This window comes from Luteibacter sp. TLI7-4A, assembly GCF_056754745.1.
Genome location: NZ_JBPGWO010000001.1, coordinates 2782129 through 2897471, shown reverse-complemented (window position 1 = coordinate 2897471; position 115343 = coordinate 2782129). Strand labels below are relative to the sequence as shown.

At 65.7% G+C, this 115343-nt stretch carries 87 protein-coding genes, 1 tRNA gene and 2 riboswitches (2 of these 90 only partly in view); of the genes, 41 read left to right on the top strand and 47 right to left on the bottom strand.

All coding sequences use genetic code 11. The features are described 5' to 3' along the window. Positions 1-1619 carry the 3' portion of a VWA domain-containing protein gene (locus tag ACR9Y6_RS12780; protein ID WP_481281623.1) on the top strand. It extends 286 nt beyond the left edge of the window, so only the last 1619 of its 1905 coding nucleotides appear in the window; its start codon lies off the left edge, out of view; the stop codon is at positions 1617-1619. Further along, positions 1616-3322 (top strand): BatD family protein, encoded by a 1707-nt coding sequence (locus ACR9Y6_RS12775; RefSeq protein WP_481281622.1) that lies wholly within the window; start codon positions 1616-1618, stop codon positions 3320-3322. Before ACR9Y6_RS12780 ends, ACR9Y6_RS12775 begins: the two co-directional genes overlap by 4 nt. A gap of 3 nt (positions 3323-3325) precedes the next feature. Here the strand turns inward: ACR9Y6_RS12775 and ACR9Y6_RS12770 are convergent, their stop codons facing one another. Continuing rightward, a complete protein-coding gene (locus tag ACR9Y6_RS12770) occupies positions 3326-3832 on the bottom strand; it encodes an O-acetyl-ADP-ribose deacetylase (RefSeq protein ID WP_481281621.1) in 507 nt (168 codons plus the stop codon). 79 nt (positions 3833-3911) lie between these two features. Here ACR9Y6_RS12770 and ACR9Y6_RS12765 point away from each other — a divergent pair, with 79 nt between their 5' ends. From ACR9Y6_RS12765 to ACR9Y6_RS12755, 3 genes are all read left to right on the top strand, one after another. Continuing rightward, on the top strand, positions 3912-4373 hold the full coding sequence (locus tag ACR9Y6_RS12765) for a MarR family winged helix-turn-helix transcriptional regulator (protein ID WP_371022576.1): 462 nt from the start codon (positions 3912-3914) through the stop codon (positions 4371-4373). Between the two features lie 120 nt (positions 4374-4493). Next, a complete protein-coding gene (locus ACR9Y6_RS12760) occupies positions 4494-5627 on the top strand; it encodes an efflux RND transporter periplasmic adaptor subunit (protein WP_481281620.1) in 1134 nt (377 codons plus the stop codon). Positions 5628-5637: 10 nt separating this feature from the next. Further along, positions 5638-8739 carry an efflux RND transporter permease subunit gene (locus ACR9Y6_RS12755; RefSeq protein ID WP_481281619.1) on the top strand — a complete coding sequence of 1034 codons (3102 nt, stop codon included), beginning with the start codon at positions 5638-5640 and terminating at the stop codon, positions 8737-8739. A gap of 179 nt (positions 8740-8918) precedes the next feature. On the opposite strand, the gene ACR9Y6_RS12750 is transcribed toward ACR9Y6_RS12755, so the two are convergent. The 3 genes from ACR9Y6_RS12750 to ACR9Y6_RS12740 form a co-directional block, all read right to left on the bottom strand. Beyond that, positions 8919-10361, bottom strand: coding sequence for a M20/M25/M40 family metallo-hydrolase (locus ACR9Y6_RS12750; protein WP_481281618.1), 1443 nt, complete (start codon positions 10359-10361; stop codon positions 8919-8921). A 77-nt stretch (positions 10362-10438) separates the two neighbouring features. Then, positions 10439-11803, bottom strand: a complete 1365-nt coding sequence (locus ACR9Y6_RS12745; RefSeq protein ID WP_481281617.1) for an ATP-binding protein — start codon at positions 11801-11803, stop codon at positions 10439-10441. Further along, positions 11800-12513: a response regulator gene (locus ACR9Y6_RS12740; RefSeq protein WP_481281616.1), complete on the bottom strand. Its 714-nt coding sequence runs from the start codon at positions 12511-12513 to the stop codon at positions 11800-11802. The genes ACR9Y6_RS12745 and ACR9Y6_RS12740 overlap by 4 nt, the downstream gene beginning before the upstream one ends. A gap of 149 nt (positions 12514-12662) precedes the next feature. Between ACR9Y6_RS12740 and ACR9Y6_RS12735 the strand changes: the two genes are divergently transcribed. After that, on the top strand, positions 12663-13655 hold the full coding sequence (locus ACR9Y6_RS12735) for a helix-turn-helix domain-containing protein (protein WP_481281615.1): 993 nt from the start codon (positions 12663-12665) through the stop codon (positions 13653-13655). Positions 13656-13842: 187 nt separating this feature from the next. Next, positions 13843-16842: a TonB-dependent receptor gene (locus ACR9Y6_RS12730; protein ID WP_481281614.1), complete on the top strand. Its 3000-nt coding sequence runs from the start codon at positions 13843-13845 to the stop codon at positions 16840-16842. A 296-nt stretch (positions 16843-17138) separates the two neighbouring features. Here the strand turns inward: ACR9Y6_RS12730 and ACR9Y6_RS12725 are convergent, their stop codons facing one another. Both ACR9Y6_RS12725 and ACR9Y6_RS12720 read right to left on the bottom strand, forming a co-directional pair. After that, complete coding sequence (locus ACR9Y6_RS12725; RefSeq protein WP_481281613.1) at positions 17139-21311, bottom strand: GH92 family glycosyl hydrolase; 4173 nt, start codon at positions 21309-21311, stop codon at positions 17139-17141. A gap of 62 nt (positions 21312-21373) precedes the next feature. Continuing rightward, complete coding sequence (locus ACR9Y6_RS12720) at positions 21374-24568, bottom strand: TonB-dependent receptor (protein WP_481281612.1); 3195 nt, start codon at positions 24566-24568, stop codon at positions 21374-21376. A gap of 669 nt (positions 24569-25237) precedes the next feature. Here ACR9Y6_RS12720 and ACR9Y6_RS12715 point away from each other — a divergent pair. Continuing rightward, positions 25238-26326, top strand: coding sequence for an alpha/beta fold hydrolase (locus ACR9Y6_RS12715; protein ID WP_481281611.1), 1089 nt, complete (start codon positions 25238-25240; stop codon positions 26324-26326). Positions 26327-26389: 63 nt separating this feature from the next. Here ACR9Y6_RS12715 and mscL read toward each other — a convergent pair whose 3' ends face one another. Then, positions 26390-26797, bottom strand: a complete 408-nt coding sequence (mscL, locus tag ACR9Y6_RS12710; RefSeq protein WP_306850995.1) for a large-conductance mechanosensitive channel protein MscL — start codon at positions 26795-26797, stop codon at positions 26390-26392. A 40-nt stretch (positions 26798-26837) separates the two neighbouring features. Continuing rightward, the gene (locus ACR9Y6_RS12705; RefSeq protein WP_481281610.1) at positions 26838-27524 is read right to left on the bottom strand and encodes a fumarylacetoacetate hydrolase family protein; all 687 of its coding nucleotides are present in this window, start codon (positions 27522-27524) and stop codon (positions 26838-26840) included. A gap of 133 nt (positions 27525-27657) precedes the next feature. Here ACR9Y6_RS12705 and ACR9Y6_RS12700 point away from each other — a divergent pair, with 133 nt between their 5' ends. Genes ACR9Y6_RS12700 through ACR9Y6_RS12685 form a run of 4 tightly spaced genes read left to right on the top strand, consistent with a single transcriptional unit; the run spans position 27658 to position 32131 of the window. Further along, on the top strand, positions 27658-28908 hold the full coding sequence (locus ACR9Y6_RS12700; protein ID WP_481281609.1) for an efflux RND transporter periplasmic adaptor subunit: 1251 nt from the start codon (positions 27658-27660) through the stop codon (positions 28906-28908). A 19-nt stretch (positions 28909-28927) separates the two neighbouring features. Further along, complete coding sequence (locus tag ACR9Y6_RS12695; RefSeq protein WP_481281608.1) at positions 28928-29614, top strand: ABC transporter ATP-binding protein; 687 nt, start codon at positions 28928-28930, stop codon at positions 29612-29614. 16 nt (positions 29615-29630) lie between these two features. Beyond that, a complete protein-coding gene (locus ACR9Y6_RS12690) occupies positions 29631-30797 on the top strand; it encodes an ABC transporter permease (RefSeq protein ID WP_481281607.1) in 1167 nt (388 codons plus the stop codon). 11 nt (positions 30798-30808) lie between these two features. Then, positions 30809-32131: an ABC transporter permease gene (locus ACR9Y6_RS12685; RefSeq protein WP_481281606.1), complete on the top strand. Its 1323-nt coding sequence runs from the start codon at positions 30809-30811 to the stop codon at positions 32129-32131. 270 nt (positions 32132-32401) lie between these two features. Here ACR9Y6_RS12685 and yedA read toward each other — a convergent pair whose 3' ends face one another. The 3 genes from yedA to ACR9Y6_RS12670 form a co-directional block, all read right to left on the bottom strand. Further along, complete coding sequence (yedA, locus tag ACR9Y6_RS12680; RefSeq protein WP_481281605.1) at positions 32402-33316, bottom strand: drug/metabolite exporter YedA; 915 nt, start codon at positions 33314-33316, stop codon at positions 32402-32404. Positions 33317-33411: 95 nt separating this feature from the next. Continuing rightward, on the bottom strand, positions 33412-34290 hold the full coding sequence (locus ACR9Y6_RS12675) for a methylated-DNA--[protein]-cysteine S-methyltransferase (protein ID WP_481281604.1): 879 nt from the start codon (positions 34288-34290) through the stop codon (positions 33412-33414). 72 nt (positions 34291-34362) lie between these two features. Then, positions 34363-34641, bottom strand: a complete 279-nt coding sequence (locus ACR9Y6_RS12670) for a hypothetical protein (RefSeq protein WP_481281603.1) — start codon at positions 34639-34641, stop codon at positions 34363-34365. Between the two features lie 80 nt (positions 34642-34721). On the opposite strand from ACR9Y6_RS12670, the gene ACR9Y6_RS12665 reads away from it, so the two are divergent. Further along, the gene (locus ACR9Y6_RS12665) at positions 34722-35066 is read left to right on the top strand and encodes a Rieske (2Fe-2S) protein (RefSeq protein WP_481281602.1); all 345 of its coding nucleotides are present in this window, start codon (positions 34722-34724) and stop codon (positions 35064-35066) included. An 848-nt stretch (positions 35067-35914) separates the two neighbouring features. Here the strand turns inward: ACR9Y6_RS12665 and ACR9Y6_RS12660 are convergent. From ACR9Y6_RS12660 to ACR9Y6_RS12635, 6 genes are all read right to left on the bottom strand, one after another. Then, the gene (locus tag ACR9Y6_RS12660) at positions 35915-37732 is read right to left on the bottom strand and encodes an SLC13 family permease (protein ID WP_481282728.1); all 1818 of its coding nucleotides are present in this window, start codon (positions 37730-37732) and stop codon (positions 35915-35917) included. A 167-nt stretch (positions 37733-37899) separates the two neighbouring features. Beyond that, complete coding sequence (gene poxB / locus ACR9Y6_RS12655) at positions 37900-39633, bottom strand: ubiquinone-dependent pyruvate dehydrogenase (protein ID WP_481281601.1); 1734 nt, start codon at positions 39631-39633, stop codon at positions 37900-37902. Positions 39634-39680: 47 nt separating this feature from the next. After that, the gene (trmB, locus tag ACR9Y6_RS12650) at positions 39681-40406 is read right to left on the bottom strand and encodes a tRNA (guanosine(46)-N7)-methyltransferase TrmB (RefSeq protein WP_481281600.1); all 726 of its coding nucleotides are present in this window, start codon (positions 40404-40406) and stop codon (positions 39681-39683) included. Between the two features lie 2 nt (positions 40407-40408). Further along, positions 40409-41209, bottom strand: coding sequence for a thiazole synthase (locus tag ACR9Y6_RS12645; protein WP_426286615.1), 801 nt, complete (start codon positions 41207-41209; stop codon positions 40409-40411). A gap of 29 nt (positions 41210-41238) precedes the next feature. Further along, positions 41239-41439 carry a sulfur carrier protein ThiS gene (thiS, locus tag ACR9Y6_RS12640; protein WP_306850982.1) on the bottom strand — a complete coding sequence of 67 codons (201 nt, stop codon included), beginning with the start codon at positions 41437-41439 and terminating at the stop codon, positions 41239-41241. A 105-nt stretch (positions 41440-41544) separates the two neighbouring features. Beyond that, a complete protein-coding gene (locus tag ACR9Y6_RS12635) occupies positions 41545-42240 on the bottom strand; it encodes a hypothetical protein (protein WP_481281599.1) in 696 nt (231 codons plus the stop codon). Between the two features lie 135 nt (positions 42241-42375). On the opposite strand from ACR9Y6_RS12635, the gene ACR9Y6_RS12630 reads away from it, so the two are divergent. The 6 genes from ACR9Y6_RS12630 to ACR9Y6_RS12605 all read left to right on the top strand — a co-directional run bounded on the left by ACR9Y6_RS12630 (position 42376) and on the right by ACR9Y6_RS12605 (position 46727). After that, positions 42376-42449: transfer RNA gene (locus ACR9Y6_RS12630), tRNA-Gly, on the top strand. A 938-nt stretch (positions 42450-43387) separates the two neighbouring features. Continuing rightward, entirely contained in the window at positions 43388-44344 is a 957-nt protein-coding gene (locus tag ACR9Y6_RS12625; RefSeq protein WP_481281598.1) for an MBL fold metallo-hydrolase, read from the top strand. Then, a complete protein-coding gene (locus ACR9Y6_RS12620) occupies positions 44341-44646 on the top strand; it encodes a hypothetical protein (RefSeq protein WP_481281597.1) in 306 nt (101 codons plus the stop codon). Before ACR9Y6_RS12625 ends, ACR9Y6_RS12620 begins: the two co-directional genes overlap by 4 nt. Beyond that, entirely contained in the window at positions 44643-45476 is an 834-nt protein-coding gene (locus ACR9Y6_RS12615; protein WP_481281596.1) for an MbnB/TglH/ChrH family RiPP precursor modification enzyme, read from the top strand. Before ACR9Y6_RS12620 ends, ACR9Y6_RS12615 begins: the two co-directional genes overlap by 4 nt. After that, complete coding sequence (locus ACR9Y6_RS12610; RefSeq protein WP_481281595.1) at positions 45473-46153, top strand: hypothetical protein; 681 nt, start codon at positions 45473-45475, stop codon at positions 46151-46153. Before ACR9Y6_RS12615 ends, ACR9Y6_RS12610 begins: the two co-directional genes overlap by 4 nt. Next, on the top strand, positions 46137-46727 hold the full coding sequence (locus tag ACR9Y6_RS12605; RefSeq protein WP_481281594.1) for an HvfX family Cu-binding RiPP maturation protein: 591 nt from the start codon (positions 46137-46139) through the stop codon (positions 46725-46727). The genes ACR9Y6_RS12610 and ACR9Y6_RS12605 overlap by 17 nt, the downstream gene beginning before the upstream one ends. 41 nt (positions 46728-46768) lie before the next feature. Here ACR9Y6_RS12605 and ACR9Y6_RS12600 read toward each other — a convergent pair whose 3' ends face one another. After that, entirely contained in the window at positions 46769-47638 is an 870-nt protein-coding gene (locus ACR9Y6_RS12600) for an SDR family oxidoreductase (RefSeq protein ID WP_481281593.1), read from the bottom strand. A gap of 45 nt (positions 47639-47683) precedes the next feature. Next, positions 47684-48616, bottom strand: coding sequence for an NADP-dependent oxidoreductase (locus ACR9Y6_RS12595; protein ID WP_481281592.1), 933 nt, complete (start codon positions 48614-48616; stop codon positions 47684-47686). A gap of 109 nt (positions 48617-48725) precedes the next feature. Between ACR9Y6_RS12595 and ACR9Y6_RS12590 the strand changes: the two genes are divergently transcribed. Then, positions 48726-49610 carry a LysR family transcriptional regulator gene (locus ACR9Y6_RS12590; protein WP_481281591.1) on the top strand — a complete coding sequence of 295 codons (885 nt, stop codon included), beginning with the start codon at positions 48726-48728 and terminating at the stop codon, positions 49608-49610. 90 nt (positions 49611-49700) lie between these two features. Here the strand turns inward: ACR9Y6_RS12590 and ACR9Y6_RS12585 are convergent, their stop codons facing one another. The 3 genes from ACR9Y6_RS12585 to ACR9Y6_RS12575 form a co-directional block, all read right to left on the bottom strand. After that, a complete protein-coding gene (locus ACR9Y6_RS12585; protein ID WP_481281590.1) occupies positions 49701-50525 on the bottom strand; it encodes a DUF5694 domain-containing protein in 825 nt (274 codons plus the stop codon). Between the two features lie 107 nt (positions 50526-50632). Then, positions 50633-53503: a type 2 lanthipeptide synthetase LanM family protein gene (locus tag ACR9Y6_RS12580; RefSeq protein ID WP_481281589.1), complete on the bottom strand. Its 2871-nt coding sequence runs from the start codon at positions 53501-53503 to the stop codon at positions 50633-50635. Positions 53504-53589: 86 nt separating this feature from the next. Next, positions 53590-53778 carry a DUF6229 family protein gene (locus ACR9Y6_RS12575; protein WP_481281588.1) on the bottom strand — a complete coding sequence of 63 codons (189 nt, stop codon included), beginning with the start codon at positions 53776-53778 and terminating at the stop codon, positions 53590-53592. Positions 53779-53993: 215 nt separating this feature from the next. On the opposite strand from ACR9Y6_RS12575, the gene ACR9Y6_RS12570 reads away from it, so the two are divergent. Next, the gene (locus tag ACR9Y6_RS12570) at positions 53994-55670 is read left to right on the top strand and encodes a cyclic peptide export ABC transporter (protein ID WP_481281587.1); all 1677 of its coding nucleotides are present in this window, start codon (positions 53994-53996) and stop codon (positions 55668-55670) included. A 52-nt stretch (positions 55671-55722) separates the two neighbouring features. On the opposite strand, the gene katG is transcribed toward ACR9Y6_RS12570, so the two are convergent. The 3 genes from katG to ACR9Y6_RS12555 form a co-directional block, all read right to left on the bottom strand. After that, positions 55723-57972 carry a catalase/peroxidase HPI gene (katG, locus tag ACR9Y6_RS12565; protein WP_481281586.1) on the bottom strand — a complete coding sequence of 750 codons (2250 nt, stop codon included), beginning with the start codon at positions 57970-57972 and terminating at the stop codon, positions 55723-55725. A gap of 143 nt (positions 57973-58115) precedes the next feature. After that, positions 58116-58526 (bottom strand): VOC family protein, encoded by a 411-nt coding sequence (locus ACR9Y6_RS12560; RefSeq protein ID WP_481281585.1) that lies wholly within the window; start codon positions 58524-58526, stop codon positions 58116-58118. A 28-nt stretch (positions 58527-58554) separates the two neighbouring features. Continuing rightward, positions 58555-59004 carry a helix-turn-helix transcriptional regulator gene (locus ACR9Y6_RS12555; protein ID WP_481281584.1) on the bottom strand — a complete coding sequence of 150 codons (450 nt, stop codon included), beginning with the start codon at positions 59002-59004 and terminating at the stop codon, positions 58555-58557. 160 nt (positions 59005-59164) lie between these two features. Here ACR9Y6_RS12555 and ACR9Y6_RS12550 point away from each other — a divergent pair, with 160 nt between their 5' ends. The 8 genes from ACR9Y6_RS12550 to ACR9Y6_RS12515 all read left to right on the top strand — a co-directional run bounded on the left by ACR9Y6_RS12550 (position 59165) and on the right by ACR9Y6_RS12515 (position 69176). Next, positions 59165-60472 (top strand): MFS transporter, encoded by a 1308-nt coding sequence (locus ACR9Y6_RS12550; protein ID WP_481281583.1) that lies wholly within the window; start codon positions 59165-59167, stop codon positions 60470-60472. Positions 60473-60658: 186 nt separating this feature from the next. Further along, on the top strand, positions 60659-61108 hold the full coding sequence (locus ACR9Y6_RS12545; protein WP_481281582.1) for an ATP-dependent zinc protease family protein: 450 nt from the start codon (positions 60659-60661) through the stop codon (positions 61106-61108). Further along, positions 61105-62040: a 30S ribosomal protein S6--L-glutamate ligase gene (rimK, locus tag ACR9Y6_RS12540; RefSeq protein ID WP_371022625.1), complete on the top strand. Its 936-nt coding sequence runs from the start codon at positions 61105-61107 to the stop codon at positions 62038-62040. The genes ACR9Y6_RS12545 and rimK overlap by 4 nt, the downstream gene beginning before the upstream one ends. 195 nt (positions 62041-62235) lie before the next feature. Continuing rightward, complete coding sequence (locus ACR9Y6_RS12535) at positions 62236-62922, top strand: response regulator transcription factor (protein ID WP_166699672.1); 687 nt, start codon at positions 62236-62238, stop codon at positions 62920-62922. After that, on the top strand, positions 62906-64189 hold the full coding sequence (locus ACR9Y6_RS12530; protein WP_306850964.1) for a sensor histidine kinase: 1284 nt from the start codon (positions 62906-62908) through the stop codon (positions 64187-64189). The genes ACR9Y6_RS12535 and ACR9Y6_RS12530 overlap by 17 nt, the downstream gene beginning before the upstream one ends. A 140-nt stretch (positions 64190-64329) precedes the next feature. Then, entirely contained in the window at positions 64330-66681 is a 2352-nt protein-coding gene (locus ACR9Y6_RS12525; protein WP_481281581.1) for a TonB-dependent receptor, read from the top strand. Further along, on the top strand, positions 66681-68288 hold the full coding sequence (locus tag ACR9Y6_RS12520) for an esterase-like activity of phytase family protein (RefSeq protein WP_481281580.1): 1608 nt from the start codon (positions 66681-66683) through the stop codon (positions 68286-68288). The genes ACR9Y6_RS12525 and ACR9Y6_RS12520 overlap by 1 nt, the downstream gene beginning before the upstream one ends. A gap of 12 nt (positions 68289-68300) precedes the next feature. Further along, the gene (locus ACR9Y6_RS12515) at positions 68301-69176 is read left to right on the top strand and encodes a hypothetical protein (RefSeq protein WP_481281579.1); all 876 of its coding nucleotides are present in this window, start codon (positions 68301-68303) and stop codon (positions 69174-69176) included. Between the two features lie 175 nt (positions 69177-69351). Here ACR9Y6_RS12515 and ACR9Y6_RS12510 read toward each other — a convergent pair whose 3' ends face one another. The 11 genes from ACR9Y6_RS12510 to ACR9Y6_RS12460 all read right to left on the bottom strand — a co-directional run bounded on the left by ACR9Y6_RS12510 (position 69352) and on the right by ACR9Y6_RS12460 (position 80191). Continuing rightward, the gene (locus ACR9Y6_RS12510; RefSeq protein ID WP_481281578.1) at positions 69352-70269 is read right to left on the bottom strand and encodes a branched-chain amino acid transaminase; all 918 of its coding nucleotides are present in this window, start codon (positions 70267-70269) and stop codon (positions 69352-69354) included. A gap of 94 nt (positions 70270-70363) precedes the next feature. Beyond that, a complete protein-coding gene (locus ACR9Y6_RS12505; protein ID WP_481281577.1) occupies positions 70364-70876 on the bottom strand; it encodes a DUF4124 domain-containing protein in 513 nt (170 codons plus the stop codon). Positions 70877-70938: 62 nt separating this feature from the next. Beyond that, positions 70939-71769 carry a methylenetetrahydrofolate reductase [NAD(P)H] gene (metF, locus tag ACR9Y6_RS12500; RefSeq protein WP_481281576.1) on the bottom strand — a complete coding sequence of 277 codons (831 nt, stop codon included), beginning with the start codon at positions 71767-71769 and terminating at the stop codon, positions 70939-70941. An 84-nt stretch (positions 71770-71853) separates the two neighbouring features. Then, on the bottom strand, positions 71854-72630 hold the full coding sequence (locus ACR9Y6_RS12495) for a 3-keto-disaccharide hydrolase (protein ID WP_481281575.1): 777 nt from the start codon (positions 72628-72630) through the stop codon (positions 71854-71856). A 20-nt stretch (positions 72631-72650) separates the two neighbouring features. Next, positions 72651-73562 (bottom strand): hydroxypyruvate isomerase family protein, encoded by a 912-nt coding sequence (locus ACR9Y6_RS12490; RefSeq protein WP_481281574.1) that lies wholly within the window; start codon positions 73560-73562, stop codon positions 72651-72653. Beyond that, complete coding sequence (locus tag ACR9Y6_RS12485) at positions 73559-74614, bottom strand: sugar phosphate isomerase/epimerase family protein (RefSeq protein WP_481281573.1); 1056 nt, start codon at positions 74612-74614, stop codon at positions 73559-73561. Before ACR9Y6_RS12485 ends, ACR9Y6_RS12490 begins: the two co-directional genes overlap by 4 nt. Before the next feature lies 1 nt (position 74615). Beyond that, positions 74616-75206, bottom strand: coding sequence for a gluconate 2-dehydrogenase subunit 3 family protein (locus ACR9Y6_RS12480; RefSeq protein WP_481281572.1), 591 nt, complete (start codon positions 75204-75206; stop codon positions 74616-74618). Between the two features lie 10 nt (positions 75207-75216). Further along, positions 75217-76908, bottom strand: coding sequence for a GMC oxidoreductase (locus ACR9Y6_RS12475; RefSeq protein WP_481281571.1), 1692 nt, complete (start codon positions 76906-76908; stop codon positions 75217-75219). A gap of 10 nt (positions 76909-76918) precedes the next feature. After that, on the bottom strand, positions 76919-77794 hold the full coding sequence (locus ACR9Y6_RS12470; protein WP_481281570.1) for a sugar phosphate isomerase/epimerase family protein: 876 nt from the start codon (positions 77792-77794) through the stop codon (positions 76919-76921). A gap of 16 nt (positions 77795-77810) precedes the next feature. After that, a complete protein-coding gene (locus tag ACR9Y6_RS12465) occupies positions 77811-79016 on the bottom strand; it encodes a nucleoside permease (protein WP_481281569.1) in 1206 nt (401 codons plus the stop codon). Further along, positions 79013-80191, bottom strand: a complete 1179-nt coding sequence (locus tag ACR9Y6_RS12460) for a Gfo/Idh/MocA family protein (RefSeq protein ID WP_481281568.1) — start codon at positions 80189-80191, stop codon at positions 79013-79015. Before ACR9Y6_RS12460 ends, ACR9Y6_RS12465 begins: the two co-directional genes overlap by 4 nt. A 325-nt stretch (positions 80192-80516) precedes the next feature. Between ACR9Y6_RS12460 and ACR9Y6_RS12455 the strand changes: the two genes are divergently transcribed. Continuing rightward, positions 80517-81614 carry a LacI family DNA-binding transcriptional regulator gene (locus tag ACR9Y6_RS12455; RefSeq protein WP_481281567.1) on the top strand — a complete coding sequence of 366 codons (1098 nt, stop codon included), beginning with the start codon at positions 80517-80519 and terminating at the stop codon, positions 81612-81614. On the opposite strand, the gene ACR9Y6_RS12450 is transcribed toward ACR9Y6_RS12455, so the two are convergent. Both ACR9Y6_RS12450 and ahcY read right to left on the bottom strand, forming a co-directional pair. Then, positions 81611-83194, bottom strand: a complete 1584-nt coding sequence (locus ACR9Y6_RS12450) for a Gfo/Idh/MocA family protein (protein ID WP_481281566.1) — start codon at positions 83192-83194, stop codon at positions 81611-81613. The genes ACR9Y6_RS12455 and ACR9Y6_RS12450 overlap by 4 nt on opposite strands. A 107-nt stretch (positions 83195-83301) precedes the next feature. Further along, positions 83302-84729 (bottom strand): adenosylhomocysteinase, encoded by a 1428-nt coding sequence (ahcY, locus tag ACR9Y6_RS12445; protein ID WP_481281565.1) that lies wholly within the window; start codon positions 84727-84729, stop codon positions 83302-83304. A gap of 18 nt (positions 84730-84747) precedes the next feature. Beyond that, a riboswitch (S-adenosyl-L-homocysteine riboswitch) is annotated at positions 84748-84830 on the bottom strand. 95 nt (positions 84831-84925) lie between these two features. Here ahcY and ppc point away from each other — a divergent pair. Next, entirely contained in the window at positions 84926-87631 is a 2706-nt protein-coding gene (gene ppc / locus ACR9Y6_RS12440) for a phosphoenolpyruvate carboxylase (RefSeq protein ID WP_481281564.1), read from the top strand. Between the two features lie 81 nt (positions 87632-87712). After that, complete coding sequence (locus ACR9Y6_RS12435) at positions 87713-89695, top strand: methyl-accepting chemotaxis protein (RefSeq protein ID WP_481281563.1); 1983 nt, start codon at positions 87713-87715, stop codon at positions 89693-89695. A 259-nt stretch (positions 89696-89954) separates the two neighbouring features. Here ACR9Y6_RS12435 and ACR9Y6_RS12430 read toward each other — a convergent pair whose 3' ends face one another. The 3 genes from ACR9Y6_RS12430 to ACR9Y6_RS12420 are packed head-to-tail and all read right to left on the bottom strand — an operon-like array spanning position 89955 to position 94178. After that, positions 89955-91889, bottom strand: coding sequence for an ATP-binding cassette domain-containing protein (locus tag ACR9Y6_RS12430; RefSeq protein WP_481281562.1), 1935 nt, complete (start codon positions 91887-91889; stop codon positions 89955-89957). Between the two features lie 32 nt (positions 91890-91921). Next, the gene (locus ACR9Y6_RS12425; protein WP_481281561.1) at positions 91922-92971 is read right to left on the bottom strand and encodes an aldose epimerase family protein; all 1050 of its coding nucleotides are present in this window, start codon (positions 92969-92971) and stop codon (positions 91922-91924) included. Positions 92972-92999: 28 nt separating this feature from the next. Next, the gene (locus ACR9Y6_RS12420) at positions 93000-94178 is read right to left on the bottom strand and encodes a XylR family transcriptional regulator (protein ID WP_481281560.1); all 1179 of its coding nucleotides are present in this window, start codon (positions 94176-94178) and stop codon (positions 93000-93002) included. A 156-nt stretch (positions 94179-94334) separates the two neighbouring features. Between ACR9Y6_RS12420 and xylA the strand changes: the two genes are divergently transcribed. Genes xylA through ACR9Y6_RS12395 form a run of 5 tightly spaced genes read left to right on the top strand, consistent with a single transcriptional unit; the run spans position 94335 to position 101004 of the window. Continuing rightward, a complete protein-coding gene (gene xylA / locus ACR9Y6_RS12415; RefSeq protein ID WP_481281559.1) occupies positions 94335-95651 on the top strand; it encodes a xylose isomerase in 1317 nt (438 codons plus the stop codon). Then, the gene (xylB, locus tag ACR9Y6_RS12410) at positions 95644-97170 is read left to right on the top strand and encodes a xylulokinase (protein WP_481281558.1); all 1527 of its coding nucleotides are present in this window, start codon (positions 95644-95646) and stop codon (positions 97168-97170) included. The genes xylA and xylB overlap by 8 nt, the downstream gene beginning before the upstream one ends. Positions 97171-97199: 29 nt before the next feature. After that, the gene (gene xylF / locus ACR9Y6_RS12405) at positions 97200-98213 is read left to right on the top strand and encodes a D-xylose ABC transporter substrate-binding protein (RefSeq protein ID WP_481281557.1); all 1014 of its coding nucleotides are present in this window, start codon (positions 97200-97202) and stop codon (positions 98211-98213) included. A gap of 58 nt (positions 98214-98271) precedes the next feature. After that, positions 98272-99819, top strand: coding sequence for a xylose ABC transporter ATP-binding protein (locus ACR9Y6_RS12400; protein ID WP_481281556.1), 1548 nt, complete (start codon positions 98272-98274; stop codon positions 99817-99819). A 39-nt stretch (positions 99820-99858) separates the two neighbouring features. Continuing rightward, positions 99859-101004, top strand: a complete 1146-nt coding sequence (locus tag ACR9Y6_RS12395; RefSeq protein ID WP_481281555.1) for a sugar ABC transporter permease — start codon at positions 99859-99861, stop codon at positions 101002-101004. 331 nt (positions 101005-101335) lie between these two features. On the opposite strand, the gene ACR9Y6_RS12390 is transcribed toward ACR9Y6_RS12395, so the two are convergent. From ACR9Y6_RS12390 to ACR9Y6_RS12375, 4 genes are all read right to left on the bottom strand, one after another. Then, complete coding sequence (locus ACR9Y6_RS12390; protein WP_481281554.1) at positions 101336-101854, bottom strand: DUF4142 domain-containing protein; 519 nt, start codon at positions 101852-101854, stop codon at positions 101336-101338. 425 nt (positions 101855-102279) lie between these two features. Beyond that, positions 102280-103500 (bottom strand): methionine adenosyltransferase, encoded by a 1221-nt coding sequence (gene metK / locus ACR9Y6_RS12385; RefSeq protein ID WP_306850936.1) that lies wholly within the window; start codon positions 103498-103500, stop codon positions 102280-102282. A gap of 148 nt (positions 103501-103648) precedes the next feature. Then, positions 103649-105940, bottom strand: coding sequence for a 5-methyltetrahydropteroyltriglutamate--homocysteine S-methyltransferase (metE, locus tag ACR9Y6_RS12380; RefSeq protein ID WP_481281553.1), 2292 nt, complete (start codon positions 105938-105940; stop codon positions 103649-103651). 194 nt (positions 105941-106134) lie between these two features. After that, a riboswitch (cobalamin riboswitch) is annotated at positions 106135-106350 on the bottom strand. Positions 106351-106437: 87 nt separating this feature from the next. Beyond that, a complete protein-coding gene (locus ACR9Y6_RS12375) occupies positions 106438-107418 on the bottom strand; it encodes an aldo/keto reductase (RefSeq protein WP_481281552.1) in 981 nt (326 codons plus the stop codon). 587 nt (positions 107419-108005) lie between these two features. Between ACR9Y6_RS12375 and fusA the strand changes: the two genes are divergently transcribed. The 4 genes from fusA to ACR9Y6_RS12355 all read left to right on the top strand — a co-directional run bounded on the left by fusA (position 108006) and on the right by ACR9Y6_RS12355 (position 112207). Next, positions 108006-110078 (top strand): elongation factor G, encoded by a 2073-nt coding sequence (gene fusA, locus ACR9Y6_RS12370; RefSeq protein ID WP_481281551.1) that lies wholly within the window; start codon positions 108006-108008, stop codon positions 110076-110078. A 73-nt stretch (positions 110079-110151) separates the two neighbouring features. Further along, the gene (locus tag ACR9Y6_RS12365) at positions 110152-111342 is read left to right on the top strand and encodes a molybdopterin molybdotransferase MoeA (RefSeq protein WP_481281550.1); all 1191 of its coding nucleotides are present in this window, start codon (positions 110152-110154) and stop codon (positions 111340-111342) included. Then, positions 111312-111872 carry a molybdenum cofactor guanylyltransferase gene (gene mobA, locus ACR9Y6_RS12360; protein WP_481281549.1) on the top strand — a complete coding sequence of 187 codons (561 nt, stop codon included), beginning with the start codon at positions 111312-111314 and terminating at the stop codon, positions 111870-111872. Before ACR9Y6_RS12365 ends, mobA begins: the two co-directional genes overlap by 31 nt. Then, positions 111869-112207 (top strand): hypothetical protein, encoded by a 339-nt coding sequence (locus ACR9Y6_RS12355; protein ID WP_481281548.1) that lies wholly within the window; start codon positions 111869-111871, stop codon positions 112205-112207. The genes mobA and ACR9Y6_RS12355 overlap by 4 nt, the downstream gene beginning before the upstream one ends. Positions 112208-112210: 3 nt before the next feature. Here ACR9Y6_RS12355 and fdhD read toward each other — a convergent pair whose 3' ends face one another. Together fdhD and ACR9Y6_RS12345 are read right to left on the bottom strand one after the other, a co-directional pair. Continuing rightward, entirely contained in the window at positions 112211-113080 is an 870-nt protein-coding gene (gene fdhD / locus ACR9Y6_RS12350) for a formate dehydrogenase accessory sulfurtransferase FdhD (RefSeq protein ID WP_481281547.1), read from the bottom strand. After that, positions 113070-115343, bottom strand: the 3' portion of a protein-coding gene (locus ACR9Y6_RS12345) for an FdhF/YdeP family oxidoreductase (protein ID WP_481281546.1). Its footprint extends 63 nt past the window's final position; only the last 2274 of its 2337 coding nucleotides appear in the window; the start codon falls outside the window, past its right edge; its stop codon occupies positions 113070-113072. The genes fdhD and ACR9Y6_RS12345 overlap by 11 nt, the downstream gene beginning before the upstream one ends.

Here is a 115343-nt window from a genome sequence, read left to right as displayed (position 1 = left end):
AGGTGGTCGTCGTGTCGATGTCGCCGCACATGTCATCGCGCGACGTGGTGCCCGACCGGTTGAGCCGCGCCCGTTACAAGGTGCGTGAACTCTATGCCGCCAACCGCGACGGCATGAACGCCCTGATCGCTTATACGGGCGAACCCTTCACGGTGGCGCCCCTCACGACCGACGCGCACAGCGTGGATGACTTGCTCACCGCGCTGGCGCCCGACACCATGCCCGTGGAAGGCGACCATCCAGGAAAGGCGATCGATCAGGCGGCCGAGTTGATCCGTCACGCCGACTTGCGTGGTGGCTCCATCGTGCTGGTGACCGATCGCGCCGATGCCGAGGCCGTCGCCGCCGCACGTCGCGCGCGCGTGTCGGGCGACAGGGTATCGGTGCTGGGTATCGGCAGCACGCGCGGCGGGCCCATCGCCGCCGACGACGGGGGATTCCTGAAGGACGAGCGTGGCGCCATCGTGATGGCTCCACGCGACGACGCCTCGCTGGCCGCCGTCGCCGAGGCCGGTGGCGGGCGTTACATGCCGGTGGCCGACGATACGTCCGACGTGACCGCGCTTGCAGACCTGTTGCAGGGCGAAGGCGATGGCAAGCCGGTCGAAGGGGCCGCCTCCGGCCAATGGCAGGATCGCGGACCGTGGTTGCTGCTGCCCCTGTTGCCGATCGTGGCACTGGCGTTCCGTCGCGGATGGTTGCTGGTGCTTGCCTTGGCCGTGTTGCCACTATCGCCCGCGCGTGCCGACGGCGTCGTCGATGCGTTCCGCACGCGCGACCAGCAAGCCGCGCAGGCGCTGGCCCAGGGCGATGCGAAACGCGCCCAGGCACTGGCGCGAAATCCAGGGCTGCGTGGCGCCGCGGCCTATCGCGCCGGCGACTACGCGGCCGCTGAAGCGGCGCTCGCGCATGGCACTGACAGCGATTCGCAATACAACCTCGGCAACGCGCTGGCGAAACAGCAGCGCTACCAGGACGCGCTCGCCGCGTACGACCGCGCGCTGAAGGCGAACCCGGGTAACGCGGACGCCGTCGCCAATCGCAAGGCGGTGGCCGACTTCCTGAAGCGGCAGCAAGAGGACAAGCAACGCGACCAGGACAAGAAGGGCGGCAAGGGGCAGCAGGACAAGAACCCGCAAGGCCAATCCGGCGACAAGGACCAGCAACAAGGCCAGGATGACGGCAAGGAAGGTCGCAACGGCGAGAGCGGCCAGCAATCCGGTGCCGACGGCAAGGAAGGAAGCGACCAGCAAGGCGCGAAAGACAAGGCCGGCGAAGGGGAGGGCGACGATCGCGGCAAGGACAACGGCAAGGCGCAGGCGCCGCAGGGCGACGCGGCGGCGAAGTCCCAAGCCGAGCAGGCGCAGGCGAAGCAGGCCCAGGAAGCGCTCAAGCAGAAGATGGACGCCGCGCTGGCAGGCCAGCGTGACGCGAAGGAAGGCAAGGATGGCGATCAGGCGCACGACCTTGGCGTGGTATCGGATAAGGATGCGTCGTCCAAATTGCCGCCCGACGTACAGCGTGCCCTGATGCGCGTGCCGGACGATCCCGGTGGCTTGTTACGGAGGAAGTTCATGCTCGAGTATCAACGGCGCCACGGCGCGGAGCCGGAAGAATGAGACCGCGTCGGTTCCTGTCGTGCCTCTTGCTGGGTTGCGTGCCGCTGTTGGCCTGGGCGCAGGCCGCGGCACCGGTGGCTTCGCTCGACCGTGGCAAGATCGGTCTCGGCGAGACCGTGACATTGAACATCGAGATCGGCGATGAAACATCCAGTGCACCGGATCTTTCGCCGTTGACGCCGGACTTCGTCGTACTGGGCACGTCCACCAACCACTCGTTGAGCATCGTCAACGGTCGCCGGGAATCGCACACGATCCTCGGCATCGCCCTGCGTCCCCGTCGCGAAGGCCATCTCACCGTGCCTTCACTGGTCATCGCGGGGCAGAGCACCCAGCCGTTGCCGCTCGACGTGTCCGCGTCCAACGACGCCGGCAGCGCCGCGGCGGATCGTCCCGTCGTGCTGGAAGGAAAAGCCGAGCCGTCGCAGGCGTATGTCGGACAGCAGATCGACTACACGCTGCGCCTTTACTTCGCTGTAAACCTCGCGGACGGCCAGTTGGGTGACCCGTCCGCCGAAGCCGCCGAGGTGCGCCGCATCGGCCAGGACGCGAACTACCAGACCATGCGTGGCGGCCGGCGGTTCAACGTCGTCGAGCGGCACTACGCGATCTTTCCCCAGCACGCGGGCACGCTGGAAATCCAGCCGCCGACGTTCCAGGGCACGGCGGTGGACCCGACGGACGCGAACTCCTTCTTCGGCGCCGGGGAGCCCATCAACGCCGTGGCGGAACGCGCGCGCGTCGACGTACGCGCCCGGCCTGCCTCGGCGGCCGGTGGCTCATGGATTCCGGCGCGCGAACTCAAGCTGTCGCTCGATGGCATGCCGGCCGACGGCAAGGCGCGCGTGGGCCAGCCGATCACCCTGAACATGCGCCTGGAGGCAACGGGCATTCCCTTCGAGGCCTTGCCCGCGCTCTCCCTGCCGAAGCTGGATGGCGCGGACGTTTATCCCGACAAGGCCGTGACCGGCGGTGGCAGCAGCGGTTCGTGGGTCACCGGGCGGCGCCAGCAAAGCTTCGCGGTGGTACCGACGCGTATCGGCACCCTGCATATTCCGGAGACGACGCTGCACTGGTGGAACGTCGTCTCCGACAAGGCCGAAGTGGCGGTCGTGCCCGCGCAGGACATCGTCGTCGGCGCGGGCTCCGGAACCGCGGCGCCGGTGCCGTCGGGCCCGTCCCAGGAAGCTCGTGCGTCGGCACCGGCGCCTGCGTCGACGACGGGCGTGGCGCCATCGCCGCTTGCCGGCGCGGGGATGCCCTGGCGCTGGCTCTTCGTCGCCGCCTTGGTGTTGTGGCTGGTCACGCTCGCCGCGTGGTTCGTGTTCGGCCGCCGGCCTCGGCGCGGTGCTTCGTCGACCGGCGCGTCCACGGATCCCGGCGTTCCGGCCATCACCCGCGAACGCCCGGCGCAGGAGTATTTCCTCAAGGCCGCGGCGGGCGACGATCTCGCCGCCACGGAGCGGGCCCTGCTGCAATGGGCACGCATCGTGCGGCCGTCCATCCGCACGCCGGGCGAACTTTCCGTGGCCCTCCGCGAGGGCGTGCAACGGGATGCGATCGCCGCCTTGCAGCGCGCCCGCTTCGCCGGGGGCGAGCATCCGGCCGGCCAGTTGCGCGATGCCTTCGCCAAGGGATTCGACTGGTTGGAGCCACCGGCGGTGAACAGAAGCGATGGCCTCCCGCCGCTCTATCCTCGCTAGGACCTACAGCAGCCCCGCGTATGCCCGGGTCATCGCGTCGCCGAAGGTGCAGAAAACCACCCGAGCCGGAACCCATTCGGCGGTACGCAAGGCTTCGACGGCCACGTTGGCCGCCGCGCTGGCGGGATAGCCGTAGACGCCCGCGCTGATGGCCGGAAAGGCGATCGATTCCACCTGGTGCGCGCGGGCCAGCTTGAGGCAATTCGCATAGCACGCCGCCAGCAGGTCGGCCTCACCATCCTCGCCCCCGCGCCAGACCGGCCCGACCGTATGGACCACGAACCGTGCGGGCAGGGCGAAACCGGGGGTGATCCTGGCCTCTCCGGTCGGGCAACGGACGCCGGGGCGAACCTCGGGAATGGCCCGGCAAGCGGCCAGCAAGGCCGGTCCGGCCGCCCGATGGATGGCACCGTCCACGCCGCCACCGCCCATCAGGGACTCGTTCGCCGCATTGACGATGGCATCCACCGCCAGGGTGGTGATATCGGCCTGGATCACCTCGAAAGCCATAGGATTTTCTCCTTGTGACGGCTCGCCGGCATTTAGTTACGATGACAACCTGTCAGTTCTATTAATGCAGCCGAAGGTTATGGCCGACCAGCTCAAAGTTGAAGACATCTCGTTCGCTTACCTCATCAACGACGTGACCTTGCTCTTCCGCAAGCACTTCGATCGGCGAGCGGTGCGCTTCGGCCTGACCCGCGCCCAATGGCGTGCCCTCAAGGCCCTGCATCGCCGCCCCGGCATGCGTCAGAACGAACTGGCCGAACAGCTGGACATGGAGCCGATCGCGGTGGGCCGCGTCATCGACCGCCTCCAGGCCGCCGGCTTCGTCGAACGCCGGGCCGACCCCAAGGATCGCCGGGCCTGGCGGCTGCACGATACCGAGCAGGCCCGCGGTGTCATCGACGACATGGAAGATATCGCCCGAGGCCTGCGCCGGGACGCCACCCAGGGGATTTCCACGGCCGACCTGCAGACCATGCTGGCCGTCCTGGACCGCATGAAGGAAAACCTGCAAGGGCTCGACGGCCCAGGCGAAGAAAGCTGAGCCCCCGGGTCAACCGGCCGACAACCATGTGCGTTAGCTTTTACGGATATCCGTCCTGAAACCAACGACCGCGTTCCCCAGCGCGGCGACCGGGCCCTCCAGGGTTCGGCCGGAGCCCAGATGCAGCGATCCCCAGGGAAGAAACTCATCCTCATCGTCGGCCTCGTGGCTGTCGTGGCCCTTGGTGTCGGCCTCTGGCGTCACGACGCCGGGAGCGAGGATGTGCCCAAGGCGGGGGCATCCACTCCCGCCGGGGTCCCGGTCGCCACGGCGGTGGCCACGCAGGGAGAGATCGACCTCTCCCTGAAGGTGATCGGCCGCGCCGAAGCCTATTCGACGGTGAACGTGCGCTCCCGGGTCAACGGGCAGCTGGAATCGCTGGCCTTCACGCCGGGCAGCCATGTGAAGAAGGGCGACCTGCTCGCTCGCGTGGACCAGCGCCCGTTGAAGGCCGCCTACGATGAAGCCCAGGGCAATGTCGCCCGCGACCAGGCGCAGCTGGTGAAGGCGGAGGCGGACCTGGAGCGCTACCAGAACATGCTCGGCAAGGGTTTCGTCAGCCGTGCCGATTACGACCTGTACAAGGCCAACCTGGGCGTGGCCCGCGCCGCGCTGGAGAGCGATCGTGCCGCGGCCCGCGCCGCGCGGACCCAACTGGAATTCACCACCATCGTCGCGCCGTTCGATGGCGTGACCGGCGCGCCGCTCGCTTATCCCGGTGCCACGCTGAGCGCCGACACCACCGACATCGTGGTGTTGAACCAGGTCGACCCCATCCGCGTGGCCTTCGCCATTCCCGAGGACAGCCTCGCCGCCGTGCGCAACAGCCTGCGTCGCGGGCCGCTGCCCGTGCACGCGAAGATTCCCGGCGACGATGGCGAACCGCTGACGGGCGAACTGGAATTCATCGACAACGCGGTGGACGCCACCACGGGCACGATCGTCCTGAAGGGACGCTTCGCGAACGCGGACGGGCGGCTCACGCCGGGTCAGTTCGCCGAGGTGACGCTGCCGACCACGCGCCTGATCGACGCGATCAGCATCCCCGTGGTGGCGTTGCAGAGTTCGACGGCGGGCACCTTCGTCTTCGTGGTGAAGCCGGACGACACGGTGGAACAACGCACGATCGTCACCGGCGCGACCAGCGCGGATCGCGTGGTCGTCGACAAGGGCCTGCAGGCAGGCGAGCGTGTCGTCACCGAAGGCCAGATGCTGCTCGTCGACGGCGCCCGCGTGCGCGTCGACAAGGGCTGAGGGCGATGCCATGAACCTGCCGGAACTCTGCATCCGCCGGCCCGTGATGACCACCTTGCTGATGGCGGCGCTGGTCATCTTCGGTATCGCGGCCTATCCCAGGCTGCCGGTCAACGAACTGCCCAACGTCGATTTCCCGACGATCAACATCAGTGCCAGCCTTCCCGGGGCCTCTCCCGAGACGATGGCCTCGTCGGTGGCGACGCCGCTCGAAGCACAGCTGTCCACCGTCGCCGGCATCGATTCGATGACCTCGTCCAGCTCGCTGGGCTCGACCACGATCACGGTCACCTTCGCGCTCGATCGCAGCATCGACGGTGCGGCGCAGGATGTGCAGGCGGCCATTTCCGCCGCGCAGCGCCAGCTGCCGCAGGACATGCCCACCCCACCGACGTATCGCAAGGTGAATCCGGCCGACGCGCCGATCCTCTTCCTCACCATGCAATCGTCCACGTTGCCGCTGTCCACGGTCGACGATTACGCCGAGACGGAACTGGCCCAACGCCTGTCGATGGTCGATGGCGTGGCCCAGGTGAACGTCTACGGGTCGCAGAAATACGCCGTGCGCATCGCGGTGGACCCGGACAGGCTCGCCGCCACCGGCATCGGCATCGACCAGATGCGCGAGGCGATCGCCGCGGCCAACGTCAACAAGGCCACGGGTTCGCTCAATGGCAGGCGCCAGTTGCTGTCGATCCGTTCGGACGGCCAGTTGATGCGAGCCGCCGACTATGGCCAGGTGGTGGTCGCCTATCGCAACGGTGCGCCCGTTCGTCTTTCGGACATCGCCGTGCCACGCGACAGCGTGCAGGACGACCAGAAGGCCAGCTGGTTCAACGGCAACCGTTCGATCACCCTGGCCATCCAGCGACAGCCTGGTGCGAACACGGTGGAGACGGTCGACAAGATCCTTTCCTTGCTCCCCGCGTTCACGGAAACGCTGCCGCCTTCGGTGAAACTGAGCGTGATGTACGACCGTTCGGAATCCATTCGCGATTCCGTGCACGACGTGCAGTTCACCCTCGTGCTCGCGGGCATCCTCGTGGTGCTGGTGATCTACCTGTTCCTGGGCAACGCCTCCGCCACGTTGATCCCGGCCGTGGCGCTGCCCATCTCGGTGCTCGGCACCTTCGGCGCGATGTTCGCGCTGGGCTACAGCCTCGACAACCTTTCCCTGCTGGCGCTCACGCTCGCCGTGGGCTTCGTGGTGGACGACGCGATCGTGATGCTCGAGAACATCATGCGTCACATCGAGCATGGCGAAGCGCCCTTCGACGCCGCCGTGAAAGGCGCTAACGAGATCGGTTTCACGATCTTCTCGATGACGCTTTCGCTGGTCGCGGTGTTCATCCCGGTGATGTTCATGGGTGGCATCGTGGGCCGCCTGTTCCATGAATTCGCCGTGGTGATCAGCGTATCGATCCTGATCTCCGGCTTCGTTTCCATCACCCTCACGCCCATGCTGTGCAGCCGCTTCGTCAAGGCGCACGACCATGCGAAGCGCAGCTTCATCGTGGTCTGGTTCGATCGCGGGTTCTCGGCCGTGACGACTGGTTACACGCGTTCGCTGGCCTGGTGCATGAACCATCCGCGCACGGTGGTGGGCGTGTTCGCGCTCAGCCTGGCCGCGACCGCGCTGCTCTTCGTGATCGTCCCCAAGGATTTCATCCCCGCCGGGGACAGCGGCCAGTTGCGCGTCACGACCGAAGGCCCGACCGACATCTCCTTTGCCGCGATGTCCGCGCGCCAGCAATCGCTGGCCGACATCGCGCGAAAGGACCCGAACATCGAAGCGGTCATGTCCAGCGTGGGTGCCGGCGGAGCTCGCGCCACCGTGAATTCGGGTTCGATGCTCCTGCGCCTGAAGGATCGGAGCGAACGCGGGCACACCACGCCGGACGAGATCATCCAGGAACTGCGACACAAGTTCGCCGAGGTGCCCGGCATCCGCACCTATATCCAGAACCCTCCGGCGATCCAGATCGGTGGCCGCCAGTCCAAGGCGCAATACCAGTACACGGTGCAGTCGACCGACCTGCATGCGCTGTACGACTGGTCGGGCAAGCTGGTCGCCGCCTTCCAGAAGCTGCCCGGATTCCAGGACGTCACCACCGACCTCGACCTCAACAGCCCGTCGATGGTCGTGACGGTCAATCGCGACAAGCTCGCGCCGCTGGGCCTCACCATGGACCAGGTGCAGACGGCGCTGGGCACCGCGTTCGGCGAGAACCAGATATCCACGATCTACGGAGCCGCCACGCAATACTGGGTGATCCTGCAAGTCGAGCGGCGCATGCAGGACGATCCGGCCGTGTTGTCGAGGCTCTACGTCACCTCGGACAGTGGCAAGCTGATACCGCTCAACACCGTGGCGAGCTTCGAACGCAAGCCGCAGGTACTGACGGTGAACCACCAGGGGCAGCTGCCAGCGGTCACGGTGTCGTTCAATCTCGCCCCGGGCGTGTCGTTGAGCGACGCGGTGGTGAGCATCGATCGCGCGACCACGGAGATGAAACTGCCGCCGACCCTGAGCGGCAGCGTGCAGGGCACGGCGCAGGCGTTCCAGGATTCGGTCAAGGGCATGGGCCTGCTCCTGCTGCTGGCCGTGTTCGTGATCTATCTCGTGCTCGGCATCCTCTACGAGAGTTTCATCCACCCCCTCACGATCCTCTCGGGCCTGCCCGCCGCGGCGGTCGGTGCGCTGCTGACGCTGGTGATCTTCAAGGCCTCGCTCGACCTGTTCGCCTTCGTCGGCATCATCATGCTGGTGGGCATCGTGAAGAAGAACGCGATCATGATGATCGACTTCGCGCTGGAACGTCAGCGCGAGGGAGGCGCCACGCCGTTCGACGCGATCTACGAGGCCTGCCGCGTGCGTTTCCGGCCGATCATGATGACCACGATGGCGGCCTTCGCCGGTACGTTGCCGATCGCGCTGGGCATCGGCGCGGGCGCGGAAACCCGACGCCCGCTGGGCCTGGCGGTGGTGGGTGGCCTGGTGGTGTCGCAGATCCTGACGCTCTACCTCACGCCGGTGATCTACCTCTACATGAATCGCCTGCAAGACCGCCTGGCCCCGGCGAAGAAACTGGAAACCCACCCGGCGCACTGAGAAGCCGCGGACGCCCGCTGCAAGCCGTCTTCCCGACGGAGGGCGCCGCTCAATGGTGGGAGCCGTTTCCCGGTGGGAGCCGCTTCAGCGGCGATCCCGCGGCAGCGGGCCAGGGCGAGGCAAGCACCCATCGCCACTGAAGCGGCTCCCACCGGGAAGCGGCTCCCACAGGTCCCGGATCAGTCGTGTGCGCCGTCCTTCGCGAAGGCGCCGGGGGCCGAACCGAAATCACCGTTCGCCTGCGCCGCCATGTACGCGAACGTCGCATACACCGCCACGTTCTGTGCCAACGCCTTCGGGTCGATCTTGTCGAGGGTGTCGTTGGCGTTGTGGTGGTAGTCGAAGTAGTCCGTACCGTCCTGCGTGAGCGATAGCGCGGCCATGCCCTTGGCGTGCATCTGCGAAAGATCGGAACCACCGCCGCCCGGCTTGCTCGCGTCGTAGGCCACGCCGATCGGCTCGATCACCTTGGCGATCTGCTCGATGGCGCCGCGCGCTTCCGGCTTGACGCTGGCGGTCATGCGCCAGATGCGGCCTGCGCCGAAATCGGACTCGGTGCCCAGCTGGAATTTCGAGACTTCCTTCGCATGCGCCTCGGCATAGGCGCGACCGCCCCAGAGGCCCATTTCCTCGTTGGCGAAGGCGATCACGCGGATCGTGCGGTCCGGACGCTGCGGCATGTCCTTGATCAGTTTCGCCGCGGCGGCGGCGATCGCCACGCCCGCGCCGTCGTCGATCGCTCCGGTACCCAGGTCCCAGGAATCGAGATGGCCACCGATCGCGACGACCTGGTCCGGATGCTTGCGGCCGGTCACCTCGGCGATGACATTGGCGCCTTCATAGGTACCCGCGAAACCGACATCGAGGTCGAGCTTCAGGGTCACCGGCTTGCCTTCCTTGAGCACGCGTTCGAGCTGGTCCGCGTCGGGCAGCGACAAGGCGGCGGCCGGGATCGCGTCCTTCGGGTCCTGGAAACCGGTGACGCCCGTGTGCGGCGTGCGGCTATGCGGATCGGTACCGGCCGACCGCAACAGGAAGGCGGCGGCGCCCATCTTCGCGGCCAGCACCGGGCCACCGGTGCGCGTGGCCGAGCCCATGCGGTAGTCGTGGCCGTCCTTCTGCTGCTGCATGTGCGTCGAAACGTAGACGATCTTGCCCTTGACCGTCGCGGGATCGGCCTTCTTGAAGGCGTCCAGGTCGTCGAAGCCGACGACTTCGGCGGTCAGGCCGCCCTGCGGCGTGCCGGCCGAATAGCCCAGCGCGGTAAGCAGCAGCGGCTGCGGGAATGGAGCGACTATTTCGGCATGCTCGCTACGGCGCTGCCACAGCGGGTAACTGACTTTCTCCGTATAGACCTTGTCGAAACCCATCGCCTTGAACCTGGCCACCGTCCAGGCCACGGCACGGGCATCGGCGGCGCTGCCGGCCACGCGCGCGCCCACTTCCGTGGTCAGGCCGGAGACGAACTCGTAGCCGGTGTTGTCGTTCATGGCGCGGTCGCGCAAGGCGGTGGCGGCGGCGACGGCCTGGGCGGGAATCGTGGTGGCCTTGTCGGCGGCATGGGCGGAGAAGGCGAGCGCGAGACACGCGGCGAGCGCGTGGAGGCGGAACGTATGACGCATGGGTGACCCCCGGGGACGGAAAGGTCGATTATGGCCCCGTCATGGGGTCTGCCGGCCTAGGTAGGAAGTCATGCATGTCAGGTGGTGGCGGCTGCGACCGGCAGCATCACCACCGCGCGCAGCCCTCCATCCTTGCGATTGCGCAGTGCCACGGTGCCGCCGTGGTCGAGCACGATCGCCCGTACGGTGGCCAGCCCCAGCCCGATGCCGCCGGTGTCGCGATTGCGCGATGCCTCCAGGCGGAAGAACGGCGTGAACACATGTTGCTGCATCGCCTCGGGAATCCCGGGGCCGTCGTCGTCCACTTCCAGGACGCAGTCGTCGCCGCTGGTACGCAGGCGCAGGCGGACGCGGTGGCCATACTTGAGACCGTTCTCCACGAGGTTCACGACCGCCCGCCGCAAGGCGACCGGGTCGCCTTGCAGGGTGATCGCGGAGCCGGACTGCACGCTCACCTCGTGGCCGACATCCACCAGGTCGTCCGCCACGCTTTCCACCAGCAGGCGGAAATCCAGGGGTTGCCGTTGCACGCCCAGCGAACGGTCGCGGATGAAGTCCAGCGCGGCGGAAATCATCGCCTTCATCTCCTGGATGTCGGCGTCGACTTTTTCGCCCAGCGGACTCGGCAGGCCGTCCAGTCGGAACGACAGGCGGGTGAGCGGCGTACGCAGGTCGTGGGCGATCGCGGCGATCATGTGCGTGCGCTCCTGCAGGAGACGGTTCACCCGGGCCTGCATCGCGTTGAACGCGTCCACCGCCTTGCGCATCTCCGGGGGCCCTTCGCGCGGTACCGGTGGCGCATGGGTATCGGCGCCGAGCCGTTGCGCGGCTTCCGCGAAGCGGTCGATCGGCGCGGCGAGGGCGCGGGCGAACAGCCAGGCCACCGGCAGCAGCGCCAGGGCGCCCAGGCCGAACAGCCACAACAACTCCTGCTGCAACATGTCCGGGAAGGTTTCGCGGGGCAGGGAAACCACGCGCCATTGGCCATCGTCCTGGCGCAGTCCGACCACGGACCCCGCACCAAGCACGGCGTGCATGGGTCCCCGCCTGCGTTCGATCGCGCTGGCGATGGCGTACACGCGCAGCTTGTCGGTCGGCTGGAGCAGCAGGTCCGAGAAGCGCGCCGTCAGGCGGGCCGAGAGGTTGGCGTCGAATGTCGCCGGAGGGGAGGGCGGCTCGGCCTGCGTGACGACGTCCAGGTCGATGTCTCCCGGCGGTGCCGTTTCACCGCGCGGCGGGCCCTCGCCGTCGAATGGGCGCATGGCGAAGGGCGGCATGTCCGGCTGCAACGTGGCGACCACGTCGAACAGGCTGGCCATCGGCGGGGGCGTCGGGGGGCGCACGACCAGCACGGCGAGCCCGATCGCGATGGAGAGCAACAGGGCGCAGACCGTCATCAGGAAACTGCGGGCGAAGATCGACAGGCGCGAAAGCGCGATCACAGGCGCGAGACCCTCGGCAGCAGCATATAGCCCTCGTTGCGGATGGTGCGGATCATCTCTTCCTGCGCGCGGTCGTTGAGCTTGCGGCGGAGGCGGCTGATCTGCGTGTCGATGGCGCGGTCGTAGACTTCCGCGCGGCCGCCGTGGACCAGGTCGAGCAGCTGGTCGCGGCTCAGGATGCGCTGCGGGTGTTCGACGAAGGCGCGCAACAGCGAGAATTCGCCGTCGGAAAGATTGATGAAGATGCCCGTGGGGTCGCGCAGGTCGCGCCGCGTCACGTCCAGCCGCCAGCCGGCGAAGCCGTAGGGTCGGGCATCCTCGGTCCTGACCGGCTCCACGCTGCCGGAACGGCGGAGCACGGCGCGCACCCGGGCGAGCAGTTCACGAGGATTGCAGGGCTTGGCAAGGTAATCGTCCGCACCCACCTCCAGGCCGATGATACGGTCGGTGTCGCTGCCCAGGGCGCTCAGGATGATCACCGGTGGCCCGTTGCTCGCCGCCAACCGGCGTGCCGCGCTCAATCCGTCCTCGCCGGGCATCATCACGTCCAGCACGACGAGGTCGGGCCGCTCGCGCTCGATCGCCGCGCTCATCTGGGCGGCGTTCTCGGCCGCCTGCACGCGATATCCATGACCACCGAGGAAGCTCGTGATCAGGTCGCGCAGTTCGGGATCGTCGTCGACGACGAGGATGAACGACTTCAGGTCCATGGGCATCCGTGGCTAGATACCAGATCAGTCTAAGCGCCGTGTGCCAACCCGGCAAAAAAGCCGACACGAAGCTGACACACGAGGACAACCGGCGGTGACGCCGGCCCGGTAGCTTGAACGGGCCGTATCGCGTATGCCGGAGCCGTGTCTTGTTTTTCAATCAGTGCGTGTCCCAGCCCCCGGGGGATCTCGATGCCGGGGTGAACCGTGCCAATGCACGGCGGTTCTGGCAGGGATTCGCGGAAGGGACGGCCCGGCACGCCATCGCCACGAGCACCCTGGTCGACGGTTATGCCGGCGAGCGGCTGCGCCTGGGCACGTTCCGGCACGCGCCGCACGTACTGACCGACGAGGCGCTGCCACGCGAACATCGCCAGGCGGTGCTGCTCACCCTCCAGCTCAACGGCCGTGCCAGCGTCGAACAGCATGACCGGCGAAGCGAGATCGAGCCGGGCGATTTCTGCCTGATCGACCTTTCACGGCCTTTCCGCCTGGAGATCGACCGTTCCACCGTGCAGACCGTGCACCTTCCCCTGGCCGTCCTGCGCGAGGCGGTACCGCGCCTGGACGAAGTGTCGGCCGTCGGCCTGCATGGGCACCTCGGCTCGGTGGGATACCTGCGCGTGTTGTACCAGGAGATGTTCGCGCATCCCTCCGGGCTTACCGAAGCGGTGGCCGACCGGCTCGCCGACGCCATACCGCACATGCTCGCCGCCGCCCTCGAATCCATGGACGTGGCTGCCGCCGCGCCCTCGCGGCTGCGCCAGTACCACAAGCGGCAAGTGCGCCTGTTCGCCCGCGAGCACCTGTCCGATCCCGCGCTGTGCGTGGAAATGATCGCCAAGGGCGTGGGCCTCTCCCCGAGCCACCTGTTCGAATTATTTTCCGAAGACGACATCACCCTGATGCGCTGGGTGCGCATGGAACGCCTCGCGCGCTGCCAGCGGGAACTTGCGGATCCCAGCCTGCGCCATCGCAGCATCGCCCAGGTCGCCCATGCCTGGGGTTTCGGCGACATGACCCATTTCAGCCGCTGCTTTCGCGAACGTTTCGGCATGTCGCCCCGAGCCTATCGACAAACGGCGATATCCGGAGCGCGGGCTATCGTTTCCCGCATGGACGTCCATACGTCCAACGAATGATCAAGTTAAGGGGCAGTTTCCGCCATGTGCGGACGTCTTCTTAACACTAAATTGAGGTCGTGGCCTCAGTGCCACCTTTCACCACGTTATTGACGCGTCCACGGACCGGGTGGAGACGGCGCCTCGCCAAGGCGCCGGTCCGGGGACGCCGCACATCCAATCTTTCGGGGAGCTTCTCGCTGTGCTGATGAATAAACTGCAATTGATGCGCCTGAGCCGGATCAGCTTCGCGCTGGGCCTGGCGATGACCGGCGCCGGCGCGTACGCGCAGTCCACGACCGGTAGCGTCTTCGGCCAGGCACCGGTCGCCGAGGGCGAATCGGTCCAGGTGAAGAGCACGTCCGGCGTGACGCGCGAAGTCGCCGTCGGCGCAGACGGCCGCTACACGGTCGGCTCGCTGCCGCTGGGCACATATACCGTGTCGCTCGTGCAGGGCGGCAAGGTGGTGGATACCCGCGACGACATCACCCTGCGTGTCGGTTCCGGCACCGAGGTATCGTTCGCGACGGCATCCGGCGCGGACGCCACCAGCCTGGGCTCGGTGACGGTCTCGGCGAATGCCTTGCCGGCTATCGACGTGAGCAGCGTCGACGCGCGCACGGTCATCACCTCGCAGCAGCTGGCCAAGCTCCCGCTGGCGCGCAGCGCCGAGGCGATCGCACTGCTCGCGCCCGGCGTCGTACCCGGCTACGGTGGCTTCACGGGCACCACCACCGGCGGCTCGCTGGTCTCCTTCAGTGGTTCGTCGGTCACCGAGAACGCGTATTACCTCAACGGGTTCAATACGACGGACCCGCTCAGCGGTTTCGGCGGCATCAGCCTGCCGTACGGGGCGATCGATCAGCAGGAAATCCTCAGCGGAGGCTATGGCGCGGCGTATGGCCGTTCCGACGGCGGCGTGATCAGCCAGAGCGGCAAGCGCGGCACCAACGAATGGCACTTCGGTGCGCAGGTGCAGTGGACCCCGGCTTTCGCCAGCGGCGTGAGTCCCGGCTCCTACTACGTCTCCGGCTCCAAGGCCGGCACCCTCTATCGCCGCTATTCCGACAACAAGTCGTGGCAGGCGACCCAGAGCGCCTACGTGGGTGGCCCGCTGATCAAGGACAAGCTGTTCTTCTTCGCCGCGGTGGAAGGGCAGAAGCAGTCCGGTGACAGCGTCGGGTCGGTGACGTCGTCATACGACACCAAGTACGAGTACCACAATCCGAAGTGGTACTCCAAGATCGACTGGAACATCAACGACAACAATATCCTCGAACTGACCGGCGCGTCGACGAAGACCTCGTACAAGGGCAACCTGTACAACTACGATTACGCCACGAACACCACCGGCGACCTCAACAGCTTCGACACGTCGACCAAGAACAGCGCGTCGGTCTACGTCGCCAAGTTCACCAGTTACATCGCCGACGACATCACGCTTACCGCCCTCTACGGCAAGCAGAAGATGACGTACTACAGCGAAACGCCGGGATACGACCCCACCCTCACATACATCAGTGGCTCCGAGTTCCAGAATCCCGACATCACGGGCGGAAACTCGATCGTCAATTCGCAGACGGTGCTCACGGCCGCCGACCCGACGCATCGCGCGATGAGCAACAACCTGCGCCTCGACTTGTCGTGGAAGCTGGGCGACCACACGATCACCGCCGGCATCGACAACCAGAACTCGCACGACATGAACGACGGCGAGACCGGCACGGCCTGGATCTATGGCTTCGGCGATGCCGGCACGCCCATCAGCGACAGCCCGTTCGTTGCTGCGCCGAACACGGGTGCCGGCGGCGAGAACGGTTACTACGTGTCCAAGTACCTCTACAGCACGTCGGCGTCCGTGCGCGTGAAGCAGCGCGCACAGTACATCGAGGACAGCTGGCAGGTCGACGATCGCTGGCTGGTGAAGATCGGCCTGCGCAACGACCAGTTCACCAACTACAACCCGGACGGTGACGCCTTCCTGCGCATGACCAAGCCGCAGTGGGCGCCCCGCCTCGGTTTCAGCTGGGACGTGAACGGCGACTCCACCCTGAAGGTCTACGGCAACGCGGGCCGCTACTACCTCGCCATGCCGGCCTCGGTGGCGCTGCGTGCCGCCGCAGGCTCGCTCTACACCAACGAGTACTACACCTATACCGGCATCGACGGAAACGGCAACCCGACCGGCCTCACCCAGCTCGCCTCCTCGACCGGCGGCGCGGTATCGGCCAACAACGAGTACGGGCAGGCGCCGGATGCGAAGACGGTGGCCGCCAGCGGCATCCAGTCCGAGTACCAGGACGAATACCTGCTCGGCTTCACCCAGCAGATCAACAAGGATTACGTCTGGGGCATGAAGGCCCAGGTACGCAAGCTGCGCAACATCCTCGACGATATCTGCGACACCGACACGATCGCGGCGAAGGCACAGTCCCTTGGCTACGACGTCGACGCGACGGCGTTGAACGGGTGCTACCTCTCCAATCCCGGCCGTAGCAACACGTATCGCATTCCCAACAGCGCGGGTGGTTACTACAACGTGACCGTGTCGGCCGACGAATTCGGCATGCCTTCGGCCAAGCGTAACTACTACGGCCTGGAGACCTTCCTAGAGCACCCGTTCGATGGCACCTGGCAGGCGAAGGTCGACTACGTCTACTCGAAGAGCTATGGCAATTCGGAAGGGCAGGTGCGTTCGGACATCGGCCAGACCGACGTCTCGGCGACCGTCGACTGGGATTTCGGCAAGCTCATGGAGAACTCCAACGGCTTGCTCTCGAACGATCGCAAGCACCAGCTCAAGATCTACGGATCGTGGCAGGCGGCGCCGGAGTGGATGCTCTCGGCGAACATCGCCCTCCTGTCGGGCACCCCGAAGACGTGCCTGGGTTACTACGGCGCGGACCAGAGCAACCCGGTCGGCTACGGCAGCTACTACCACTACTGTGACGGCCTGCCTTCCGCCCCGGGCGACGCCGGACGCCAGCCCTGGCAGCACATCGTCTCGCTTTCGGCGGAATACCGTCCGAAGTGGGCCGATCAGAAACTCGGCTTCAATGTGATGGTCTATAACGCACTCAACGAGTCGGTCGCCACGGCCACCTACGTTCTCCATGGCAGCTCGACGTCCGTGAACACCAACTACGACAGGGTCACGTACTGGAGCACGCCGCGCTACGTGCGCTTCGGCATCAACTACGACTTCTGATCGACACCCCGCTTTTCGCATACCAACAATAAGCGCCCGAGCCTTCCGGCTCTCCTCCCAGGGCGCAACGATCTCCCCGGATAGGCCGCCGATCTCCCAATCGGCGGCCTCTTTTTTGTGAATGCGGGAGAGGGGGCTGGCAGGGAGTTCTGGTAGGAGTTCTGGTGGGAACCTGTGGCGGGAGATCTTGTGGGAGCCGACTTTGTCGGCGATGGGTGCTTGCCGAAACCTGGCCCGCTGCCGCGGGATCGCCGACAAGGTCGGTTCCCACCAGTCAGAGGTACATCCCCAGCCGGTCAGGGCTTTGCACCGGCGCGGATGGTTGCCTCGTTGATGGCGCGGACCTTGGCCTCGTCGACCTTTTCGACCTTGCGGTCGTAGGTGAACAGGCCATTGTGTTCGCCCTCGACGTCGGTGATCTGGGTGTAGACGCTGCCGGATACCCCGATGGCGGGGCCTTTGTCGCGCAGCACCGCGGTGTTGGCGACGTAGCCATCGTTCAGCGCGGCGTTGTCCTTGACCTCGCCATAGGGGTTGATGGCCGTATTGGGCCACATGTGTCCTGGGACGCCCAAGGTGAGGCCGCCGTGTTCGCCATCCATGGATGCGCGGGTGGCGTCGGGATGGGGCAGGCCGGGGCCCTGGTAGTCGTGCACGTCGTAGACGTCACCGGCCTGCGGATCGCCCTTGGTGTCGCAACAGTTGAGGCCGCTGCGCGCATTCACCAGGCGTGAAGGGTCCAGTTGCTTGATCTGCTTCGCCAGTTCGGCGGCGGCGGGGATGCTCCACTGGCCCCAGCCTTCGTTGAACGGAATCCAGCCGATGATCGAGGTCGTGCCCGCGAGTTGTTCGACGATGGCCGAGACCTCCATACGGAAGCCGGCCTTGTCCGTCTCGCTGAGTGTGTCGTTATGGCCGTTCGGTAGCGACGGCATGTCTTGCCACACCATCAGGCCGAGCTTGTCGGCCCAGTAGTACCAGCGCGCCGGTTCCACCTTGATGTGCTTGCGGATGGTGTTGAAGCCGAGGTCGCGGGTCTTCCGTATGTCGAATTTGAGTGCTTCGTCGGTGGGGGCGGTGTAGATGCCGTCGGGCCAGTAACCCTGGTCCAGCGTGGCGAGCAGGAAGGTCGGCTTGCCGTTCAGCACGATACGGTTGCGCCCGCCCACTTTCGCGATGGCGATGGTGCGCAGGCCGGCATAGCTGGTCACTTCATCACGCTGGCCACCCTGGGCAAGCGTGGCCTTGAACGTGTAGAGGAACGGGTCCTGGGGACTCCACGTGCGCGGATGCGCGATGGCCAGGTGCAGCGGCTTTCCGGCGGGCCCCTTCGCCTCGCCTGCCGGCTTGCCATCGGCGTAGGCGATGACATGCAGCGTCGCATCGCTGCCGTCACCATGCAGCTTCGAGGTCACCGTGAAGGCATCCAGGCTCGAAGCGGGCGTGAAATCCAGTTGCGCCAGGCTGGTGGCCGGCACGGGTTCCAGCCACACCGACTGCCAGATGCCGGAGGCCGCGGTATAGAAGATGCCCTCCGGTTTCAGCCGCTGCTTGCCCACCATCACGTTCGTGGCGTCCACGGGTGCATGCACGGCGACGACGATTTCCTGGTGCCCGTCGGCGCGAAGCGCCTGCGTGATGTCCGCGTCGAAGGACGTGTAACCACCTTTATGGCGAGCCACTTCCGATCCGTTGACGTACACCGTCGCGTCCTGGGCCACGGCGCCGAAGTTCAGCCGCACGCGCTGGCCGTTCGCGGTGAAGGTGGCGGGAACATCGACCAGCCGTCGGTAGAACATGAAGTCGGCATGCTGCTGCACGCCCGAAAGCACGGACTCGACCGGATACGGAACCAGCACCCGATCCTTCAGGGACTTTCCGAACGGCGGCGCGGTCTGCCCGTCGGCCGCCGTGTACTCCCACAGTCCATTGAGGCTCATCCATCGAGGCTGTTCCAGCGACGGTCGCGCCAGTTGTGGGCGTGGATACTCGGGCAAGGCGTTGTCGGGTGAAACCTCGGCTGTCCACGGCGTCCTCAGGGGCGCCTCCTTGCCGCTCCACGTGGCCGTCCGGCCCGCCGCTGGCGCCGTCGCGGTGCCGGTCGACGCACTCGTCGACATGGATGGCGGAGCGTCGTGCGGGTCGGCGCCCCAGGTCTTGCTCGGCTCCGCCCCCATCGTGAGTACCAGCGTCGCGCCGTTCTCGATATCCGCATGGCTGAACCAGGGTTTGTTCCATGGCTTGCCGTCGAGCGTGGCCGACTGGATATACATGTTTCGTGCGGAGTTGTTGCGCGCGACGATCTCGAACACCTTGCCGTTGCCCATGCGCAGGCGAACGCGGTCGAAGACCGGGCTGCCGATGATGTACTCGGGGCGGGACGGATCGACCGGGTAGAAGCCCATCGCGCTCAGCACGTACCACGACGATGTCGAGCCCTGGTCGTCCATGCCGGGGTAACCGTATCCCGTGGCATCGCTGCCATAGAGGTCGGAAAGGATGCGGCGCGTGAGTGCCTGCGTCTTCCAGGGCTGCCCGCTCCATGCGTAGAGATAGGCGGCCTGCTGGTCCGGCTGGTTGCCCTGCACGTACTGCCCGATCACGCCGGTGCAGTCGCGACAGATTCCTTTCGGCCGGTACGGCGTGTCGAAGAACGTATCGAGCTTGGCGTTGAATGCATCGCGTCCGCCGAGCAGGTTCATCAGGCCCTGCACGTCGTGCGGCACCAGCCACAGCGTGGACCAGCCCGAGGCTTCCTTCATCATGAAGTTGTAGTACGGCTCGGCTGGATCGAACGGCGAGATCCACTTGCCGTCGTCCGTCCGTCCGCGGAAGAAACCGACGGACGGATCGAACACGTTGCGATAGTTCGCCGCGCGACGGAGGAACTTGGCGGCATCGTCGTTCTTGCCGAGGCGGCGGGCCATGTCGGCGAGCGCGTGGTCGTCCCACGCATATTCCAGCGTGGTGGCGACGCCTGCCTTGCCTCCCGCATAAGGCGGGCTCGGATTTCCCTGCGGAACGATGTCGGAGATCCAGCCGTTCTTCACGTACTCGGCGAGGTAGCCGCGCGGCCCCTTGGGATCGGTGGCGTTCTTGTACAGTGCCTCGTACGCGGCGGCGTAATCGAACGGGATGCCACGTTGCATCGCGCCGTCGTAGAGGAACACCGCATGGTCGCCGTGGAACGAGGTGTTCATGTAGCCGCGTTCGCGCGCGCGGTCCAGCTCCGACCGCATGATGTCCTGCACGACGTTCGGCGCGAGCAACATCAGCAGCGCGATCTGGTTGCGGCCGGTGTCCCAGAACGGCACGGGGCCGTAATGGTCGTAGTCGGCCATCTGGTCATGGCCCTCGGCGTCCGTATAGTGCTCGCCCTTGCGGGCGATCATGCGCGGGCTGGCGAAGGAGTGATATAGCGTTGAATAGAACAGCTCGCGCTGCTTCGGCGCACCGCCGGCCACCTCGACGCGGTCGAACAATTCCGCCCACTTCGCCCGGGCCTTCGCATGCACGCGATCGAAGTCCGCATCGCTGTCCTGCGCGCGAAGCCGCTGCTCGGCTTCCTGGGCACTGTGGCCATGAGCGATGCGTACCACCACCTGGTCGCCCGCCTTCGTGTCGAAGGTGACGTAGGCACCGGCGTAATCACCCGAGACCGTGCGGCGGCCTGCCTGCACGTCTTCGTGTCCCAGCCCTTCGCCTGTGTGGGTCACGTCCGAATGGAAGCTCCCGAAGCTCGCGAACGGCCGCGAGAATTCGGCGATGAAGAAGGGGCCATCGGCGTCCCTGTCCCTGCGCCCTGCGGTGGCGACGCCACGAATGATCCGGTCACCCACCACCTCCACGTCGCCACCCGCGCGGCGCAGGTTGACCACGACGTTGGACCGGTGGCTTTCCGGGAAGGTGAAGCGCATCAGGCTGGTCCACTGCGTCGCCGTGAGTTCCACCTTGGTGTGGAACGTCGCGAGGTCGACCGTGTAGTAACCCGGCGACGCCTTCTCGGTCGCCTTGTCGTAATAGGAGGTCGCGTAGTCGGGCGGCACCGTCCAGTCGCCCACGACGGGCATGACCATCGGCGCGCCGCGTGCCCCATAGGTCGAGCCGCCACCGGTGAAACCGAACATGACGGGACGCCGGTAGTCGTACGCCACCGGTACGCCCGTGGCGAAGCCCAGGTCGGCGTTGATATTGACCGGCGCCGCCTCGGTAGCGCTCAGCGGAAGACTCGCGCCCGGCGTCGTCATGCCTGTGTAGGTGGGCTCGCCAGGCGGTGGCGCGTTGCCGAGCAGCGCCTGATTGTCGAGCGAGGCCGTTCCCACCAGGGGGTTGGCGATGTCCACGGGCGCCGCGGAGGACGCCGCGGGCTTGTTGTCTTTCGCCAGCAGGGTGGTCGCCGTGGTCGCGACGAGCATCGACAGCGCGACGGCTAAGGCACGGTGGGGAAGACGTGCCGTGGATGCGTTCATGTGTCATTCCTTCGCTTGGAAAGAAAACGGGGCCGGGCGATGTGCCCGGCCCCGTCGCTTTTTTACTTGTTGCTGTCACCACCGAACTTGTAGGTCACGCCCACGTAGTACTGGCGGCCCGGGTACAGCAGCTGGACCAGGCGCGAGCGGGTATCGCCGCCCAGGTAGGTATGCGGCCTCGCCTTGTTGAAGTTGATGATCGACGCGGTGACCATGAAGTGCTTGTTGAACTCGTAGTCGCCATTCAGGTCGATCTGGTGGTACGGCTGCGCGTAGATCGGCAGGCCGGCGGCCAGCCCTTCCATCGTGCGACCCGTCCAGTTGTCGCTGGCACGCAGCAGCAGCCCGTTCTTTTCATAGAACAGCGAAACGTTCGCCGCGTACTTCGCGCTACCGATCAGCTCGGCCTTGCCGACCTGCGTATCGCCCAGCGACACCGCGGTTTCGTTGGTGTGGTTGAGCGTGTAGTTGGCGATGTAGCCGAAGCCCGTGTCCCAGGTGTGCTGCGCGTAGATCTCGATGCCCTTCGACGTGCCGGAGCGACCGTTGGCATTGGTGCTGTACTGCTTGAAGGTCGTCTGGGTGCCTCCCACGTTCACGTCGATGTTGTTGACGGTGACCGGCACGACGAAGTTCTTCACCTTCTTCTGGAACAAGTCGATACCGACGACGCCGTGCGCCGCGTAGTACCACTCGCCGGCGAGGTCGAACTGGGTGGCCGTGAAGGGTTTCAGGTCGGCGTTGGCGCCGGAGCCGTACCAGCCCGGCAGGGGGGCGCCGAACTGCTTGCGGTCGTTGTAGTACTCCTGCGTATTGTTGGTCAGCTGGCCCAGCTGGGCCAGGTCGGTGTAGTTGGCGCGCGCCATCGCCTGGGAACCGGCGGCACGAAGGACGAAGTCGTCCGCGATCGTCCACGCGATGTTGAAGCTCGGCAGGAATTTGTTGTAACGCTTGTTGGTCGTCGAGTTGTTGAAGTTCTCGACCACCGCCACTTCGCGCGGCAGGTACTGGAAGTCGCCCGGCGCGCACGCGCCACCGCCCGCGTTCACCCCGGAGGCGGGGCAGATCAGGATATTGCCGCTTGCGTCGTGGTAGTACACCGCGTTGTTGGTGGTGACCTGGTTGGCGACGGTGAGATCCTGCTTCGTGGTGACGAAGCGCACGCCGACGTTGCCGCGCAGGGTGCCCGTGTCGAAGTTGGCCTGCACATACGCCGCCGCGATCTTCTCGCCGATCGACGACTTGTTCTGCGGCTTGTTGTAGATCGTTCGGTCGTAGGTGTCGTTCAGGTAGTTGTAGTACGCCGGATAGTCGATGGCCGGGAAGATGCTGTCACCGTAGGCATGGTTCACGCCATTGAGGTAGTTCGACAGAAGGAAGTTGGACGGCAGCTGGCCCGCGTTCGGATCGCAGGTCTGGAACTGCAAGGTGGTGCCCTTGCAGTACCAGCGTACTTCGTTGCTCTGTTGCTCGGCATTCGCATCGCTGTACTTCGCGCCGAACTGCAGCGACTGCAACCACGAGGAATCGAACGCCCAGGTGAAGTCGGCCTGCGCGAAGTTCTGCGAGTTGCGGGTGTTCACCATGTTGGAGCCGGTCGAACCCAGGTCGACCTGGCCGGCGCCGGCCTGCATGTTCTGCAGCACGGACGGATCGGCCGTGATGCCCGGCTTGCCGCTGAGGTTCCACGCGGCGCCGGTGCTGCCATTCACCCATTGGCCATTCACGAAGTTGCGCGGTTTGGCGGCCATGCCCAGTTCGATCGAAGGACCGCCCTTCGCCCAGGTCCGGCCGACGTTGAACGAGCCGCTCAGGTCGCCGCCGTTATCCCACTCGCCTTCCAGGTTGAGTGTCTGCGAGGTCGCCTTTTCGACGGAATAGTTGCCGTTGAGCCACGGGATTTCCGTGTTACACACGTCCACCGCCTGTCGGGAGGCGCCGGTGACCGGGTTCACCGCGGAGTTGCAACCGACGCCGGCGGGCGGGAGCACGTAGTTCGCACCGGTGACGATGGTGCCCGACTTGTCGAAGGTCAGGCCGTTGGGCGCGAGGAGCCGGCCGTTCTGGTCGGCGTAGTTCGTATTGTTCGGCAGGCCCCACTCGGGAATCTCGAGGGTGTTGGTGATCTGGGTCTGCTCGCGTTCGAACCGGAAATAATTGCCCGTCAGCAGGAAGTGATCGCTCGGCTTGAACTGCATCGTGGCCTGGGCGCCCTTGGTCTTCAGGGTCAGGTCGTTGCGGCTCGTGGCGAACTGCTGCGGCATCCAGAAGCCATTGGAGATGTTCCCCGCCTGGTCGACGACACCGTTGCCCCACAGGTCGATGTTGTTGTTGACCCCGGCGCTGTACGGGTTGCCGTGGATGTCCACCGGCGGCTGCGTGCAGGTCTCGTGGTCCTTGCAGGCGTCCGACCACCAGTGCCAGCTCGACGCATCCGCCGAGTACGTGGTCGCCTGGCGCTTCTGGTAGGCACCGGCGACGAGCACGCCGAACGTCTCGTCCTTGTTCTTCCACGACCACAGCGCGGCACCCTGCGGTTCCGTTTTCGCACTGGTGTCCGAGCTCGCGGCGGTGCCGGTGACGAAGCCCTCGTTGGCACCCATTTCGAGCGGGCGGCGGGTGCGCAGGTCGACGTTGCCACCGATGCCGCCTTCGTCCAGGCGCGCCTCGAGGCTCTTGTAGAGCTTGATGTCCGAGAACATGTTCGCCGGGAACAGCGTGTAGTTGAACGAACGCGTCAGGCCCGCCGAGGTATCGGCCGAGGCAACGTAGTTGCCGTTCAACTGCGTATAGGTCAGTTCCGGCGCAAGGCCGCGGATGCTCACCGTCTTGCCTTCGCCGGATTCACGGCTGATGACCACGCCGGGAACGTGCGCCAGCGCGTCGGCGATGTTCTTCGCGGGGAATTGCGCGATGTTCTGCGCGTTGATGACCTCGACGATGGAGTTGGCTTCGCGCTTGTCCTGCACGTTCTGGTCGATCGACTGGCGGTAGCTCGTGACGACGACCGTTTCGAGATTCGTGGGGTTGGGTGATTTCCCGCTCTTTTCCTTGTCGGCTTTCTTTTGCTTCTCGTCCTGCGCGGCTGTCGCGCTATCGGACGGCTGCGCCGGCGAGGACGCCGTCGCGATGGCTGGCGTGGATGTCTGCGCGAAGGCTTCCGAGGGGATCCCCAGGTAACCGACAAGCGACAAGGTCGCCGAGGCGAGCGCGGCGTAGAGCGGCTTGCGCTTGATCATATATGGCAGGTAAGTCATGTCTTTCTATGTCCCCTCAGTGATGCGCCTGTGTGGATTCGGCGCGGTACTCCCCCGTTGGATCACTGCTACGTGTGCGGTTTATCGATGCACGCGTCCTCCTCCTGTTCTCGACTTGGATCGATCCAAATTTTTGGCGTGCCACGGTCGTCAGCGCGTCCGCCGTGGATGGCAATTCAGGAAGTCGCTACGGCAGGCGGGCGCCGGAGAAGGCGCGGGCAGGGCGACGTGCCGTGGCGAGCGGGATCAGGCATGGGGAAGCGGCCGGACGGCGCGCGCGCGGATCGTACCCGGTGAAAATGCGAGCGATTATCGGTTTCACGTCACGGCTCCCCATTCGTTCGACAGTCTTCGCGGCAAGCAGCGGCACGCGAACGGCGCGGTGCGCACGTCACGTTTCTCCCCGCCCCGTTCCAGGTCCGGATTCGTCGCGGCCTTGGAAAGGCGCGAGGCGCTCCTGGCTTGGATCGATCTAATTTCCCCCGGGGCGCAAGTTACGGCGCGGAAGTCTGAGGTGTCACGCTGCACCGCAAAAACTCGCTGTCGAACCGATCGTGGGCGAGTCCATGCCGGGCATACTCGATCCCGGGGTAACTCCATGATGTTTCCTGCATTTGAAGCTATGCTCGCTATCCGGTGGCGCATCGGCCATCACAGGGGAAATCGGTTATGACGAGATGGATCGCGCTGGCCTTGGGGTTGGCGGCCGTGGTGTGCGGGCCGGTTTCGACATCCGCCGATGCACCTGCACGGAGTGCCTTACGGGATGAAAGCCTTTCGCCTTCCTGCGGAAGCAAGCCCACCAAGGTGGACGACTCGCGCTTTGTCGTCATCGGTGGGATCGAGCAATGGGTGACGGCCAAGGGAGACAGCTGCGCCAATCCCATCCTCCTCTTCATCAGCGGAGGTCCTGGCAACCCACTCAGCGGTCTTTCCGACAGCATCTACGGTGCCGGCGAGCGCGACTTCATCGTCGTCCAGTGGGACCAGCGAGGCGCGGGCATGACCTATGGCCGTAGCCCTCCGGCGCCAGGCGAGAAACTGACGATCGAGCGGATGGCGCAGGACGGAAACGAATTGGCCGCCTATCTGGCCAAACGCTATGGAAAGCGAAAGGTCATCCTGTGGGGAAGTTCGTGGGGCTCGATCCTTGCCGTGCACATGGTCAAGGCGCATCCTGAGTTGTTCCATGCGTACGTCGGCACGTCCCAGATAGTCAATTCGGTGGAGGCCCAGGCGGCTAGCTATGAAAAACTCTCGCAACTTGCCGTGAAGGAAAAGGACGAGGATTCGCTCGCCGTGCTCAGGCAGGTCGGATCACCACCATGGACCGACCCGCGCAGCTTCGGGAAAGTGCGCCGGATCATTCGCAAGTACGAGGCAAGGGTCACGTTGGCGCCCCCGGACCATTGGCATCGCGCGGCTGCCTACACCACCGCCAAGGCAGAGGCGGATTACGAGGCGGGCGAGGATTATTCCTTCATGAATTTCGTCGGCATGCACGGCGACGGCATGCTGTCGAAGGTCGACCTGCCGAGCCTGGGCATGGATTTCGCCATCCCTGTGTTCTTCGTCGAAGGGACGCACGACTTGCTGGCGCCGCCGGAGTTGGCCCGCCGTTATTACGAGTCGATCAAGGCGCCTGAAAAGGGATGGGTCCTGCTCGAACACTCAGGTCACGATCCGAATCAGGAAGTCGTCGATGCCGAGTACAAGGTGCTCCGCGAGAAAGTCCTTCCACTGACCCGGGATAAATAGAGACTCGCCGCATACTCCGGGGCTGAAGCGGGTCCCTTGCGAGAGCCGCTTCAGCCCCGCGCCTTACGGCCGCTGTTGCGACTTCAGCAGGTCGCGGATCTCGGTGAGCAGGGCCACGTCGGCCGGTGGCGCCGCCGGGGCTTCCTCCTCGCGGCGGCTGAGGCGGTTGATCGCCTTGACCACGAGGAAGATCGCGAACGCGATGATGATGAACTGGATCAGGACGTTGATGAAAACGCCGTACTGTACGGCGACCTCGGCCGTCTTGGTGGCCGCGTCGGCGGGCTTCAGCACCCACTTCCAGTCGGAGAAGTCGATGCCACCGATCGCCCAGCCGATGGGCGGCATGATGATGTTGTCGACCAGCGACGTGACGATCTTCCCGAACGCGGCGCCGATCACGACACCGACGGCGAGATCGACCACGTTACCGCGCAATGCGAATTTCTTGAATTCCGCAACGAAACTCATCGGTCCTTCTCCTCATGGCATGACTGAAACATTCGCGAAGTCAGACCACGCGCCCCTCGAGCGTGGCGATGCCTTCCAGCGTGGCACGGAAACGGTCGCCGCGCTGGAGGGCGGCGACGCCCGCCGGCGTGCCCGTATAGACGATATCACCGGCTTTCAATTCGAACAGCCTGGATAGGGCACTAAGTATTTCCGGCACGTCGAGCACCATGTCGGCGAGCGTGGCCTGCTGGCGTGTTTCGCCGTTGATTTCCAGGGCGATGCGCGTGTCGGGCAAGGGCTTGGCGTCGCTTGCGGGAACCAGGGCGGAAACGGGCGCGGAATGGTCGAATCCCTTCGCCACGTCCCACGGTGCGCCCTTGGCCTTGGCCTGTGCCTGCAGGTCGCGGCGGGTGAGGTCCAGCCCCACGCCGTAACCCCAGACCAGTGCGCGTGCCTCGTCCACGGAGAGGTCCGATCCGCCCGCGCCCAGGGCCACCACCATTTCCACTTCATGGTGGAGATCGTTCGTGGCGGACGGGTAGGGCACATCGGCGCCGTCGGTGACGAGGGCGTCCGCGGGCTTGGTGAAGAACATCGGGTTCGCCTTGTCGACCGAGGCGCCCATTTCGCGCGCATGGTCGGCGTAGTTGCGGCCGATGCAGAAGATACGACGGACCGGGAAGCGCTCGGCGCGACCGGCGACGGGGATGCTCGGCTGGGCCGGCGGCGGAATGACGGTATTCATGCGCCAAGCGTATCAGGTGACACCTGTCACGACAGATGACTGATGGTCGAAAGTGGTGCACGTTCCGCGCGAATCGCATGATCTTGCTGGGGCGGCGGGCATGCGCTCGAACATCATGGGGACCCTGGGGAAGATGAATTCGAACAAGGAGCTGCTCCGGCAGCTGAAGATCGACAAATCGCAGAAGGAGCCGCATGGCGGCGAGCGCGCGGGAGTCCGCACCGCGCTGGTCGTGGTCGCCGTGCTGGTCCTCGTGCTCGCCGCGGCCATGGGTGCCTGGGCGTTCTTCGCCCACCAGCCCGTGGAGGTTCGCACCGCCACGGCGGTATCGCCCAGCGCCGGCACGGAGGCGGGGGCGGTATTGCAGGCTACCGGCTACGTCACCGCCCGGCGGCAGGCCACCGTGTCGGCACAGATCACCGGCACCTTGGTCGAGGTGCTGATCGAGGAAGGCGACCGGGTGAAGAAGGGCCAGGTGCTGGCCCGTCTCGAAGACAACGCCCTGCGTGCAAGCCTGGAGTCGGCCCGCGCCAACGCGGCGGCGGCGCACGCCAACGTGGCCCAGACCCAGGCCCAGCTCGACCAGTCGTTGCGCGATGCAGACCGGCAGGAAACGCTTGTCGGTCGCGGACTCGTGTCCAGGCAGTTGGCCGAGCAGAGCCGCACCCAGGCCCATACCTTCCGCGCCCAGCTCAACACGGTACGCCGGCAGGCCGATGCGGCCGAGGCGCAGGTGGCCGTGGGCCAGGTGAACCTCGACTACACGGTGATCCGCGCGCCCTTCGACGGCGTGATCACCGACAAGGCGGCCCAGGTGGGCGAGATCGTCTCGCCGCTGTCGGCGGGAGGGGGCTTCACCCGCACGGGCGTCGGCACGATCGTCGACATGGATTCGCTGGAGATCGATGTCGACGTCAACGAGGCCTATATCGGCCGCGTGCAACCGGACATGCCTGCCGAGGCCGTGCTGGACGCCTACCCGGACTGGCGCATTCCGGCGCATGTGATCGCCATCGTGCCCGCCGCCGACCGCGGCAAGGCCACGGTGAAGGTACGCGTGGCACTCGAGAACAAGGACGCGCGCATCGTGCCCGACATGGGTGTCCGCGTGTCGTTTCTCGAACGTCGCGCCCCCGTGCAGTCCAGCGCGCCCAAAGGCGTGCTCGTGCCCACGGCGGCGATCGTCCGCCGTGACGGCCACGAAGTCGTCTACACGGTCGCCGAAGGCAAGGCCGTCCGTCGCCAGGTCACGGCAGTGAAGCAGGACGCCGGCGACCTTCGCCTGGTGACCGACGGCGTGGCCGCAGGCGACACCGTGATCGTTTCTCCTCCCGACTCGCTCGCTGACGGCGCCGCCGTTCGCGTCGCCACCCAAACACCTTGATACGCACGGAGACATAGCGATGGCCACCCTGATCGACATCCAGGATCTTTCCAAGGTCTACGAGCGCGGCCGGCAGAAGGTCGAAGTGCTGCATGGCGTGAACCTGCGCATCGAGGAAGGCGATTTCCTCGCCCTGATGGGCCCGTCCGGTTCCGGCAAGACCACCTTGCTGAACCTGATCGGCGGCCTGGACACGCCCACGGGCGGCAGCATCGTCGTGGCTGGCGATCGCATCGACCAGTTGGGCTCCGGAGCGCTGGCGAAATGGCGGGCCTCCCATGTCGGTTTCGTCTTCCAGTTCTACAACCTCATGCCGATGCTGAGCGCGCAACGCAACGTCGAGCTGCCGTTGCTGCTGACGAAGCTGTCGGGCGCGCAACGCAGGCAGAACGCCTCGATCGCGTTGCAACTGGTCGGTCTCGCCGACCGGGCGACGCACAAGCCTTCCGAGCTTTCCGGTGGACAACAGCAGCGCGTGGCGATCGCCCGCGCGATCGTCTCCGATCCCACCTTGCTGGTCTGCGACGAGCCCACCGGTGATCTCGACCGGCAATCCGCCGAGGAGATCCTGGGCCTGCTGCGCGAACTCAATCGCGAGCACGGCAAGACCATCGTGATGGTGACCCACGATCCCAAGGCCGCCGAATACGCCAACCATATCCTGCACCTCGACAAGGGCACCCTCGTCGAACAGTCCGTGGCCTGACGCGGAGGATGCCGGCATGAAATACCTGCACCTCATCTGGGCGGCGCTGTTCCGGCGCAAGGCCCGCACGTTCTTCACGCTGATCTCGATCCTCGCCGCGTTCCTGCTGTTCGGCATGCTCGATGCGACGCGTGCGGCCTTTTCCTCGGGCGGCAGCGTGATCGGCGTCGACCGTCTCATCACCACCTCGCGGTATTCCATCATCCAGTCGCTCCCAGCCAGCCTCGCCACGCGCATGCAGGCCGTTCCCGGCGTGAAGGCGGTGGGCCATGCGAACTGGTTCGGTGGCATCTACCAGGACCCGAAGAACTTCGTGCTCAGTTTCGCGGTGAGCGACAACTACCTCGATATCTACCACGAGATCGTGCTTCCGCCGGAGCAGCGCAAGGTGTACGAGGCGACACGAACCGGTGCGATCGTGGGCGAGGCGCTGGCGAAGCGTTTCGGCTGGAAGGTGGGCGACAAGGTCCCTCTGCAATCCACGATCTTCCCGCAGCGCAATGGCGACAAGACCTGGCCGTTCGACATCGTCGGCATCTACACGCCGGCCAAGGGAGCGGCCAATGGCACGGACCAGCAGTTCTTCTTCCACCACAAGTATTTCGAGGATGCGAACGCGTTCCAGAGCGTCGGCACCACCGTGGGCTGGTACGTGGTGAAGCTGACCTCGGCCGACCAGGCGGATCGCGTGGCCAAGGCCATCGATGCCCTGTCGGCCAACTCGGACCATGAAACCAAGACGCAGACGGAGCAGGCGTTCAATGCCTCGTTCGCCAAGCAGCTGGGTGATATCGGCCTCATCGTCTCGGCGATCATGGGCGCGGTGTTCTTCACCCTGATCCTGCTCACCGGCAACACCATGGCGCAGGCGGTCCGCGAACGGACCAACGAGCTCGCGGTGCTGAAGACGATCGGCTTCTCCAGCCGCAGCGTGCTTTGCATGGTGCTGGCGGAAGGGGTATTGCTGCTCGTGCTCGGCGGTGTGTTGGGGCTTGCGCTGGCCGGCGTGCTCGTGCCGATCGTGGCGAAAGGCAGCGGGGGCATGCTCAACCTGCCGCCGATCGGCACGCAGACCTGGATACTCGGCATCGTCCTGATGCTGGTCATCGGTGCGCTCGTCGGCTTGTTGCCCGCCATCCGCGCCATGCGCCTCAACATTGTCGATGCGCTCGCCGGGCGCTGAGGGGACACACGATGAAATCCGCAAAGAAATTCGGTGCCGGCGTCCTCACGTTGCTGGTGATCGCGGTCTTTCTCGCCGTATGGATCGCCTTGCCCTGGCCGGGCGTGGTGGCGCTGGCGGTGGTGCTCGCACTATGGATGGCGCTGACCCGTCGCGGCCGGCAGACCTGGGAGGTGACCAAGGTGGGGTTGGCGACGGTCACCCAGCGCCTGGGATCGTCGTCGGTCGTCGTCGTGGGCATCGCCGGCGTGGTCGGTGTACTGGTGGCGATGCTGGCCATGAGCGAAGGCTTCGCCGAAACGCTGCGCTCCACGGGCAACGAGCATACCGCCATCGTCCTTCGCGGCGGTTCGCAGGCGGAACTCAATTCGATCCTCGATCGCGACAGCGCGAACGTGGTGGTCCAGGCGCCGGGCGTGAAGAAGGACGCGAAGGGCAGGCCGATCGCTTCCGGCGAACTGGTGGTCGTGGCGAACCTGCCGCGCAAGGGCGATCCCGCCAGCGACTCGAACGTGCCCATCCGCGGCGTGAGCGAGGACGTCTGGAACCTGCGCGATCAGGTGAAGATCGTCGAGGGTCGCAAGTTCCAGCCCGGACTGCGCGAGTTGATCGTCGGCAAGGGCGCGAAGGCGCAGTTCGAAGGCCTCGATGTCGGCAAGTCCATTCGGCTTGCCGGGCAGACATGGACCATCGTCGGCGCCTTCGAATCGAAGGATGCCCTCGAGTCGGAACTATGGGGTGACACGCAGAGTGTCGCCTCGGCGTATCGCCGGGGCAGCAGCGTGCAATCGGTGACCGTGCTGCTGGACTCGCCCAAGGCGTTCGACGCGTTCAAGGCCGCGCTGGTGGCGGACCCGCGCCTGAAGGTGGACGTCTCCACGACCCGTGAGTACTTCGGCAAGCAGTCCGAAGGGCTGACCAAGGTGCTGCGCGCGGTCGGCATCACCGTGGGCGTCATCATGGCGATCGGTGCGGTATTCGGAGCGCTCAACACGATGTTCGCCGCCATCCAGGCGCGCGCCCGCGAGATCGCCACGCTTCGGGCCATCGGCTTCCGTGGCGTGCCCGTGGTGGTATCGGTGATGCTGGAAACGATGCTGCTCGCCCTGCTTGGCGGTGTCGTCGGGGCGGGCATCGTGTGGATCGTCTTCAACGGATACACCGCGTCGACACTCGGGGCGAACTTCAGTCAGGTGGTCTTCCGCTTCCACGTGAGTGGCGAACTGTTGTGGACGGGCATCAAGTGGGCCCTGGCCATCGGGTTCATCGGTGGATTGTTCCCAGCCCTGCGTGCGGCGCGGGTGCCGGTGACGACGGCGTTGAGGGAGTTGTAGCACCGCGGGGCGTGCCTTCCCGGAAGGGTTGGCACGCCGCCAGCGCGGCGATGCCGATGCCGAACACCGTCATCATGCGCGCCATCCACCATCGAAGCCTGCGCGAGCAGGCGAAGCGCGCCGGTCCGGCCCCAGCCATTGAATCTCTCCCACGAACGAGGAGGGAAGACTAGGGAGTCGTATCTCGCACGGACATCGAAGGATTCTGAAAAACACCCGCTACCGGGCCGTCTTGCGACCTGCGTCACATTCCCGCGCGAACGCCTGCGATCAGGCCTTGCGCACGCGCATCATCGTGATGGTGCCCACGCCGATCAGGATGATCGCCATGCCTGCGAGGTCGAACGGGCCCACGTGCTCACCGGCCAGGGCCACGCCGAACAACACGGCGACCGGCGGATTCACGTACGCGTAGCTCGTGGCGAGGGCGGGGCGGACGGTCTTCAGCACGTAAAGGTAGGCACTGAAGGCGATGATCGAACCGAAGACCACGAGGTAGGCCAGCGCGGCGGTGGCACCGGTTTCCGGGTGCGCCGGAAAGCGTTCGCCATGCAGTAGCGCGATGATCGTCAGCGAGACGCTGGCGCACAGCATCTGCGCGGCGGTGTTCATCGGCCCCTTCGGCATGTCCTGCCGCTTCGACCACACCGAACCGAACGCCCACGCCATGGCCGCGCAGATCAGCGCGATGGCGCCGAGTGGCGAGCCGGAAAGGCCCGCGCCCAGGTTCAGCACGATCACGCCGACGAAGCCCAGCAGCAGGCCGGCGGTTTCGCCGCGCGTAGGCCACTCGCGATAGATGCCGCCGAACAGCGCGGCGAACAGCGGCATGCTCGCCACCGCCACCGCGGCGATGCCGGAGCTGACCGTCTGCTCGGCGAAGCAGACCAGGCCATTGCCGCCGGCGAGCAGCAAGGTGCCGACGATGGCCGCGTTTTTCCACTGGCGCCTGGTGGGCAGCGCGGCCCCACGCAGGCGCAGCACGGCGAAGAGCAGCACGCCGGCCACGGCGAAACGGATGGCGGCCAGCAGGAACGGCGGATAGCTCACCAATGCATAGCGGATCGCGAGATAGGTCGATCCCCAGATCACGTAGAGCGCGAACAGCGACAGCGGCACCATCCAGCGCGGGTCGCTGAGGGCGGAGGCGGGAGCTTGGCTGGTGCTACAGGCGGCGTCTGACATGCGGGGGAATCCAGGGCGGGCGCGCTCCGCGTCGTGCGGCGCAATCCCGCAAGATATCGCCGCTACCGCATGGACGGTAGCGAAAGGTTCGACGGTCAGCCTTGAGTGGCTTTCATGGCACGTTCGGTGGCCAGCAGTTGTTGCTTGATATCCATGCCCCATCGCCATCCGCCGAGGCTGCCGTCCTCGCGGATGATGCGGTGACAGGGAACGAGCAGGGCCAGCTTGTTGCTGCCACAGGCGCGACCGATGGCGCGCGCCGCCTTGGGTACGCCCAGGGCCGCGGCCAGTTCGCCGTAGCTCAGTGTCTCGCCACGCGGAATACGCGTGAGCGCATCCCATACGCGCCACTGGAAGGCGGTGGCGGCGACATCCAGCGGTGGCAGGGCGGGGGCGTCGCGATCGCTCCAGCCGAGGTCATGGGCCACGCGGGCGATGACCGCGTCGAGCCATTCCTCCCGGCCCTCGTCTACCCGTTCCCGCTCGGCGAGGGGAAATTCCTCCGCCAGGCGCGTCTCGAGTTCGCGATCGTCCTGGCCCAGCGTCACCGAGCAGATGCCCTTCGCGGTGGTGGCGACCAGCAGCCGGCCGAGCGGTGTCTGCGTGGTGGTGTAGCGGATCGAGGCGCCCGCACCGCCCGCCCGGTAACTGGCGGGAGTCATGCCGAGGCGGCGGTCGCTTTCTTCGTAGACCCGGCTACCGGAGCCGAAACCGGCTTCGTAAACGGCGTCGGTGACCGCCGCACCGTCGCGCAGGACCTCGCGCAGCTGGCGGAACCGGCGGGCGCGGGCGTATTCGGCGGGACTGACGCCGTACCGGCGCCGGAAGGCGCGTTGCAGATGGGTCGGGCTCAGCCCGGCGATGGTGGCGAGGCTGGCGAGATCGGTGGCGCCGTCGGCCTGTTCCAGGGCGGCGCGGACGCGTTCTAGCGCATCGTCGGCGGCGGGACGCATGGCGTAAGCCTGAGAGTTCATGGTGGCCTCCTTCATGGGAGACCAGCGTAGGCGGGGCGAGGCCCCGTCACCATCCGCTTCTTGCGGACCCGATCAGTGGTGAATGGGCGTGTTCTGCCGGATCACCACGAATTCGCCTTCCAGCACGTCCGGGTCCTTCGGGGCACCGCGCCCCGAAGCGCCGGTCACGCGGCGGTGGGCGAGCTTCCACTGGCGCACGGCGAGGAAAACCAGGCCGCCGGCCATCAGCACGCCGAGCACGACCACGCCGAAGACGAGCAGCACGCCCACCACGGCGAGGCCCAGCACCAGCGACAGGGCGCGGACGAGGGGATTACGCGAACGGCGGATGGGTGGGAATACGAAGCGCATTGGTTAAAAATCCGTATGGCACAATGACATGCGTGCGAGCCTCTTTACCTTGGGGCAATCGATCCTCATAGACAAGTGCCATGACTACTACCGCCGACACCGCTCCTCTCTGCCTGCTGGCGGACATTCCCGATGGCAATGCCATCGAAATCGAGACCCTGGTCGATGGCGAGGTGGAGTCCCTGCTGGTCTACCGACACGGCGACGAGGCCCATGCCTACTTCAATGTATGCCCGCACGCGGGCCGGCGCCTGGACTACGCTCCCGGGAAATTCCTGGTCCGCAGCGGGCAGATCATCTGCGCCGCTCATGGGGCGACCTTCACGGCCGAAAGCGGGGATTGCACGGCGGGGCCATGCCGGGGAGACCGCCTGCGGGCCGTGCCGGTAGGGGTGTTCGACGGTGCCGTACGCCTCGTAGTCTGAGAAAAAGGTTCTTCGCGCATTTGTTCGGGGGGCGGGCTCGCCTTCGGCCTCGCGTTGGCGTCCGTGCGGAGCGGCAAGAGCAGGCGGGTACCACCCTCGGGGCCACGCCTCCGGCGACCCGTCAGGGAAGGGCCGCTAGCGCGGCCGTTTACTTATTGCCCTACGGGCCGGGTCGGGCTCCGCCTGGGGGTTTCCGACTCGCCTTCCATGGCTCGGCGGAAACGGCCGGCCGTCCAGGCCGGCCCCCTCCGGGCCTTGTCCAGTCGCAGCCCTCGCCTGCGCTACCGGCCCCGAGGGTGGTACCCGCCTGCTCTACTCCACGGTGAGGTGGATTGCGCGGAGTGCGCCGCAGGCAATCTGGGTGGGCCATGCGGGGCGATAGCACCAGTTGATTGGCGAGCAATAGCCTTCGTTGCGGGCTGGCTTATCTGCGTATCCGCGTATCCGCGTACCTGCGTGGCGCGTGCCGGCGGGAGTCATGCGCCGCCACACCACACCGTTCCTGTCGCCGCGAAAGCGCGGTCGTGTCGCGTTCGACAGCATGATCGCTCACCGGATCGCAGGCGGTGCGCTCGCCCCCACGAACCTCACGATCCGGAAGAGCCGGCGGGCGTCACCCTCGGGGCCGGTAGCGCAGGCGAGGTGCTCCACCGGAAAAAGCCCGTTAGGGGGCCGGCCTGGACGGCCGGCCGTTTCCGCCGAGCCACGGATGGCGAGTCGGAAACCTCCGGTGGGGCGCCGACCCGGCCCGCAGGGCAATAGTAAATGGCCGCGCTAGCGGCCCTTCCCTGACGGGTCGCCGGAGGCGTGGCCCCGAGGGTGACGCCCGCCGGCTCTTGCGAGAACCCCTACCGGTACATCAGATTGATGGTTACCAGCGTCAGTGCCAGGATCAGGATCGTCAGCGGCAGGCCCACGCGGAGGAAATCCTTCGAGCGGTAGCCGCCGGGGCCGGCGACCATCATCAGGGCGGGATGGCCCGATGGCAGCAGGAACGTGTTCGACGACGATACCGCCACGATCAGCGCGTATGCCGACGGATTGCCGCCCGTACTGACCGCCACGCTGATCGCGATCGGAACCATCATCACCGTGGCGCCCACGTTCGACATCACCTGCGAGAACATCAGGGTCAACACGGCGATGGAGAGTTGCAGCGTCCACTGTGGCGCGTGGCCGAGGATGGCCAGCACCTCCTGGGCGATCCACGAGGCGGTGCCGGTGGAATCCATCGACCAACCCAACGGGATGAGGCAGGCGGTGACGAAGATGGTCTTCCAGTTGATCGCCTTGTAGGCCTCGTCCATGTTGAGCACGCCGGTGAGCAGCATGCCCACCGCGCCGGTCATCATCGCCACCGAGAGGTCGAGTTGGGTGAACAGGGCCAGGCACTTGGCCAGCACGAAGAAGCCCACCGCCTGCCAGATCTTGCCGGGGCGCTGTTCTTCCTTCGGGATGTCGGTGACCACGACGATGTCGCGGTCTTCCTCGGCCAACATCAGGTCGCGCCATTTGCTGTGCAGCACGAGGGTATCGCCCGCACGCAGGGTCACGGCACGCACGTCCTCGCGGTAGACCTCGTCGCCGCGGTTCACGGCCAGCACCGAGATGCCGAAGCGCTTGCGCAGTCGCAGGTCGCCCACCGTCTGCTTGATGAAGCGCGAGCTGGGCGGTACCACGGCTTCGGAAATACCGGCGCGGGTGGTGTTGAACTGATCGCCCAGCTGGCGCATGCGCATGGACACGCGGCAGAGCTGGTTGTTGGCGAAGGCGTTGATGGCATCGCGGGGGGCCAGCACGCCGAGCACCGTGCCCACCCAGATCATCTGGTCCGAGGGCGGCGCCACGCGGCTCTCGTTGCCGTTCTTGATCGCGAGGATCAGCGGGGCGCCATGCAGTTGCTCCACCTCGCCGATGCTCATGCCCACCAACGGGCTCTCGGCGGTGACGGTCAGTTCGGCGGTCTCGCCGGCGATGCCGTAGGTGTCGGCGAAGTAGCTCTCGGTACGGCCGGGGGTGACCTTGAGACGGTCGTCCTCGCGCTCCGGGAGCAGCTTGCGGGTGAAGAAATAGAAGAACAGCACGCCGGTCACGGCCAGCACGAGGCCCACGGGCGTCACGCTGAACAGGCCGAATTTCGGGATCGTATGCGCGCCCGGCGGCAGGTTGCTGTTCGCGCTGGCGATCAGGTCGTTGAGGACGATCAGCGGCGAGTTGGCGATCAGCGTGGTGTTGGTGGCGGTGAGGATGCAGAACGCCATCGGCAGCAGCAGGCGCGACATCGGCACGCCCGTGCGTGCGGACAGGCGGCTGGTGACCGGGATCATCAACGCGGCCAGCGCCTGGCTCGGAATCACGGCGCTGAACAGGCTGGTGACGCTGTTGATCACCACGCCCAGGCGCGACTCCACGCCACGGGCCATGCGCATGACGAAGGCGGCGGTGAGGTTGAGCACGCCGGCGCGGTCCAGGCCCGCGCCCATGATCATGATCGCGATGATGGCGATGACCGCGTTGCCAGCGAAACCGTTGAACACCTGGTCGCCGGGAATCAGCCCGGTGAGGCCGATCGTGACCACCACGAGCAGGGCGACCATGTCGGCCCGGATCCACTCCAGAACGAGCATGAGCATGGTGAAGCCCACCAGGCCCAGCACGAGGATCATTTCGGGAGTGAGGGTCAGTGCCACTAGCCGGCTGTCCGGATCCGGTCGGTTGAGGCGTGCGGTGGCATGGTCTTGCCAGGCTGTGGATATTGCCGCAGGAGTATACGCGCTGGGGGTGGCTCCCGGCTGAAGCTGGCGGCACCGGACCCTCGGTGATTCCTATCCGCTCATCGGCTGAGGTTGCTCAGCGCCAGGTCGACGATCGTGTCGCCACGGCCACTCATCACCGCCTTCAGCGCGTACAGGCTGAAGCCCTTCGCCTGCTCCGCGGTGATCTTCGGCGGCATGGACAGCTCCAGGCGGTTGCTCACCACGTCCAGCAGCGCGGGGCCCTCGTGCGAGAGCACCTCGGCGATGGCCGAGGGCAGGTCGCTGGCGCGGGTCACGCGGCGGCCATGGATACCCATCGCGTTGGCCATGGCGGCGAAGTCCGGGTTGCGCAATTCCACGCCGGTCTCCAGCAGGCCGGCCGCCTTCATCTCCAGTTCGACGAAGCCGAGCGTGCCGTTATTGAGCACGATCACCTTCACCGGCAGCTTTTCCTGGGCCAGGGTGATGAAGTCGCCCATCAGCATCGAGAAGCCACCGTCACCGGACAGCGAGATCACCTGCCGGCCGGGATAGGCGGCCTGCGCGCCGATGGCCTGGGGCATGGCATTGGCCATGGAACCGTGCACGAAGGAGCCGAGCAGGCGGCGCTTGCCGTTCATGCGCAGGTAGCGCGCGGCCCATACGGTGGGCGTGCCGACGTCGCAGGTGAAGACGGCATCCTCTTCGGCCAGTTCGCTGACCAGGCGGGACACCTGCTGCGGATGGATCAGGTCGTGGCCGGGCTCGATCCTCGCCAGTTCGTCCAGGCCTTCACGGGCGCGGGCATAGTGGGCGAGGCAGCGGTCGAGATGACCGCGCACGCGCTTGGGTTCGATGCGCGGAAGCAGTGCGCGCAGAGTCTCGCCGACGTCGCCGACCACGCCGAGGTCCACGCGGCAACGACGGCCGATGTTGCCGGGACGGATGTCCACCTGCGCGATCTTCGCGTCTTCCGGGTAGAACTGGCGATACGGGAAGTCGGTGCCGAGCATCAGCAGCGTGTCGCAATCCTCCATCGCGTGATAGCCCGAGCTGAAGCCGATCAGGCCTGTCATGCCCACGTCGAAGGGATTGTCGTACTCGACATATTCCTTGCCGCCCAGCGCATGCACGATGGGCGATTTCAGTGCATCCGCGAGCGCGATGAGTTCGCCGTGCGCACCGGCCGTGCCGCGCCCGCAGAGCAGGGTGACGCGCTTGCCCGCATTGAGCAGGGCGGCTAGCGCGTCGAGTTCGCGCTCGGCCGGAATCACCTTCGGTGCGGGTGGAAGCAACCCCGCCGCTGGTGTCACCTTCTTCACCGGCGACGCGCGCATGGCCACGTCGCCCGGGATCACCACCACGGCCACGCCGCGCTGCCCGACCGCCGCGCGGATCGCCGCGTCGAGCACGAAGGGCATCTGCGCCGGATCGGACACCATTTCGCAATACACGCTGCATTCGCGGAAGAGTTCCGTCGGATGCGTTTCCTGGAAGTAACCGCTACCGATTTCCGCACTGGGGATGTGCGCGGCGATGGCCAGCACCGGCGTGCGCGATCGATGGCAGTCGAACAGGCCGTTGATCAGGTGCAGGTTGCCGGGGCCGCAACTTCCTGCGCAAACGGCCAATTGTCCCGTGAGCTGCGATTCACCGCCCGCGGCGAATGCGCCAGCCTCTTCGTTGCGTACATGCACCCAATCGATGCGCTTCCGCTCGCGCAGCGAATCGGTGATGGCATTGAGGCTGTCGCCCACCACGCCATAGATGCGACGGATACCGGCTTCTTCGAGGGTTTCGGCGATCAGGTCGGCAAGGTTGGAGATGGACATGGGGAAACTCCGTGGGCACGAAGTTCCATGTTATGCCGCGACGACGGTCAAGAGGCCGTCGTCGAGCCTATCCATTCGTATAGGTAATCCCATACGCCATGGCCTAGTCGCGTGCCCCTGCGCTCGAAGTGCGTCTCGATGCGCCACGCCGGGCGCTCCGCGGTTTCGCCGGGCCCGACGCGATTGCGCCAACCTTCGGCGGCTTCCATCGTCTCGCGCATGTGCTCGGCATAGGCTTCCCAATCGGTGGCCAGGTGCAGCAAGCCGCCGGGTGCCATGCGCGACGCGAGCAACGCCACGAAGGCGGGTTGCACGAGGCGACGCTTGTTGTGGCGCTTCTTGTGCCAGGGATCGGGGAACCAGATGCGCACCTCGGACAAGCTGCCCGCGGGGATCTCGTTTTCCAGTACCTCGACGGCATCGTGCTTGTACAGGCGCACGTTGGACGCATCGCGCGCGGCCAGCACGTTCATCAGGCGGCCGACGCCGGGGCCGTGTACTTCGACGCCGATGTAATCGCGCGCGAGATCGTGTTCGCTCGCCCATGCCAAGGCTTCGCCGTTGCCGAAACCGATCTCGAGCACGCACGGCGCATGCCGGCCGAAGGTGGCGTCGAGGTCGCGTTCACGGCCTGTGTAGTCGAGACCGAAGCGTGCCCAGTGGTCGTCGAACGCGCGCTGCTGCGCCGGGGTCATGCGGCCTTCGCGCAGTACGAAGCTGCGGATGCGTCGGTGGAACGGGGCGTCGCCCGATGTCTCGTCGTCGTGTGCCATGGTCAACCCACCAGTCCGTCGACGGGGCTCGAGGCCGAGGCGAAACGCTTGCGCGGGATGCGCCCCGCGCGGAAGGCGGCGCGACCCGCCTCGACGGCGAGCTTCATCGCGTGCGCCATCAGCACGGGATCTTTCGCGCCGGCGATGGCCGTGTTCATCAGCACGCCGTCGCAACCCAGTTCCATCGCGATGGATGCATCGGAAGCGGTGCCGACGCCCGCGTCGACGATGACCGGCACCTTCGCGTTCTCCACGATCTCGAGCAGGTTGTAGCGATTCTGGATGCCCAGGCCCGAACCGATCGGTGCCGCCAACGGCATGATCGCGGCGCAGCCGATCTCTTCCAGGCGCCGGGCGAGGATGGGATCGTCGGAGGTGTAGACCATGACGTCGAATCCATCGGCCACGAGCTTCTCGGCCGCGACCAGGGTCTGCACCACGTCGGGATAGAGCGTGCGTTCGTCACCGAGCACTTCCAGCTTCACCAGGTTGTGCCCGTCGAGCAGTTCGCGTGCGAGGCGGCAGGTGCGCACGGCGTCGTCGGCGGTGTAGCAGCCGGCCGTGTTCGGCAGCAGGGTGAAACGGTCGGGTGGCAGCGCGTCGAGCAGGTTCGGCTGGCTGGCGTCCTGGCCGATGTTCACGCGGCGGATCGCCAGGGTGACGATCTGCGCGCCAGCGGCCTCGGTAGCCCGGCGGGTCTCGTCGAAATCCTTGTACTTGCCGGTACCGGTGAGCAGCCGCGAATGGAACGTGCGGCCGGCAACGGTGAGCAGGTCGTCGGCGGCGGGAGAGAAATGGTTCATGCGGGCTATCCGTCGGAGGGCGCGGGGCGTCAGCCGCCGCCAATGGCGTGGACGATCTCCACCCGGTCGCCTTCGGCAAGCAGGTGCGTCGGGTGCGCGCTGCGCGGCACGATCTCCAGGTTGACCTCCACCGCCACGCGCTTGCCGGCATAACCGGCGGCGTCGAGCAGGGCGGACACGGAAGTACCGGGCGCGCATTCGCGCGCGTCGCCGTTAAGAGTGATCAGCATCCGCCAATTGTACCCAACCCACCTTCCTGGGAAACCAAGATGGGAAGCAGCCCCGGATAGGATGCGGCCGAGGGTGGGAAGCGGCCTAGGCCGCGACAAGGCCCCTCACCGTCCCCGCCATCCCTCACCACCACCCCGCAAAGGAATCCCTGTCCCCGGCTGATTCCCCGACCCCATACCGGTACCCGGCTGCGGCGCCCTGCTGTTTGTCATCCCCGTACCGGGCTGAGGCTGCTGGTTTCCATAGCCACCATTCCAACCATTCCGCCAGCGGTCGTCCCGCTCCGGAGGCCGTTGCGGCGCCAGCTTCACACCGGCTCCGCTGGCCGAGGCGTTTCCGCCGGAGGGGGCGGCCAGGCTCACCGAGCCGTTCCGGCCATGGTCGTGATCGTGGCCGCCGTCGTGACCGTTGCCCGGGCCATCGTGGTCATGGCCGTGCCCGTCATGGCCGTCATGGCCGTGCCCGCGCCGGTCGTCCCGGTCGTAGCCGTAACCGTAGCCCGGGGGATAGCCACCACCGTAGTAGTAACCGCTTTCCGCCACGGAGCCATCGCCGTAGCCGGAGTGGTCCCGATACCCGTCATCGCCCACGGCTACCTGCCCGCCCACATAGAACCGGGGCGGCTGCGGCAGGCTTCCGGTGCTCACGGTGTCCTTGCGAACGGGTACGGAGGGCCCGGAAATGTAGCTGACGCCCGGCTTGGGCATGTCCCCCGTGGACACGGTGCGCGATTGGGCACCCGCGAGACCCGCGCCGAGCGCGAGCCCGATGGCGATGGAAAGCGAAAACGCACGACGCATGGCACGACCCTCGTAGGGATTCCCTCGCCGGATTATGCGCGCAGGGCCTGGAGCCGGCGTAAGAATCCACGGACACGTTCAGCCACCCGCCACCTTTCCCCCATCGCCACTGTCGTATTACCATCCATGCCCGACGCGGGTGTAGCTCAATGGTAGAGCTGTAGCTTCCCAAGCTACTGACGAGGGTTCGATTCCCTTCACCCGCTCCACAACCGCTTGTAGTCTTTGCGGCACAACGGTTAGGGGCATTAGCGGTATCCGGAAACGGCCCTGGCATAGGTATCGTTTGAAGTATCGCTCTCGTGCCAAAGCTCCCTCTTTCTGTATCGATCTACTGGAGCGCCCGGTCTCGGGCCGCCGGTGAACCCGCGAGTCCGTTTGACCCACGGCGCGCTGCGTTATGTGGTGTGCCGCATCTGGACCTGATTGCGGCCCGAATTTCTCGCCGACCTCGTGCATGAATCCGATGCGCTGGACCGTCGTCGCATGGCGCTGTCACTGGAAGCCATGGCGGCACTGACGAACATGGTTTGCAGTGCCGCTATGGCTCATGCACGGCTATCGTGGGATCAGGCACGAGATGCGATTGCCTTCAACGCCGAACGAACCGAAGGTAAATAGTGCGGCGCTTTTTTTCTCATTGAGTGAGAACTTTCGCAACGTTGATTCAAGTCCAAGAAAACGGGCTAAAGTCTGCATGGAGAAGCGCGGAGAGGACGTGACTCATGGACAAGGAACGGCGTTGCGCCATTCCAGAATATCCCGGTACGATCGATCAGCTGACATCCGCCGACTGCGTGGTCAGAAAGACAGCGAAGCGAGCTGCAGGATTGGAGAAGCGCCTTCACAAGTAGGTGAAGTATTGGAACGTATGGAGAGAGCCATGGACAGGAACAATGGATAGCCAAGCTTTTCGTAGACACTCACGAGAGCTTTCAATCAGAGACGATAAATCCCCGCCGGTATGGCGTCATCGCAGGCGAATGCAGATGACCTCGGCGTAGCAGCCATCGTATGTCTCTGAGCGGCACGCGCGATGGATGCAATGACGCGACCGCGCATGCCAGTTGCGAAATAGCGGTTCAAGCCTGATGCCGTCGCGCTGTCGAGCGAACGCACGGCTGCTGCCCAACATGGAGAGTCTTACGTGAAACACATCCTGCGAGCCGCCGGCGCACTCGGCCTGGTGGCAACGTCCTTTGGCGCATTCGCCGCCGAGCCGCTTTGCAACTCCACCGGCGCCATGTCCATTCAGTTGCTGGGCTCCGGCGGTCCCATCTCCGACGATGCCCGCGCGTCATCGGGACAAGTCATCTGGATCGATGGAAAGTCGCGCCTGCTGATCGATGCGGGTGGCGGCACGTACTTGCGGTTCGGGCAGGCTGGCGCGCGCCTGGAAGACCTGCGCTTCATTGGTATCTCGCACTTTCACACCGATCACAGTGCAGATTTACCGGCCATTCTCAAGGGCGGCTACTTCATGGCCACACCGAACACGGTCGCGTTGGCCGGTCCCAACGGGTCGGATGTCTTCCCCAGCATGACGGCCTTCTTCAAGGACATGTTCGGCGCAGGCAAGGGATCCTTTGCGTATCTGCATGGCCTCCATGATGGCAGCGATGGCTTGCAACTCGCCGTCAAGCCGATCGAGGACGTCGACACGCACGCGTCTCAGCGGAGCCTCGTCTATCAAGACGCGGACGTAAAGGTCTACGCGTTCGGTATTCCCCATGGCGAGGTTCCGACGTTGGCGTTCCGCGTCGAGGGCGAGCACGGCACGATCGTGATCTCCGCCGATCAAAACGGAAGCCGCGCGGGGTTTATCGATTTCGCCAAAGGTGCGGACATTCTGGTGATGCCGGCCGCCATCGATGACGACGCCAACCAAGGTTCCAAGTTTCTCCACGCGCCCCCGGCCATGGTGGGGAAACTGGCTGCGGCAATCCAGCCGAAGTTGCTGGTCCTCAACCACTTCATGGGGGCGTCGTTGAAGAACAAGGACGGCAACGTGCGAATCATCCAGCGGTACTACCACGGACCGGTCGCAGAAAGCCGCGACCTGTCCTGCTACCCCATACCTGAAGTCAGCAGGAGCCATCCATGAACAACTCACTCACGCTCTCGATCGCGCTGTCATCCTTGGCCGCACTCGGCCCCATCAGCGCACCCGTGCATGCGCAAGCGGCACAAATCCCGTCGACAGCGCCCGCTCCCGCATCGCACGGTGGCAAGTGCGCCAGTGGGAAGTGCGGTACGGAAAAGATCTATGGCAAGGCGCAGATCAAGCAGGATCCGCAGGATCGCTTGGTTCGCACCCGCGATGGCAAGTGCGGGCTGACGGCGCAGGGTCATGACGCCCCGGTGTCGACCGCACGGAAGCTGGCCGAGGGGGTTTGTGGGCAATGAATGGGCATGGCCGTGGACTTGGCCTTCGGCGTGAATTCGCGTCCTGCCTCGCCAGAGGTCCGGTGCGGTCGGATATCGATTTCCTGGAGATCGTTCCCGACAACTGGATGGGCCTGGGTGGAGAAAGTGCGGAGGTCATGGAGGGCTTGGCTTCGCGATACACGATGGTGGCGCACGGCTTGAGCCTCTCCATCGGAGACACCCAGCCGCTGGACTGGACATATCTCGATTCGATAAAGAGCTTCCTTGACCGCTACGACATCCAGACCTACAGCGATCATGTGAGCATGTCACGCGACAGCCGCGGGTACCTGTATGAGCTTGTCCCCGTGACTCGGACTGAGGCCAGCCTGCGTTGGATGGTCGAAAAGATTCAGGCCGTGCAGGATTTCATGTCCCGCCAGCTTGTGCTGGAGAACGTGTCGTACTACGTCGATGACGAATGCGAGATAGGTGAGGCTGAATTCCTGGCTCGCCTGGTGGATGCATCGGGATGTGCATTGTTGCTTGATATCAACAATGTCTATGTCAACTCACGCAACCATGGCTGGGACGCGGCGAAGTTCCTCGATGCCTTGCCCGCTGACGCGGTCGCCTACTACCACATGGCCGGACACCTGGATCAAGGGCCCGACGATCGGGTTCTCGACACCCATGGTACGCCGGTATCCATTGCTGTCATGGAATTGGGTGCGCGCGCCGTGGCCCGGTTTGGTCGGCGGCCCGTGGTGCTCGAACGGGATAATCACCTGCCGAGTCTGGACGACCTTTGCCGGGAGTTGGGCATCGTCCACCAGGCCATGTTGGAAGCACGGGCAGCCCGGGCGTGACTGTCGAGGGCTTTGACGAGCTGTACGCCGCAGCAGAGCGACGTTGCCTTGCGATTCGTCGGGGCGGCTTCGGCCCATACGGTGCATTGATCCGCGCCACGATGCGGGAAATGCTGATGAGCATGTTCCCGCGGTTCGCGGCGCGGCGCGGCGCGGATAAGCGGGATGCCGACATCGAGGCTTTCTGCATTATCCACGGCGCATCGCGCGCACCATTCATCCAGCTCGGCACCGAGTTTCTCGAATTCATGCAGGGGCGGCTAGGAAATGGCGTCGACCGCATCGTGCTCGAATACGAGTGGCTGCTCTTCGAAGTGGAAGTGCACCCAGCCGTGGTGCCCGCGTGGCCCCTTGTCGACGGGCAAGGGGGCGGCCGGCTGGAACTCAATCCCACCCTGCGCTGGATTGCTTCGCCCATCGATCTCCTGCGTGCGGACGCCGACATCGACGCATCGCCGAAAAACGAGGCACCTCTGGTCTATGCCGTGTATCGCAGGACCGACCACCGCGTGGTCACCCAGCCCCTCAGAGCGGCCGACATCGCCCGATTTCAGCTCTTTGAAGCCGGCCCCGTGGTGACAACGTTTCCTTTTGATTCCTGGCTCTCCGATGCGCTGCGGGAGAACCTCCTTTCTTGCTCACCGATATTCGAGGTGCTCCATGCCCCGTCCGCTTGATCTGCTGAACCGATTCCTGGATCGATCCCGTCGGCTCGATTTCATAGCTCTGTTGTCCATCCGGCTTTACCTGTTGCCCACGCTTTACGTGGGGGCCCACGCGAAACTCGCCGGTTTCAGTGGCGTCGTGCAGTGGTTTGGGACACCCGTGGCTCAAGGCGGGTTGGGTTTGCCGTTGCCGTATGTGATGGCGGCCCTGGCGACCGGCACCGAGGTCGTGGGCCTGGTGTGTATCGCCTTAGGGCTGGCGACGCGCGTGGTGGCGATTCCCGTGATGATCTTGATGACGGTCGCTGGCCTCTCCGTGCATTGGTCCCACGGATGGGCGGCGATCGCCGGCAAGACCACGGAGGCCAGTTTGCGCCTGGATGGCCTCATGTCCTGGCTGGCTCAGTCCTTCCCGGGCCGATTCAACTATGTCACCGAGCTGGGCGATCCGGTCATCTTGAACAACGGCATGGAATTCACCGTCACCTACACCATTCTCGTGATGGTCTTGTTCTTTTATGGCGCGGGACGTTATGTCAGCGCCGATCATTGGATCGCCCGGGTCTTCCCGCGCTGGCCAAGGTGAACGGTGAGGGCTTCGGCAATGGTCGAAGGCGTCCCGCCACCTCAATCCCCCGCGACGATGCCCGCCACAAACTCAGCGTACGAATGAAGCGGCCGCCCCAGCAGGGCCACCAGCCGCTCGACATCGCCGGCCTCCGGAACCATTCCTTCCGTGACGAAGCGCTCGCCCATCAGGCGCATGTCGAAAGCCATCCAACTGGGCATGTACTGGCGGAGGTTCTTCTCGAGTCCATCCATGTCTTCACCCGGGTAGGCGATCGGCCGGCCAAGCACGTTCGTCCAGATCGCGGCGACATCGGCTCCGGTGAGCGTGTCGGGGCCGACGACGTTGATCCGGTTGAGAGGAAGCGGTTCGGCCGCCTGTTCGCGGCGAAGCAGTTCGATGGCCGCGACCTCGCCAATGTCACGCGTATCGACCATCGCCAGGCCCTTGCTGCCGATGGGCATGGGATAAACGCCGTATCCGGTCACCACATCCTTGATCGAAAGATCGTTATTGATGAAGTAGGCCGGGCGCAGGATCGTCGCGTGGAGGCCCATGTCCTCGATCATGCGCTCGACGCTGTACTTCCCGGCGAAGTGCGGAACGTTCACGTAGACGTCGCTATGGATCACCGACAGGTAGACGATGCGTTCGATGCCTGACTCGCGGGCGATGTTGAGCGCGATGAGTGCCTGGGTGTATTCGTCGGCGGTCACGGCATTGAGCAGGAACAGTGTGGAGACGCCAGAGAAGGCTGCCCGCAGGGAGTCGACGTCGAGCAGGTCGCCTTGAGCGACGGCAACAGTTGCCGGGAAATTCGCTTTCGAAGGATCGCGTGCGAGTGCGCGGACGTCGGCGCCACGCTTCACGAGCTGTTCGACGACGTGGCGGCCGATATTGCCGGTGGCTCCGGTAACGAGGATGGTCATGATATTTACTCCGATGATTTAAATGAGAGAGAGGGGGTTACGGATTCAGAGGGAGAAATCGACGACGACCTTGCCGAGCTGTGGCTGGGTCCGGTTGCGTTCGATCGCTGCGGGGAGGTCGTCGAAACGTACGATGGCGGCAACCTTGGACTGCAGGCGGCCCACTGCCACGTCCTCGGCGATCGCATGCAGGCGGGCGGCATCCGGCGTATTCACGAACCAGAGGCCGCGGCGTCCTGCGGGAGTGTTCGACTCGATGGCTGGCGACGCGGTGCTGACGACGACGCCGTCATCGGCGAGCACGGACCACGAGCGGCTCAGTACCTCGCCACCGACATAATCGAGTACAAGGTCGATGTCGCTGGCGCGGTCTTCGAATTGTTCCCGGTCATAAGCGATGACGTGGTCCGCGCCAAGGCCGCTGACATACTCGGCGTGATCGCCCAGCGCGGTGGCGAACACTTCCGCTCCCGCTCGATGTGCGAACTGCACGGCGAAGCCACCTAGGCCACCCGCGGCGCCATGGATCAGGACACGCTGGTCGGCACGTACCGGCCCTGCGAAATGCAGGCTCTGCCATGCCGCCACGGAAGCCACGGGCAACGCGGCGGCTTCGACAAAACTCAATGATCGAGGCACGAGGCTGAGGTTGGCCTCGTCGACGGCGACCAGGTCGGCATAAGCACCCAGTCGTCCGAGTGAACCCATGACGTGGTCGCCTTGACGCAGCCGCGTCACGCCAGGGCCGACAGCCTCGATCACGCCGGCGAGTTCTATGCCCAGCGTGGTTGGCAGTTGCAAAGGAAAGACATCCCGCACGTAGCCTTCGCGGACTTTCCAATCCAGCCCGTTGACGCCGGCGGCGTGGACGCGGACCAGGACCTGGCCTGCTTCGAGAGCGGGGGCGTCGATAGCGGACGCCCGGACGGTTTCAGGTCCGCCGTACGCGGCGAGTTGCAGGGCGCGAATAGTGTTCATCGATGCGTTTCCTTTGGCGTTCGGTGGGGTACGAACAAAACGATAAGGGGTTCCACATTCGATACATAGACCATAGAATCGAGACACCTGGTACCAAAAACGAGACACCATGGACCTCAACGCGCTCGATGACTTCCATCTCGTGGCGACACACGGAGGCTTTGGAAAGGCCGCTCGTGCCACGGGCCGATCCAAGGCGACGCTGTCGCGCCGGGTTGGCGACCTGGAAGAAGAGCTAGGGGCTCGTCTTATCGAGCGCGGCACGCAACGCCTGGAGCTGACGGACGCGGGCCAGTTGTTGGTGGGGCGCACGGAAGGACCCATGCGCGAAATTGCCGAGGCGTTCGCGGCCGTGCGTGATGGGCTTGCCCTGCCACGCGGTCGTTTACGTATCGCGGCGCCGCAGTTGTTCTCGCAACTCGCCTTGGGAGGGCTCGCCGCGAAGTTCCTGGAGAGCTACCCGGAAGTACAGATCGAGACCGTGTCGGAGGACCGTTTCGTCAACCTGGTCGATGAACATTTCGATGTGGCTATTCGCATCAACCCCCAGAAGGACAGCGACCTCGTGGGGCGGTGCTTCGCCCGGGATCGTCTGGTCCTCGCCGCGGCGCCGTCCATCTCGATGCCCAGGGGGCGGCGGGACGGACCTTTCCCGATGCCAGCCGTGGTCATGTCCACCTATCGCGATGGCGATGTGTGGACCGTTCGCAATGGCAAGCTCGCCATCGAGCCGCAACCCGTGTTGCGCCTGTCGTCGCTACTGATGGTCCGCGATGCCGTCGCCGCTGGGGCGGGTGTCGCCTTGTTGCCGCAATCGATCGTGGGAAGCCTGCTCGAAAGCGGAGACCTCGTGACATGGGGGATCGCGGGCGAGGACGTCGAGCTATGGGTACTGCATACGTCGCGACGTCTGCAAAGCCCGAAAGTGCGGGCTTTCGTCGAGTTCATGGCGCAGCAGTACCCCAGCGGCTCGTTCACCATACCGCTGAGGTAGATGGGCTCGGCTCTGCCATGTTGTCGTCCGGGCGTTACCCGGAGACATGTAGATCGACGATACCGCTCATCCGGGTGGTTTCTTGGCCACCTATCTGGCGGTCGCGTTCCCGGTCAGCCACGGCTGCGGCTCGACCAGTTCAAATGCGCCCGACTCCACCGCGTCTTTACGCAAGTGCGGCCCATGGCCGGCGCCATAGACGACGAGCACGCGGTCCCCTGGCTTCGTCGCAAGCGCGCGGATATGGGTGAAGATGCGCAGGTTGCGCGCATACCATTGGCCGACCCATGCCGCGCCAGGGTTATTGGTGTCGTCGCCGAATAGCGGGTGCTCGAAGTAGCCTTTCGCGTCTTCGTTCATGCGCTTGGGGTCGTTCCACATCAGGTACCAGTCGGTCACGCTGTGGCCTTTCAGGTACTCGGTCTCCTTCGCCGCCGTGGCCTTCCACGGGGCGACTTTTCTTTCCAGCAGGTCCGCCTTGCCATGTGCTTTCGCCCATGCCATCCAGTCGTAGTCGGCATCCTTGCCGGGGGCGTCACCATTCCAGTCGACGGCATCGACACGGGGTAGTCCCAGCTGTTTGGCCAGCCGCAATCCGATCTGGTCGGTTTCGTCTGCCGTCAAGGTGTAACGGCCTGCCCGATAGTCCGCGTAGCGCTTATCGAGTTCGGCCTGCTTGGCATAGGGATATTCGATCGCGATGTGCGTGGGCTTCCATGCGGCGAGCCGCGTGACCATCTCCTCGATCTCGGCCTGTCGTGCCGGCGTCCGCACGTCTTCCACATGCGTATTGGCCACGTCGCGATTGTGGTTGGCCAGGTGGCCCGAGCCGAGGAACATCATTTTAGGCACCTCCTGCGCCGTGGCGGCGAGCGACGCCACGGCCAGGAGGGTGGCGGATATCCAGCGATGCATGTGATCCCCTGCGTTGATGAGTGAGCAGGTAGGATGCCTGGCCTGCCTGGATGGTTGGCATGACTGATGGCATGACCGGCGGACTCGGCTATGCCAGGCAAGGACGGCTAAGTCGCCACCACGTCGTGCTCGCGAGCCGTACCGTGCGAAGCTACGGCCACGTGATATTCCATCAACAATGGCGACGGCACCCGGCATGCCGGGTGCATCCGGGTCAACTGCAGGATCGACCCCGAGACACCGCTCATCAGGCCGGGGGTGAACGCATCGCGTGCAAGGCCACCGACGATGCCGTGCTCCTCGATGCTGGACAACACGATGGCCGCGGCAGGCAGTCCGGTATCCGGCACGAGGGAAGGGTCCAGGCGTGCCGCGCGGGTCAGCAGTTCCCAGGTGCTCAGGTCGCCGTGACAGAGGGTATGGCTGTGTCCCCAGCCGCCTTCGTAGGCGGCGCGCACCGCACGGCGCAGCGTATCCAGATGGCGGGGGTGCCGCGTGCGCTCGTAGAGATCGCATGCCGCCAATCCGATGCCAACGCTGCCGTGGCACCAGGTGTTCGCGAAATCGCCACTGTCGGGTTTACGGACGTCGATCCAGTTGCTCGCCTTCGTGTCGTATAGCGATTCCTCAAAATCGAATGCCAACTCGGCGAGGTTGAGCCAGCGGTGGCGGTCGATGGCGTTTCCGGCATCGCTGAGGCCGAGGCGTGTGAGTGCCCAGCCGGTACCCGTCGCGCCGTGGGCAAAGCCGCCGATCGGCTCGCTGAAGATCGACGCGGGCCAGCGCGCCCCGCGTTCGTCGACGATGGCGGTCGCTTCGAGGTGTCTGCCCGCCCGCTCCGCGAGCGCCAGCCAGCGCGGATCGCCGGTGGCGTCCGCGAGGTTGAGCAGGGGAACGATCGCGCCGCCCACGCCTTCCAGGATATCGAGAACGCGCTCGTTCTCGATGTCCCAGCGTTCCATGCGCGTCGCCTGGGCCACGGCGCGGGACAGGAATTCCTCACCCGGGTGCAGGTAATCGAGGGTCAGCCACGTCTGTACCTGCGAACCCAGCCCGATGAAACCGCCGATCGCCTCGGCTTCGTCGCTGTCCTCGGCGGCACGCAGGATGCGGAGCACGCCATGCAACGCCTCGGCGACCCCGACGACCTTGTCGACTCGGCCATGTCGCATTTCCTCGGCGTATCCAGCGAGTGCCAGCGCGATGCCGCCCAGGCCGACGTAAAGATTTGACTGCAGCGTGCGCATCGTCCAGCCGCCACGGCCGAGGATCGGGCTGATCCAGGTCATGGTGCCATCGTCACCGCGCACGGAGAGGCGAAGGAGTTGTTCGAGCGTCTCCCGGGCCATCGCCCGCCGCCGCCGATCGAGATCGTCGGCATGAGCGTTCCGGGCGGAAAGATCGTAGGGTGAACGCTTGTCGTCGTTGAGCCGAACATTGAGGTGGGCGGTAACGAGGGCGCCGCGAATGGTCAGTTCCTCCAGCTCGATACGCATGTCCAGCCAGGCGCGAAATACCTCGTCCCGCTGCGATTCGTCCAGCACGTTGGCGAAGACGGGGACGTCGCCATGACGCATGTCGTCGATTTCGCCGGCGATGATGGCTGGGTCGGAAGGGGCGACGGGCGAGACGACGGCGTTTCGCGTCAGAAGATCGCGGGCGCGCTCGATGGCGGCTGGTTCGTCGTGCAGCGATGCGGGATGCCAGAGCATGCGCATCACTTCGACATACGCCTGTGTCGGCCGCCGGATGCGCCGTATGCGACAGCCGACGAAGGCTTCGAGCAACGGCGTGAGCGCTTCACCGCGATGCCGTTCGGCGAGCGCATCGCTCATTGTGCGGAAACCCGCGACGATATCTTCCCAGAAGCGTGAGATGTCGGGGTTGGTGCAGGGATGGTTCTTGCCGGTCTCGATCTCGACGCTGACCAGTCCGACCCGGGCCTCGGTCGTCCCGGCATCGACTATCTCCGGAACGCGGATCTTCGGTTGCTCACCCTGCAGCGCGCCGATGGCGGAGATGTCGACGCCGTCCAGTCCCAGCACCGGCGCCCGGAACGGGACCAGCCCCGTGCGAAGCACCGACGAGCGGATGAGCGCCTGCGCGAGGTCGACGGCTTCGCCCTTCTGCGAGGGCGGGAGCGGAATCTCCGTGACGAACAGGCTTTCGACGTCGACCACGTACGGGACGATGGACGACGCGATCAGGTTCTCGTAGTGGATGTCGGTGCCGCCGAGCAATCGCATGACCGCGAGCCAATACCCGATGTTGCGATAGAAGATGGCAAGCTGCGCGTCGTCGGTGCAATGGATATGGTCGACATGGCGGCTCCATCCGTAATCGCCCCGGTCGAGCACCGCGGGTACGCGTATGCGCGAAGGATCGTCGTGGAGCACCGTGTCGAGAAAACGGTCCAGCACGGCGTCGACGCGCAGCGACCTCGGCTTGTACATGATCGTGCCACCGGCGAAGGTCAGGCGTGCCACGGACTGTCCGCCCTCGTGGACATCACCCTCGCCGAGGTACAGCGAGCGGAGTTCGCCAAGATCGGTTCCCACGAAGAGGGACAAGGCTTCACGGTCGGCGACCAACCGCGAAAGCATGGCGACGATGGCATGGCGTTGCTGGTCCAGAACCTTCGTGAGGCGGGGCGTGAGTACGGGATAGCGGCGATCGATCGCCGCGACGAATCCGGGGGTCATGGCGTGTGCGATGAAGGCGGCGAAACGCGAGGCTTCGGTTCCCTCGGGAAGGTCACCGGAAAGCTTTGCCGCATGCAGTTCCAACAGGAGCACGCGGTTGAGCTTTCGTTCGGCGTTGTCGAGCAAGGCGCGTTCCGCGACCCTGGCGACAAGAAGGCGTTCCACCTCATCGAGCCCGGGTTGGCGGACGATGTCCTCGGCGAGTCGCCGGCGTGCGTCGTCCGTAAGGAAGGCGATGACAGGGGCGAAGGCGTTCTGCGACGCGGATGCATCCATGGGCGGTCCCGACGGTACCGTTGCGGTTTCTAGGATGGCGAAGGGATAGCCGTGGGGTTGGCCACGGCTATCGCGGCTACCGCTTGTTAGCAGCAGACGCCCGGCCGGGAGGCCGTACAGGAACTACAGTTGGAAATCAGTGCGATGTCCGTGCTGGTCATCGCCATCAACGTCTGGGCATGGCCCTCGGTGTAGAGCGAACCAGCCGGATTGTCATACCCACCTACGCTATCGGCGCCACTCAACCATCCCGCCAGGATCTTGTCGGTCTGCATGCGAGTACTCCTCAGGTGTTACGGGTGTGCGCCCGGACGTTGAAGAAGCGCGTCGCGGCGGGCGCATCCACGACGACGCCGCCAGAGCATTCTGATGACTCCGGGACGAGGATTTGCGTGGTTTGCCGAATTTGCGCGCAAGAGACGACACATGCCGGTGACCGGTATCTGGCACCATGCGATGACGCCGCCACGATGGGTGGAAGGGTGCATCGATGATCCTCAAGCGCTTCATCCTTCGACACCGTGCCCTCGTCCTCGGTGCCATGGTGCTGTCCGCCGCGAGCGCCCTGTCCACCATGGCGCTGCTGTCGCATATCAACGAGCTGGCCGCCAACGGCGTGCACGCCGGCCGCACGGCTTCCTTATGGAAGGGCGCAGGATGGCTGGGTGCCGTGCTCGCGACAGGCGCGATGTCGCAATTCATCCTGGCCCGTCTAGGCGGCGATCTCGTCGCGCAACTGCGGATCGACCTGTCGCGCCGTTTCATCGACCTGGAATACGAGAAGCTGGCCAACGAAAAGCACGCGATCTTCGGTTCGCTCATCGAGGACGTGGCAAGCATCGCGCCGCTGGTGCTCGTCGCTCCTTTATTGGCGTACAACGGGTTGCTCGTCGTGCTGTATGCCGGTTATCTCGCCAGCGTTTCACCGCCACTCCTGGGCATTCTCGCCACCTTTCTCTGCGCCACGATCGTGGTCTCTCTGGCATTGGAACGGTTTCTACGTCGTCGCTTCGACGCCTTGCGCGAAGCGAACGAAAAGGTCTTCGAATACTTTCGCTACCTCAGCGAAGGAAAGAAGGAACTGGCGCTCAATGCCGCGCGCGCCAGGCATGTCGCCGAGGAACTCATCCGACCGGCCATCGGTCGTTCCCGCCGCTTGATGATCCAGGTGCACACGGGTCTTGGTTTCAATGAGGCGTGGTCGTCGGCGGTGATCTACGCGTCGGTCTTCGTCATCGTCTATGTCGGTTACGCGAGCCTGGCATTGCCACAGGCGACGCTCATGCGCTTCGTGATCGGCGCACTGTTCCTCAGCGGCCCGATCGCGTTCATCGTGAGCGCGGCACGGCAGGTGGGCGTCGGTACGGCCAGCTTGCGGCACCTCCAGCGCGTCGGCCTGGATCTTGGTGGTGAGGTCGATCCACCCGCACACGGGGCGGAGCAGGGAATCGGCGACGAATGGCGCAGCATCGCGCTCAGGGGCGTCAGCTACGCCTATGCGGGCGATGAGGACGGACGAATGGCACTCGGCCCGGTCGACATGGAAATCCGGCGTGGCGAACTCCTCTTCATCGTCGGAGGCAATGGCAGCGGCAAATCGACCTTGTTGCTCCTGCTCGCTTCGCTGCTCACGCCACGCACAGGCGGACTCGCCGTCGACGGCGTGCCGCTAGAGCCGGACAAGCAGCGTCATCGTGAGCGTTTCACGGGCGTGTTCGGCGATTTCTTCCTCTTTCCGCATGTGCTCGACGTGGCGGGACATCCTCTCCCCGACGAACGCATCCGGACGCTGCTGGTATCGCTGGGCCTGGGTTCGCAGGTCCAGGTGGCGCAGGGGGAATTGTCGAAGCTCACCCTTTCCACCGGGCAGCGAAAACGCCTCGCGCTCTTGCAGTGCTATGCGGAAGACCGCGACATCTTCTTCTTCGACGAGTGGGCCGCCGACCAGGACGCGCACTTCCGCGATTACTTCTACCGCACGCTTCTTCCGGACCTTAAAGCACAGGGCAAGACGGTCGTGGCGATTACCCACGACGACCGTTATTTCTCGCTGGCCGATCGTGTGGTGAAACTCGAAGCCGGGCGCATCGTTTCAGATACCCGCCGCAGAGATGGCGGCGCGGCGCACACCGCACGCGATTCCGCGGCGGAGCATCGCGTAGGCTAGAAACGACAGGGCCACCACGCAGATGCATGGTGGCCCTGCACGGCCTTCGCTTTTACTTCCGCAGGTCGAACCGGTCGAGGTTCATCACCTTCGTCCAGGCGGCCACGAAGTCGCCGACGAACTTCTCCTGTGCATCGGCGCTGCCGTAGACCTCGGCCAGCGCGCGCAGGATGGAGTTCGAACCGAAGACCAGGTCCACACGGCTGCCGATCCATTTCAGCTTGCCGGTGCCGCGCTCGCTGCCTTCGAACGACTCCCGGGCGGGGGAGGTCGGCTTCCACACCGTGCTCATGTCGAGCAGGTTGCGGAAGAAATCGTTGGTCAGCGTACCCGGCCGGTCGGTGAAGACGCCTTGCTTGCTGCCCTCGACATTCGCGCCGAGCACACGCACGCCACCGACGAGCACCGTCATTTCCGGTGCGGTCAGGGTCAGCAACTGCGCCTTGTCGATCAGCAACGCTTCGGCTGGCACGCTGTAACGACCCTTGACGTAGTTACGGAAACCGTCGGCAACGGGCTCCAACGGCTCGAAGGAGGCGACGTCGGTCTGTTCCTGCGAGGCGTCGGTGCGACCCGGGGCGAAGGGGACGGTGACGGCATGGCCGGCATCCTTCGCCGCTTTCTCGACGGCCGCGCTGCCCGCCAGCACGATCAGGTCGGCCAGGGAGATCTTCTTGCCGGCTTGCGCGCCATTGAATTCGGCACGGATGCTCTCCAGACGGTCGAGCACCTTCGCCAGTTGCGCAGGCTGGTTGACCTTCCAGTCCTTCTGCGGCGCGAGACGAATGCGCGCACCGTTGGCTCCGCCGCGTTTGTCGCCGCCACGGAACGTGGAGGCGGAGGCCCATGCGGTCGAGACCAGCTCCGACACGGTGAGGCCGGAGGCCAGCACCTTCTCCTTGAGTTGCTTGATGTCGTTCTCGTCGACCAGCGGGTGGTCGACCTTGGGTACCGGGTCCTGCCAGATCAGTTCCTCGGCGGGCACCTCGGGACCGAGGTAGCGCGAGCGCGGCCCCATGTCGCGATGGGTCAGCTTGAACCAGGCACGCGCGAACGCGTCCGCGAATGCTTCCGGATGCTCGAGGAAGTGGCGTGAGATCTTTTCGTAGGCGGGATCGAGGCGCAGCGAAAGATCGGTCGTGAGCATCGTGGGCTTGCGGTTGGGACCGCCGTGCGCATCGGGGATGACATCGCCGCTGTCCTTCGCCACCCACTGGTGCGCGCCGGCCGGGCTCTTCGTCAGCTCCCACTCGTGCTTGAAGAGATTTTCGAAGAAGAGGTTGCTCCACTTCGTCGGTGTCTGCGTCCAGGTCACTTCCAGGCCGCTGGTGATGGCGTCGCGACCGACGCCACTGCCATGGCTGTTCTTCCACCCCAGCCCTTGCTGTTCGAGGTCGCCCGCCTCGGGTTCGGCCGCGACGTTGGCGGCGTCGGCCGCGCCGTGGGTCTTGCCGAAGGAATGGCCGCCTGCGATCAGGGCGACGGTTTCTTCGTCGTTCATCGCCATGCGCGCGAAGGTCTCGCGGATATCGTGCGCCGCGGCGATCGGGTCCGGCTTGCCTTCAGGGCCTTCCGGATTGACATAGATGAGACCCATCTGGACCGCCGCGAGCGGGTTTTCCAGGTTACGTCCGCCTTCGGTGCGGTCTTCTTCCTCGCCGTGCAGCTCGGGATCGGCAACCAGCACGCCTTCGCTCTGTGGCGTGACCTTGCCATAGCGATGGTCGCCGCCGAGCCATTCGGTCTCGTTGCCCCAGTAAACGTCCTGGTCGGGTTCCCAAGTGTCCTCGCGTCCGCCGGCGAAACCGAACGTCTTGAAGCCCATGGTTTCCAGGGCGACGTTGCCGGTGAGAATCAGGAGATCGGCCCACGAGATGCTGCTGCCGTACTTCTGCTTGATCGGCCAGAGCAGGCGTCGCGCCTTGTCGAGGCTGACGTTATCGGGCCAGCTGTTCAGCGGAGCGAAGCGCTGCTGGCCGCGACCGCCGCCGCCACGTCCATCGCCGATGCGGTAGGTGCCCGCACTGTGCCATGCCATGCGGATGAACAGCGGACCGTAGTGGCCGAAATCGGCCGGCCACCAGTCCTGCGAATCGGTCATCAGGTCGGCCAGGTCTTTCTTCAGCGCCGCGAGGTCGAGCTTCTTGAATGCCTCGGCATAGTCGAAGTCCGGCGCAAGCGGATTGGACCTGGACGAATGCTGGTTGAGCAGGTCGACCCTGAGGCGCTTCGGCCACCAGTCGTTATTGGTCGTGCCGCCGCCGGCGGTGTGATTGAAAGGGCATTTCGCTTCGCTCGACATCAGGAGGTCTCCTCTGGCTTGCCGGGACGAAGGATCGAGCGCCGGCGACTCGTGGTTTATCTAGTGCCTGGATCATGGCCCGATTGCGAGCATTGCAGAAATTGATTGATCTTATGATGACAAGAGGCTGAGCCTATCGAGAACTAGCGCAACTCCTGCAACCGGATCAGGTTTCCCGCTGGATCTCGGATGGCGCAATCGCGAACCCCGTACGGTTGTTCGGCCGGTTCCTGGACGATTTCCGCGCCGCTGGCTTGTATCCGGTCGAAAGCCTCGTCGAGGTTCCTCGTGGCCAGCAGGAGGATGGCGAAGGTGCCCTTGGCCATCATCTCGGCGATCGTGCGGTGCTCATCTTCGGTGACGCCGGGCGAAGCCGCCGGCGGGTACAGGACGATGGAGGTATCTGCCTGGTTGGCGGGGCCGACGGTGATCCAGCGCATGCCGTTGTAGCCTACGTCCTTGCGAACCTCGAAGCCGAGGATGTCGCGATAGAAGCCCAGGGAAGCCTCGGGGTCGTTGTGTGGCAGGAAGCTGGCGTGGATGGCGATGTCCATGGCGACGGTGCTCGTTGGTTGGGAGCGGTCATGCTAGCCGTCGCACCGCGGCGCGCGCTTCTCGATTCCTGACCGGTCGCGTGACCTGTTTCGCCACGCACGATGGCATGCCGGAAACCGCCTGCGCTTCGCGCTCGCGATAGACGCTCGGAGGCATGCCGACCAGTTCGGTGAAGCGGGTGCTGAAGGTACCGAGCGATGCGCAACCGACCGCGAAGCAGACATCGGTGACACTCAGGTCGCCGCGACGCAGCAAGGCCATCGCACGCTCGATACGGCGCGTCATCAGGTAGGCATAGGGCGATTCGCCATAGGCGAGCCGGAATTGCCGGCTGAGGTGGCCCGCGGACATGTGTACGCCGCGTGCAAGTGCTTCGACGTCCAATGGCTGGGCGTACTCGCGGTCGATACGGTCGCGGACCCGGCGTAGCCTTGCCAGGTCGCGCAGGTGCTGTGTCGGGGCCGGCCGGTCGCTCACGCGGCGGATCGTGACACGCCACACCTTCTTCCCTCAAGCCTGTTGACGCTATCGGCATCGGACAAGCTGTACGGCACGGTCCTGCCGCCGTACTCCGTCCGGGTGATTTCTTTCGAGCGATAAGCCCCTATAGTCGCGCGATCACTCCCCGGACGTCCCCATGAGCGCCATCATCGATACCGACATGACCGACCGCCGGCCGCTGGGCCGCGGCGATGCGAAGACACTGATCCTGTCCGCGCTGGGCGGCGCGCTCGAGTTCTACGACTTCGTGATCTTCGCCTACTTCGCCAAGACGCTCGGACACCTGTTCTTCCCACCGGGAACCTCCGATTGGGTGGCACAGTTGCAGGCCTTCAGCATCTTCGCCGTGGGCTATCTCGCGCGGCCACTCGGTGGCCTGGTGATGGCGCATTTCGGTGACCGCGTCGGTCGCAAGCGCATGTTCACGCTCAGCGTGTTCCTGATGGCGGTACCGACCTTGTGCATCGGTTTCCTGCCCACGTACGCGACGATCGGCGTACTGGCGCCCGTGCTGCTGACACTGTTGCGCGTGGTGCAGGGCATCGCCATCGGCGGCGAGGTGCCGGGTGCATGGGTCTTCGTCGCCGAGCACGTGCCACGGCATCGGGTAGGCCTGGCGTGCGCGAGCCTGAGTTCCGGCCTCACCTTCGGCATCCTCATCGGTTCGCTGGTCGCCGCCGCCATGAGCGCCCGCATGTCCGAGGCGGCGATGCTCGACCATGGCTGGCGCATCGCGTTCCTCCTGGGCGGCGTGTTCGGGTTCTTCGCGGTGTACCTGCGCCGCTGGCTCAGCGAGACCCCTGTATTCGCACGCATGCGCGAGCGCAAGGAACTGACGACGGAGTTGCCCGCATGGGTCGTCCTGCGCGATCACCTGCCGGGCGTGGCCCTGTCGATGGTCGTCACCTGGGTGCTCACGGCGGCGATCGTCGTGGTGATCCTGATGACGCCGACGCTGATGCAGACGGCCTTCCATGTCGAGCCGGCCCGGGCCTTCACCGGTGGCAGCCTCGCCGCGTTTTCCCTGTGCGTCGGCTGCGTGCTCGGCGGTCTGCTGGTGGACTGGCAAGGCAAGGCGCGCGCGATGCTGGTGGCTTCGGTGGGACTGGCCGCCAGCACCTATGCGTTGTACTTCGACCTGAGAAGCGGCGGCACCCATCTGCTTGCGCTGTATTCGCTGGCCGGGCTGTTCGCGGGCGTGGCCGGCATCGTGCCATCGGTGCTGGTCGCCGCCTTTCCGCCGGCCATCCGTTTTTCGGGTATCTCCCTGTCGTACAACGTGGCCTACGCCATCTGCGGCGCGGCTACCCCGGTGCTGGTGGGCTACCTGGCGAAGACCGCGGGCGGGCTGGGGCCCGCGCACTACGTCGGCCTCGTGGCCCTGATCGGCGTCGCCAGCTCCCTCTACATGATGCGGAAGGGGCAAGGCATGGCCCCGGGCTGAGCCGTTCGGCCGCTTTCGCGTTTCACGTATTTTTCATGCCCGTGACGAAGGCGGTCCCTCCGGCTGTCGGTACAGTTGCGCCGGCTTCGTACCTTCGGCATCCTTTTCCCATCGAGGCATGCCGCCGCGAACATGGGTCGTTCCCCGCGACCCGCCGTCGTCCCCCTACCTGTCGCTCCAGACCCCATGACTGACGTCATCACCCTAGGCTGGCGCGAACGGCTCGCACTTCCGTCGCTCGGCATTCCCGTCCTCAAGGCCAAGCTCGATACGGGCGCGCGCTCGTCGTCGCTGCACGTCGAATGGCTGAAGGTGGACCAGCGCTCCGATGGCACCTGGCTACACTTCCAGGTGCGCACCACGCGCAAGGGTGGGGTGTCCGCGCCCTGCGAGGCGAAGGCGACGGGACAACGATCGGTCACGGACTCGGGCGGTCACACGACCACGCGCTGGTTCATCCGCACGGAGGTGGAACTGGCCGGCCGCCGCTTCATGGCCGACGTCAACCTGACCGACCGGCGGCACATGCTGTTTCCCCTTCTGCTCGGCCGGACCGCCCTCGACGGGCGCTTCCTGGTCGATCCTTCGCTTTCCTACTCGCAGACGCCGCGCCGCGCCGTCCGGGACCCGTCATGAAGATCGCCATCCTGTCGCGCAATGCGCGGCTCTACTCCACCCAGCGGCTGGTGGAGGCTGCGCGCAAACGCAAGCACACGGTGCGGGTGATCGACCCCCTGCGTTGCTACATGAGCATCGCGCCACAATCGTTCGCCATCCACTTCAAGGGCAAGCCGCTCGGCCCGGTGGACTGCGTGATCCCGCGGATCGGCGCCTCCAGCACGTTCTATGGCACGGCGGTGCTGCGCCAGCTGGAACTGATGGGCGTCTTCACCCCGAATCCGTCCGATGCCGTGCTGCGCGCGCGTGACAAGCTGCGCTGCCTGCAATTGCTGGCGGCCCGGGGCGTGGACATGCCCCTGACCGCCTTCGGCGACAATCCCGACGACACCGCCGACCTCATGGCGATGCTTGGCGACCCGCCGCATGTCATCAAGCTCAACGAGGGAACCCAGGGTGCCGGCGTGGTCCTGGCCGAGAAGCGCTCGGCGTCGCAGAGCGTCATCGAGGCGTTCCGCGGCCTCTACGCCAATTTCCTGGTCCAGGAGTTCATCCGCGAGGCGAATGGCCAGGACCTGCGCTGCTTCGTGGTCGGCGACCAGGTGGTGGCCTCGATGCAGCGATCGTCGGCGCCGGGCGAGTTCCGCGCGAACCTCCATCGAGGCGGCAGCGCCGCCCAGGTGACCCTGACCGAGGACGAGCGCCGGGTGGCGATCGAGGCGGCCTCGGCGCTGGGCCTGGAGGTGGCCGGCGTGGACCTGCTGCGCTCATCGCGCGGGCCGCTGCTGCTGGAGGTCAATGCCTCGCCAGGATTGGAGGGCATCGAGGGCAGTACCGGCGTGGACGTGGCCGGTGCCATCGTCGCCCATTGCGAGGCCCGGCTGGCCGGACGTCCGGCGGTGCCGAAGGCCCGCCGGCCCAAGGCGCCGAAGGGGTTAACAGCGATTTAAAGGGCGCTCCCCTATAAAGGTCCCACTGTGATTCCGCGACGCGGGGTGACGGTATCGGGGCAGTAGTTCTTTCGGCCCGGGCGGGTTCCCCCCGCCCGGGCCTCTCTTTTAGTTCTGTCCGCTTCACGGTTTCCCCGTTAAGCTTGCCGTCGCAATACTCATAAGACTCAAAGCGACCGCACAACGGAGTGCCGCATGCGCGTTCTGGTCATCGAAGACAATACCGACATCGCGACCAACATCGGGGATTACCTCGAGGATCGTGGTCACGTGGTCGATTTCGCCGGCGACGGCGTCACCGGCCTGCATCTGGCCGTGGTGCACGATTTCGACGTCATCGTGCTCGACCTGACCCTTCCGGGGATGGACGGGCTCGATGTCGCCAAGAAGCTGCGCCACGAGGCGCACAAGCAGACGCCCGTGCTCATGCTCACGGCGCGTGATTCGCTGGAGCACAAGCTCACGGGCTTCGAGTCCGGCGCCGACGATTACATGACCAAGCCATTCGCCTTGCAGGAGCTTGCTGCGCGCCTGGAAGTGCTGGCGCGACGCGGCAAGGGTCCGCAGAGCCGGGTGCTCAAGGTCGGTGGCCTTACCTACAACCTCGACACGCTCACGGTGACCCGCGAGGGCAAGTCGATCCAGTTGAACCCCATCGGCCTGAAGCTGTTGCAGGCGCTGATGGAGGCCAGCCCGTCCGTGGTGACCCGCCAGGATCTCGAACAGCGCGTCTGGGGCGAGGAACTGCCCGATTCGGATTCGCTGCGCGTGCATATCCACGGGCTGCGTGCGGCCATCGACAAACCCTTCGAGAAACCGCTGATCCACACGCGTCACGGTATCGGATACCGCATGGTCGATCCGGATGCGGTCCAGGCGTAAGCTTCGTTTCCGACTGATCGTCACATTCACGCTGTTCGGGTTCGGCCTGAGCGCGCTGTTCGCGTTCGCGGCGATCAACATCCGTGAGCGCGTCGAAGAACAGTTGATCAACTCGGCCCTCCAGGACGAGGTCGATTCGCTGAACGAGCAGGTGCGCGCGAATCCCAATGAGCGTCCGCAGTTCAACATCGTCAAGGCGTCCACCTTCAGCGACCGCACGATCTACAAGGCGCCGCTGACCTGGCAGTCGCTCGACACCGGCGTGCACGATCTCTACGAGACGGACAAGGACGGCAAGAACCACCACTACAAGGTGGCGGTGCGGCGCGAAGGCGGCATCATCAACTTCCTGCAGTTCGACGTCTCGCGCGACGAACTGGGCAAGCGCCAGTTGATCACCAGCGTGGTCGCGGCCGTTTTCCTGTTCGGCCTGTTTTCGCTGGTGCTGGGCGTGTGGTTGTCCTCGCGCGTCCTGCGACCGGTGACCGACCTCGCGCGTCGCCTGCGCGATTTCCGCCGCGTGGGCAAGGCCGAGGCCCTGGCCCCGCATTTCGCCGACGACGAGGTGGGCGAACTCGCCGTGGCCCTCGACGAATACGCCATGCGGCTGACCTCGGTGGTCGAGCGCGACCGCGAATTCAATTCCGACGTGAGCCATGAATTGCGCACGCCGCTCGCGGTCATCGCCAGCACCACGGAACTGTTGCAGGGCTCGCCGGATCTCACCGACAAGCTGCGCGAGCGCCTGAAACGCATCGAACGCGCCTCGCGCCAGGCCACCGAACTCATCGAAGCCCTGCTCCTGCTGTCGCGTGCCGAGCGCCGCGGGCCGACGCGTGGAGAGACCACGGACGTGGCCAGGGTCGCCGCCGACGTCATCGAAAGCCAGCGTCCGCAGATGGGCGGCAAGCCGATCGAGATCGAACTGATCGCGGACGGATCGGTCACCGTGAACGCGCCCGCATCGGTGCTCTCCGTGGCCTTGACCAACCTGATCGGCAACGCGATCAAGTACACGATGGAAGGCAAGGTCACCGTGCGTGTCCTCGATGGCCACATCGATGTCATCGATACCGGCCCCGGGATCAAGCCGGAGGATGCCGAAAAGCTCTTCCAGCGCGGCATCCGCGGCGAAAGCGCCACCGGTGGCGGGGCGGGCCTCGGCCTCGCCATCGTTCGCCGCCTGTGCGAACTCTACGACTGGGATGTTTCCCTGCGTCCCCGCCCCGAGATGGCCGGCGCGATCTCCACGATCGACTTCCGCTAGTGGGGGAGCCGGCGCGGCTCCCTTCGTTGTCATCTCAGCTGTCATCAAGATTTCATTTGGACGCCCGACTATCCAACGCTTCCACGGCGTGTACCGGGCTGCCTCAGGGGAGGGGCTGCGGCGCGTCAGCGTGAGTAAGGATGCCGCTCTTGTTGAAGCAGACCGTTCTGGCCATCGCCCTGGGCATGGCTTTCGCTTCCGTCGCCCATGCGACGGATACCGACTCCACGGCCGATGCCGCCGCCACCGCGGCCAAGCGCGACAAGGCGCAGGATCTGGACGCCGTCTCCGTCATCGGTACGGGTGAGACGCGCCAGGTACAGCGCCTGCGCACGTCCGACCAGAAGGTGCTTCCGCCGGGAACCAGCCTGCAGAAGGTGTTGAACGTGCTGCCTGGCGTCAATGCGCAGTCCGCCGATGCGCTGGGCACCAACGAACAATCCATGACCCTGAGCCTGCGCGGCTTCAGCGGCACGCGGCTGGGTTACACGCTGGATGGCATGCCGCTCGGCGACAGCGCGTACAACAACTACAACGGCCTCTCGATCAACCGGGCGCTGATCTCCGAGAACTTCGCCGGCGCGGAGCTTTCCGAAGGCATCGGCAATCTTGGCACGCCTTCCACCAGCAACCTCGGCGGCACCATCGCCTATAGTTCCAGCGATCCGCTCAAGACCATGGGTGGCCGCGTCGTGCAGGGCTTCGGCAGCGACCAGAACCGCCACACCTTCGCCCGCTTCGATACCGGCGAGTACAACGGGTTCTCGATGTACCTCTCCGGTGCGCGCACCACCTCGGACCTGTGGAACAACCAGAGCGTCTACAACGGTTCGACCACGAAGCAGTTCAACGGCAAGGCCGTGTGGGACTTCGACTGGGGCCGCCTCACGGGCTTCGCGGACACCTCGCGGACCTCGCAGGCCGATTACTTCTACCTGTCCAAGAGTGAACTGGCGCGCGGACTCGGCTGGGATTGGGGCGGTTACGCGCCGGACTGGCAGCGGGCGATCGGCAAGGCGTACTGCAACGCCGGTACGCTCAACGCGAAGCTCTGCGACAAGAGCGGCGCGGACACCGATGCGGACGGCGCGTTCACCGCGGGACAGATCCTGCGCGACGACGACCTCTATTACCTTGCCGGTGACTTCTTCCCCAGCGATTCGGTCACCATCCATGCCCAGGTCTATCATCACGAGGATGCCGGCGAGGGACACAACTGGAACAGCGGCACCTATTCGTACCCGGGTACGCCGCGCCAGTTGCCGATCATCTTCCGCAACACCTTGTATACGATCAACCGCTCCGGCGCGATCCTCTCCGCCGCATGGGATGTCGCCAACCATCACGTCGAAGGCGGCGTGTGGTACGAGCACAATGTCTCCAGCGCCTCGCGCTACAGCAGCTATGTGAGCGGGCCGCGCGACCTGAGCGCTCCCATCGACAGCACGCCGGACCTCGGCGTTTTCGCGCAGCGCACGGTATGGAACACGCGACAGGCCTTCCTGCAGGACACGATCCGTTTCCTCGACGATGCGCTTGCCGTCGATGTCGGCGTGAAGAGTCCGCACGTCACGTCCCAGGCCACGGCGCTTCCCGGTGACGCGGTGCAGCCGATCAAGCCCACGTCGAACAACCAGTTCGCCAGTGGCAAGCTGAGCGCGAGCAAGGCCCTGCTGCCGCAGTTCGGCGCGCGTTACAAGATCGCCGACGGCCAGGAGGTTTTCGCCAGCTTCGCGAAGAACATCGCGATGTTCCAGGGCGGTTTCAAGCTCGGTCCGCAGGCGGTGAGCCAGGCCATCTGGGATACGCAGGGCGATCTCAAGCCCGAGAAGTCACGCAGCCTGGAAGCCGGCTATCGCATCGAGACCGGTCCGGTGGCCGCCTCGGTGGCCGCGTACAACGTGCGCTTCGACAACCGCCTGCTCCAGTACAATCCTTGTGATTCGCGCCAGCCGGTCGGTCCGTCGTGCGGCAACCGTTTCTACAACGTGGGCGGCGTGGACAGCCATGGCGTGGAAGTGACCTTCGTCTGGACACCGACCGATCATCTGCGCTGGTACAACTCGGCCTCGTACAACCGCTCCACCTATGCGAGCGACTACGTGCAGGCCGGCGTCGTCCAGCACACCAAGGGCAAGATCCAGGCCGACACGCCGTCCAAGCTCTTCGCGACGCAGATCGACTGGACGCAGGGGGCGTGGTTCGCGTCCTTGCGCGGCAAGTACACCGGCGAACGGTTCTACACGTACACGAACGACCGGGGTTTCGGCGGCTTCACCGTATGGGACCTTTCCGGTGGCTACGACTTCGGGCCCGTTTCCTTCGCCAAGGACATCCGCCTGTCGATCAACGTGACCAACCTTGGCGACAAGCGCTACGCAAGCAACTTCGACTCCAGCGCCTTCGTGCCCAGCGATCCCAAGGGCACCGCGTACGTGTTCCACGCGTCGGCGCCGCGCCAGTACTTCGCCAATCTCGACGTGCGCTTCTGATGTCGCGCCTGGTCGCCGGCCTGACCGTGACGCTCCTGCTGGGCAGCGCCGCGGCGCAGACGGGCGAGGTGCGCGTGCCGGATATCGTTTCGGCGCCGTTGCCACGCATCGTCCGGATGGGCGACGCGACCTATGTCGACAAGGGTCTGGTCGCCACCGGGTCGCTGCCTGCGGGCACGCTGGATTTCCTCGGTGACACGCTTGGCTCGTTTTCGTCTCTGATGATCGAGCCGGGCAGTTGGAAGCGGGAAGGCGACACCTACACCGGCATCCTATGGACGCTACCGGATCGTGGCCGCAACGATCCGGAGCATGACGTGTTCTTCGATTATCAGGGGCGGTTGCACCGGTTTCGTTTCAGCATGACGGTAGGGCGGGCGCCATTCGCCGCTGAAGCGGCTCCCACAAAAGGCGCGGTGTCGCCGATGCACGGCGCTGCACCCACACAGGGCGCGGTGCCCACGCACGGTGCGGTGCCTGCACCGGGGGCGCGTCTTGTGTTGGTGCCCGATGGTGGGCGCGAGTTGCGCGACTTCGACGGGAAGCCGTTCACGGGAGCGGAGCCACGAGGCGGCCTGCGCACGGAGCGTGGCGTCGTCCTGCCTTCGCCTGCGACAGGAGTGGGCGCCGGCAAGGTGTCGCTGGATGCCGAGTCATTGCAGTTCACCCGCGATGGCGGCTTCTACGTGGGTGACGAGTACGCGGCCAACGTCTATCGATTCGACGCGAAAGGGCGGCTCACCGGCATCATCGTTCCGCCGAGGTCGGTGCAACCGCTCGACACCGATGGCAAGCCCGACTTTACCTCCCTGCGTGCACCCGCCAGTGGCCGGCGCAATAACCAGGGTGTCGAAGGCATGGCGCTTTCGCCGGATGGCGAACGCCTGTTCGTCGTGTTGCAGAGCGCGCTGGTTCAGGACAGCGCTCCTGGCGATGCCTCGGGCCGCACGCTCACTCGAGTACTCGTCTACGACGTGAGCCGGAATGCGGTGCCGAAGCGCCCCGTGGCGCATTACGTGGTTCGCCTTCCCGCATACGACGACAAGGGCGACGGTGGCGCGCCGAACAAGACGGCGGCGCAGAGCGAGATCCGCGTCATCGACGATCACCGTTTCCTCATGCTCGCCCGGGACGGCAACGGCTACGGTGCCGACAATGGCAAGCCCATCGTGTTCAAGAGCGTGTTGCTGGTGGATACGGACGGTGCCAGCAACCTCGCGGGAACCACGTACGAGACGTCGACGACGTCGGTGCTGGGACAGGATGGCGGCCTGCGCGCCGGCATCCATCCGGCCAGCTGGAAGCCGCTGGTCGATCTGCTGGACCCGACCGACCTCGCCCGCTTCGGACTTTCGATCGAACGCGACAAGCCGGGCATGGCGATGCTGTCCGAGAAGTGGGAAGCGATGGACCTCGTTCCCGTGCTCGACCCGAACTACCCGGACGACTGGTTTCTCCTGGTCGGCAACGACAACGACTTCATCGCGAAGCACTGCGTCATGGAAGGCCGGCGCTGCGATTCCGCCATCGATAACGACAACCGCATCCTCGTGTACCGGCTGACCTTGCCGGGCATGCGTTCCACCGCCGCCTCCCACCACCACTGAAGGGTCATGCGCATGATGAAACGTACGGTTCTATCCCTGCTGTCGGCCACGCTGCTGCTAGGCGCCACGGCCAGCCACGCCAACACGCCGGCCTACGTCGACAGCAAGGAATACAAGGTGCTGCTCGATCCCACGCGCTTCGCCAGCAATCCGTCCAGCGCGGCGGCGACGCTCCTGCACGATGTCTCGGTGCGCCTGTCCGCGCTTGCCTTCGACAAGACGATCAGTGGCAGCTTCAGCGCGGGCGATCGCGACACGCTGGCCTATTACGACACGCCGCACAGCTGCTCGCTGATGAATCGTGGCTACTCGGTGCGTACGCGCGCCGGCGACCACAACGACATCCAGTTCAAGTTCCGCCATGCGGATGAAGAGTTGTCCTACTGGACGGACGTATCGGGTGCGGGCAAGAACAAGGAGACCAAGTTCGAGACCGACGTCACGCCGGGCAGTCTCGTGCTCGCGCATTCCACCAAACAGGATGCGGCCACCACGCCCACCACCGTCTCGGCGCTCATCAAGCAGTTCCCGGGTGCGTCGGCGTTGTCGGATATCTCCACCGCCGGACTTTCGCCGGTGGCGGGCGTGACGGTGACGCAGCAGGAATACGACGGCCCGGAATCCGATATCGGTCAATCGGTGGCCGAATTCACGCTGACCCTGTGGTACGTCAACGGCGCGTCCGCTCCCTCGCTCGCCGAGTTGTCGTTCCGCGTCGAGGCCGACGCGGACAACTACTTCACCACGCCGGTGCTCACCCGCTCGCAGACCTTGAACAAGGCGATCGGCTCGATCGGCAACGGCTGGAACATCGCCAACGACGGTGGCAAGACCAGCTGGCTCTACGCCTATAAGTCGTCCACCTACCCGAACGGCTTCTGCAATTAAGCGTCCCAAGGTGAAGGCAGCCTGGGGGTAGAAAGCAGCCCAGGATGGAGCAGCCTAGGGTGGGAAGCGGCCTGGGCCGCGATCGGACTTGCGGCTACCCCGATCGCGCGCCAGCGCGCTTCCCACCCCCACCCCCACCCGAAGGTGTCGCCACTCGAAGGAAGCGCCCAGGGGTTTACAACGGCTCCAGCCAACCCCAGCGGTCGGCGGTCTTGCCGGTGAACAGGCCGAAGTAGAGTTCCTGGAGGCGGCGGGTGATCGGGCCGCCCTTGCCGCTGCCGACCTTCTTGCCGTCCACGGACCGGATCGGCGTGACTTCGGCCGCCGTGCCGCACATGAGGATTTCGTCGGCGAGGTAGAGGTACTCGCGCGGCAGGTCGCGTTCGACCACGTCGATGCCTTCCTCGCGTGCCAGTGTCATCAGCGTGTGGCGGGTGATGCCGGTGAGGATCGAGGCGCTGGCCGGCGTGGTGTGCAGCACGCCGTCGAAGACCAGGAAAAGGTTCTCGCCCGCGCCTTCGCTGAGCAGGCCCGTCGAGGCCAGCGCGATGCCTTCACCGAAGCCCAGGCGGCGCGCCTCGCGCGCGATCAGCTGGCCGGAAAGGTAGTTGCCACCGGCCTTGGCGCCGGCGGGGATCGTATTGGGTGCGAAGCGCTGCCAGCTCGATACGCAGGCGTCGATGCCGTTTTCCAGCGCCTCTGGCCCGAGATAAGGGCCCATGGGCCACGTCGCCACGGCCACGTCGGTGGGGCATTCGGCCGAGAGGCCGAAGCCGCCCAGGCCGCGGAAGGCCACGGGGCGCAGGTAGGCGGCCTTGAGGTCGTTCTTCTTGATGACGTCGCGGCAGGCGTCGGCCAGCTCGTCCACCGAGTACGGGATCTCGATGTCGTAGATCTTCGCCGAGAGGAAGAGGCGCTTCAGGTGGTCGGTGAGGCGGAAGATGGCGGCGCCATCGGGTGTCTCATAGCTGCGGATGCCTTCGAACACCGACGAGCCATAGTGCAGCGCGTGCGCCATCACGTGGACGGTGGCCTCGCGCCAGGGCTTGATCTGCCCGTTCTGCCAGATCCAATCGGGGTAGTTCTGCGACATGGGTACGCTCCGGAGGGGACCGCCCATGATAACGGGTACGGCCGCCGCCCACATGGCGCGTCGCGTCAGTGCGGCGGCGGATGGGGCTTCCGTCTCAGCCCGGCGGCCGCAGCCACAGGCAGCCGGAATCCCTTACCACGCCAAAATGCGCGCGGCGGGTCGATCCATCGCCCCCCGGGCCCGCGGTCACCGCATCGAGGCCGCCGCCTTCGCTGCCTTCGAGCGAGACCAGGGGTTGCCGTACCAACAGTTCCATGGAGCGCAGGCTTTCGACCGTGCCGCCGCTGCCGTAGCCGTTCCACAGGATCAGGCCGCCGATGCGGTTGGCGCTGCGGGAGGCGAAGGCTTGCGCCACGCCGTCGCGTAACTCGGCGAGATCCTTCGCGCAGAGCAGGCCGGCGGAGGGGCCGTCCGCCGCGGCCGCCCATGCGGAGGACACCGCCGCAGGCATGACGGACGTGGCGCCAACGCTGGTGCATGGCTGGTCGCTGAAGACGGGGCGGCCATCGGGTCCGACACAGCGATGGATCGCGGTCTGCGCGGCGGCGGGCAGGGCGAGGAAAAGCAGCAGGAGCAGGACGATGGCGCGGATCACGGAGCGGAACACGGTGGCGAGCGGTGCGCCATCATCTCCGGGGGCGCCTCACCAAAGGGTGATGGCGTGCACGTTTATCGCGCGGCGAGCCGCTCCAGCACGGAGGTCGTGGCCCGCGCGCGGTTGATCGTGTAGAAGTGCAACCCGGGCGCACCGCCGTCGAGCAGGCGCTGGCACAGTTCCGCCACCACCTCGGCACCCAGGTCGCGCACCGCGGCCGCGTCGTCGCCGTGGGCTTGCATGCGCTTCACGATCCAGCGAGGGATTTCCGCACCACATTGCTCGGAGAACCGGCGCAACTGGCTGAAATTGGCGATCGGCATGATGCCCGGCACGATCGGCACCTGCACGCCCAGCTTCGCCACGTCGTCCACGAAACGGAAGTAGGCATCGGCGTTGAAGAAGTACTGCGTGATCGCGCCATTGGCGCCCGCGTCGACCTTGGCCTTGAAGTGCCTGAGGTCGGCCAGCGCGTTCTCGGCCTGGGGATGGGTTTCCGGATAGGCCGCGACCTCGATATGGAAATGGTCACCGCTGTGTTCACGGATGAAGGCGACAAGCTCCGCCGCGTAGCGGAAGTCGCCAGGGGTGGCCATGCCGGAAGGGAGGTCGCCGCGCAGGGCGACGATGCGGCGACAGCCGGTGGCCTTGTAGGTGTCCAGCAACGCGGCGATCTCGGCCTTCGTGCCACCCATGCAGGACAGGTGTGGCGCCACCGAAAGGTCGTGCTCGGCACGCAGGCGCTTCACCGTGTCGTCCGTGTAGCTGAGCGTCGACCCGCCCGCGCCGAAGGTCACCGACACATAGTCCGGCGCGTGCGCCTTGAGGCGGACGACCGCCGCATCGAGCTGTGCGCGCTGTTCGTCGGTCTTGGGCGGGAAGAATTCGAAGCTGATGGCGGGCATGGGCGATCTCGCGTGGATGCCCGCAGTATAAATATCTTTCCATCCAGATGGAAAGATGTCCGTGACATTCGAGGGGGCGCCGATTCAGTCCAGCGGCCTCACCCAGATATTCCGGAAGCTGATGGGCTGGGAGTGGTCACCGTGCGCCTGTAGCTTGATGGGCGCATCGGCATAGGCCTTGTACCTGGGCTTGCCGATGTAGAAGGTCTCGCCGGAAAGCTCGGTGTGGTTTTGCACGAGCACGCCGTTATGGAACAGCGTGACGTACGCCGGCGATTTCACCGAGCCGTCGGCGGCGAAGACCGGCGCCGTCCAGACGACGTCATAGCTCTGCCATTCGCCCGGGCGCCGCGCCGCGTTTACGAGGGGCGCCGTCTGCTTGTATATGCTCGCGGCCTGTCCGTTGACGTAGGTCTTGTTTTCCCACGAATCCATGATCTGGATTTCATAGCCCTCGTCGCCGGGGCCCGTGGAGGCGAGAAAGAGTCCGCTGTTACCGCGTGCCTGGCCTTCACCGGTGATGTCCTTCGGTATCCGCCATTCCAGGTGCAACTGGTAGTTGCGGAAACGTCGCCGCGTCTGGATGTTTCCGGTGGCCTTGTCGACGGTGACCACGCCGTCGTGCACTTTCCAGCGGGCGGGAGAGTGATCCTTCGACGCCTCCCAGCCGGCAAGGTCACGACCATCGAAGAGCACGACCGCATCGGAAGGCGGCATGTTTTCCTTCGCTCCCGGCGTGACGAGCCTGGGCACCGGCTCCCATTGCTCCGTCGCCTTCGGATCGTCCTGCGCCCGTGCGCACTGCGAGCCGATGAAGACGAGGGTGAAGAGGGCAAGAGTTGTCGAGCCGAAGCGTTTCATGGGTATTCCGGGGCAAGAGGTCATACCGCGCACGTCCTGAATGCCTCGGCGAACGAGTCGAAGGGGTCCGGGCGAGACGGCATGAATTCATGCGCGATGAAGCCCCGGTAGTTCAGGTCCGCGATGGCCATGGCGATCGCACGGTAGTTGAGTTCCTGCGTGCCGTCGATGTCGTGGCGGCCGGGCACGCCGCCGGTATGGAAGTGACCGATCCACTGGATGTTGTCGCGGATGGTGCGGATCACGTCGCCTTCCATGATTTGCATGTGATACATGTCGTAGAGCAGCTTGACGTTGGGTGAGTCGAGGCTTTTGACCACCGCTACGCCGAAGGCGGTGCTGTCGCCCTGGTACCCATGGTGGTCCACCTTGCTGTTCAGCAGTTCAAGGCAGAGCGTGATGCCGTTCTCCGCCGCGTACGGTGCGATCTTCGACAGCCCGGCGATGCAGTTGTCGATGGCCCGCCGATCGTCGATGCCGTCCTTGCGGTTGCCGAACATGGTGATCAGGTTGGTCACGCCTGCGCGCTTGGCGAGCGGGATCGTGGTCTCGATTTCCTTGATCAGCGTGGCATGGTTCGCCGGATCGTTGAAGCCCATTTCGATGAAATTGTCCCGCCTGGAGGGATAGCCCATCGATACCGCCATCCCGTTGCCCGTTACCACCGACCATTCGTCCGCATGGAGAAGATCGACGCCGGCGAAGCCGATGGCCTTCAGGCGCTTGCATAGCTCGGGAAGAGGCGCCTTGGATGTCCAGCGGCTCAGCGACTGCCTCAGTCGCCCGCCAGGGGCCGTCGGCGAACTGGTTTTTCCGGCGGCGGTGCTGGCGGAAGCGAGCAGGGGCGCCGCTCCCACGACCGCCGCGGCGGTGGCGAGGCGGCCCAATGCGCTACGGCGGCCGAGGTCGGTCGTGTCTTCGGGCGTGCTCATTCGAGCCCCAGGATCTGGCGGTTGAACGTAACGTCGCTGCCTGTCGAAGCGAAATCGTCGAAGGCGCGCTCGGTCACCTTGATGATGTGGTCGCGGATGAAGGGAGCGCCTTCCATCGCGCCCTGCTGCGCATCCTTGATGCAGCACTCCCATTCGAGCACCGCCCAGCCCGGATAGTCGTATTGCGCGAGCTTGCTGAAGATCGCACCGAAATCGATCTGCCCGTCGCCAAGCGAACGGAAACGCCCGGGGCGGTCGATCCAGTTCTGGTAGCCGCCATAGACGCCGGAGCGTCCGCTGGGCCGGAACTCGGCGTCCTTCACGTGGAAGGCGCGAATGCGTTCGTGGTAATGGTCGATGAACCGCAGGTAGTCCATCTGTTGCAGGACCATGTGGCTTGGATCGAAGAGGATGTTGGCGCGCGGATGGTGGTCGACCGCATCGAGGAATCGCTCGAAGGTGGCGCCGTCGTGCAAGTCCTCACCGGGATGGAGTTCATAGCAGACGTCGACACCGGCCTCGTCGAAGGCATCGAGAATCGGTTTCCAACGCTTGCCGAGTTCCGCGAAGGCTTCGTCGACGAGCCCTGCCGGACGCTGCGGCCATGGATAGAACAGGTGCCAGGCCAGCGCGCCGGAGAACGTCGCATGCGCCGTCAGGCCGAGGTTCCTGCTTGCCGTGGCCGCGAGCTTGAGTTGCCGTACCGCCCACTCCTGGCGCTGCTGCGGATGGCCACGTAGCGCCGGGGGAGCGAAACCGTCGAACAGGCGGTCGTACGCGGGATGCGACGCCACCAGTTGCCCTTGCAGGTGCGTGGACAGTTCGGTCACCGCCAGGCCGTGTTCGGCGAGCATGCCTGTGATGTCGTCGCAGTACGTCTTGCTCGCCGCCGCCTGCTCCAGGTCGAACAGGCGGCGGTCGTTGGATGGGATCTGGACCCCGACGAAAGAGAGCGACGACGCCCAGCGGGCGATGTCGGGCAGCGTGTTGAACGGTGCCTCGTCCGATGCGTACTGGGCGAGGAAGATGCCTGGACCCTTGAGTGTCTTCATGTCAGATCTTCAGTTCGGTCTCTACTGCCCAGGCCCTGCCGTTGCCCGCTTCGGCCAACGGGATATCGCCTTTCCAGGCGCCGGGGACGGGGGCGTACTGGAGCACCTGGGTGCAACCCGGCTGCGACAGGAAGAAACCCAGCATCGCGAGCTTCTTGCTCATCAGCACGAAATCGGCCGCGGGCGCCGGCTTGCCGCCCCTGGGCACGGCCAACGCTTCGGCATGCAGCCTGGTCACCAGCGCCTTGCGCTGCGCATCGTCGAGCTGGAAGAAGGGCTTGCCGGCGGCTTTCTCGAAGGCGGCCATGGCGCCGAGGTAGCGCGTCCGGTCGGCCTTGGTGTAGACGGCCACGAACATCTGGTCGATGAACAACGGCACGCCCACATCGACCGCTCCGGGGGTATCGGTACGCGGAATCACGATGTCCGACACGGCGCCGACCAGACTGTACCGCGCCGGATCGAAGAACTGTGGCTTCGCATCCGGCTTCTGCGACGTGGCGTGCGCGTCGAACACTGCCAGCAAGGACGGGCCCGCGATGGCGCCGACGGCCAGCGCGGACATGCTTCTCAACCATTCGCGACGATTCATGACGAGATCCTCAGAGGTTGCCGCGCTTGAGTTCTTCCACGGCGTGGTTGGCCGCGCGTGCGGTCAGCGCCATGTAAGTGAGGGACGGGTTCTGGCAGGCGGACGAGGTCATGGCCGAGCCGTCGGTCACGAAGACATTCTTGCAGGCGTGCATCTGGTTCCAGCCATTGAGCACCGAGGTCTTCGGATCGCGGCCCATGCGTGCGGTGCCCATTTCATGGATGCCGGCGCCGACGTTGGCCTTCATCTTGAAGGAATTCACGTCGCGATAGCCGGCGGCGGCGAGCATCTCCATCGCGTCGTCGATGATCGCCTTGCCGAGCATGATTTCATTTTCCTGGTGCGCGGCATCGAAATTGAGGACGGGCAGGCCGTACTTGTCCTTGCGGTCGCGGTCGAGCGTCACGAAGTTCTTGTGCGAGGGCAGCATTTCGCCGAAGCCCATCATGGAGACATACCAGGGGCCGGGGGATTGGGCCGCGCGCTTGAGCTCTTCACCCAGCACCTGCTGATCGACGAGGCGAGTCCAGTCCTGGCGGCCAGCGCCGCCCTGGAAGCCGAAACCACGCAGGTACTTCTGCTTGTCCTTGCCGATGTTGCGATAGCGGGGAATGTAGAAGCCGTTGGGGCGTCGGCCGGAGTAATAGCGGTCCTCATGGCCGTCGACCGTGGCGCGTGCGCCGGTGCCGAACAGGTGGTCCATGATGTTGTGGCCGAGTTCGCCGCTGTCGTTGCCGAAGCCGTTGGGGAAGCGGCTCGACGTCGAGTTCAGCAGGATGTGCGAGGTGCCGAAGGTGGACGCGCACATGAAGATCACCCGGGCGAAGTATTCGGTCTGGTGACCGGTCTCCGCATCCAGTACGCGCACGCCGGTGGCCTTGCCCTTGTCGTTGTCGTAGATCAGCTCGTAGACGATGGCGTTGGTCACCATCGTCATGTTGCCCGTGCGCTCGGCGGAAGGCAGGGTAGACGAGTTGCTGCTGAAGTAGCCGCCGAAGGGACATCCACGCATGCACAGGTTGCGATACTGGCAGGTCGCGCGTTGCGGGCTCTGGTTGTGTTTCAGCGGTGCGGAGAGGTTGGCGGTGCGGCCGATGATGAGCTTGCGGTCGAACTTGTCGTCCAGCTTCGCCTGGAAGTCCTTTTCGACGCAGTTGAGCTCCATGGGTGGCAGGAAATCGCCATCCGGCAGCTGGGCCAGGTGATCGGTGTTGCCGCTGACCCCGATGAAATGCTCGACGTGGTCGTACCACGGCGCGAGGTCTTCATAGCGGATCGGCCAATCCACGCCTACGCCTTCCTTGCCGTTCGCCTCGAAGTCCATCGGGCTGAGGCGATAGCTCTGCCGGCCCCACATCAGCGAACGTCCACCGACGTGATAGCCGCGGAACCAGTCGAACGGCTTGGTTTCCTCGTACGGGTTGTCGATGTCGTCGGCGAACCAGTGTTTGGTGGACTGGGTGATGCCGTAGAACGAGGGGCGCGTATGCTTGGGCCACCGGGCGATGTCTTCCTGCGTCGGTTCGTCCCCGTAGGGCAGTTCCCACGGTGCCTTCATGGCCGTGGGGTAATCGCCGTGCTTGACCATCGGGCCGCGGTCGAGCACGAGCGTCTTGAGGCCCTTCTCGGTGAGTTCCTTGGCGGCCCAGCCACCGCTGACGCCAGTACCGACGACGATGGCGTCGAATGTGTTCTTTCCCATGCCTTTCCCTTCAGCGCAACGGGCGCAGGTAGTCGTAATCGACGCGCGCGGCGTCGAGCGGGCTCATGCGGGCGTACGGGCCTTCCTGTTCGACGAAGCAATGCTTCAGTCCGGAGGTGTCGGCTGCCGCCATGATCGGTTTGTAGTCGAGCTTGCCGTGGCCGAGTTCGGCGCCCGGGTAATCCTTGTGATCGCCGTGCAGGAAATCCTTCGCATGCATCAGCGGGATGCGACCCGGGTTGGCTTTGAAGTAGTCGGCCGGATTCTTGCCGCCGGCGGCGACCCAACCGCAGTCGAGTTCGAACTGCACGAGCTTCTTGTCCGTTTCCTTCAGCAGTACGTCGTAGAACACCTGCCCGCCGCCCACGTCGGTGAACTCGGCGTGGTGGTTGTGATATGCGTACTGGAGGCCGGCCTTGTTGGCCTTCTCACCCAGGCGGTTCGCATACTCGGCCGTGCGCTTGGCGTCGTCGAGCGAATAAGACGGTTCGCCCGGCTTGCTCGCTTCCTTCTGCATGATCGAGGGCAACATGCTGCTGACGATGTACCGGGCGCCGAGCGTATGCGCGGCTTCGATGCCGGCCTCGAAACCGAGGCTGTCGAAGTGCATGCTCGGGCAGCCCAGGCCGGCTTCCTTCAGTTGATCGCGCAGGGTCGCGGCCGTGCTGGTGACGATGGCTTCGATCTCCGTATAGCCGATCGACTTCAGGGTGTGGAGCGTACCGACGGGGTCGTTCTTATAGGCGTCGAGCACCATGTAGAGCTGGATGCCCAGTCCCTTGCCCTTCGATGCGGCGGCAAGTAGCTTTCCCGGTGCGCCGAGGCCGAGCCCCAGCGCCGTGCCACACAGCGCGGAACGCGCGAGGAACTGCCTGCGATTCATCATGAATGGTTCTCCCGAATCAGGGGGTGACGGCGACGGCGGTATCCGCGGTGGCCTTGCGATCTTTGAAGAGCACGACGAAGAGGGCGAAAACGAAGGCGGCGAAGGCGCCGGCAATGAGCCAGATGGCGTGCCAGTCGTGCGTCGCGTCGCTTCGCGTATAGGTTTGGACCACCACGCCGGACAGCCATGAACCGACGAACATGCCCAGGCCGTAGGTCAGGAAGGTGATCAACCCCTGCGTTGCCGCGCGCAGCGCGGGCGGGGCTTCACGGTCGATGTAGATCTGGCCCACCACGAAGAAGAAGTCGAAGCAGACGCCGTGCAGGATGATGCCCAGCCAGAGCATCCACATCAGCTCTCCGGTGCCGCCAAAGGCGAACATGGCATAACGGAGCACCCAGGCGAGCATGCCGACGGCGAGCATCCACTTCACGCCCAGGCGCCGGAAGAACCACGGAATGAGGAGCATGAAGAACAGCTCCGACATCTGCCCGCCGGTCATCTTGCCGGCGGCGTTGGCCACGCCGGCCTCGTTGAGGAACAGGTTGGTGAACGCGTAGTAGAACTGCAGCGGGATGCAGATCAGGAACGAGGCGAGGGCGAACACCGCCATCGAGCGCCCGCGGAGCAGGTGCAGCGATTCGAGCGGCAGCGCATGGCGCATCTCGAAGCGCGTATGGCGCGCCAGCGGCGGCGTCGGGGGCAGGGTGAAACAGTAGCCCGCCATCACGACCGAAAGGCCGGCCGCCAGGAGAAGGGGAGATGCCGTGGCTTCCACGCCCCACGCACCGACGACCAGGCCCACCACGATCCAGCCGATGCTGCCGAACACCCGGATGGCACCGAATTCTTCCTGCGGGTCCTTGATGTGCCGCATGGCGAGCGAGGCGGTGAGAGCCAGGGTCGGCATGTAGCAGAGGCTGTAAGCCAGCAGGGGAGCGTATACCAGCGCGAACGTGGTCTGCTGCGCGGCGACCGCGAGCAGGACGGCGCCAATGAGGTGCAACAGGGTGAGCACCCGGCGCGTGTCGAAGAGGCGGTCGGCGAGCAACCCCACGAACAGCGGCGAGATGATCGCGCCGATGGCGGTGGTGCCCGCGACGGCACCGATTTCCGTGCCGGTGAAATGCAGCGTCTTGCCGAGCCAGGTGCCGACGGTGACGTACCATGCGCCCCAGATTCCGAATTCGAACAACATCATCACTCTAAGGCGCCATTTCATCCGCGTTTCCTCGTTGTACGTGTGGGCTCGAAAGGGTCTTCGATCGACTGCCATGCGCCCCCGGCGGCATGGCTCTTGAGCATGGCGTCCACCAGGAGGCTATTGCGGTAGCCGTCGGCGAACGTGGGCAGCGCGATGGGTTTCGCTTCCGGCGTGGCGCCCTGGCGGATCCACGCGTAGGCGTCGGAGATCACGTTGCGGAACGCGTCCGCCCAGGCCTCGGGATGACCAGCGGGCAGGTGTGCATAAGCCCGGGCGGAAGGGTCCAGGAGCGCGGGATCGCGCGTGAGCGTCGTGTTCGCCTTCGCGTGATGCCCGATCCAGAGTTCGTTGGGTTGTTCCTGGCGCCACGCTACCGAGCCTTCGCGTCCGTTGACCTCGAGGCGAAGGTCGTTCTTGTGACCGGGGAGCACCTGGCCGACGGTGACGCAACCGCGCGCACCGTTGTCGAAACGAAGCAGTACGCTGGCCAGGTCTTCGCTGGTGATTTCGCGTGGTTTCCCGGCGGTCGCCGCCGCGCCCGTGAAGGCTTTCGCCGAGGCGTCCGGTGCTTCGCGCACGGGTACCACCGTGTGCAGGTCGGCCAGTACCGCGGCGATGCGCGCGCCCGTCACGTGCTCGGCCAGGTCGCACCAGTGCGAGCCGATATCCCCGAGCGCGGAACTGGCACCGCCCAGCTTGGGGTCCAGGCGCCACGTGTAAGCGCGCTCATCGGTGAGCCAGTCCTGCAGGTAGCAACCGTGCACGAACACGCTCTTGCCGATCTCGCCCTTGGCGATCATCGCGCGTGCCTGCTGCACGAGCGGATAGCCTCGGTAGTTGAACGTGACGACATGAGCGAGATTCGCGTCGCGCGCGGCCTCGTAAAGCTCTCGCGCTTCCTGCATCGTGGCGGCCAGGGGCTTGTCGGAGATCACGTGCTTGCCGGCGCGCAGCGCCGCCAGCGAGACTTCACGGTGCAGATGATTCGGCGTGGTGTTGTGCACCACGTGCACAGCGGGATCGGCCAGCAGTTCGCGGTAACCCGCATAAGCCTGGCCGGCATTCAACTCGCGTGCCCGTTTTTTCGCGGATTCGAAGCTGGAGCCGGCGATGCCGACCACCTCGACGTCGCCCAGGCGCCGTACGGCATCGAGATGATGCGCGGCGATGAAGCCGGGGCCGACGAGTCCCATGCCGAGCCTCATCGGTCGATGGTCCTGCCGCTTTTCGATATCGACTGGCTTGCCATGGCTTCCCCCAGCGACCTCTTGCCGCCGAAAATGTATTCGATTACATCCCTGTGGCATGCGGACCAGAAGGCTTTCGCCTGCTTCGAATCCGTGATTTCCCCGGGCCGCCCATCGTCGAGAGCCCTGAACATGCCAAGATATGTATCAGACGGGTGAAGAAGCCTGCAACGGTTTTATGTAATCCATTACATTGCAATGCAACATATTCAAAGCGTCGCCGGCTGTTATCGTGCGGAACGCCTCGGGCAGGCAAAGGGATGGAAAACGCGTGAGTACAGAGGAATCCAGGCGAAAGCGGAAAGGCGGCAATGGCCAGCGCACCGATGTTGCGCCGCAGCCCATCCGCGTGCGCACGGTGAAGGAAATCGCCGCCATCGCAAAGGTTTCAGTGGCAACCGTTTCGCGCGCACTGCAACGGCCTGAAATCGTGAGCGAGAAAACGCGTCAGCGCATCCATGAGGTCGTCAAACGTCTCGGCTATACGCCCAACGCGCTTGCGCGCAACCTGCGGACCGCGCGGACGCGGCTGATCGTCGCCCTGCTTCCCGACATCGCCAACCCGTTCTTCTCGGAAGTGATCCGAGGTATCGAGCAGGTCGCCTACGAGAATGGGTACTCCGTGCTTCTGGGCGAGACGCAGAGCAGTCTCGTGCGCGAACAGGCCTATGCCGACATGGTCGCAGCCCGGCAGGCCGATGGCATCATCACCATGTTCCATCGCGTGCCGGCGATCCCCATCGAGGGCCGTCTGCCGCTCGTCAACGCCTGCGAATACGTCAAGGACAGCGCCATATCGAGCGTGTACGTCGATAACGTCGCGGCGGCCGCGGCCGCCGTCGACTATCTCGTGACCCTGGGGCACCGCGAGATCGCCTTCATCGCCGGCCCCTCGTCGAGCCCGATCTGCGTCGATCGCGAGCAGGGTTACCACCTCGCGTTACAGCGAGCGAACATCGCCGTCGACCCCGCCCTTACCGCCGCCGGGGATTTCTCCATCGAAGCCGGCGAACGAGCCGTCGAGTTGTTCCTTTCGCAGGGCCTGTCCTTTAGCGCGGTTTTCTGCTCCAACGATGAAATGGCCATCGGCGCGATGCGCGCCCTGATCTCCCGTGGCCTGCGCATCCCGGAAGACGTCTCCGTCGTCGGCTTCGACGACATCCGCTTCGCCCGCTACACCTCGCCACCGTTGACCACCGTTTCCCAGCCAAAAAACGCGCTGGGGCGCGAAGCCATGATGATGCTGATCGAGATACTCAACGACCCGGAGGTGCCAACGCGCAAGCGGGTGTTGTCCGCCGAACTGGTGCTGCGGGGATCGACCGGGCCTTGTCGGCGCACGCGGCTGGCGGACGCCGACCAGTCCTAGAGGAACCAGCCTTCGCGATACTCACGACGCAGGAATTCGTTGGCTTCCGGCAGATTGGTGATGCGCATGTTCGGCGCGTCGTATTCGATCCTGCCACCTGCCCGGAGGGACACGACGCCTAGCAGCATGACTTCCGTCAGCCGCGCGGCGTACGCGAATGGCGACGATGCCTGACCCTTCCCCTTGCAGGCATCCACCCAGTTCATCTCGTGCGAGGTCCCGATGCGTGCGAATGTCCGGGGAGGCGTGCCCACCGAATCGTGCAACGATTGCGGCAGCAGCCGCGGGTTCGCACCGTATGTCTCGTGGATCAGCTTGCCCTTGTCACCGATATAGAGCACGCCGCCATCCTTGCTCATCTGTCCGGCTCCGAGCGCCTCCAGCCCGGGCGGCAGCAATGCGCCGTCGTACCAGGTGAGCCTCACCGGCGGCATGCCGCCGCGTGCAGGGAAGTCGTAGTAGGTCATCGTCGCCATGGGATAGGACGCCTTGTCGAACGGTGTCGACACGGTCTCCACGGACGTCGGAAAACCAAGGTCCAGCGACCAGAACGGCGAATCGATCAGATGGGCCCCCATGTCGCCGATGGCACCCACGCCCCAATCCACCCATCCGCGCCAGTTGAACGGGTGATAGAGGGGGTGGTATTCGACGACGGGGCCGGGACCGAGGAAGAGATCCCACGCGAGCCCCTGCGGCATCGGATAGTTGCCGGCCATGGCATTGGCGAGCCGATCCGTCACAGCATGCATGTCCCAGTTCGCGTCGCCCGGGTCAGGCCTGGCTTGCGGACGTGGAATGCCTTGCGGCCAGTAGGCAAGCGGGCGATTCGTCCATACGTGGACTTCGCGCACATCGCCGATCGCCCCGGCCGCGATGTACTCGTTGATCAACCGGGCATCGTCGGTCGAATGCCCCTGGTTTCCCATCTGTGTGACGATCCGGGGATTCTCCTTCGCCTTCCTGGCCAGTTCCCGGGCTTCGTGAATCGACCAGGTGAGGGGCTTCTGCACGTAGACGTGCTTGCCAAGGCCCATCGCCGCGCTGGCGATCGTCGCATGCAGGTGGTCCGGCGTCGCGATGACCACCGCGTCGATGTCCTTTTGCTGCTCGAGCATCCTGCGGTAATCGGTATGGCGCCTGATCGAACCGAACTTGCGGGAAAGCAGCTTCGTATGCTCGATCTCGTCCTGCAGTTCCCGGCGCTCCGCCGCGGTTCGAGCCTTGTCGAGGCGTGCCTGCGTTTTCCCCAGGTCGCCGAACATCCTGCGAAAGGACTCATCCGTATAGCGCCAATCCACGTCGCACAGGGCGACGATGTTCTCGCCGGCCAGGGCGCGGATGTTGTGCGCGCCCATCCCACCGACGCCGATGCCGGCAATGTTCAACCGATCGCTGGGCGGCGTATGACCGGGCCCGCCCAGGACGTGGCGGGGCACGATCATCAACCCGGTCGCGGCGAGGGCCGTGCCCGCGAGGAAGTGACGGCGTGAGATCTTGAGGTCAGCCTGCGCATCTTCGGGCGTCTCCCCCGCGCCGTGGACCAGATTCTCTTTCTCGATCTTCGATTCGTCCGTCATGCGCTGCGTGAACCCCCGGTACGGTGCGACCGTCAATACTAAACCGTCGTCGACAACGCAAGAAGGCGCCCGAAGGCGCCTCCTCGTGACCGCGATGGATCGTTCGATCAGTAGCGGTAGTGGTCCGGCTTGTACGGGCCTTCCACCGGTACGCCGATGTAGTCTGCCTGTTCCTGCGTGAGCACGGTCAGCTTCACGCCGATCTGCTCCAGGTGCAGGCGGGCGACTTCCTCGTCGAGCTTCTTCGGCAGGCGGTACACCGTCTTCTCGTAGGTGTCCTTGTTCTTCCACAGGTCGATCTGCGCCAGCGTCTGGTTGGAGAAGCTGTTCGACATGACGAAGCTCGGATGGCCGTGGGCGCAGCCAAGGTTCACCAGGCGGCCTTCGGCGAGCATGTAGATGCTGTTGCCCTTGGCGAAGGTGTAGCGGTCGACCTGCGGCTTGATCGTCTCGCGGGTGACGTCCTTCGCCGCGTTCAGGCGGTCGATCTGGATCTCGTTGTCGAAATGGCCGATGTTGCAGACCAGGGCGTTGTTCTTCATCGCCGCCATGTGCTCCAGCGTGATGATGTCCTTGTTGCCCGTGGTGGTGACGTAGATGTCGCCGAGGCCGAGGGTCTCTTCGATAGTGGTGACCTGGAAGCCTTCCATCGCGGCTTGCAGGGCATTGATCGGGTCGATCTCGGTGACGATGACGCGGGCACCGAAGCCCTTCAGCGAATGAGCGCAGCCCTTGCCCACGTCGCCGTAGCCGCAGACGACGGCGACCTTGCCGGCGACCATCAGGTCGGTGGCGCGCTTGATGCCGTCGGCCAGCGATTCACGGCAGCCGTAGAGGTTGTCGAACTTGCTCTTGGTGACCGAATCGTTGACGTTGATCGCCGGGACCAGCAGCTTGCCGGCTTCGGCGAGCTGGTACAGGCGGTGCACGCCGGTGGTGGTCTCTTCGGAGACGCCGCGCCATTCGGCGGCGACCTTGGTCCAGAAACCCGGGCGCTCCTTGGCGACGCGCTTGAGCAGGTCCTTGATGACCTGTTCCTCGTGGTTGGCGCCCGGCGAGTTCGCCCAGTCCGAACCCTGCTCGAGTTCGAGACCCTTGTGGATGAGCAGGGTGGCGTCGCCGCCGTCGTCGACGATCAGCTGCGGGCCGAGTTCACCCGGGTGGGTCAGCATGTCGAGCGTGCAATCCCAGTATTCCTCCAGCGACTCGCCCTTCCAGGCGAACACCGGCAGGCCGCCGGCGGCCAGCGCCGCGGCGACGTCGTCCTGGGTGGAGAAGATGTTGCAGGAGGCCCAGCGGACCGACGCGCCCAGCTCGCGCAGGGTCTCGGCCAGCACGGCGGTTTCCTTGGTGACGTGCAGGGAGCCGGAGAGGCGCACGCCCTGCAGCGGCTTCTCCTTGGCATAACGGGCGCGGATCTGCATCAGGCCCGGCATTTCCTCTTCCGCCATGCGGATGCGGCGGCGGCCGAGGGCGGCCTGCGAGATATCGCGGACCTTGTAATCCTGGAAGGTGTCTTTGGTGACGGCGTTCATCTGGCGTAGCTCCGGAAATTCACGGGGGCGCCGTTTGGTGGGACGCCGCGCCGAGCCTGGCCTATGGGGACGTTCCCATGGTCGCAGCGCCCCTCGGCGGGCAAAACGGTCCGCAGATTGTATCGCGGAATTCGGATGCAGGGATGAACACATCTTTTTCGGTACTCTCAGGGTTTCGACGCCAACCGAGAGTCCCATGGAAGTCGCACGCGATCCCGAGTTCCTGCCCCACGATGGCCCCTTGCGCGAGGACGTGCGCCGCCTCGGCGCCCTGGTCGGCCAGATGCTGGCGGAACAGGGCGGCCAGGCCTTCTTCGAGCGCGTGGAACACGTGCGCACGGCGGCGATCCACCGCCGGCGCAGCGGAGCGGCCGTGGATGCGCTGGCCGAGTCGCTCACCGGCCTGGACGCGGCGGATGCCGAGGCGCTGGCCCGGGCCTTCGCCACCTACTTCCAGGCGGTGAACACCGCCGAGCGGGTCCATCGCATCCGACGCCGCCGCGACTACCAGCGCGAGGGTGGGGCGCCGCAGCCGGAGTCGCTGGCGGCGGTGCTCGCCCTGTTGAAGAAGGATGGCGTCAGCCGCGACGAACTGGTCCGGCTGCTCGAACGGCTGGACGTGGAGCCGGTGTTCACCGCCCATCCGACGGAAGCCGTGCGCCGCTCGTTGCTTGAGAAAGAGCAGGAAATCGTCCGGGCGCTGGTCGATGAGTTCGATCCCACGCGAACACCGCAGGAGTTGCGCGACGACGATGCGCGCATCCTGATGGCGCTTTCCGCCGGATGGCAGACCGCCGAAGCCTCGCCGGTGCGGCCCAGCGTGCAGGATGAATTCGACCATGTCGGCTTCTACATCTCCCGGCCGATCTACCGCGTGCTGCCCGCCCTCTATGAGTCGCTGCAGCAGGCCATCGGGGAAACCTACGGCGAAGGCGTGACGATCCCGCGCCTGCTTCGCTTCGCCACCTGGGTGGGCGGCGACATGGACGGCAATCCCAACGTCAACGCGGACACCATCGCCGCCACCCTCGCGGCGCAGCGGACGCTGGTGCTCGAGCGTTACATGGAGGACGTCGCCGGCCTCGGCCGCCTGCTCAGCCAGACCGAGGACCGTGTCACGCTGGACGACAAGCTCCAGCGGCGCATCGAGGATTATCGCGAGCGCCTTCCCGATGCGGCGGAACGCATCCGGCCCCGGCATGCCGACATGCCCTATCGCGGGTTCCTGACCTTCGTCGCCGCGCGCCTCGACGCCACGTTGCATGAAGGCCCCGAGGCCTATGCGTCGGCGGACGAGTTCATCGGTGACGTCGCACTGGTCGAGAAGAGCCTTGTCGAGCACGGCGGCGCGCATGCCGGTGCGTATGCGGTGAACCGCCTCCTGTGGCGCGCGCGCACGTTCGGATTCCATCTCGCGCGCCTGGACGTGCGCCAGGATGCGCGCGTCCATGACGAGGCACTGGCCGCGTTGCTCGGCGACGGCGACTGGACCAACCGCGATACGGCGGCACGCGTGAAGACGCTGCGGCCTTACGCGGCGGGCGAGCGCAGTTTCGTCGCAGGCGACGATCACGAGGCGGCCGGGTTGCTGCGCGCGGTGTTTGCCACGTTGGCCGATTCGCGCAAGCGCTATGGACCGGAAGCCACCGGGCTCTACATCATCAGCATGGCCGAGACCGCCGCGGACGTGCTCGCCGTGCTGGCGCTCGCGCGGCGGGGTGGCCTGTTGGAGGACGGCCGCGTGCCGCTCGACATCGCGCCGCTGTTCGAGACCATCGACGACCTCGCCGGCGGTGCGGAAACGCTCCAGGCGTTGCTCGACGACCCCGTCTATCGCGCCCACCTCAAGGCGCGTGGCGACCGGCAGTGGGTGATGCTGGGCTATTCCGATAGTGGCAAGGATGGTGGAACCGTCGCCTCCAAGTGGAGCCTGCAGCGTGCGCAGGTGGAACTGCTCGACGTGGCCTCGAAGGCGGGCGTCCGCGTGGCCTTCTTCCATGGCCGCGGCGGCTCGGCGAGCCGTGGTGGATCGCGCATCACGCCTGCCTTGATGGCGTCGCCGCGCGGCTCCGTCGGCGGGGTGTTGCGTGTCACCGAGCAGGGCGAGGTGATCCATCGCAAGTACGGCATCCGCGCGCTCGCCGTGCGCAACCTGGAACAGACGCTCGGCGCCGTGATGCGCGCCTCGTTGCGACCGCGCGAGGTCGAATCACGCGAGGCGGCGTGGAAGGAGACCATGGCGCGGCTTTCCGGGGAAAGCCGCAAGGCCTATCGCGCCTTCGTCGATACCGAGGGCTTCGTGGAGTACTTCCGTGGCGCCACGCCCATCGACGTGATCGAGCGCATGACGCTCGGCTCGCGTCCGGCGCGCCGGCGCAGCATGAAAGGCGTGGAAGACCTGCGCGCGATTCCCTGGGTGTTTTCCTGGACCCAGTGCCGCGCGGTGCTCACCGGCTGGTACGGGCTTGGCGCCGCGCTGGATACGGTGGCGAGGGAATGTGGCGAGGCGTCGCTGGTGCGCATGGCCAGCGACTGGCCCTTCTTTTCGACGATGCTGGACGACGTGGAAATGGTGCTGGCCAAGGCGGATATCGACATCGCCGAGGCCTTCTCCCGCCTGGCCGGCCCCTTGCACGAGCGCTTCTTCCCGATGATCCGCGAGGAGTTCGTGCGGACCGTCGCCTGGCTGCTGAAGCTCAAGGGCGCGAAGGAACTGCTGGCCGCCGAACCCCGGCTGGCCACCTCGATCCGCCTGCGCAACCCGTACGTGGACCCGATGAGCCTGCTCCAGGTCGACCTCCTGCGGCGCTGGCGCGCCACCGGTGGACAAGACGACGCCCTGCTCAGCGCCCTGGTCGCCTGTGTGAACGGCGTCTCACAAGGGCTCCAGAATACGGGTTGAGGGCTAAAGCCCCGCCCGGGCCTGCCGACATAACGGCCATGGGCACCCGTTCGGGGTGCTCCACCACTTCGGTAGGACTCCATGAAACAGAACAGCGACCGCGCCGGCCGGCGCGGGATGAGTGTCGGTGCGCGATTGACCCTGCTCGTCGTCGGCATCGTCGCCCTCGGCATCGCCTTGCTCACCGTCGTCGTCACGACCATGGCCTCGCGGGAGCTGGAGGCCAGGGCCCGCGAGGACCTCGCCCGTGGCAACCGGGCGATCATCGGCACGGTCAACACGTTCAGCGGCGCGCTGCTGGCCGAGTCCGACCGCTTCCTCGGCGTGTACAAGAGCTATTTCCCGGGCAAGTTCACGGTCGACGACAAGCACCGCGTCACCATGGCGGGGCACACGGTGCCCCTGCTGCTGCACGACGGCAAGCCGTTGAACAACGACTTCACCCTGACCGACGAGTTTTCCGCGCGTGCGCACGTGGTGGCGACGCTGTTCGTCCGCGACGGGCCCGACTTCGTTCGTGTCACCACTTCGTTGAAGAAAGAGGACGGCTCGCGCGCCGTCGGAACCTCCATCGATCATGCCCATCCCGCCTTTCCCCTGCTGCTCACGGGCAAGTCGTACGGCGGCCCGGCCGTGCTGTTCGATCGCCCGTACATCACGCGCTACGAACCGATCAAGGACGAGGCGGGCAACGTGCTCGGCGTCTTCTTCGTCGGTGTGGAGATCGGCAAGGAGATGAAGTCGCTGCAGGACGAGATCGCCGCGATCCACATGGGCCGGAGCGGCTATTACTCCGTCGTCGATGCCAGCGCCGGAAAGCGCTATGGCACCCTCATCGTCGATCCGGCGATGAAGAGCGAGGCCGCGACGGCACCCGGCGCCGCGCTCAAGATGCTCGACGTGGATGGCCAGCCGATCTTCGGCCGCATGCTGTCGGGCGGCAAGGGCGAGCTGCGCTATCGCGTCGATGTGGACGGCCGATCGGTGGACCGGCTGGCCGTCTATGCGACCGATCCGGCGTGGAACTGGCTCGTCGCGGGCACGGTGGACATGGACGACCTTTTCGGTCCGGTCCGGCACATGCGCCTCGTCGCCGCGGCGACCAGCATCGCATTGGTCATCGCCTTGTGCGTGTTCCTGTTCCTCGCGATACGCATGCGCATCACCCGGCCGCTGGCCGACGCCGTCGAGGCGGCGCGACGCCTCGCCGAGGGCGACCTCACGGCGCGGCTCGCTTCCGCGCGGGGCGACGAGATCGGCCAGTTGATGCGTTCCATCGATGGCATCGGTGACGGTCTTGGCGACATCGCACGCTCCGTGCGCAAGGCCGCGGCCAGCATGGCAGGCAGCACCTCGGAGATCGCGGCGGGCAATGCCGACCTGTCTTCACGCACGGAAACCCAGGCGCACGAGCTTCAGCTGACGGCGTCCAGTCTCGACCTGCTCACGCGCACGGTCCGCGACAACGCGGGCCACTCGGCGAGGGCGAGCGCGCTGGCGGCCGACGCGAGCGTGGCGGTTCAGCAGGAAGCGGGCGCGATGCAGGAGGCGGTCGAAGCGATGAACGGTATCCAGGCCTCGGCGCAGCGTATCGCCGATGTCATCGGCATCATCAACGGGATCGCCTTCCAGACGAATATCCTCGCGCTCAATGCCGCGGTGGAGGCGGCGCGGGCGGGTGAGCAAGGCAAGGGTTTTGCCGTGGTGGCGGAAGAAGTGCGCCATCTCGCCCAGCGCAGCGCGTCGGCGGCGAAGGAAATCGAGTCGCTGATCACCGAGTCGGTGGCCCAGGTGGACGCGGGGCACGGCCTGGTGACGGATGCGGGGCGCAACATGGAGACGGTACTGGGCCGCATCCGCGCCGTGGCGGACCTGATGGGCAACATCAGCCAGGCCTCGGGCGAACAGTCCGAACAGATCGGCCGGATCAACCATGCCGTCTCGCGGATGGACGACTCGACCCAGCAGAACTCGGCCCTGGTCGAAGAAGCGGCGGCCGCCGCGAAGAGCCTGGAAGACCAGGCCGCGGAACTGGCCCGCGTGGTCGAGGTGTTTCGGCTGTAAACGCCGACCGAGCCTTTGATCCCGAGCCTTTGGTGGGAGCCGACCCTGTCGGCGATGGGTTCCCTGGTGGGAGCCGACCTTGTCGGCGATGGGTTCCCTGGTGGGAGCCGACCTTGTCGGCGATCCGTGCCTTGGTGGGAGCCGACCTTGTCGGCGATCCCGCGGCAGCGGGCCAGGTTTCCGCACGCACCCATCGCCGACAAGGTCGGCTCCCACCAGGTGAGGGCCTTATGGATCGGCTTATATCGCGTGGGCGTCGTCAGCCTTCCAGTTCTTCCCAGCGCGCGAACGCCACGTCCAGTTCCGCCTGCAACCTGGCGAGTTCCTCGTTGCCGCGCGTGATCGTCGCGGCGTCCTGCTGGAAGTACTTCGGGTCGTTCATGGCGGTGGTACGGCGGGCGATCTCGGCCTCGAGTTCCTCCAGCTTCGCCGGCAGCGATTCAAGCTCGCGCTGCTCTTTGAAGGAGAGTTTTTTCCTTGGCGTGGCTGCGATGGGCGCGGCCACGGCCGCCGCCGCCGAAGCAGCAGTGGAGGCTTGCGCCGCCCCCGACGCGGACGACGCCTCGGATGCCGAAGACGAAGACCAGGCGGCCTTCGACCCGGCAGGTTTCGTGGTCGCGGCGGGCCTCTGCCGCAACCAGTCGCTGTAGCCGCCGATGTATTCGCCGACCACGCCATCGCCTTCGAGCACAAGGGTGCTGGTCACCACGTTGTCGATGAAGTCGCGGTCGTGCGACACCAGCAGCAGCGTGCCGGTGTATTCGTTCAGCAGTTCCTCGAGCAGTTCCAGTGTCTCGACGTCGAGGTCGTTGGTCGGTTCGTCCATCACCAGCAGGTTCGACGGCTGGGCGAACAGCTTCGCGAGGAGCAGGCGGTTGCGTTCGCCGCCGGAAAGCCGCGTGATAGGCGCGCGCGACCGTTCGGGCGAGAACAGGAAATCCTGCAGGTAGCCGACGATGTGTTTGCGCTGGCCGTTGAGCTCGATGTACTCACGGCCCTGGGCCACGTTGTCGAGGGCATTCAGGCGGTCGTCGAGCGTGGAGCGGTGCTGGTCGAAGTAAGCCACTTCCAGCCCCGTGCCCAGCGTGACTTCGCCTTCCTGAGGCTTGAGTTCGCCGAGCAGGATCTTCAGCAACGTGGACTTGCCCGCGCCATTCGGGCCCATGATGCCGACGCGGTCGCCGCGCATGATCGTCGTGGAGATATCGCGCAGCAGCGTGCGGCCACCGTACGCCTGGGTGACGTGTTTCGCGTCGATCACCTTGCGTCCCGAGGATTGGGCCGTGGCGAGGGTGATCCTGGCATTGCCGGATTGTTCGCGTCGCTGGGCGCGCTCGTTGCGCATCGCCTTCAGCGCGCGCACGCGGCCTTCGTTCCGCGTGCGCCGCGCCTTGATGCCCTGGCGGATCCACACTTCTTCCTGGGCCAGCTTGCGGTCGAAATGTGCCTGTGCCTGGGCCTCGGCGTGCAGGCGTTCCTCGCGGCGGCGCAGGTAGTTGTCGTAGTCGCCGGGCCAGCTGGTGACCTGTCCGCGATCGATCTCGACGATGCGCGTGGCCAGGGCACGCAGGAAGCTGCGGTCATGGGTGATGAAGACGATGCTGCCGGCGAAGCCCTTGAGGAAGGTTTCGAGCCAGGCGATGGCCTCGATGTCGAGGTGATTGGTCGGCTCGTCGAGCAGGAGCAGGTTCGGATCGCGCACGAGCGCCTGGCCAAGCAGGACGCGGCGCTTCATGCCGCCGGACAGCTCGGAGAAATCGGTGTCCGCCGGCAGCTCCAGGCGTTCGATCACCTGCTGCACGCGCGAATCGAGATCCCATGCGTTGTGGGCCTCGATCTGCGACTGCACGTCGCCGAGCGCGTCCATGTCGCCCGTCTCCAGCAGATGGTGATAGCGCGCGAGCAGGTGGCCCAGTTCGCCCAGGCCGTCGGCCACCACGTCGAAGACGCTGCCGGACGTATCCTGCGGCACTTCCTGCGTGAGGCGCGCGATGCGCGTGCCTCCTTGAAGGCGGATCTCGCCATCGTCCGGATGCAGTTCCCCGGCGATGAGCTTCATCAGCGTCGATTTGCCGGCGCCATTGCGCCCGACGACGCAGACACGTTCGCCGGCATCGAGGGAAAGGTCGACCTGTTCGAGCAGGAGCGGGCCGCCGACGCTGAAGTCGACGTTGAGGAGTTGGATAAGGGACATCCGGATATTGTACCCGGTGGCGCCCCGTCACCTCATGACACCGGCGTATCCACCCGGTAGCGCGTGTGCTGGCGCCATACCGCGCCGGGGCGAAGGATCGCGCCTTCCGCATCCGGGCCATTGACCTGGTCGGGAAAGGCCTGGGTCTCGAGCGCGAAGCCGGCGAACGGACCGTAGGCGTCGCCGTTTCGCGACGGTTGCCCGGTGAGTTTCTGCCCGCTGTAGAACTGCAGGCCGGGGCGGTCGCTCTCGACGGTGAGACGGCGCCCGCTGGATGGTTCCACGACTTCCGCGACCACGCGTAGCGCCTGGGCCGCGGGTTGACGCGGAACATAGCAATGGTCGAAGCCGCCCACCATCTGCAATTGCGGGTCGGGCCAGTGCAGGCGCGAGCCGATCGGCGCCGCCTCGCGGAAATCGAAGGCGCTGCCGGCCACGGGCTGGCGTCCCACCGGTATCGCCCCCGCATCGATGGCCAGGAATTCGTCCGCGTCGATCCGGATCACGTGGTCGCGGATATCCGGCCGCCGGTCGTTGAGGTTGAAATACGGATGCGCGGTCAGGCTGAGCGGGGTGGGGGCGTCGCTGGTGGCTATATAGCGCAGGTCGAGCGTGCCGTCGTCATCGAGTCGCACGCGCAATTCGACCTTCACTTCGCCGGGAAACCCACCATCGCCCTCGGGCGACACCAGCCGCAGCACCAGGTCTTCGCCTTCCGGTTCCACGTCCCATCGTTGCAGGTGAAATCCGTAGTTGCCGCCGTGCAAGTGGTTGCCGCCGTCGTTGCGGTCGACCTTGTAGTCGATGCCGTCGAGCCGGAAGCGTCCGCCGCGGATGCGGTTGGCCCAGCGGCCGACGATCGCGCCCATGTAGGCGTTGGAATCGATGTACTGCCCCGCGTCGGCGTGACCGAGCAAGACCTCGCCCACGCGGCCCTGGCGGTCCGGGGTCTGCCAGGAGAGCAGGGTGCCGCCGAGGTCGGCTATCTCGACCTGGGTGTCTCGCGCGTTGCGCAGGGTCCAGCGGTGGAGCGGGCGGCCGTCGGGGAGTTGGCCCCAGGCGGTGGCGTTGGATACAGGCATGGGTGAAGCGTTTCCCTGCGGAAGGCGATCAGGTCGCCGCCGTCTTGCGATGGAGGTCGAGGTATTGGCGCGGCGTGCAATCGTATTCGCGACGGAACACCGCGTACATGTATTGGAGCGAGGTGAAGCCACAGCGCAGCGCGATGTCGGCGAGCGGCGTGTCGGAGTTCGTCATGAGTTCACAGGCGGTGTCGAGCTTGTGCTTGAGGATCACCTGGTGCACGGTCTGCTTCAGCTCGCGCTTGAAGTGTTCTTCCAGCACCGTGCGCGACACCCCGACGTAGTCGGCCACCTGTTCGGTCTTGATGCCCAGGCAACCGTACTGACGAATGTAGTGGCTCGCCCGCATCACGTGCGGGCTGCGCATCGGCTGGTACTTGCTCGACACCTGCACGTTGATGCCGACGGGTGGCACCAGCACGCGCGTGCCCGAACAATCCATGCCGCGCAGCATCTGGTGCAGCAGGTGGGCGGCCGTGCGGCCCATTTCCTCCGCGCCCTGGATCACCGAGGTGAGCGGAATGCGCGTGAGCAACTGCGCCATCGGGTCGTTGTCGATGCCGACGATGGCGATCTGCTCGGGTACGGCGAAGCCGCCGATCACGCAAGCCTGCAGCAACTGCCGGGCGCGTGCGTCGGTCACGGCGATGATGCCGATCGGCTTGGGCAGCTCGGCCAGCCAGGTGACCAGTTCCTCCACCGCCATTCCCCAGCCGCCCGCGCTGGTCGGCGAGCCCTGGTAGACCATCCCCTCGACCGATTCCTCGTCCACGATCGCCTGGAAGGCATGCTCGCGTTCCTGCGCCCAGCGGCTGCCGGGGTGGGGCGGTATGCCATAGAACGCGAAACGGCCGAGGCCTTGTTCGATCAGGTGGTCGTACGCGAGCCGGATGAGCCGGGCGTTGTCCGTGGCGATATAGGGCACGCCGGGAGGATAAGCGGCGGGATCGTGATACGAGCCGCCTATCGCGACGACCGGGATGTGCAGGTCGCGCAACGCGTCGGGGGCTTCCGGATCGTCGAAGTCGGCGATCACGCCGTCGCCGCGAAACTGATGGATGTCGCGCATCCGGCTGCGGAAATCCTCCTCCATGAAGAGGTCCCATTCCACGCGCGTACTGTTGAGGTAATGCCCAATGCCGGCGATGACCTGGCGGTCGTATACCTTGTTGGCATTGAACAGCAAAGCGATTCTGTGGGGAGACATGAGTCCGTCCAAAACTATCAGGCTTTGCGTTATCTGACCATGACGCAGCGCGGCATCGAAAAAGAGCCGCGCCCCGTCGGAAATCGCAATTGCGCGCCATAGGCGCCGCTCGTCAGGATCGTCGGGATTCGTCCCCACGTTTGTCAAGGAATTGTTATGTCGTACTTTTCCAGCGTCCCCAAGATCAGCTACGAAGGCCCCGGCAGCGACAATCCGCTGGCGTTCCACCACTACGACCCGAACAAGCAGGTGCTCGGCAAGAGCATGGCCGAGCACCTCCGTCTCGCCACCTGCTATTGGCACACCTTCGTCTGGCCGGGTTCGGACGTGTTCGGCGCGGGTACCTTCGAGCGCCCCTGGCAGACGGCCGGCGAGCCGATGGCCAAGGCCCGCGAGAAGGCCGACGCCGCGTTCGACTTCTTCTCCCGTCTGGGCACGCCGTACTACACCTTCCACGATACCGACGTGGCGCCGGAAGGCGACAGCCTCGCCGACTACAAGAAGAACTTCGCGGCGATGGTCGACGTCCTCGAGAAGAAGCAGGCCGAGACCGGCGTGAAGCTCCTGTGGGGCACCGCCAACGTGTTCAGCAACCCGCGCTACGCCGCCGGTGCCGCGACCAATCCGCAGCCGGAAGTGTTCGCCTACGCGGCCACGCAGGTACGCCACGCGATGGAAGCCACGCATCGCCTGGGCGGTGCCAACTACGTGCTGTGGGGTGGCCGTGAAGGCTACGACACCCTGCTCAACACCGACCTGAAGCGCGAGCGCGAGCAATTGGGCCGGTTCTTCCAGATGGTGATCGAGCACAAGTACAAGATCGGTTTCACCGGCACCATCCTGATCGAGCCCAAGCCGCAGGAGCCGACCAAGCACCAGTACGATTACGACACCGCCACGGTCTACGGCTTCCTCAAGGAGTTCGGCCTGGAGAACGAGGTCAAGACCAACCTCGAGGCCAACCACGCCACGCTGGCCGGCCACTCGTTCCATCACGAGGTCGCGACCTCGATCGCGCTGGGCGTGTTCGGTTCGATCGACGCCAATCGCGGCGACCCGCAGAACGGCTGGGATACCGACCAGTTCCCGAACAGCGTGGAAGAGTTGACCCTGGTCACCTACGAGATCCTGAAGGCCGGCGGTTTCACCACGGGCGGCTTCAACTTCGACACCAAGGTGCGCCGCCAGAGCAACGCGCCGGAAGATCTCTTCCACGGCCACATCGGCGCGATCGACGCATTGGCCCTCAGCCTGGAACGCGCGGCGAAGATGATCGAGCGCGACGCGCTGGCCGATTTCAAGGCCAGGCGCTACGCCGGCTGGGACGCCGATTTCGGCAAGAAGATCCTGCAGGGCGGCTTCACGCTGGCCTCGCTGTCCGACGAGGCGATCGCCCGCGACATCCATCCGAAGCATGTCTCCGGTGGCCAGGAGTTGCTCGAAAACATCGTCAACCGCTATATCTATGGGTGATATGACCCCCGACATGGACGCTTCGGCACGCATGTACCTCGGTATCGACCTGGGCACGTCCTCGGTGAAGGCCGTCCTCATGGACGAGGCCGGTGAGGTGCGTGCCAGCGCGACCAGCCCGCTGGAGGTCTCGCATCCGAAGCCGCGCTGGTCGGAGCAGGACCCGGCCACGTGGTGGAGCGCCACGGAGGCGGCCGTCGCGGACGTCCTCAAGGGAACCGATGCCCGCCGCGTGGCGGCCATCGGCCTGTCCGGGCAGATGCACGGCGCCACGCTGTTGGATAAGTCCGACGCTATCCTGCGGCCCGCCATTCTCTGGAACGACGGCCGCTCGGATATCGAATGCGCGGAACTGGAGCGGGTGCCGGGTTTTCGTTCGATCACCGGCAACCTCGCCATGCCTGGGTTCACGGCGCCGAAACTCGCCTGGGTGCGTAAGCACGAGCGCGAGGTGTTCGATCGCGTCGCCAAGGTGCTCCTGCCGAAGGACTACCTGCGCCTGCGCCTCACCGGCGAATACATGACCGACGCTTCCGATGCGGCCGGCACCCTCTGGCTCGATGTCGAGAAGCGCCAGTGGAGCGACACCATGCTTGCCGCGACGGGCCTCGACCAGTCGCACATGCCGCGGGTGTTCGAGGGAAGCCAGCCCGCGGGGCGCCTGCGCAAGGAACTGGCCGAGCGCTGGGGCATGGACACCGTTCCGGTAGCGGCCGGCGGTGGCGACAACGCGGCGGGTGCGGTGGGCGTGGGCATCGTGCGCCATGGCCAGGCCATGCTTTCGCTGGGCACGTCGGGCGTCTATTTCGCCGTGTCCGATGGCTTCCGCTCGAGTCCCGAGCAGGCGGTGCACAGCTTCTGCCATGCCTTGCCCGACACCTGGCACCTGATGTCGGTGATGTTGAACGCGGCGAGCTGCCTCGATTTCACCGCGAAGCTCACCGGCCAGAAGGACGTGCCCGCCCTGCTCGCCGAGGCCGAGGCCAAGGGTCTCCAGGAAAACGGTCCGCTGTTCCTGCCCTACCTCACGGGCGAGCGCACGCCGCACAACGACGCGCATGCGCGCGGCTCGTTCACGAACCTGGGCCCCGGCACGGACCGCGCCGACCTCGCCAATGCCACGCTGGAAGGCGTGGGGCTGGGCTTGCTCGACGGCTTGCTGGCGGTGGAGTCGACCGGCCTCGTGGCCGATGAAATCACCGTGATCGGCGGGGGCTCGCGCAGTGCCTACTGGACACAGATGCTCGCCGATATCCTCGGCAAGCGGCTGGTCCTGCGCAGTGGCGGCGAGGTGGGGCCCGCGCTCGGGGCGGCACGCCTCGCGCGGCTGGCCATCGAGCCGGGTGCTTCCCTCGATGCCGTTTGCCCGATGCCGGCGGTCACCGCCGTGCGCGAGCCCGATGCAGCGCGTCATGCTTATTTCCTGCAAACGCGCCACCCTTTGTTCCGCCGCTCTTACGAGCAGTTGAAGCCGCTGTATTCCGACGCCGTTCGCGGCGACGATTTCCGCCCCTCCTGAAGGGCGATTCCATAAGCATGGAGATGAGCATGAAGCAGAAGGCCCTATATACGTTGCTGGCCGTATCGATGATCGGTGCCGGCCTTTTCGCGGCGCCGCAGGCGCACGCCAGCAAGGAAAAGCCGGTGATCGGCTTCTCCATCGACGACCTGCGCGTGGAGCGCTGGACGCGCGACCGCGACTACTTCAAGGCCGCGGCGGAAGCCAAGGGCGCCACCGTGTCGGTGCAGTCCGCCGATGCCAACGAGCAGAAGCAGATCCAGCAGATCGAGAACCTGATCTCGCGCAAGGTCGATGTCATCGTCATCGTGCCGTTCAACGCCAAGACGCTGACCACGGTCGTCGCCGAGGCGAAGAAGGCCGGTATCAAGGTGATTTCCTACGATCGCCTCATCCTGAATGCCGACGTCGACGCCTACATCTCGTTCGATAACGACAAGGTCGGCCAGATGCAGGCCCAGGGTGTCGTCGACGCGGCACCGAAGGGCAATTACTTCCTGCTCGGCGGCGCTCCGACCGACAACAACGCGAAGATCCTTCGCGAGGGCCAGATGAAGGTCCTGAAGCCGCTGGTCGACAAGGGCGACATCAAGATCGTCGGCCAGCAGTGGACCAACGAATGGCTGGCCTCGAACGCGCAGTCGATTATCGAGAACGCGCTCACCGCCAACAAGAACAACATCCAGGGCATCGTCGCCTCCAACGACGGCACCGCCGGTGGCGCCATCGCCGCCCTGAACGGCCAGAAGCTGGCAGGCAAGGTGGCCGTGTCGGGCCAGGATGCCGACCTCGCCGCGATCAAGCGGATCAAGGCCGGCACCCAGACCATGACGGTCTACAAGCCGATCAAGGAAATCGCCACGGAAGCGGCGAACCTGGCGGTCGGCCTGGTCCAGGGCACCGCGCCGAAGTTCACCTCGAAGATGAACAACGGCAAGAAGGATGTGGATACCATCCTGCTCACCCCGACCCTGCTGACCAAGCAGAACGTGGATCTCGTGGTCAAGGACGGCTTCTACACCCAGGCCCAGGTCGGCCCGTAAGCGTAAGATCGGCGATGCCCCGCCCGGTGCGGGGCATCGTCCAGCGAAAGGAGTACCGGTGAGCGAATACCTGTTCGAGATGCGTCAGATCGTCAAGGAATTTTCCGGCGTGCGCGCGCTCAATGGCATCGACCTGGCCGTGCGGCCCGGTGAGTGCGTTGGTCTCTGCGGCGAGAATGGCGCAGGCAAGTCCACCCTCATGAAAGTCCTGTCCGGCGTGTACCCGTACGGCACGTGGGAAGGCGAGATCCTGTTCGACGGCAAGCCGCTGAAGGCGTACTCGGTGCGCGACAGCGAGGATGCCGGCATCGTGATCATCCACCAGGAGCTGATGCTGGTCCCGCAGCTCTCCGTCGCCGAGAACATCTTCCTCGGCAACGAGATCCGCAAGTTCGGCGGCGTGATGGACTACGACGCCATGTATGCCAAGGCCGAGGCGCTGCTCGCCCGCCTGAAGCTGAAGGATGTGAACGTGGCGGCTCCCGTGATGAATTACGGCGGCGGCTACCAGCAATTGTTCGAGATCGCCAAGGCGCTGGCGAAGAACGCCCGCCTGCTGATCCTCGACGAGCCGTCTTCCTCGCTGACCTCGTCCGAGACCGACACCTTGTTGTCGATCATCGAAGACCTCAAGCGCGACGGCGTGGCCTGCGTCTATATCTCGCACAAGCTCGAGGAAGTGGCGCGGGTGTGCGACACGGTCACCGTCATCCGGGACGGCAAGCACATCGTCACCAAGCCGATGAGCGAGATGACCACCCATTCGATCATCACCGCCATGGTCGGACGTGACATCGAGAACCTGTTCCCGAAGGTCGAGCACGACATCGGCGAAGTGATCTTCGAGGCCAGGCATGTCACCTGCTGGGATGTCGCCAATCCGAATCGCAAGCGCGTCGACGATATTTCGTTCCAGATCCGTCGCGGCGAGATCCTCGGTGTCGCCGGACTCGTCGGTGCCGGTCGCACCGAACTGGTGTCGGCGATCTTCGGCGCCTACCCGGGACGCTACGAGGCGGAGCTGCTGCTCGAAGGCAAGCCGATCAAGGTCAGGTCGCCCGAACAGGCGATCAAGGCCGGCCTGTCGCTGGTCCCCGAGGATCGCAAGCGGCAGGGCATCGTTCCCTTGCTGGGCGTGGGCGACAACATCACGCTGGCGACGCTTTCGCACTATGCCCGCGCGGGCCAGATCGACCGCCAGGCCGAGTTGCAGACCGTGGATGCCGAGATCAAGCGCCTGCGCGTGAAGACGGCGAGTCCCGAGCTGGCCATCGTCGGCCTGTCCGGCGGCAACCAGCAGAAAGCGGTGCTGACCAAGATGCTGCTGCCCAAGCCGAAGGTGCTGATCCTCGACGAGCCCACCCGTGGCGTCGATGTCGGCTCCAAGTACGACATCTACAAGCTGATGTTCGAACTGGCCGCCAAGGGCGTGGCCATCGTCATGGTCTCGTCGGAGATGCCCGAAGTGCTGGGAGTCAGCGATCGTGTCCTCGTCGTGGGCGAGGGTAAGCTACGCGGCGATTTCCAGAACGTAGACCTCACCCAGGAACAGGTGCTCGCCGCGGCGATCTCGCATGCCGCCGAAGGGCCCGCGCACGCGGCCTGATCCTCCGAAAACCATTCACGCGTTACCAGGGAAGCCTTCATGCAGGCCCAGAAAGTCCAGCAACTGTTCGTACGCTACAAGATCCTCGCCCTGCTCATCGCGGTGGCGATCATCTGGGTGTTCTTCCACCTGAAGACCGAATCGGCCTTCATCACGCCCGGCAACCTGTCCAACCTGTTCCGGCAGATGGCGATCACCGGCATGCTCGCCTGCGGCATGGTGTTCATCATCATCGCCGGCGAGATCGACCTTTCCATCGGCTCGCAACTCGGCCTGCTGGGCGGCGTGGTGGCGATCCTCACGGTGAACCAGGGCTGGGGCACGTGGCCGGCGATCTTCGCCGTGCTCGGGCTCGGCCTCGTCATCGGTGCCTTCAACGGCTTCGTCGTCACCAAGATGCGGGTGCCTTCGTTCATCGTCGGCCTGGGCGGCATGCTGGCCTTCCGCGGCATCGTGCTTTACATCACCGGCAGTTCGACCATCGCTCCCGCGCCGGACGACCTGATCGCGCTGGGCCAGGGCTTCGTTCCGCCGGCACTGTCGCGCTGGATCGGCGCCGTGATCTTCCTCGCGATGATCGCCCTGACGGTACGCCGCCGCCTTCGCCGCGGGAAGCTCGGCCTGCAGCAGGGTGCGTTGTGGGTCGACATCGCCCGACTGGTCGCCATCGGCGCGTTCATCTTCGGCTTCGTGCGCATTCTCAACGATGCCAACGGCATCCCCATCCCGGTGATGATCCTGCTCGGCCTGCTCGCCGTGTTCACCTATGTATCGACGCAGACGGTGTTCGGCCGGCACATCTACGCCGTCGGCGGCAACATGGAAGCCACCCGCCTGTCCGGCGTCAACGTGGCGCGCGTGAAGCTGGTGGTGTTCGCCTTGATGGGCCTGATGTGCGCCTTCGCCGGCATCATCACCGTGGCCCGCACCGGCTCGGGCTCTCCCTCCGCCGGTACCGGCGGCGAACTGGATGCCATCTCCGCCTGCTTCATCGGTGGCACGTCCATGCGCGGCGGCTCCGGCACCGTCTACGGCGCGCTGATCGGTGCCCTGGTGATGGCCAGCCTCGACAGCGGCATGCAGCTGATGGACGTCGACAATTCATGGCAGATGATCATCAAGGGCGTGATCCTGGCCCTGGCCGTCTGGGTGGATGTCCTCTCCGGCTCCAACCGCAACGGCTGATCCAAAGCATCGCCGCTGAAGCGGCTCCCACACAAGACGGCGAGGCGTGCCTGTCGTTCGTTGTGGGAGCCGGCTTTGCCGGCGATGGGTGCTCGCGAAAGCATCGCCGCTGAAGCGGCTCCCACACAAGACGGCGAGGCGTGCCTGTCGTTCGTTGTGGGAGCCGGCTTTGCCGGCGATGGGTGCTCGCGAAAGCATCGCCGCTGAAGCGGCTCCCACACAGGACGGCGAGGCGTGCCTGTCGCTCGTTGTGGGAGCCGGCTTTGCCGGCGATGGGTGCTCGCGAAAGCATGGCCGCTTAAGCGGCTCCCACAGGATGGTGGCGGGACGATCAGGGAAGTGCCTTCGCCCGCTTCAAATGATCCTTCAGTGTCGGCAACGTCTTCTTCGCGAAAGCCTTCAGCTGGTCGTTCGAACCCTTCTCGATCTCCACCTCGAAGATCGCGACGGCCTTCTCGTGGTCGGCGACCATCAGCTTCGCGTATTCGCGATCGAAGTCGGCGCCGTGCAAACGCGATAGCGCGTCGATGCGCTTTTCGCTGTCGGGCAGTGGGTCATGAGCGATCGGGTAGCCCTTGTCGCCCATCTTCAGTGACTTGAGTTCGTCCTGCGCTTTCGTATGGTCGTCGACCATGCGCTGTGCGAACGCCTTGACCTTCGCCGATGACGCTTGCTTCAGGGCGAGTTCGCTCGCCTGGACTTCGGCCATGCCGGACGCGGTCGCGTTCTTGAAGAAGCCGGCATCGGTGGCGGTACCGCCGAGGGTGTCTTTTTCCTGGGCTTGAACGGCACAGGACAGCGCCACGGCGAGGAAGGCGGTGGCGAGGGCACGGACAGGACGATGGGTCATGGGTGGCTTCTCCGCTGGGGACATCCAAGGTGTCGCATCCCGGCCATGAAATGACCGTGACCGATGCGGAAACGGAAGCCTGCCGGCCAGCGAGGGAAGGGTTACCCGGATCCTTATGGGCCCAGCCTTATGGGGCCAGGCCTTACGGAGCCAGGGCTTTCGTGGGCCAGGGTTTTGTGGGAGCCGGCTTTGCCGGCGATCCCGCGGCAGCGGGCAGGTTTTGGAAGCACCCATCGCCGACAAGGTCGGCTCCCACAAAAGGCTGGTTCTTCCCAAGGGGCGGGTTTCCACCAAAGGGGGGCTTCCACCAAAGGGGGACCCACCAAAGGAGGCTTTTACGAAAGGAGGCTTTCACCAGAGGTGCGCTTCGCAAAAGAAAACGGGCGCCGTGGGCGCCCGTTCTCATGCCTTGCCGGAAGCGCCGCTTACTTGCGGCGGGCGACCGTCGCGCCGAGTCCGGCGGCATCGCGCAGGACGTCGGCCTTGTCGGTCTTCTCCCAGGAGAACGCCGTGAACGTGTTGCCGTTCTTGTCGGTGATCTCGTAGGGCTTGCGGCCGAAGTGGCCGTTCGACGCGGTCGGCTGGTACATCGGGTGGACCAGGTCGAGCATCTTGATGATGCCGTACGGACGCAGGTCGAAGTGCTTGCGGATCAGCTTCTCGATCTTCTCGTCGGGAATCTTGCCGGTGCCGAAGGTGGTCACCGAGATCGAGGTGGGCTCGGCCACGCCGATGGCGTAGCTGACCTGGATCTCGCAACGGTCGGCGAGGCCGGCGGCGACGATGTTCTTGGCGACATAGCGGGCCGCATAGGCGGCCGAACGGTCGACCTTGGACGGGTCCTTGCCCGAGAACGCGCCACCGCCGTGACGGGCCCAGCCGCCGTAGGTGTCGACGATGATCTTGCGCCCGGTCAGGCCGCAGTCGCCCACCGGGCCACCGATGACGAACTTGCCGGTCGGGTTGATGTGGAACTTGGTGCCCTTGTGCAGGAGCTTCGCCGGCAGCACCGGCTTCAGGATCAACTCACGCACGCCTTCGATCAGGTCCTTCTGCTTCACGTCCGGATCGTGCTGGGTCGACAGCACGACAGCGTCGATGGCGACGGCCTCGCCGTTCTCGTAGCGCAGGGTGACCTGGCTCTTGGCATCTGGGCGCAGCCACGGCAGCGGCGAGTTCTTCTTCTTGCGGACCTTGGTCTGCTGCTCGACGAGGCGATGCGCGTAGTGGATCGCCGCCGGCATGTATTCGCTGGTCTCGTTCGTGGCGTAGCCGAACATCAGGCCCTGGTCGCCCGCGCCCTGTTCTTCCGGCTTCTTGCGGTCGACGCCCTGGTTGATGTCCGGGGACTGCTTGCCGATCAGGTTCAGCACGCCGCAGGTCTCGCCGTCGAACCCGACTTCGGAGCTGTCGTAGCCGATGTCGAGGATGACCTTGCGGGTCAGCGCCTCGAGGTCGATCCACGCGCTGGTGGTGATCTCGCCCGCGACGATGGCGACGCCGGTCTTCACCAGCGTCTCGCAGGCCACGCGAGCGCGCGGGTCCTGGGCCAGGATAGCGTCCAGAACGGCGTCGGAGATCTGGTCGGCGATCTTGTCCGGATGGCCTTCGGAGACCGACTCGGAGGTGAAGAGGTAGTTGCTCATCGCGGGGATATATCCTTCTTTACGGATAAAGAGATAAAGGGCGCGCCATGATACACGCCTCCGGGCCGGTTTGCAGGGGGAAGGGTAGCGCCCGGGAGTGACGATTGCATGGATGTTCAGCAGAGCGCGCCCACCGGCCCACGGTGGGTCAGGCCGCCGCCCCCAACCGCTGGCGCGCCGCCTTCGCCACCGCGACCATGGTCTTCAGCGCCGCGGCGACCTCGGGCCAGTCACGGGTCTTCAGGCCGCAATCGGGGTTCACCCAGAGCTGGTCGGGACGCAATACCTGCAACGCGCGGGCAAGCAGGCCGGCCATTTCGCCCTCGGCGGGAACCCGAGGGGAGTGGATGTCGTAGACACCGGGGCCGATGCCGTTCGGGTACTGGAACCGTGTGAAGGCATCGAGCAACGCCATTCGCGAGCGGCTGGTTTCGATGGAAATCACGTCGGCATCCATGGCCGCGACCGCCTCGATGATGTCGTTGAACTCCGAGTAGCACATGTGGGTGTGCACCTGGGTCGCGTCACTGACGCCGCCGGCGGTGATGCGGAACGCCTCCACCGCCCACGCGAGATAGCCATTCCACTCGGCACGACGCAGCGGCAGGCCTTCGCGCAAGGCGGGTTCGTCGATCTGCACGATGCCGATGCCCGCTCTTTCGAGATCGTGCACCTCGTCGCGCAAGGCGAGCGCGATCTGCCGGCAGACGTCCGCGCGGGGCAGATCGTCGCGCACGAACGACCATTGCAGCATCGTCACCGGACCGGTGAGCATGCCCTTCATCGGTTTTTTCGTCAGCGATTGCGCGAACGCGGACCAGGCCACGGTCATGGGCGCGGGTCGTGCCACGTCGCCATAGACGATCGGTGGTTTCACGCAGCGCGAGCCGTAGCTCTGCACCCAGCCGAACGACGTAAAGGCGTAGCCGTCGAGCTGTTCACCGAAATACTCGACCATGTCGTTGCGCTCGGGCTCGCCATGGACGAGCACGTCGATACCGGCCTCCTCCTGGAACGCCACGGCACGGCGCACTTCATCGCGCAGGATGGCGGTATATGCCTCGTCGTCCAGCTTGCCTGCGCGGTGCGCGGCGCGGGCGACACGAAGGGTCGCCGTCTGCGGGAACGAGCCGATGGTCGTCGTCGGCAGGTCGGGCAAGCCGAACCGCTCACGCTGTACGGCGGCGCGGAACGGGTACGCCGAGCGGCGCCGGCCGAACTGCGCCGTGAGCTGGCGAACGCGTTTGCGTACCTCGTCACGCACGACCCCCGGCGCGGCCTGTCGCCCGGCGATCAGTATGCGCTGGCGCGCGAGCGCTTCCCGGGCGACTGCATCGCCCTGGACGGCGTCGGCGTAGTGGCGCAGCTCGGCGATTTTCTGCCGCGCGAACGACAACCACGTCGCGAGATTTCCGGGCAGGCGCTTTTCCTCGCCGGCATCCAGCGGCACGTGCAGCAAGGAGCACGACGTCGACAGCCACAAGCGCCCGTTGCCAAGGCGATCGCGTAGCGCCTGCACGCGAGGAAGGATGATCGAGGGGTCGCTCAGCCAGATGTTGCGTCCATCGAGAACACCCGCCGAGAGGACGCGGTCGGCCGGCAGCGCGTCGAGCACCGCGTCGAGTTGCTCCGGCGCACGTGCGAGGTCGACGTGCAGGCCGGCGACGGGCAGCGACATGGCGAGTTCGAGATTGCCGTCGAGTGAACCGAAGTAGGTCGCGACCAGCACCCGTACCCGTGACCGCGTGGCGACCCACGCATAGGCATGGCGAAAGGCTTCGCGCGTCGCATCGTCGAGATCGAGCGCCAGCACGGGCTCGTCCACCTGCACCCACCCGGCGCCTGCGTCGGCAAGGGCGTCGAGCACGCCGACCCAGGCGGGAAGGAGCGCATCGAGTAGTGCCAGCGGGTCGCTGCCATCGACCGCCTTGGCGAGGCACAGGAAGGTGATCGGGCCGAGCAGCACCGGGCGTGCGACGTGTCCCGCCGCGACCGCTTCGCGATATTCGTCCACGACCTTGCCGGGCCGGGCGGCGAACGTCTGGCCCGCCGATACCTCGGGGACGATGTAGTGGTAGTTGGTGTCGAACCACTTGGTCATTTCCAGCGCGGGCAGGTCGAAGCGATCGTCCTGCCTGCCGCGTGCCATGGCGAAGTAGCCGGCCAGCGGATCGATGTCGTAAAGCGGTCGGTAGCGTTCCGGAATGGCGTCCACCATGACCGCGGCATCGAGCACGTGGTCGTAGAGCGAAAAATCGTTCACCGAAACGCTGTCGGCACCCGCGTCCCGGGCGAGCGCCCAGTGCCGCGAGCGCAATTCACGGGCGATATCGAGCAGTTCCTCGGAGCCGATGTTTCCCTTCCAATGGGCTTCGAGCGCGCGCTTCAACTCACGGCGGCGGCCGATACGGGGAAAACCGGGGTAGGTGACGTGTGGCATGAGTGTTCCTCTTCGCAAGAAAGAGGAGGGAAGGGCGGCTCGTCGCATGACACGGACGTCGCCGGAGTAAACCCCTTGGGCGATGCCTGGGTCATGAGGGTTTGCCGTCGACCTTCGCCCCCGCGGGCGAACCGGGCCATGCCCCGGGAGGAGGCGACGGCCCAGGCCGGACGGAGCGGCGCACCCATGACGGCGCGTCGCTCCGGCTGGCGGCAGGTCTTCGGGCTCGTGGATGTGGCGCCGAGGCGCCTCCTCCCCCATCGCTTCCCGGATCGCCATCGATCCAGTGCCTGTGACGGGTTCGTCTCCACATACCGCTGCGGGGCAGCGCCGGATTCCCACCGGCTTCCCTCTTAGCTTTATCTTCCTATTCGAATAGAGAGATAAAGACCGCTAACGAGCGGGAAATTAGCCCTCTGGACGTCCAAAGTCAATGCGAAGGAGGGCACCTCTATTCAGAAGCGCCCCCGAGGTCGCCACGCGGCGGCCGCGGATGTCTATTCAAAGCCTTCGATCGGATGGGGACCGTAGGCGGCTTCCAGCATCGCCGTCTCCTCCGGGCTCAGCACGAGATCGATCGCCGCCACGGCATCGTCGAGATGATGTGGCTTCGATGCTCCCACGATCGGCGCGGTGATGCCTTCGCAATGGGCCACCCAGGACAAGGCCACCTGTGCACGCGGTACGCCGCGCCCCTCGGCGACCTTCTTCACCGCCGCGACGATCGCCTTGTCCGAATCGGCGGTCGCGTTGTAGAGCGTGCTACCGAAGACGTCGCTCTCCTGGCGGGTACTGGTTTCGTCCCAGTCGCGCGTGAGGCGGCCGCGCGCCAGTGGGCTCCATGGGATGACCGCGATGTCCTGGTCGATGCAGAACGGAATCATCTCGCGCTCTTCCTCCCGTTGCAGCAGGTTGTAGTGGTCCTGCATGCTCACGAACTCGGTCCAGCCGTGGAGGCGCGAGGTGTAGACCATCTTCGCGAACTGCCACGCGTACATCGACGACGCGCCGAGGTAGCGCACCTTTCCCGCCTTCACCAGGTCGTGCAACGCTTCGAGCGTCTCTTCGACCGGCGTGGCGTGATCCGCGCGGTGGATCTGCAGAAGGTCGATGTAATCGGTGCCGAGACGCTGAAGGCTGTCGTCGACGGAGTGGAAGATCGCCTTGCGCGAAAGACCGCCACCGTTGGGACCCTTGCGCCAGTGGAAGTACGTCTTCGTCGCGATCACGACTTCGTCGCGCCTCGCGAAATCCTTCAGCGCACGCCCGACGATTTCCTCGGAGGTGCCGTCGGAATACGCATTCGCGGTATCGAAGAAATTGATCCCGAGGTCGAGCGCCTTGCGGATGAAGGGGCGGCTCTGTTCCTCGTCGAGCGTCCAGGCGTGGTTGCCGCGATCGGGCACCCCGTAGGTCATGCAGCCGAGGACCAGGGGAGAGATGTCCAGGCCGGTACGGCCGAGTTTGACGTAGCGCATGCGGGGCTCCAAGACATGTGTGGACGGGGCGGTGTCCGGACGGGACATTTGTATAGCCACATACTGTAGATGCCGGGCGCCCCGTCGATCATGACAATCGCGTCATGTGAAACGTGGTCGCCACGGTAGCGAAGGCGGGTATGCCGCCTCCCCTTGAAACCGGCCCGGGCGTCCCTAACTTGGAGTCCAACGCGAAGACGGCGCGCCTTGCCGGTCAACCGGCCCGGGCGTAGCATTCGCCTCCTGTCACGAGAGCCAAGCCATGTTCCGCTGCAAGCACGATTTGATGCACGTCCCACCGATCGCCCCATGGGCGCGTCGCGGGTGCGCGCGTTCCGTGCCTGGCGGAGCTTCGTCGTAAGACGGCGCACCGGCTGCCAGGAACACCGAAAGCACCCGCAAGGGTGCTTTTTTTTGTCCCGATTTTCCCTTGCGAACCCACCGTTGGAGCAGCGTGCCATGAAGAACTGCCGCGACCCCCGATCCTGACCGTCCCGCTCAGCCAGGGGCGGCGGTAAACGGATCGGGGAGTGCCTCGCTCGAGACGACATCCGAGCCCCTGGCGACCCCATCAGGAACCGTTAGCCATGAGTACCACCCGCGAAACCCAGATCCCCGTCGGCCGTTGGCGCAACCTCGGCATCATCGCGCACGTCGACGCGGGCAAGACCACGCTCACCGAACGCCTGCTCTACAAGACCGGCACGATCCATCGCACCGGTGAAGTGCACGACGGCGCCACCACCACCGACCATATGGAACTCGAACGCGAGCGTGGCATCACGATCGGCGCCGCCGCCGTGCGCGCGAACTGGACGCCGGAAGGCGGCCAGCCGCATCGCCTGACCCTGATCGACACGCCGGGGCACATCGACTTCGCGATCGAGGTCGAGCGTTCGCTGCGCGTGCTCGACGGCGCGGTCACCGTGTTCTCCGGCGTGGCCGGCGTGCAGCCGCAATCCGAAACCGTCTGGCACCAGGCGCGCCGGCATGGCGTGCCGTTGATGGCGTTCGTCAACAAGATGGACCGCCCGGGTGCGGACTTCGACGCGGTGGTCGGGCAGATGCGCGACAAGCTCGGTGCGAACCCGTGGGTGGTGGCGCGCCCGATCGTCGAAGGCGAACACATGACGGGCCTCGTCGACCTCGTGGCGGAACGCACCTGGCGTTTCGACGAGGCGGGCACGCCTACGGTCCAGCCATGGACGGACGGCGAGCGCGCGACGCATGCGGACGCGCGTGCCGAACTCGTGGCCGCCGTGGCCGATCGTGACGATACGCTGGCCGAACTCTGGCTCGCCGAACAGCCGGTCGATGCGGTGGCGCTCACGGCGGCGCTTCGGCGCGGCACGCTCGCGGGTGCCGGCTCGCCGGTACTTCCGGGCTCGGCGTTCCGCAACGTCGGTATCGAACCGCTGCTGGATGCGCTCGTCGCGTACCTGCCATCGCCACTGGATCGTCCAGCCGTGGTTGGCCACACCGACGAAGGCGACACGATGGTCGCGCCCGATGCGGACGCGCCGTTGGCGGCGCTCGTCTTCAAGGTGGTCAACCAGGCGCATGGGCCGCTGGCCTTCATCCGCGTGTATTCGGGCCGGTTGAACGTCGGCGACGCCGTGTGGCGTAGCGGTACCGATCGCGTGCAGCGTATCGGCCGGCTCGCGGTGGTGCGCGCGGAAGACACGGAGGCCGTGGATGCCGCCGAGGCGGGAGACATCGTCGCCATCGCGGGCTGGAAAGACGTGGCCACGGGCGAGACCTTGTCCGATCCGCACCGCCGCGTGCGGCTGGAGACCATCCAGGCGCAACCGGCCGTGCTGTCGTGGCGGCTGTCGCCCGAGCGCTCGGCCGACCTGCTCAAGCTGGGCAACGGTCTCGCCCGCCTCGCGCAGGAGGACCCGTCGTTCCGCGTTGGCACCGATCCCGACACCGGCGAGACCCTGGTCTGGGGCATGGGCGAACTTCACCTGGAAGTGATGGTGGAGCGCCTGCGTCGCGAGTGGGGTGTGCAGGTGCGCACGGGTTCGCCGCGCGTGGCTTACCAGGAAACCCCGGCGGCCGCGTCCGGCGCCGTGGAGGGCAAGCTCGCCAAGCAGACCGGTGGCAGCGGACAGTTCGCGCGCGTGGTGCTGTCGGTCACGCCGACCGGCGAGGAGACCAACCGCTTCGAGGACCGCACCACGGGCGGCGTCATTCCCAGGCAGTTCCAGGCGGCGGTGGAGAAAGGTGTCGCCTCGGCACTGGTGGAAGGGCCGCGTGGCTATCCCGTGGTCGGCGCGGCGGTCGCCGTGCTGGACGGGCAGGCCCATGCCGTGGACTCGAACGAGGCCGCCTTCCATCGCGCGGCGCAGATCGCGGTGAAATCGGCGCTGGAAGCCACGGGCACGGTGCTGCTGGAGCCGGTGATGCGCGTTTCGGTGAGTGCGCCGGGTTCGGCGGTGGGCGATGTGCTGGGCGACCTGCAACGCCGTGGCGGGCAGATCGTCAACCTCGTCGACCGCCAGGAACGCACGGAGATCGACGCCGACGTGCCCCTCGCGCAACTCGACGGCTACAGCACCGCCTTGCGTTCGCTGAGCCAGGGCCGCGCCTCGGCCACGGTGGCGTTCCACGCTTACCGGCCGGCGGCGACGCAGGAACAGTCACGCCGTTCGGCGTGACGTGAGGCAAGGGCGGCCATATGGCCGCCCTTTGCTTCTACACGGTGGCGCGTGGGCGGGTTACGCTTCACCCATGATTTCCTATCCCGAAGCGCTGGCGCTCCTGCTTGCCGAAGTCCGGACGCTCGAGGTGGAGCAGGTCGCCCTCGATGCCGCCCGGCGGCGATTCCTCGCCACCGACCTGGCCAGCCCGCTGGCGCTTCCCTCGTTCGACAACGCGGCGATGGATGGCTATGCCCTTCGTGCCGGAGGCGAGACCATCCCCGCCGGAACCGTTCGCGCCGTGGCAGCGATGCATGCGGCCGGCGACACGATCGACACGTATCCGGAAGCCGAAGCCTGCGAGATCGCCACCGGCGCGCGCATGCCGAAGGGCTTCGACACCGTCGTCCCCGTGGAACGCTGCGAAAGGCGGGGTGGGGAGGTCCGTTTCCTTGCCGACGAGCGCCGCGGGCAGAATGTGCGCCATGCCGGTGCGGACATCGGCGAAGGAGCGCTTGCCCTCGAACGCGGACGGCGCATCGACGCCGCGGCGATCATGTTGCTCGCCGCATTGGGTATCGATCGCGTCGACGTCGTGCGCCAGCCGCGCGTGGCGGTCATCGCGACCGGTAGCGAACTCAACCCCACCGGTCCCTTGCCGCCGGGAGGCATCCACGATTCCAATGGACCGTTTCTTGCCGCCAGCCTCGCTTCCTGGGGCGTCGAGCCGGTGGGGCGTGCGCGGGTGCCCGACATGGGCGATGCGTTCCATGTCGCCGTACGCGACGCACGGGACGCCGGAGCGGACCTTATCGTCACCACGGGCGCCGTGTCCGCGGGGCGCTTCGATTTCGTGCCGTCCGCACTGGCTTCGCTCGGTGCGCGCGAACTCTTTCACAAGGTCGCGATCCGGCCGGGCAAGCCGTTGCTCGCCGCACGTTTCGACGGCGGGCCGCTGGTACTCGCCTTGCCCGGCAATCCCATCGCGGTGGCGGTGGGATATCGCTTCTTCGTCGCGCCCGTGTTGCGCGCCATGGCGGGTCTCGCTGCCGAGCGCCCCACGCGCGTGACGCTGGCGACGCCATTCGCCGGGCGCGAAGGCATGCGGCATTTCGCGTTGGGGCGTGTCGGGAACGATGCGCAAGGAAGGCAGGTCGCGCACCTCGCGGATGCGCAGGCGGCGTATCGCATCCTTCCCTATGCACAGGCGAACACCTGGCTGACCGCCGGCACCGGCGACGATGCCGAGGCGTGGCCGATCGATCCGGCGGACGCCACGTGATCGTCGGACTCGTCCTCGCCGGGGGCCGTTCGTCCCGCATGGGCGAAGACAAGGCGCTCATGCGTCTCGAAGGCCACACCTTGCTCGAACGCGGCCTCTCGGTATTGCGTGCCGCGGGCGCGGAACGGCTGGCGATCAGCGGCGCGCGCGTGGGAGGAATCCCCGATCGCTGGTCAGAGGCCGGTCCCGTCGGTGGCATCGCGAGCGCGGCCGACGAACTCCCGGATGGCGAGTGGCTGGTGATTCCCGTGGACATGCCGCGGTTGCACGAGGACGTGCTCCGGCCATTGCTTGCCGCATCCTCGCCGGCGGCGGCCAGTTGGCAGGGCCACCCGTTGCCGATGCGCCTGAGGATGAACGCGGCCACACGCGAGGCGCTTGCAGGTGTCATGGCGCTCAGCGGACGCGAACGCTCGGTCTTCGCCTTGCAGGAGCGGCTCGGTACGGCGAGACTGCCGCTCGACGGCATCGATACACGGTACCTGTTGAACTGCAACACCCCCCAGGAATGGCGCGAGGTCAACGCATGAGAGTGCAGCTGGAAGACGACACCGTCCGCGTCCGCATCGACGAGGACGAGCTGGGCGAGTTGCTCGACGATATCGCCCTGCTGGGCTCGACGGCGTTCGGCAAGGCATTCACCATGCGCTATTCGATCGACGCCACCGATGGGCCCGCATGCACGCTTTCCGGCAACGCCCACGAGTGGCGCATGGGCGTCCCGCGCGTGGCGCTGCGCGACCTGCTGTCGCGCCTGCCGAGCAAGGACGGCCTGGTCTTCGACATCCCCGGCTACGACACGGTGGCTACCACGGTGCGCTTCGATGTGGACGTGAAGGACAGTTTGCGCCGACGCAAGGGTTGAACCTCAGGCGATGCGTTCCGGCCGGCTGTAGATGTTGAATCGACCCGGGCGGGCGAAGCCGAGCAGGGTCACGCCACAATCCTCGGCCAGGTGCACGGCGAGCGCCGTGGGCGCGGAGATGGCCACCACGAGGGTCATGCCGGCGACGGCGGCCTTGGTCACCATTTCGTAGCTGGCACGGCTGGTGATCACGAGGAAGCCGTCGCGCGGATCGCTGCCGTCGACGAGCATCGCGCCGATCAGTTTGTCGAGCGCGTTGTGCCGGCCGACGTCCTCGCGCACTTTCACGATCGTGCCATCCGGCGTGGCCCAGGCGGCGGCGTGCACGGAGCCGGTGAAGGCGTTGATGGGTTGCATGCCGCGCAGCGATTCGAGGGCGCGCTCGATGGCGTCGGCGCCGACCACCGGACCCGCCGCCACGGGTGCGGGATGGCGTACGACATCCTCGAGTTCGCGGCTGCCACAGATGCCGCAGCCGCTGCGGCCGGGCAGCTGCCGGGCCCTGTGGGAGCCGACTTCGTCGGCGATGGAGCTGGCGTCGACGGTGGGATGCTCGGGCAAGCTGGCCTCGCCGCTGAAGCGGCTCCCACCGGTGCGTACATCCACCGTGATGCCTTCCAACACCTCGCGCACCTCGATATCGACGATCTCCAGCACCGTCTCCACCTTGCCCTCCGTCAACGCGAAACCCCGCGCGAAATCCTCCAGATCGTCCGGCGTCGCCATCATCACCGCGAATGGCGAGCCATCGAAATGCATCGCCACCGGGACCTCTTCCGCGAGCCGGTCGTCATCGTCGACGCGGCGGCCCCGATCGACCCGCGTCACCGGCCGCGTGGCGCATCCGGCGGGTGGGCGGCGCTCAGGCGGCATGTTCCGCTTTCGGTCGGGCCGGGGTGGCGGTACGTACGGTCGAGGCTTCGATTTTCACCGGCACCGACTTGTACGCCGGCGTTCCGGAGCGGCGGTCGTGGCTTTCCAGCGCGATGAGCGCATTGCCTTCGGGGTAGTACATCGCGACCGAGCCCTCGGCGATGTCGTAGGCGACGGCGACGAAACCGCGTACCGCGCGCTCCTTGCCATCGGCGATGTTGGCGCCGGTGGCGAAGATGTCGATGCGATCGCCGTGCTTGAGCCCGCGTGCGGCAAGATCGTTGGCATGCATGAAGACGACATCGCGCCGCCCGGTGACGCCACGGTAACGGTCGTTGAGGCCGTAGATCGTGGTGTTGTACTGGTCGTGCGAACGGACGGTGGTCAGCATGAGGCCATCCGTTGCCAGCGGCGGATCTTCATCGAGGCCGCGCGCGACGAGGAAACGGGCGCGCCTGTCGGACGTGGTCCATTCACGCTCGCTCGCCGCCACCGGCAGGCGGAATCCGCCCGGTACGTTCACGCGCCTGTTGAAGTCGCGGAAGATCGGAAAGACCTTCTCGATGTCGTCGCGGATGAGGTTGTAGTCACCCACGAGCCGGTCCCAGTCCACGCGCGTGGCAGGCAGGGTGGCCTTGGCGATGCCGCCGATGATCCACGGTTCGGAACGCAGGTGTTCCGAAGCCGGGGCCAGCGTGCCGGCGGACGCATGCACCATCGACATCGAGTCTTCCACGGTGACCGACTGCGGGCCGGTGGCCTGCACGTCCAGTTCCGTCCTGCCCAGGCAAGGCAGGATGAACGATTCCTTCGCCAGGATGAGGTGCGATCGGTTGAGCTTCGTGGCGATATGCACGGCGAGGTCCAGCTTCGCCATCGCCTCGAAGGTCTCCGTCGTGTCCGGCATCGCCGCGGCGAGGTTGCCACCGAGGGCGACGAGGGCTTTCGAGCGGCCTTCGCGGATCGCGATGACGGCGGCGACGGCGTCGTGGCCATGCGCCGTGGGTGGTTCGAAGCCGTAGGTGGCGCGGATGCCGTCGTTCAGCGCATCGGTCGGCTTCTCGGTGATGCCCACCGTGCGGTCGCCCTGCACGTTGCTATGGCCACGCAGCGGGCAGATGCCCGCGCCGCGGCGGCCGATGTTACCGCGCAGGAGCAACAGGTTGGCGATCTGCTGCACGTTCTCCGTGCCGTGCACGTGCTGGGTGATGCCCATGCCGTAGCAGACGATGACGTTCTTGGCCTTGGCGTATATGTCCGCCGCGTCTTCGACCTGTGCGCGGGTGAGCCCCGAGGCCCGCTCGATCGCTTCCCAGGAGGTGTTCGCGACATCCTCCACGAGAGCTTCGAAACCGCTCGTGTGGGCCTCGATGAATGCATGGTCGATGATGCGAGGCATGCCAGCCGCGACAGTGCGTTCGTCGGCCGTGAGCACGGCCTTCATCATGCCCTTCAGCACGGCGACATCGCCGCCGATCTTCAGCTTGTAATAGGTGGAAGCGATGCGCGTGGACTTGCCGGTGAGCATTTCCACGGGATGCTGCGGTGACGTGAACCGTTCCAGGCCTCGCTCGGGCAGGGGATTGAGCACCACGATGGGCACGCCGCGCAGCGAGGCTTCGCGCAAGGTCGACAGCATGCGCGGGTGGTTCGTGCCGGGGTTATGGCCGATGCAGAAGATCGCATCGCAGTGTTCGAAATCCTCGAGCACCACCGTGCCCTTGCCGACCCCGATCGACTGCGGCAGGCCTACGCTGGTGGCCTCGTGGCACATGTTCGAACAATCGGGGAAATTGTTCGTACCGAACTCACGGACGAACAGCTGGTACAGGAAAGCGGCTTCGTTGGAGGCGCGGCCCGAGGTATAGAACTCGGCCATGTTCGGGTCCGGCAACGCACGCAGCGCCGCGCCGATGCGCTGGAACGCTTCTTCCCACGCGATCGGACGATAAGTGTCGCTGGCGCGGTCGTACGCCATGGGATGGGTGATCCGCCCCAGGCCTTCAAGCGTGTAGTTGGACAGTTTCCACAGGTCGGCCACCGTATTCCTGGCGAAGAACTCGGGCCGCACGCGCTTGGCCGTGGCCTCCCAGGACACCGCCTTCGCGCCGTTCTCGCAGAACTCGAAGGAGGAAGTCTCCTTGGGGTCGGGCCAGGCGCAACCCGGACAGTCGAAGCCTTGCGGCTGGTTCACCTTGTGCAGGGCGATGGACTCGCGGGCGATGGCCATCTGCCCGCTGAGCGCACGGGCGACGGCGCCGAG

Excerpts from the sequence above, each read along its gene's own strand:
- ACR9Y6_RS12775 (WP_481281622.1), top strand. The coding sequence starts at position 1,616 with ATGAGACCGCGTCGGTTCCTGTCGTGCCTCTTGCTGGGTTGCGTGCCG.
- ACR9Y6_RS12770 (WP_481281621.1), bottom strand. The coding sequence starts at position 3,832 with ATGGCTTTCGAGGTGATCCAGGCCGATATCACCACCCTGGCGGTGGAT.
- ACR9Y6_RS12765 (WP_371022576.1), top strand. The coding sequence starts at position 3,912 with ATGGCCGACCAGCTCAAAGTTGAAGACATCTCGTTCGCTTACCTCATC.
- ACR9Y6_RS12760 (WP_481281620.1), top strand. The coding sequence starts at position 4,494 with ATGCAGCGATCCCCAGGGAAGAAACTCATCCTCATCGTCGGCCTCGTG.
- ACR9Y6_RS12755 (WP_481281619.1), top strand. The coding sequence starts at position 5,638 with ATGAACCTGCCGGAACTCTGCATCCGCCGGCCCGTGATGACCACCTTG.
- ACR9Y6_RS12750 (WP_481281618.1), bottom strand. The coding sequence starts at position 10,361 with ATGCGTCATACGTTCCGCCTCCACGCGCTCGCCGCGTGTCTCGCGCTC.
- ACR9Y6_RS12740 (WP_481281616.1), bottom strand. The coding sequence starts at position 12,513 with ATGGACCTGAAGTCGTTCATCCTCGTCGTCGACGACGATCCCGAACTG.
- ACR9Y6_RS12730 (WP_481281614.1), top strand. The coding sequence starts at position 13,843 with ATGAATAAACTGCAATTGATGCGCCTGAGCCGGATCAGCTTCGCGCTG.
- ACR9Y6_RS12725 (WP_481281613.1), bottom strand. The coding sequence starts at position 21,311 with ATGAACGCATCCACGGCACGTCTTCCCCACCGTGCCTTAGCCGTCGCG.
- ACR9Y6_RS12720 (WP_481281612.1), bottom strand. The coding sequence starts at position 24,568 with ATGACTTACCTGCCATATATGATCAAGCGCAAGCCGCTCTACGCCGCG.
- ACR9Y6_RS12715 (WP_481281611.1), top strand. The coding sequence starts at position 25,238 with ATGACGAGATGGATCGCGCTGGCCTTGGGGTTGGCGGCCGTGGTGTGC.
- mscL (WP_306850995.1), bottom strand. The coding sequence starts at position 26,797 with ATGAGTTTCGTTGCGGAATTCAAGAAATTCGCATTGCGCGGTAACGTG.
- ACR9Y6_RS12705 (WP_481281610.1), bottom strand. The coding sequence starts at position 27,524 with ATGAATACCGTCATTCCGCCGCCGGCCCAGCCGAGCATCCCCGTCGCC.
- ACR9Y6_RS12700 (WP_481281609.1), top strand. The coding sequence starts at position 27,658 with ATGAATTCGAACAAGGAGCTGCTCCGGCAGCTGAAGATCGACAAATCG.
- ACR9Y6_RS12695 (WP_481281608.1), top strand. The coding sequence starts at position 28,928 with ATGGCCACCCTGATCGACATCCAGGATCTTTCCAAGGTCTACGAGCGC.
- ACR9Y6_RS12690 (WP_481281607.1), top strand. The coding sequence starts at position 29,631 with ATGAAATACCTGCACCTCATCTGGGCGGCGCTGTTCCGGCGCAAGGCC.
- ACR9Y6_RS12685 (WP_481281606.1), top strand. The coding sequence starts at position 30,809 with ATGAAATCCGCAAAGAAATTCGGTGCCGGCGTCCTCACGTTGCTGGTG.
- yedA (WP_481281605.1), bottom strand. The coding sequence starts at position 33,316 with ATGTCAGACGCCGCCTGTAGCACCAGCCAAGCTCCCGCCTCCGCCCTC.
- ACR9Y6_RS12675 (WP_481281604.1), bottom strand. The coding sequence starts at position 34,290 with ATGAACTCTCAGGCTTACGCCATGCGTCCCGCCGCCGACGATGCGCTA.
- ACR9Y6_RS12670 (WP_481281603.1), bottom strand. The coding sequence starts at position 34,641 with ATGCGCTTCGTATTCCCACCCATCCGCCGTTCGCGTAATCCCCTCGTC.
- ACR9Y6_RS12665 (WP_481281602.1), top strand. The coding sequence starts at position 34,722 with ATGACTACTACCGCCGACACCGCTCCTCTCTGCCTGCTGGCGGACATT.
- ACR9Y6_RS12660 (WP_481282728.1), bottom strand. The coding sequence starts at position 37,732 with ATGATCCTCGTGCTGGGCCTGGTGGGCTTCACCATGCTCATGCTCGTT.
- poxB (WP_481281601.1), bottom strand. The coding sequence starts at position 39,633 with ATGTCCATCTCCAACCTTGCCGACCTGATCGCCGAAACCCTCGAAGAA.
- trmB (WP_481281600.1), bottom strand. The coding sequence starts at position 40,406 with ATGGCACACGACGACGAGACATCGGGCGACGCCCCGTTCCACCGACGC.
- ACR9Y6_RS12645 (WP_426286615.1), bottom strand. The coding sequence starts at position 41,209 with ATGAACCATTTCTCTCCCGCCGCCGACGACCTGCTCACCGTTGCCGGC.
- thiS (WP_306850982.1), bottom strand. The coding sequence starts at position 41,439 with ATGCTGATCACTCTTAACGGCGACGCGCGCGAATGCGCGCCCGGTACT.
- ACR9Y6_RS12635 (WP_481281599.1), bottom strand. The coding sequence starts at position 42,240 with ATGCGTCGTGCGTTTTCGCTTTCCATCGCCATCGGGCTCGCGCTCGGC.
- ACR9Y6_RS12620 (WP_481281597.1), top strand. The coding sequence starts at position 44,341 with ATGAACAACTCACTCACGCTCTCGATCGCGCTGTCATCCTTGGCCGCA.
- ACR9Y6_RS12615 (WP_481281596.1), top strand. The coding sequence starts at position 44,643 with ATGAATGGGCATGGCCGTGGACTTGGCCTTCGGCGTGAATTCGCGTCC.
- ACR9Y6_RS12605 (WP_481281594.1), top strand. The coding sequence starts at position 46,137 with ATGCCCCGTCCGCTTGATCTGCTGAACCGATTCCTGGATCGATCCCGT.
- ACR9Y6_RS12600 (WP_481281593.1), bottom strand. The coding sequence starts at position 47,638 with ATGACCATCCTCGTTACCGGAGCCACCGGCAATATCGGCCGCCACGTC.
- ACR9Y6_RS12595 (WP_481281592.1), bottom strand. The coding sequence starts at position 48,616 with ATGAACACTATTCGCGCCCTGCAACTCGCCGCGTACGGCGGACCTGAA.
- ACR9Y6_RS12590 (WP_481281591.1), top strand. The coding sequence starts at position 48,726 with ATGGACCTCAACGCGCTCGATGACTTCCATCTCGTGGCGACACACGGA.
- ACR9Y6_RS12585 (WP_481281590.1), bottom strand. The coding sequence starts at position 50,525 with ATGCATCGCTGGATATCCGCCACCCTCCTGGCCGTGGCGTCGCTCGCC.
- ACR9Y6_RS12580 (WP_481281589.1), bottom strand. The coding sequence starts at position 53,503 with ATGGATGCATCCGCGTCGCAGAACGCCTTCGCCCCTGTCATCGCCTTC.
- ACR9Y6_RS12575 (WP_481281588.1), bottom strand. The coding sequence starts at position 53,778 with ATGCAGACCGACAAGATCCTGGCGGGATGGTTGAGTGGCGCCGATAGC.
- ACR9Y6_RS12570 (WP_481281587.1), top strand. The coding sequence starts at position 53,994 with ATGATCCTCAAGCGCTTCATCCTTCGACACCGTGCCCTCGTCCTCGGT.
- katG (WP_481281586.1), bottom strand. The coding sequence starts at position 57,972 with ATGTCGAGCGAAGCGAAATGCCCTTTCAATCACACCGCCGGCGGCGGC.
- ACR9Y6_RS12560 (WP_481281585.1), bottom strand. The coding sequence starts at position 58,526 with ATGGACATCGCCATCCACGCCAGCTTCCTGCCACACAACGACCCCGAG.
- ACR9Y6_RS12550 (WP_481281583.1), top strand. The coding sequence starts at position 59,165 with ATGAGCGCCATCATCGATACCGACATGACCGACCGCCGGCCGCTGGGC.
- ACR9Y6_RS12545 (WP_481281582.1), top strand. The coding sequence starts at position 60,659 with ATGACTGACGTCATCACCCTAGGCTGGCGCGAACGGCTCGCACTTCCG.
- rimK (WP_371022625.1), top strand. The coding sequence starts at position 61,105 with ATGAAGATCGCCATCCTGTCGCGCAATGCGCGGCTCTACTCCACCCAG.
- ACR9Y6_RS12535 (WP_166699672.1), top strand. The coding sequence starts at position 62,236 with ATGCGCGTTCTGGTCATCGAAGACAATACCGACATCGCGACCAACATC.
- ACR9Y6_RS12530 (WP_306850964.1), top strand. The coding sequence starts at position 62,906 with ATGCGGTCCAGGCGTAAGCTTCGTTTCCGACTGATCGTCACATTCACG.
- ACR9Y6_RS12525 (WP_481281581.1), top strand. The coding sequence starts at position 64,330 with ATGCCGCTCTTGTTGAAGCAGACCGTTCTGGCCATCGCCCTGGGCATG.
- ACR9Y6_RS12520 (WP_481281580.1), top strand. The coding sequence starts at position 66,681 with ATGTCGCGCCTGGTCGCCGGCCTGACCGTGACGCTCCTGCTGGGCAGC.
- ACR9Y6_RS12515 (WP_481281579.1), top strand. The coding sequence starts at position 68,301 with ATGATGAAACGTACGGTTCTATCCCTGCTGTCGGCCACGCTGCTGCTA.
- ACR9Y6_RS12510 (WP_481281578.1), bottom strand. The coding sequence starts at position 70,269 with ATGTCGCAGAACTACCCCGATTGGATCTGGCAGAACGGGCAGATCAAG.
- metF (WP_481281576.1), bottom strand. The coding sequence starts at position 71,769 with ATGCCCGCCATCAGCTTCGAATTCTTCCCGCCCAAGACCGACGAACAG.
- ACR9Y6_RS12495 (WP_481281575.1), bottom strand. The coding sequence starts at position 72,630 with ATGAAACGCTTCGGCTCGACAACTCTTGCCCTCTTCACCCTCGTCTTC.
- ACR9Y6_RS12490 (WP_481281574.1), bottom strand. The coding sequence starts at position 73,562 with ATGAGCACGCCCGAAGACACGACCGACCTCGGCCGCCGTAGCGCATTG.
- ACR9Y6_RS12485 (WP_481281573.1), bottom strand. The coding sequence starts at position 74,614 with ATGAAGACACTCAAGGGTCCAGGCATCTTCCTCGCCCAGTACGCATCG.
- ACR9Y6_RS12480 (WP_481281572.1), bottom strand. The coding sequence starts at position 75,206 with ATGAATCGTCGCGAATGGTTGAGAAGCATGTCCGCGCTGGCCGTCGGC.
- ACR9Y6_RS12475 (WP_481281571.1), bottom strand. The coding sequence starts at position 76,908 with ATGGGAAAGAACACATTCGACGCCATCGTCGTCGGTACTGGCGTCAGC.
- ACR9Y6_RS12470 (WP_481281570.1), bottom strand. The coding sequence starts at position 77,794 with ATGATGAATCGCAGGCAGTTCCTCGCGCGTTCCGCGCTGTGTGGCACG.
- ACR9Y6_RS12465 (WP_481281569.1), bottom strand. The coding sequence starts at position 79,016 with ATGAAATGGCGCCTTAGAGTGATGATGTTGTTCGAATTCGGAATCTGG.
- ACR9Y6_RS12460 (WP_481281568.1), bottom strand. The coding sequence starts at position 80,191 with ATGGGACTCGTCGGCCCCGGCTTCATCGCCGCGCATCATCTCGATGCC.
- ACR9Y6_RS12450 (WP_481281566.1), bottom strand. The coding sequence starts at position 83,194 with ATGACGGACGAATCGAAGATCGAGAAAGAGAATCTGGTCCACGGCGCG.
- ahcY (WP_481281565.1), bottom strand. The coding sequence starts at position 84,729 with ATGAACGCCGTCACCAAAGACACCTTCCAGGATTACAAGGTCCGCGAT.
- ppc (WP_481281564.1), top strand. The coding sequence starts at position 84,926 with ATGGAAGTCGCACGCGATCCCGAGTTCCTGCCCCACGATGGCCCCTTG.
- ACR9Y6_RS12435 (WP_481281563.1), top strand. The coding sequence starts at position 87,713 with ATGAAACAGAACAGCGACCGCGCCGGCCGGCGCGGGATGAGTGTCGGT.
- ACR9Y6_RS12430 (WP_481281562.1), bottom strand. The coding sequence starts at position 91,889 with ATGTCCCTTATCCAACTCCTCAACGTCGACTTCAGCGTCGGCGGCCCG.
- ACR9Y6_RS12425 (WP_481281561.1), bottom strand. The coding sequence starts at position 92,971 with ATGCCTGTATCCAACGCCACCGCCTGGGGCCAACTCCCCGACGGCCGC.
- ACR9Y6_RS12420 (WP_481281560.1), bottom strand. The coding sequence starts at position 94,178 with ATGTCTCCCCACAGAATCGCTTTGCTGTTCAATGCCAACAAGGTATAC.
- xylA (WP_481281559.1), top strand. The coding sequence starts at position 94,335 with ATGTCGTACTTTTCCAGCGTCCCCAAGATCAGCTACGAAGGCCCCGGC.
- xylB (WP_481281558.1), top strand. The coding sequence starts at position 95,644 with ATGGGTGATATGACCCCCGACATGGACGCTTCGGCACGCATGTACCTC.
- xylF (WP_481281557.1), top strand. The coding sequence starts at position 97,200 with ATGAAGCAGAAGGCCCTATATACGTTGCTGGCCGTATCGATGATCGGT.
- ACR9Y6_RS12395 (WP_481281555.1), top strand. The coding sequence starts at position 99,859 with ATGCAGGCCCAGAAAGTCCAGCAACTGTTCGTACGCTACAAGATCCTC.
- ACR9Y6_RS12390 (WP_481281554.1), bottom strand. The coding sequence starts at position 101,854 with ATGACCCATCGTCCTGTCCGTGCCCTCGCCACCGCCTTCCTCGCCGTG.
- metK (WP_306850936.1), bottom strand. The coding sequence starts at position 103,500 with ATGAGCAACTACCTCTTCACCTCCGAGTCGGTCTCCGAAGGCCATCCG.
- metE (WP_481281553.1), bottom strand. The coding sequence starts at position 105,940 with ATGCCACACGTCACCTACCCCGGTTTTCCCCGTATCGGCCGCCGCCGT.
- ACR9Y6_RS12375 (WP_481281552.1), bottom strand. The coding sequence starts at position 107,418 with ATGCGCTACGTCAAACTCGGCCGTACCGGCCTGGACATCTCTCCCCTG.
- fusA (WP_481281551.1), top strand. The coding sequence starts at position 108,006 with ATGAGTACCACCCGCGAAACCCAGATCCCCGTCGGCCGTTGGCGCAAC.
- ACR9Y6_RS12365 (WP_481281550.1), top strand. The coding sequence starts at position 110,152 with ATGATTTCCTATCCCGAAGCGCTGGCGCTCCTGCTTGCCGAAGTCCGG.
- ACR9Y6_RS12355 (WP_481281548.1), top strand. The coding sequence starts at position 111,869 with ATGAGAGTGCAGCTGGAAGACGACACCGTCCGCGTCCGCATCGACGAG.
- fdhD (WP_481281547.1), bottom strand. The coding sequence starts at position 113,080 with ATGCCGCCTGAGCGCCGCCCACCCGCCGGATGCGCCACGCGGCCGGTG.